The sequence below is a fragment of the Pseudothauera nasutitermitis genome, from assembly GCF_004801295.1.
In the GTDB taxonomy this organism is placed as follows: Bacteria; Pseudomonadota; Gammaproteobacteria; order Burkholderiales; family Rhodocyclaceae; genus Pseudothauera; species Pseudothauera nasutitermitis.
Genome location: NZ_SSOC01000004.1, coordinates 282,915 through 398,257 on the forward strand (window position 1 = coordinate 282,915; position 115,343 = coordinate 398,257).

At 68.0% G+C, this 115,343-nt stretch carries 94 protein-coding genes (1 of these 94 only partly in view); 56 read left to right on the top strand and 38 right to left on the bottom strand.

All coding sequences use genetic code 11. The annotated features are described in order from the left end of the window. Positions 1-99 precede the first annotated feature (99 nt). The 3 genes from E6C76_RS11705 (at position 100) to E6C76_RS11715 (ending at position 4,686) form a co-directional block, all read left to right on the top strand. Positions 100-1,431, top strand: a complete 1,332-nt coding sequence (locus tag E6C76_RS11705) for an ABC transporter substrate-binding protein (protein ID WP_136348426.1) — start codon at positions 100-102, stop codon at positions 1,429-1,431. Then, the gene (locus tag E6C76_RS11710; RefSeq protein WP_136348427.1) at positions 1,428-2,780 is read left to right on the top strand and encodes a di-heme oxidoreductase family protein; all 1,353 of its coding nucleotides are present in this window, start codon (positions 1,428-1,430) and stop codon (positions 2,778-2,780) included. The genes E6C76_RS11705 and E6C76_RS11710 overlap by 4 nt, the downstream gene beginning before the upstream one ends. Before the next feature lie 73 nt (positions 2,781-2,853). Further along, positions 2,854-4,686: a DUF4153 domain-containing protein gene (locus tag E6C76_RS11715; RefSeq protein ID WP_136348428.1), complete on the top strand. Its 1,833-nt coding sequence runs from the start codon at positions 2,854-2,856 to the stop codon at positions 4,684-4,686. 6 nt (positions 4,687-4,692) lie between these two features. On the opposite strand, the gene E6C76_RS11720 is transcribed toward E6C76_RS11715, so the two are convergent. Further along, positions 4,693-6,735 (bottom strand): TonB-dependent receptor plug domain-containing protein, encoded by a 2,043-nt coding sequence (locus E6C76_RS11720; RefSeq protein WP_136348429.1) that lies wholly within the window; start codon positions 6,733-6,735, stop codon positions 4,693-4,695. A 274-nt stretch (positions 6,736-7,009) separates the two neighbouring features. On the opposite strand from E6C76_RS11720, the gene E6C76_RS11725 reads away from it, so the two are divergent. Beyond that, the gene (locus E6C76_RS11725) at positions 7,010-7,651 is read left to right on the top strand and encodes an MBL fold metallo-hydrolase (RefSeq protein WP_136348430.1); all 642 of its coding nucleotides are present in this window, start codon (positions 7,010-7,012) and stop codon (positions 7,649-7,651) included. Further along, the gene (locus E6C76_RS11730) at positions 7,648-8,355 is read left to right on the top strand and encodes a response regulator transcription factor (protein ID WP_136348431.1); all 708 of its coding nucleotides are present in this window, start codon (positions 7,648-7,650) and stop codon (positions 8,353-8,355) included. Before E6C76_RS11725 ends, E6C76_RS11730 begins: the two co-directional genes overlap by 4 nt. 50 nt (positions 8,356-8,405) lie before the next feature. On the opposite strand, the gene mscL is transcribed toward E6C76_RS11730, so the two are convergent. Then, on the bottom strand, positions 8,406-8,831 hold the full coding sequence (gene mscL, locus E6C76_RS11735; RefSeq protein ID WP_136348432.1) for a large conductance mechanosensitive channel protein MscL: 426 nt from the start codon (positions 8,829-8,831) through the stop codon (positions 8,406-8,408). Between the two features lie 201 nt (positions 8,832-9,032). Here mscL and E6C76_RS11740 point away from each other — a divergent pair, with 201 nt between their 5' ends. Genes E6C76_RS11740 through E6C76_RS11750 form a run of 3 tightly spaced genes read left to right on the top strand, consistent with a single transcriptional unit; the run spans position 9,033 to position 14,127 of the window. Continuing rightward, positions 9,033-10,622: a FecR domain-containing protein gene (locus E6C76_RS11740; protein ID WP_136348433.1), complete on the top strand. Its 1,590-nt coding sequence runs from the start codon at positions 9,033-9,035 to the stop codon at positions 10,620-10,622. After that, the gene (locus tag E6C76_RS11745) at positions 10,589-12,898 is read left to right on the top strand and encodes a CHASE2 domain-containing protein (protein ID WP_136348434.1); all 2,310 of its coding nucleotides are present in this window, start codon (positions 10,589-10,591) and stop codon (positions 12,896-12,898) included. The genes E6C76_RS11740 and E6C76_RS11745 overlap by 34 nt, the downstream gene beginning before the upstream one ends. Then, entirely contained in the window at positions 12,895-14,127 is a 1,233-nt protein-coding gene (locus tag E6C76_RS11750; protein ID WP_136348435.1) for an AsmA family protein, read from the top strand. Before E6C76_RS11745 ends, E6C76_RS11750 begins: the two co-directional genes overlap by 4 nt. Positions 14,128-14,142: 15 nt before the next feature. Here the strand turns inward: E6C76_RS11750 and E6C76_RS11755 are convergent, their stop codons facing one another. Then, on the bottom strand, positions 14,143-14,847 hold the full coding sequence (locus E6C76_RS11755) for a fumarylacetoacetate hydrolase family protein (RefSeq protein ID WP_136348436.1): 705 nt from the start codon (positions 14,845-14,847) through the stop codon (positions 14,143-14,145). Between the two features lie 505 nt (positions 14,848-15,352). Here E6C76_RS11755 and hemP point away from each other — a divergent pair. The 7 genes from hemP (at position 15,353) to E6C76_RS11785 (ending at position 18,626) form a co-directional block, all read left to right on the top strand. Further along, positions 15,353-15,559, top strand: coding sequence for a hemin uptake protein HemP (gene hemP / locus E6C76_RS11760; protein WP_230976250.1), 207 nt, complete (start codon positions 15,353-15,355; stop codon positions 15,557-15,559). 59 nt (positions 15,560-15,618) lie between these two features. Next, on the top strand, positions 15,619-15,846 hold the full coding sequence (locus E6C76_RS11765) for a (2Fe-2S)-binding protein (protein ID WP_136348437.1): 228 nt from the start codon (positions 15,619-15,621) through the stop codon (positions 15,844-15,846). Continuing rightward, positions 15,843-16,319: a bacterioferritin gene (gene bfr, locus E6C76_RS11770; protein WP_136348438.1), complete on the top strand. Its 477-nt coding sequence runs from the start codon at positions 15,843-15,845 to the stop codon at positions 16,317-16,319. The genes E6C76_RS11765 and bfr (E6C76_RS11770) overlap by 4 nt, the downstream gene beginning before the upstream one ends. Before the next feature lie 114 nt (positions 16,320-16,433). Further along, a complete protein-coding gene (locus E6C76_RS22070; protein WP_168734326.1) occupies positions 16,434-16,574 on the top strand; it encodes a hypothetical protein in 141 nt (46 codons plus the stop codon). 151 nt (positions 16,575-16,725) lie between these two features. Then, positions 16,726-17,442 (top strand): energy transducer TonB, encoded by a 717-nt coding sequence (locus E6C76_RS11775; RefSeq protein WP_230976251.1) that lies wholly within the window; start codon positions 16,726-16,728, stop codon positions 17,440-17,442. A gap of 3 nt (positions 17,443-17,445) precedes the next feature. Then, positions 17,446-18,210: a MotA/TolQ/ExbB proton channel family protein gene (locus E6C76_RS11780; RefSeq protein ID WP_136348440.1), complete on the top strand. Its 765-nt coding sequence runs from the start codon at positions 17,446-17,448 to the stop codon at positions 18,208-18,210. Beyond that, a complete protein-coding gene (locus tag E6C76_RS11785; protein ID WP_136348441.1) occupies positions 18,210-18,626 on the top strand; it encodes an ExbD/TolR family protein in 417 nt (138 codons plus the stop codon). The genes E6C76_RS11780 and E6C76_RS11785 overlap by 1 nt, the downstream gene beginning before the upstream one ends. 108 nt (positions 18,627-18,734) lie before the next feature. Here E6C76_RS11785 and E6C76_RS11790 read toward each other — a convergent pair whose 3' ends face one another. Beyond that, positions 18,735-19,151, bottom strand: a complete 417-nt coding sequence (locus E6C76_RS11790; protein WP_136348442.1) for a Fur family transcriptional regulator — start codon at positions 19,149-19,151, stop codon at positions 18,735-18,737. A 170-nt stretch (positions 19,152-19,321) separates the two neighbouring features. Further along, positions 19,322-20,326 carry a cytochrome-c peroxidase gene (locus tag E6C76_RS11795; protein WP_136348443.1) on the bottom strand — a complete coding sequence of 335 codons (1,005 nt, stop codon included), beginning with the start codon at positions 20,324-20,326 and terminating at the stop codon, positions 19,322-19,324. Positions 20,327-20,571: 245 nt separating this feature from the next. Between E6C76_RS11795 and E6C76_RS11800 the strand changes: the two genes are divergently transcribed. The 5 genes from E6C76_RS11800 (at position 20,572) to E6C76_RS11820 (ending at position 30,594) form a co-directional block, all read left to right on the top strand. Beyond that, on the top strand, positions 20,572-21,948 hold the full coding sequence (locus tag E6C76_RS11800) for an efflux RND transporter periplasmic adaptor subunit (protein WP_136348444.1): 1,377 nt from the start codon (positions 20,572-20,574) through the stop codon (positions 21,946-21,948). Beyond that, positions 21,948-23,918 (top strand): MacB family efflux pump subunit, encoded by a 1,971-nt coding sequence (locus E6C76_RS11805; RefSeq protein ID WP_136348445.1) that lies wholly within the window; start codon positions 21,948-21,950, stop codon positions 23,916-23,918. The genes E6C76_RS11800 and E6C76_RS11805 overlap by 1 nt, the downstream gene beginning before the upstream one ends. A 47-nt stretch (positions 23,919-23,965) precedes the next feature. Next, the gene (locus tag E6C76_RS11810) at positions 23,966-25,381 is read left to right on the top strand and encodes an efflux transporter outer membrane subunit (protein WP_230976252.1); all 1,416 of its coding nucleotides are present in this window, start codon (positions 23,966-23,968) and stop codon (positions 25,379-25,381) included. 253 nt (positions 25,382-25,634) lie between these two features. Continuing rightward, on the top strand, positions 25,635-28,076 hold the full coding sequence (locus tag E6C76_RS11815; RefSeq protein WP_136348447.1) for a TonB-dependent receptor domain-containing protein: 2,442 nt from the start codon (positions 25,635-25,637) through the stop codon (positions 28,074-28,076). Positions 28,077-28,398: 322 nt separating this feature from the next. Further along, positions 28,399-30,594: a TonB-dependent receptor domain-containing protein gene (locus E6C76_RS11820; protein WP_230976253.1), complete on the top strand. Its 2,196-nt coding sequence runs from the start codon at positions 28,399-28,401 to the stop codon at positions 30,592-30,594. Positions 30,595-30,769: 175 nt separating this feature from the next. On the opposite strand, the gene E6C76_RS11825 is transcribed toward E6C76_RS11820, so the two are convergent. The 8 genes from E6C76_RS11825 to rpsD all read right to left on the bottom strand — a co-directional run bounded on the left by E6C76_RS11825 (position 30,770) and on the right by rpsD (position 37,690). Next, entirely contained in the window at positions 30,770-30,976 is a 207-nt protein-coding gene (locus tag E6C76_RS11825) for a hypothetical protein (RefSeq protein WP_136348449.1), read from the bottom strand. Positions 30,977-31,111: 135 nt separating this feature from the next. Then, positions 31,112-32,245 carry a cytochrome-c peroxidase gene (locus E6C76_RS11830; protein ID WP_136348450.1) on the bottom strand — a complete coding sequence of 378 codons (1,134 nt, stop codon included), beginning with the start codon at positions 32,243-32,245 and terminating at the stop codon, positions 31,112-31,114. Between the two features lie 84 nt (positions 32,246-32,329). Beyond that, positions 32,330-34,243: a TonB-dependent receptor gene (locus E6C76_RS11835; RefSeq protein ID WP_136348451.1), complete on the bottom strand. Its 1,914-nt coding sequence runs from the start codon at positions 34,241-34,243 to the stop codon at positions 32,330-32,332. Further along, positions 34,244-35,146, bottom strand: a complete 903-nt coding sequence (locus tag E6C76_RS11840) for a TonB-dependent receptor (protein ID WP_136348452.1) — start codon at positions 35,144-35,146, stop codon at positions 34,244-34,246. Positions 35,147-35,280: 134 nt separating this feature from the next. Further along, a complete protein-coding gene (locus E6C76_RS11845; RefSeq protein WP_136348453.1) occupies positions 35,281-36,282 on the bottom strand; it encodes a FecR domain-containing protein in 1,002 nt (333 codons plus the stop codon). Then, positions 36,272-36,790 (bottom strand): sigma-70 family RNA polymerase sigma factor, encoded by a 519-nt coding sequence (locus E6C76_RS11850; protein WP_136348454.1) that lies wholly within the window; start codon positions 36,788-36,790, stop codon positions 36,272-36,274. Before E6C76_RS11850 ends, E6C76_RS11845 begins: the two co-directional genes overlap by 11 nt. 4 nt (positions 36,791-36,794) lie before the next feature. Continuing rightward, the gene (locus E6C76_RS11855; protein WP_230976254.1) at positions 36,795-36,986 is read right to left on the bottom strand and encodes a hypothetical protein; all 192 of its coding nucleotides are present in this window, start codon (positions 36,984-36,986) and stop codon (positions 36,795-36,797) included. Between the two features lie 92 nt (positions 36,987-37,078). Beyond that, positions 37,079-37,690: a 30S ribosomal protein S4 gene (gene rpsD, locus E6C76_RS11860; RefSeq protein WP_136348456.1), complete on the bottom strand. Its 612-nt coding sequence runs from the start codon at positions 37,688-37,690 to the stop codon at positions 37,079-37,081. 216 nt (positions 37,691-37,906) lie between these two features. Here rpsD and E6C76_RS11865 point away from each other — a divergent pair, with 216 nt between their 5' ends. The 11 genes from E6C76_RS11865 (at position 37,907) to E6C76_RS11915 (ending at position 49,069) form a co-directional block, all read left to right on the top strand. Continuing rightward, positions 37,907-39,973: a TonB-dependent receptor gene (locus E6C76_RS11865; protein ID WP_136348457.1), complete on the top strand. Its 2,067-nt coding sequence runs from the start codon at positions 37,907-37,909 to the stop codon at positions 39,971-39,973. Between the two features lie 2 nt (positions 39,974-39,975). Then, positions 39,976-40,998, top strand: coding sequence for an ABC transporter substrate-binding protein (locus E6C76_RS11870; RefSeq protein WP_136348458.1), 1,023 nt, complete (start codon positions 39,976-39,978; stop codon positions 40,996-40,998). Next, positions 40,995-41,783, top strand: a complete 789-nt coding sequence (locus E6C76_RS11875; protein WP_136348459.1) for an ABC transporter permease — start codon at positions 40,995-40,997, stop codon at positions 41,781-41,783. The genes E6C76_RS11870 and E6C76_RS11875 overlap by 4 nt, the downstream gene beginning before the upstream one ends. Beyond that, on the top strand, positions 41,780-42,637 hold the full coding sequence (locus tag E6C76_RS11880) for an ABC transporter ATP-binding protein (RefSeq protein WP_136348460.1): 858 nt from the start codon (positions 41,780-41,782) through the stop codon (positions 42,635-42,637). The genes E6C76_RS11875 and E6C76_RS11880 overlap by 4 nt, the downstream gene beginning before the upstream one ends. Beyond that, positions 42,631-43,878, top strand: a complete 1,248-nt coding sequence (locus tag E6C76_RS11885) for an NnrS family protein (protein WP_136348461.1) — start codon at positions 42,631-42,633, stop codon at positions 43,876-43,878. Before E6C76_RS11880 ends, E6C76_RS11885 begins: the two co-directional genes overlap by 7 nt. Before the next feature lie 223 nt (positions 43,879-44,101). Further along, positions 44,102-44,779, top strand: a complete 678-nt coding sequence (locus E6C76_RS11890; RefSeq protein ID WP_331000014.1) for a hypothetical protein — start codon at positions 44,102-44,104, stop codon at positions 44,777-44,779. 262 nt (positions 44,780-45,041) lie between these two features. Further along, a complete protein-coding gene (bfr, locus tag E6C76_RS11895; RefSeq protein WP_136348462.1) occupies positions 45,042-45,512 on the top strand; it encodes a bacterioferritin in 471 nt (156 codons plus the stop codon). Between the two features lie 76 nt (positions 45,513-45,588). After that, positions 45,589-46,089 carry a thiol peroxidase gene (tpx, locus tag E6C76_RS11900; protein WP_136348463.1) on the top strand — a complete coding sequence of 167 codons (501 nt, stop codon included), beginning with the start codon at positions 45,589-45,591 and terminating at the stop codon, positions 46,087-46,089. A gap of 33 nt (positions 46,090-46,122) precedes the next feature. Then, on the top strand, positions 46,123-47,106 hold the full coding sequence (locus E6C76_RS11905; RefSeq protein WP_136348464.1) for a zinc-dependent alcohol dehydrogenase family protein: 984 nt from the start codon (positions 46,123-46,125) through the stop codon (positions 47,104-47,106). 85 nt (positions 47,107-47,191) lie between these two features. Further along, positions 47,192-48,016 carry an AraC family transcriptional regulator gene (locus E6C76_RS11910; RefSeq protein ID WP_136348465.1) on the top strand — a complete coding sequence of 275 codons (825 nt, stop codon included), beginning with the start codon at positions 47,192-47,194 and terminating at the stop codon, positions 48,014-48,016. Between the two features lie 66 nt (positions 48,017-48,082). Further along, complete coding sequence (locus tag E6C76_RS11915; RefSeq protein ID WP_136348466.1) at positions 48,083-49,069, top strand: DMT family transporter; 987 nt, start codon at positions 48,083-48,085, stop codon at positions 49,067-49,069. On the opposite strand, the gene E6C76_RS11920 is transcribed toward E6C76_RS11915, so the two are convergent. Beyond that, positions 49,011-49,913, bottom strand: a complete 903-nt coding sequence (locus E6C76_RS11920) for a LysR family transcriptional regulator (RefSeq protein WP_136348467.1) — start codon at positions 49,911-49,913, stop codon at positions 49,011-49,013. The genes E6C76_RS11915 and E6C76_RS11920 overlap by 59 nt on opposite strands. A gap of 140 nt (positions 49,914-50,053) precedes the next feature. Between E6C76_RS11920 and E6C76_RS11925 the strand changes: the two genes are divergently transcribed. From E6C76_RS11925 to E6C76_RS12000, 16 genes are all read left to right on the top strand, one after another. Beyond that, entirely contained in the window at positions 50,054-51,076 is a 1,023-nt protein-coding gene (locus E6C76_RS11925) for a zinc-binding alcohol dehydrogenase family protein (protein WP_136348468.1), read from the top strand. Between the two features lie 194 nt (positions 51,077-51,270). Then, positions 51,271-53,181 carry a tRNA uridine-5-carboxymethylaminomethyl(34) synthesis enzyme MnmG gene (gene mnmG / locus E6C76_RS11930; protein ID WP_136348469.1) on the top strand — a complete coding sequence of 637 codons (1,911 nt, stop codon included), beginning with the start codon at positions 51,271-51,273 and terminating at the stop codon, positions 53,179-53,181. Beyond that, a complete protein-coding gene (gene rsmG, locus E6C76_RS11935) occupies positions 53,178-53,837 on the top strand; it encodes a 16S rRNA (guanine(527)-N(7))-methyltransferase RsmG (RefSeq protein ID WP_136348470.1) in 660 nt (219 codons plus the stop codon). The genes mnmG and rsmG overlap by 4 nt, the downstream gene beginning before the upstream one ends. Next, on the top strand, positions 53,838-54,608 hold the full coding sequence (locus E6C76_RS11940) for a ParA family protein (RefSeq protein WP_136348471.1): 771 nt from the start codon (positions 53,838-53,840) through the stop codon (positions 54,606-54,608). Between the two features lie 9 nt (positions 54,609-54,617). Beyond that, positions 54,618-54,911, top strand: coding sequence for a nucleotidyltransferase family protein (locus tag E6C76_RS11945; protein ID WP_136348472.1), 294 nt, complete (start codon positions 54,618-54,620; stop codon positions 54,909-54,911). Continuing rightward, positions 54,908-55,273, top strand: a complete 366-nt coding sequence (locus E6C76_RS11950; RefSeq protein ID WP_211090198.1) for a HepT-like ribonuclease domain-containing protein — start codon at positions 54,908-54,910, stop codon at positions 55,271-55,273. Before E6C76_RS11945 ends, E6C76_RS11950 begins: the two co-directional genes overlap by 4 nt. Further along, positions 55,270-56,136, top strand: coding sequence for a ParB/RepB/Spo0J family partition protein (locus E6C76_RS11955; RefSeq protein WP_136348473.1), 867 nt, complete (start codon positions 55,270-55,272; stop codon positions 56,134-56,136). The genes E6C76_RS11950 and E6C76_RS11955 overlap by 4 nt, the downstream gene beginning before the upstream one ends. Before the next feature lie 154 nt (positions 56,137-56,290). After that, positions 56,291-56,632, top strand: a complete 342-nt coding sequence (locus E6C76_RS11960; RefSeq protein ID WP_136348474.1) for an ATP synthase subunit I — start codon at positions 56,291-56,293, stop codon at positions 56,630-56,632. Positions 56,633-56,634: 2 nt separating this feature from the next. Further along, positions 56,635-57,480: a F0F1 ATP synthase subunit A gene (gene atpB, locus E6C76_RS11965; RefSeq protein ID WP_136348475.1), complete on the top strand. Its 846-nt coding sequence runs from the start codon at positions 56,635-56,637 to the stop codon at positions 57,478-57,480. A 65-nt stretch (positions 57,481-57,545) separates the two neighbouring features. Continuing rightward, on the top strand, positions 57,546-57,791 hold the full coding sequence (gene atpE, locus E6C76_RS11970; RefSeq protein ID WP_002925444.1) for a F0F1 ATP synthase subunit C: 246 nt from the start codon (positions 57,546-57,548) through the stop codon (positions 57,789-57,791). Between the two features lie 40 nt (positions 57,792-57,831). Continuing rightward, positions 57,832-58,305: a F0F1 ATP synthase subunit B gene (locus E6C76_RS11975; RefSeq protein WP_136348476.1), complete on the top strand. Its 474-nt coding sequence runs from the start codon at positions 57,832-57,834 to the stop codon at positions 58,303-58,305. 3 nt (positions 58,306-58,308) lie between these two features. Beyond that, positions 58,309-58,845, top strand: a complete 537-nt coding sequence (locus E6C76_RS11980) for a F0F1 ATP synthase subunit delta (RefSeq protein WP_136348477.1) — start codon at positions 58,309-58,311, stop codon at positions 58,843-58,845. A 12-nt stretch (positions 58,846-58,857) separates the two neighbouring features. After that, the gene (gene atpA, locus E6C76_RS11985; RefSeq protein ID WP_136348478.1) at positions 58,858-60,396 is read left to right on the top strand and encodes a F0F1 ATP synthase subunit alpha; all 1,539 of its coding nucleotides are present in this window, start codon (positions 58,858-58,860) and stop codon (positions 60,394-60,396) included. 21 nt (positions 60,397-60,417) lie between these two features. Then, positions 60,418-61,287: a F0F1 ATP synthase subunit gamma gene (gene atpG, locus E6C76_RS11990; RefSeq protein ID WP_136348479.1), complete on the top strand. Its 870-nt coding sequence runs from the start codon at positions 60,418-60,420 to the stop codon at positions 61,285-61,287. 26 nt (positions 61,288-61,313) lie between these two features. After that, a complete protein-coding gene (gene atpD / locus E6C76_RS11995; RefSeq protein ID WP_136348480.1) occupies positions 61,314-62,714 on the top strand; it encodes a F0F1 ATP synthase subunit beta in 1,401 nt (466 codons plus the stop codon). A gap of 54 nt (positions 62,715-62,768) precedes the next feature. After that, entirely contained in the window at positions 62,769-63,194 is a 426-nt protein-coding gene (locus tag E6C76_RS12000; protein ID WP_136348481.1) for a F0F1 ATP synthase subunit epsilon, read from the top strand. Positions 63,195-63,293: 99 nt separating this feature from the next. Here E6C76_RS12000 and E6C76_RS12005 read toward each other — a convergent pair whose 3' ends face one another. From E6C76_RS12005 to E6C76_RS12020, 4 genes are read right to left on the bottom strand one after another with little or no spacing between them, the layout of a single operon-like run. Then, positions 63,294-63,887, bottom strand: a complete 594-nt coding sequence (locus E6C76_RS12005) for a ubiquinone biosynthesis accessory factor UbiJ (protein ID WP_136348482.1) — start codon at positions 63,885-63,887, stop codon at positions 63,294-63,296. A gap of 55 nt (positions 63,888-63,942) precedes the next feature. Continuing rightward, a complete protein-coding gene (locus tag E6C76_RS12010; protein WP_136348483.1) occupies positions 63,943-64,821 on the bottom strand; it encodes a Tim44 domain-containing protein in 879 nt (292 codons plus the stop codon). Between the two features lie 19 nt (positions 64,822-64,840). After that, complete coding sequence (ubiE, locus tag E6C76_RS12015; protein ID WP_136348484.1) at positions 64,841-65,578, bottom strand: bifunctional demethylmenaquinone methyltransferase/2-methoxy-6-polyprenyl-1,4-benzoquinol methylase UbiE; 738 nt, start codon at positions 65,576-65,578, stop codon at positions 64,841-64,843. A 52-nt stretch (positions 65,579-65,630) separates the two neighbouring features. Next, positions 65,631-66,056, bottom strand: a complete 426-nt coding sequence (locus E6C76_RS12020) for a gamma-butyrobetaine hydroxylase-like domain-containing protein (RefSeq protein WP_136348485.1) — start codon at positions 66,054-66,056, stop codon at positions 65,631-65,633. Positions 66,057-66,209: 153 nt separating this feature from the next. Here E6C76_RS12020 and phoB point away from each other — a divergent pair, with 153 nt between their 5' ends. After that, complete coding sequence (phoB, locus tag E6C76_RS12025) at positions 66,210-66,920, top strand: phosphate regulon transcriptional regulator PhoB (protein ID WP_136348486.1); 711 nt, start codon at positions 66,210-66,212, stop codon at positions 66,918-66,920. A 28-nt stretch (positions 66,921-66,948) separates the two neighbouring features. Then, complete coding sequence (phoR, locus tag E6C76_RS12030; protein ID WP_136348487.1) at positions 66,949-68,271, top strand: phosphate regulon sensor histidine kinase PhoR; 1,323 nt, start codon at positions 66,949-66,951, stop codon at positions 68,269-68,271. Between the two features lie 18 nt (positions 68,272-68,289). On the opposite strand, the gene E6C76_RS12035 is transcribed toward phoR, so the two are convergent. The 9 genes from E6C76_RS12035 to E6C76_RS12075 all read right to left on the bottom strand — a co-directional run bounded on the left by E6C76_RS12035 (position 68,290) and on the right by E6C76_RS12075 (position 78,138). Then, the gene (locus E6C76_RS12035) at positions 68,290-69,885 is read right to left on the bottom strand and encodes a hypothetical protein (protein ID WP_136348488.1); all 1,596 of its coding nucleotides are present in this window, start codon (positions 69,883-69,885) and stop codon (positions 68,290-68,292) included. A 25-nt stretch (positions 69,886-69,910) separates the two neighbouring features. Continuing rightward, positions 69,911-70,327 carry an HIT family protein gene (locus E6C76_RS12040; protein WP_136348489.1) on the bottom strand — a complete coding sequence of 139 codons (417 nt, stop codon included), beginning with the start codon at positions 70,325-70,327 and terminating at the stop codon, positions 69,911-69,913. Positions 70,328-70,405: 78 nt separating this feature from the next. After that, positions 70,406-71,218, bottom strand: a complete 813-nt coding sequence (locus E6C76_RS12045) for a class II glutamine amidotransferase (protein WP_136348490.1) — start codon at positions 71,216-71,218, stop codon at positions 70,406-70,408. Between the two features lie 220 nt (positions 71,219-71,438). After that, positions 71,439-73,943: a TonB-dependent siderophore receptor gene (locus tag E6C76_RS12050; protein WP_136348491.1), complete on the bottom strand. Its 2,505-nt coding sequence runs from the start codon at positions 73,941-73,943 to the stop codon at positions 71,439-71,441. Between the two features lie 86 nt (positions 73,944-74,029). Further along, positions 74,030-75,010, bottom strand: a complete 981-nt coding sequence (locus E6C76_RS12055) for a FecR domain-containing protein (protein WP_136348492.1) — start codon at positions 75,008-75,010, stop codon at positions 74,030-74,032. Then, positions 75,007-75,531, bottom strand: a complete 525-nt coding sequence (locus E6C76_RS12060; RefSeq protein WP_136348493.1) for a sigma-70 family RNA polymerase sigma factor — start codon at positions 75,529-75,531, stop codon at positions 75,007-75,009. The genes E6C76_RS12055 and E6C76_RS12060 overlap by 4 nt, the downstream gene beginning before the upstream one ends. Before the next feature lie 216 nt (positions 75,532-75,747). Next, the gene (locus E6C76_RS12065; protein WP_136348494.1) at positions 75,748-76,365 is read right to left on the bottom strand and encodes a class I SAM-dependent methyltransferase; all 618 of its coding nucleotides are present in this window, start codon (positions 76,363-76,365) and stop codon (positions 75,748-75,750) included. A 256-nt stretch (positions 76,366-76,621) separates the two neighbouring features. Then, on the bottom strand, positions 76,622-77,440 hold the full coding sequence (locus E6C76_RS12070; RefSeq protein ID WP_136348495.1) for a dioxygenase family protein: 819 nt from the start codon (positions 77,438-77,440) through the stop codon (positions 76,622-76,624). 65 nt (positions 77,441-77,505) lie between these two features. Then, on the bottom strand, positions 77,506-78,138 hold the full coding sequence (locus E6C76_RS12075; RefSeq protein WP_136348496.1) for an NADPH-dependent F420 reductase: 633 nt from the start codon (positions 78,136-78,138) through the stop codon (positions 77,506-77,508). A 156-nt stretch (positions 78,139-78,294) separates the two neighbouring features. On the opposite strand from E6C76_RS12075, the gene E6C76_RS12080 reads away from it, so the two are divergent. From E6C76_RS12080 to E6C76_RS12095, 4 genes are all read left to right on the top strand, one after another. Continuing rightward, a complete protein-coding gene (locus tag E6C76_RS12080) occupies positions 78,295-79,212 on the top strand; it encodes a LysR family transcriptional regulator (protein WP_136348497.1) in 918 nt (305 codons plus the stop codon). A 283-nt stretch (positions 79,213-79,495) separates the two neighbouring features. Then, a complete protein-coding gene (locus tag E6C76_RS12085) occupies positions 79,496-80,422 on the top strand; it encodes an aldo/keto reductase (protein WP_136348498.1) in 927 nt (308 codons plus the stop codon). After that, positions 80,412-81,713, top strand: a complete 1,302-nt coding sequence (locus tag E6C76_RS12090; RefSeq protein WP_136348499.1) for an NTP/NDP exchange transporter — start codon at positions 80,412-80,414, stop codon at positions 81,711-81,713. The genes E6C76_RS12085 and E6C76_RS12090 overlap by 11 nt, the downstream gene beginning before the upstream one ends. 138 nt (positions 81,714-81,851) lie before the next feature. Beyond that, on the top strand, positions 81,852-83,117 hold the full coding sequence (locus tag E6C76_RS12095) for an MFS transporter (protein ID WP_168734327.1): 1,266 nt from the start codon (positions 81,852-81,854) through the stop codon (positions 83,115-83,117). Between the two features lie 60 nt (positions 83,118-83,177). Here the strand turns inward: E6C76_RS12095 and E6C76_RS12100 are convergent, their stop codons facing one another. From E6C76_RS12100 to E6C76_RS12135, 8 genes are all read right to left on the bottom strand, one after another. Beyond that, positions 83,178-83,846 (bottom strand): 4'-phosphopantetheinyl transferase family protein, encoded by a 669-nt coding sequence (locus E6C76_RS12100; RefSeq protein WP_168734328.1) that lies wholly within the window; start codon positions 83,844-83,846, stop codon positions 83,178-83,180. A 43-nt stretch (positions 83,847-83,889) separates the two neighbouring features. Beyond that, entirely contained in the window at positions 83,890-86,814 is a 2,925-nt protein-coding gene (locus E6C76_RS22625; RefSeq protein WP_211090199.1) for a salicylate synthase, read from the bottom strand. A gap of 11 nt (positions 86,815-86,825) precedes the next feature. Beyond that, positions 86,826-87,611: a thioesterase II family protein gene (locus E6C76_RS12110; RefSeq protein ID WP_136348502.1), complete on the bottom strand. Its 786-nt coding sequence runs from the start codon at positions 87,609-87,611 to the stop codon at positions 86,826-86,828. Next, the gene (locus tag E6C76_RS12115; RefSeq protein WP_211090200.1) at positions 87,604-88,716 is read right to left on the bottom strand and encodes a Gfo/Idh/MocA family oxidoreductase; all 1,113 of its coding nucleotides are present in this window, start codon (positions 88,714-88,716) and stop codon (positions 87,604-87,606) included. The genes E6C76_RS12110 and E6C76_RS12115 overlap by 8 nt, the downstream gene beginning before the upstream one ends. A gap of 29 nt (positions 88,717-88,745) precedes the next feature. Beyond that, a complete protein-coding gene (locus E6C76_RS12120) occupies positions 88,746-98,489 on the bottom strand; it encodes a type I polyketide synthase (protein ID WP_211090201.1) in 9,744 nt (3,247 codons plus the stop codon). After that, on the bottom strand, positions 98,486-104,698 hold the full coding sequence (locus tag E6C76_RS12125) for a non-ribosomal peptide synthetase (RefSeq protein WP_211090202.1): 6,213 nt from the start codon (positions 104,696-104,698) through the stop codon (positions 98,486-98,488). Before E6C76_RS12125 ends, E6C76_RS12120 begins: the two co-directional genes overlap by 4 nt. A gap of 162 nt (positions 104,699-104,860) precedes the next feature. Next, positions 104,861-106,336, bottom strand: coding sequence for a TolC family outer membrane protein (locus E6C76_RS12130; RefSeq protein WP_136348505.1), 1,476 nt, complete (start codon positions 106,334-106,336; stop codon positions 104,861-104,863). Next, positions 106,337-107,680 carry an HlyD family type I secretion periplasmic adaptor subunit gene (locus E6C76_RS12135; RefSeq protein ID WP_136348506.1) on the bottom strand — a complete coding sequence of 448 codons (1,344 nt, stop codon included), beginning with the start codon at positions 107,678-107,680 and terminating at the stop codon, positions 106,337-106,339. 121 nt (positions 107,681-107,801) lie between these two features. On the opposite strand from E6C76_RS12135, the gene E6C76_RS12140 reads away from it, so the two are divergent. Together E6C76_RS12140 and E6C76_RS12145 are read left to right on the top strand one after the other, a co-directional pair. Beyond that, positions 107,802-108,149: a UPF0175 family protein gene (locus E6C76_RS12140; protein WP_136348507.1), complete on the top strand. Its 348-nt coding sequence runs from the start codon at positions 107,802-107,804 to the stop codon at positions 108,147-108,149. Between the two features lie 3 nt (positions 108,150-108,152). Continuing rightward, entirely contained in the window at positions 108,153-108,644 is a 492-nt protein-coding gene (locus E6C76_RS12145; RefSeq protein WP_136348508.1) for a DUF3368 domain-containing protein, read from the top strand. Between the two features lie 23 nt (positions 108,645-108,667). Here the strand turns inward: E6C76_RS12145 and E6C76_RS12150 are convergent, their stop codons facing one another. From E6C76_RS12150 to E6C76_RS12160, 3 genes are all read right to left on the bottom strand, one after another. Then, a complete protein-coding gene (locus tag E6C76_RS12150; protein ID WP_136348509.1) occupies positions 108,668-110,482 on the bottom strand; it encodes a type I secretion system permease/ATPase in 1,815 nt (604 codons plus the stop codon). Positions 110,483-110,736: 254 nt separating this feature from the next. Further along, the gene (locus tag E6C76_RS12155) at positions 110,737-111,576 is read right to left on the bottom strand and encodes a hypothetical protein (protein ID WP_136348510.1); all 840 of its coding nucleotides are present in this window, start codon (positions 111,574-111,576) and stop codon (positions 110,737-110,739) included. 78 nt (positions 111,577-111,654) lie between these two features. Then, positions 111,655-114,465 (bottom strand): TonB-dependent receptor plug domain-containing protein, encoded by a 2,811-nt coding sequence (locus tag E6C76_RS12160; protein ID WP_168734329.1) that lies wholly within the window; start codon positions 114,463-114,465, stop codon positions 111,655-111,657. A 772-nt stretch (positions 114,466-115,237) separates the two neighbouring features. Here E6C76_RS12160 and E6C76_RS12165 point away from each other — a divergent pair. Continuing rightward, positions 115,238-115,343, top strand: partial view of an AbrB/MazE/SpoVT family DNA-binding domain-containing protein gene (locus tag E6C76_RS12165; protein WP_136348512.1) — the beginning only. 113 nt of this gene lie beyond the right edge of the window; 106 of the gene's 219 nt are visible here — the first part of the coding sequence; it begins with the start codon at positions 115,238-115,240; its stop codon lies off the right edge, out of view.

Below are 115,343 nucleotides of genomic sequence, written 5' to 3' on the forward strand. Positions count from 1 at the left end.
GATCGCGGCGCAAGGCGCAGGCCGCCGCCCGGACTGGACGTCCGGGCAAGGGCTGCAACGCCGCGAGGCGATTCGAGGGCAAGCACGGACCGGCGTCCGATGGGTGTCGCGACGCCGGACGTTCTGCCCGGCCGCCGCCGGGTGCTCGCGGCGCTGGGCGGCGGCGCCCTGCTGTGCGGACTGGCGCCGCTGGCGAGGGCGCAGGCCGCGCCTTCCCCGGTGGTGGTGCTGACCAGCTATCCGGAAGAGATGATGAGCCGCTTCGAGGCGGCCTTCGAACGCGCCCATCCGCAGTATCGCCTGCAGTTGCGCTGGCGGCGGCCCAGCGACGCGCTGACTGATCTGCTCAAACCCGGGCAGGACGGCGTCGACGTCTATTGGGCGGCGTCTCCGCGTACCTTCGAACGCCTGAAGGAGACGAAGGCCCTGCAGACCCTCGGCATCGACCTGTCCGGCCTGCCCGCCAAGCTGGGCGGCACGCGCATTTCGGACGTCGACGGGTTGTTCGTGGCCACCGAACTGGCCGGCTATGGCTATGTTTATGCCCCCGCCGAACTGGCGCGCCTGGGGGTGCCGGTGCCGCAGGACTGGCGCGATCTGGCCGATCCCCGGCTGGCCGGGCGCATCGCCCTGCCCGACCCCTCGCGCGTCGGCTTCGCGCCGGTGCTGGTCGATATCGTCCTGCAGGCCTACGGCTGGGAGGCCGGCTGGGCGCTGTGGAGCGAGATCGCCGGGCTGAGCACGCTGATCCGCAGCGGCGGCGGGCGGGTGGCCGAGGAAGTGGGGCCGGGGCGCGCGGCGATCGGCCTGTCCATCGACTTCTTCGTCGCGGCCGCGATCGCCGGTGGCGCGCCGCTGCGTTTCGCCTATCCGCTGCACGGTGGCATCAACCCGGCGCACGTCGCGCTGACCGCCGGCGCGCCGAATCCGGCCGGCGGGCGGGCGTTCGCCGCTTTCCTGCTGTCCGAGGAAGGGCAGCGCCTGCTGGCGGCGGAGGACATCCGCAAGCTCCCCGTGCGCCCGAGCGTGTACGCCACGCTGCCGGCCGGCTACCACGACCCCTTCGCCGCGGCGGCGGCCGGCGGCTATGCCTATGACAATGAAGCCGGGCGCGCGCGCCTGACCCTGGTGGCCACCCTGTTCGCGCAGATGTTCATCCAGGGCGAGCAGGGCCACGAGCGCTACGTGGCGCTGTGGTCGCGCATCCATGCGGCCGAGCGCGCGGGACGCGACCTGCGCCAGATCCGCGCCTTGCTCGGCACCCCGCCGCTGTCCGAGCGCGCAGCGGCGGACCCGGCGCTGCTCGCGCTGTTCCGCGAGCGCTTCGAAGGGGAGAGCGCGGAACTGGAGCGCATCGAGGTGGGCTGGCAGTGGGAAGCGGTGAAAGCCTGGGGCGAGGCCGAACGGCGCCTCGCCGCGCTGGGCGCATGAGGCGTGCCGCATTCCTGGCCGGGGCCGGCCTGTGCCTGCTGCCCTGGCTGGCCTTGCCCGTGGCGGCCGATGAGGCCCATCTGGTCCGGGACGCCAGCCGCGAAGCGTATTCGCTGCCCTTCGCCGGCCTGGGTGAATACGAGCTGGAGCGCTTCCGGCGCGGCCGGGGCCTGTTCCGCCAGGCCTGGGAGGTGGCGCCCGCGCGGGATGAGGATTCCGATGGCCTGGGGCCGCTGTACAACCGCCTGACCTGTGCCGGCTGTCACCCCGGCAACGGGCGCGGGCGGGCGCCGCAGGGGCCGGACGAGCGCATGCAGTCGATGCTGGTGCGCCTGTCGGTGGAGGGGCGCGACCCGCATGGCGGCCCGTTGCCGCATCCGGTCTACGGCGAGCAGTTCAACGAAGAGGCGATTCCCGGCGTGCCCGGCGAAGGGCGCGCGGCGGTCGAATGGACCTACAGCGAAGTGGTGCTTGCCGACGGCGAGCGCGTCGAACTGCGCCGTCCCCGGCTGGTGTTCAAGGAACTCGGCTACGGCCCGCTGGGCCGTTTCATGCACTCCATGCGGGTGGGGCCGCCGGTGTTCGGGCTCGGCCTGCTGGAAGCGGTGCCGCAGGCCACGCTGGAAGCACTGGCCGCCGAGGCCAAGCCGGACGGCGTGCGCGGCCGCGTCAACCGGGTCTGGTCGGTCGAGCGCGGCGAAACCGTGGCGGGGCGTTTCGGCCTCAAGGCCAACGCCCCCGACCTGCGCCAGCAGATCGCCTCGGCGATGCTGGGTGACCTGGGCATCACCACCACGCTGTTTCCGGCGCAGAACTGCACCCCGGCGCAGACCGCCTGCCGCGCGGCGCCCGACGGCGGGCAGCCCGAACTGATGAATGCGCAGCTCGGCGATCTGGAGTTCTACTTCGCCCATCTCGCCGTGCCGGCGCGGCGCGATGCCGATGCGCCGCAGGTACGCCAGGGCGAGGCACTGTTCGGCGCGCTGGGCTGTGCGCTGTGCCACCGCCCGGCACTGACGACCGGGGCGCACGAGCGCTTCCCCCGCCTGTCCAAGCGTCGCATCGAACCCTATACCGACCTGCTGGTGCACGACATGGGCGAGGGGCTGGCCGACGGCCGGCCGGACTACCTGGCCGGCGGGCGCGAATGGCGCACGCCGCCGCTGTGGGGCCTGGGCCTGCTCGAACGGGTCAATGGCCACGGGGAACTGCTGCATGACGGCCGCGCGCGCAATGTGCTGGAAGCCGTCCTGTGGCACGGCGGCGAGGCGCAGGCCGCGCGCGACCGGGTGATCCGTCTGCCGCGCGCCGAGCGCGAGGCCCTGCTGGCCTTCCTGCGTTCGCTGTGAACGCCGGCCGGGTTTGCCCGGTCGTGGCGTTCGATGCGATCATCATCGGTCTTCGCCCTGTAGCGGACCCGCCATGACGATCGCTTCTTCCCCGGCCTCCTTGCCGGATGCCGCCTCCCCGTTGCCGCGCGACGTGCGCGCCTTCATCGTGCTGCTCGCCGTGCTGCAGGGCGGTTTGCTGTATCTCGCCGATACCGGCCTGCGCAACGGCTGGTGGCCGTTCTCCGAATTGGGCGGCAGGGTGTGCTGGTACACCCTGGTGCTCGCCGTGCCGACGCTGATGAGCTTGTCGGTGGCGCGCCTGGGCGACCGCCGTTTCTGGCTGCAGGCGGCCGTGGTGGCGGGGCTTTTCCTGCTGCTCGCGGCCTGGGCGGCGTGGAGCGCCAGCGGCGCGCCCGGCCTGCGCAGCGCGCAAGTGCTTGGCCCCTTCGGCATCACCGTCGGCATCGGCTTGTTCGTCGCCCTGCCCTGGCTGCAGTGCCGGCTGATGCACGGAAGCTGGCGCGCACCTTATGCGGAACTGGTCGAACACGCCTGGCAGAACGCCCTCACGCTGCTGCTCGCGGCGATGTTCACCGGCATCTGCTGGGCGGTGCTGCATCTGTGGGCGGCCCTGTTCGAACTGGTGAATATCGACCTGTTCCGTCGCATCCTGCGCGAGCGGCCGGTCATCTATCTGGCCACCGGCATCATGGTCGGGCTGGGCATCCTGATCGGCCGTACCCAGCATCGTCCGGTGCAGGTGGCCCGGCTCATCCTGTTCGCGGTCTTCAAGGGGCTGCTGCCCCTGCTCGCCTTCATCGCCCTGCTGTTCGTCGCGGTGCTGCCGTTCACCGGGCTGGAGCCGCTGTGGCGCACGCGCTCGGCGGCCAGCATCCTGATCTGCCTGCTCGCCCTGCTGGTGCTGTTCGTCAATGCGGTCTATCAGGATGGCCAAGGCGGGCGGCCCTATCCGCCGCTGCTGCGGCGCCTGGTCGAGGGCGGGCTGCTGGCGCTGCCGGTATTCGCCGTGCTGGCCTTGTATGCGCTGTGGCTGCGCGTGGCGCAGTACGGCTGGACCACGGACCGCTTCTGGGCGGTGCTGATCGCCCTGGTGCTGAGCGGCCATGCCTTCGGCTATGCCTGGGCGGTGCTGCGCGGGCGGAGCGAAGGCTGGCTGGCGCCCGTGGCCGGGGTCAACAAGGCCTTGTCATGGGGGGTGATCGTCCTCGCGGTGCTGGTCAATTCGCCGCTGCTCGATCCGCTGCGCCTGGCCGCTGCCAGCCAGTCCGAACGCCTGCGGGCGGGGACGGCCGAGCAGCAGGAGCGCGACTACCTGCGCGACCTGGAAGTGCTGCGTTTCGACCTCGGCCGGCAGGGCTATCGGGCCGCCGAGGCGCTGCGCGACCAGCCGCCGTTTGCCGGCGATGCCCATCGCCTGGCCGTGCTCGAACGCGTTCTGCAACGCCGGGTGCGCTATGAAGGCGCCCGCTCGGCGGTGGATCTGGCGGACAGCGCGGTGAAGGACGTTGCCGAAGCGCGCGCACTGATCCGCCTTGCCGAGAACGCGGCGCAGGCGGACGAGGCCTGGCTGGAAGCCTTGCTGAATACCGACCACCAGCCCGCTCTCGCTTGTCTGCAGGCCGACAGCCGCTGCGTGCTGCTGACGCCGGATCTCGATGGCGACGGCGATGCCGAGCATCTGCTGTGCGACACCGGCCGCAACCGTGTCGTGCAGTGCAGTCTGTGGGCGCGTGCGGGGGCGGCCTGGCAACTGGCCGGGCGCGCGCAATGGCATGGCGATACGGCGGAAGTGACGGCGGCGCTGGAGGCCGGAAGCCTGGACGTGCAGCGCCGCCGCTGGCCGGATCTCGAAGCGGCCGGCCGGGGCGCGCGGCTGGATGAGCTGCCGCGGCGCCCCCGGTGAACCCCTTCAGAACTGATAGCGCGTGGACAGCAGGAAGGCGCGCCCGGCCTGCGGGTAGCCGATGGCCACCGCGTAGTCCTTGTCGAGCAGGTTGCGCCCGGCCAGCGAGACGTCCCAGTCGTCGCTGAGCCGGTATTCCAGCTTCAGGTTCAGCAAGGTGTAGCGGTCGCTGCGCGCGAAACCGCCGCCCAGCGCGGTGGGCACCGAAGACCAGCGGGCGCTGGCGTACTCCACCGAGGGGATGGCGGTGAAGCGCCCGGTCGGCTTCCACTTGCCGTACAGGAAGGCCTGGTGGCGCGGGGTGGTGGTCAGGCGCAGGGCGCGGTTGTTGGGATCGTGCAGTTCGGCATCGGTATAGGTGTAGTTGCCGCCGAGCTCCAGCGTGTTGCCGACCAGTGCGGTGATGGCCAGTTCGATGCCCTTGAAGGTGGCCTTGCCGACGTTCTGGTTCTGGTTTTCGTTGTTCTCGATGATGCCGTTGCCGTTCAGATCCACCGGAACGGACTGGATCAGATCCTTGACCTTGCTGTGGAACAGCGCGGCGCTGCCGCGCACGCCGGGTGCCAGGCTGTCCTCGATGCCCAGTTCGAGGTTGAGCGCCTCCTCGGGGTCGAGATAGGGATTGGAAGAGGCATTGCCGAAGCGGCTGCTGAAGCGTTCGAACACGGTGGGGAAGCGGGTGCGCTGCGAGGCGGAGAAGTGCGCCTTGCCGCCTTCGCGGTAGCGCCAGATGGCCGCGCCCTGGTAGTTCCAGGCGTCGTTGTTGGCCACGCGGTGCTCGAACAGCGTGTTGTTGGCGAAATCCTCGGCCTTCTTCGTCTTGCGGCGGTCGCGGCTGATGCCGGCCACCAGATCGAAATCCGGCGTCAGCTGCCAGGTGTCTTCCAGCGCCAGGGACCACACGGATTCGATGTTCTCGTGCTTCGGTTCGCTGACCCCGGTGTGCCGGGTGATTTCCCACTCGGTGTGCTGGTCGCGGCGGTAATGCAGCGCGCCCTTCAGGGTGTGACCGTCGAACTGGCGGGTGCCCAGTTCGATGCTGCCGCCGTAGGCCTCGTCGTCGTAGTTGCTGCGGAAGCTCTGGCCGTTGTTCAGGTTGTTGCGCACCAGCGCGTTGTCGAAGGTGTTGTAGTACAGCCGGGTCTTCACATAGCTCTTGCTGCCCAGTTCGGTGTGCGACAGCCAGTACAGGCTGGAGGTGTCCCACATCGGCCATTCCCACCACCAGGAATCCGTGTCGACGGTGGACGCGGACTGGGTTTTCTCGCCGCTCTGCTTGACGAAACTGAGCGAATACTCGTCGGTGGCATTGGGCGTGAAACCGACCTTCAGACTGGTGCGCCAGTCGCGCTTGGCGCTGTTGTCGCGCTTGCCGCCGTCTTCCAGGCTGGTCGGCTTGAAATCGCCGGACAGGCGCCACTGGTCGATGTCGCGCTGCTGGGCGCTGGCCTGCCAGTACCACTGCTCCTGCTTGCCGCCGAGGTTGGCGTAGGCCGTATAGCCGTCGTACTGCCCCTTGCGCCCCAGGTTGGCGGTGGCGCGCACTTCGGCCTCGAAGGGCTTGACCGGCTTGCGCGTCACCAAGTTGATCGCTCCGCCCATGCCGTCCGGCCCGTTGAGCACCGACACATAGCCCTTGGAAACCTGGATTTCCGCCAGATCCGGGGTCAGGAAACGGTCGAAGTCGATGCGGTTGTCGGCGGGCAGGTACAGGCGGATGCCGTCCATCATCAGCGGTACGCGCCAGCCGCTGAAGCCGCGCACGCTGATCTCCGCTTCGTTGCGCCGGCCGCTGCCGGGGGTGGTGATCACCCCGGGCATGATGTCGAGCGCCTCGGTCAGGCCGTCGCGGCTGAAGTCCCACAACTGATCGCGGTCCAGCGTCGCGGCGCCCAGCGGCGTGCCGGTGTCGTGCTGGCCGGTGACGGTGATCTGCCCGAGGGTGAACACCCGGTCGGTGTCGGCGGCGGAAGCGCCCGGTGGCTGGAGTGCGGCACAGAGCGCGATCGCCAGGGTGTGGCGGCGCAAGGGTTTGCGGAAGATTCTCATTGGATTCTCCAGGATTCGTGGGGATGAAACGCCCGGGGGCGATTCCCTGGAGCAATATATATACCAAAGTAAATAATAAAAACATGGGTGCTGTTGCCGTCCGCCGCTGCTGTTCATCCATGTTTGTCCCGTAATTCGGGATTTCTGCATGTTTCGTTATTTACATGAGTGAATAAATTGTGGGAAAAACGACAGGGCGCACGGCCGCTCTTCGGGCGTCGTGGCCGCGGGATGCGCTAAGATGTGCGCCGTCCTTCGTATCGGGCTTGCCGCCATGCTTCATTGCCGCATCATTCCCGTCACCCCCTTCGAACAGAACTGTTCGCTGCTGTGGTGTGACGTCACCGGCCGGGCCGCCGTGGTGGATCCGGGTGGCGATCTGGAGCGCATCCTCGCCGCCGTGGCCGAAGAGAAGGTGACGGTGGAACGCATCCTGCTCACCCACGGGCACATCGACCATGCCGGCGGCGCGGCGGCACTCGCACGGGCATTGTCGGCGCCGGTGGAAGGGCCGCAGGAGGAAGACCGCTTCTGGCTCGAAGGCATCGAACAGCAGGGGATGAGGTTCGGCTTCTCCGGGGCGGAAACGGTCGAGCCGGACCGCTGGCTACGGGATGGCGACAGCGTGCAGGTGGGCGAGGAAACCCTGCGGGTGATCCATGCCCCGGGCCATACGCCGGGCCATGTGGTGTTCTTCCACCCGGCGCTGCGTCTGGCCCTGGTCGGCGACGTGCTGTTCGCGGGCTCCATCGGGCGCACCGATTTCCCGCGTGGCGATTATGCGACGCTCATCGGCTCGATCCGCGACAAACTTTTCCCGCTCGGCGATGATGTCACCTTCGTCCCCGGGCACGGGCCCTGTTCGACCTTCGGCGCTGAGCGCGCCGGCAACCCCTACGTGGGAGGACTGGCATGAGGGTAGCGATTCTGGAAGATGATCCGACCCACCGCGAGACCCTGGCGGGCTGGCTGGGCGAGGCCGGACACGACGTGCATGCGTTCGCCAACGGGCGCGATTTCATCCGCAACGCCGGGCGGGAAAGCTTCGACCTGTACCTGCTCGACTGGTGCCTGCCGGACACCTCCGGCTACGAGGTGCTGCGCTGGGCGCGCGAGGATCGCGGCGACGACGTGCCGGTGATCTTCACCACCGCGCGGGACGCCGAGGAGGATGTGGTGGCGGGCCTGTCGGCGGGCGCCGACGACTACATCATCAAGCCGATGCGCCGCTTCGAGACGCTCACCCGCATCGAGGCGGTGATGCGCCGTGCGCGGCCGGCGGCGGTGGAGACGGTGCTGGACGTGCCACCGTTCCGTTTCGACGTGCGCCACAAGATCGCCACGGTGGATGGCGAAGCGGTCGAACTGACGGAAAAGGAATTCGACCTGGCGCTGTTCCTGTTCCGCAACCTGGGCCGGCTGATCTCGCGCGGACACATGCTGGAAGCAGTGTGGGGGCGCAACCCCAACCTCGCTACGCGTACCGTGGATACGCACGTCAGCCGGGTGCGCACCAAGCTCGGCGTGCGCCCGGAGCGCGGTTTCCGCCTGTCGCCGACCTACAACTACGGCTATCGCCTGGAGCGCCTCGAGGCCGATGCGGAAGAAGCCGCCGGCTGAGCGCCCGATGCAAAGATCGCAGACAGGCTCCGAGTCCGGCGGCGCGGCGTTCAGCCGCGCTTGAGCGCGTCGCGGATTTCGCGCAGCAGCTTGACGTCTTCCGGCTCCGGCGCCGGTTCGGGCGCGGGGGCCGGCGGTTCGGTGCGCTTCAGGCGGTTGATGGCCTTGATGGCCACGAAGATGGCGAAGGCGATGATGACGAAGTCGATGGCCGAGTTGATGAACGCGCCGTACTTCACCAGCGGCGCGCCGGCCTGCTCGGCCTCGGCCAGCGTGGCGTAGGTCTGGTCGCCGAGGTTGATGTAGAAGTGGCGGAAATCCACGCCACCCAGCAGCTTGCCGAGGATGGGCATCATGATGTCCTTCACCAGCGAATCGACGATCTTGCCGAAGGCGCCGCCGATGATCACGCCGACCGCCAGGTCGACGACGCTGCCACGCATGGCGAATTCCTTGAATTCCTTGATGAAACTCATCTGTTGTGCTCCCGCTTGAGGTAGGGCCGAGGGGTGGGGTGTGGCGGCGATCATAACGACTGCGCCACGCAGCGTACAGATGACGGGCGGGCGAAAGACCCGTGGAAACGCCGGATCGCAGGATTTTTTTCACGAATTTGCGGTTCCGGGGTCTTCCGTCTTTACAATCGGACGGTTTATCCACTTTCTGGCGCCTTCCCGATGATGATCACTCGTGTTTCCGCCCCGATCCGCCTGCTGGCCCTGGCCTCCCTGCTGTTTGCCGCGCTGCCGGCGCAAGCCGATCTGGTGCAGTACCGCGTGGTCCAGGGCGATACCCTGATCGGCCTGGGCGAACGCCTGCTGGCGCGCCCCGCCGACTGGCCGGTGCTGCAACGCCTGAATGGCGTCGCCGATCCGTACCGCATTCCGGTCGGCACCCAGCTGCGCATCCCGCGCGAGCTGCTGCGCCCCGAACCGCGCGAACTGCGCGTCGATGCGGTGCATGGGCAGGCCGCGCGCGACGGTGCGGCGCTGGCCGCCGGCGACACGGTGGGCGCCGGTGCGCGGCTCGATACCGGCGGCGACGGGCACGTCTCGCTGCGTCTGCCGGACGGCTCCACGCTGGAACTGCCGGCACGCTCCAGCCTGCAAGTGGAGGCGCTGCACGGCTACCCCGGCTTTGAGGGCGAGGACGTGCATCTGCAGTTGAACGACGGCCGGGTGGAATCCACCACGGTGCCCCGGCGCGGTCCGGCGGCGCGCTACCGTATCGATACGCCCACCGCGGTGATCGGCGTGCGCGGCACCGAATTCCGCGTGGCCACCGAAGCCGCAGCCGGTCGCAGCCGTGCCGAGGTGACGCGCGGCAAGGTGGAGGTCAGCGCGGGCAAGACGCGCCGCGCCCTGGAGGCCGGCTTCGGCCTCGTGGCCGACGGACGTCTCGGCCAGGCGCGCCGCCTGCCCGCCGCGCCCGATCTGGACGGCCTGCCGGCGCGTTTCGAGCAGCCCGCGCTGCGCCTGGCGCCGCCCGCCTTCGACGGCGCGGTGGCGTGGCGCGTGCAGGTGGCCGGCAACGCACAGTTCCGCCCGGTACTGGCGGAGCGCAGTGGCCCGGGCGAACTGCGCATCGACGGCCTGCCGGACGGGCAGTATTACCTGCGTGCGCGGCTGATCGACGAAGCCGGCATCGAAGGCCACGACGCGGTGCGCGGCTTCGAGCTCAAGGCGCGCCCGGAGCCGCCCTTCCCGGCACAGCCGCGCGACGGCGCCAAAGCGCCCGCCGGCACGGTGCAGTTCGCCTGGAGCGGCGCGCCGGAAGCGGCCACCTACCGCTTCGAACTGTTCTCCGTGGAGGGCGGCGGCGAGCCGCTGGAGGAAGCGGTGTCCGGCACGTCGCACGGCAAGGCGCTGGAGCCCGGCGAGTACCGCTGGCGGGTGGCCAGCGTGCGTGCCGACGGCGACCAGGGGCCGTGGTCGGCGCCTTCGAAGGTGCTGGTGCGCGCCCCCGCCGCGGTACCCGAGCCGCCCGAGATCGGTGACGAAGGGCTGACCTTCCGCTGGGCGGGCGAGGCCGGCCAGCGCTTCGACTACGAATTCTCCGCCGACGAGGATTTCTCCACCACGCGCTACGCCGGCCAGGTCGACCAGCCGCAGGTGGATCTGCCCCGTCCGCCGCCGGATACCTACTTCATGCGCGTGCGCGCCATCGAGCCGGACGGCTACGTCGGTGCCTGGTCCGGGGCACAGCGCGTCATCGTGCCGGCGAACATCCCGTGGTGGATACTCCTGTTCCCGCTGCTCGCGCTCTGAGCGACGCGCGCGGATTGTTCGGCGGGCCGCTGGTCGAATGGCTGGCGGTCGTCCTGCTGTGCGGCGGGCTGGCCGCCGGCGCGTCGTGGAACGGCTGGCTGTGGCGCATCGACACCCTGCTCTACGATGCCGCCATGACCACCCAGCGCCTGCCCGCCGATCCGGCGGTGGCGGTGGTGGCGATCGATGACCAGAGCCTGGGCGAGATCGGCCACTGGCCGTGGCCGCGCGCGGTGCATGCGGCGCTGATCGAGCGGCTGACGGCGGCCGGCGCGCGGGTCGTCGCGCTCGACATCCTGTTCGCCGAACCCAGCGAATCGCCGGCGGGCGACGCCGCGCTGGCGAACGCCATGCGCGCGCACGGCCGGGTGGTGCTGCCGGTCACCCAGGGCATGCGCGCGGCGGCCAGCGCCGGGGAGGCCTGGCCACTGCCCCTGTTCGCCAAGGCCGCCGCCGCCATCGGCCACATCCATATCGAACTCGACCCGGACGGGATCGCGCGCAGCGTCTACCTGTGGGAAGGCATGAGGCGTCCCGCCCACCCACAGCTCGCGCTCGCCGCGCTCGGGCTGTTCGAACCGTCCGCCGCCGCACAGTATGCCGTGCCCGCGCAAACCGAGGCCGATGAGGGCTGGCGGCGCGAAGCGTGGTTCCATATCCCGTTCATCGGCCCGCCCGGCAGCTATCCCTACATTTCCTACGTCGATGTGCTGCGCGGGCGCTTCGAGCCGGAAGCGCTGGCCGGCAAGGTGGTGTTCGTCGGCGCCACCGCCGTGGGCATGAGCGACATCGTGCCCACGCCGACCTCCGGGCATGCCCGGCCGATGCCCGGCGTGGAGGTGCATGCCACCCTCTTCGGCGCGCTGCGCGGCGACATGGTAGTGCAGCGCGTGGACCGCGCGCTGGTCGCGCCGCTGGCCGCGCTGACGGTCAGCGTGCTGCTCGTGCTGATGCTGCGCGCCGGCCCGCGCTTCACGATGCTCGCCGGGTTTACCTTCCTGTTCGTGATTCTGCTGGCGAGTTGGTCGCTGCTCACCGTGGAGCAGTGGTGGCTGCCGCCGTCCGGCGCGCTGGCCGGCAGCCTGCTGGCCTATCCGCTGTGGAGCTGGCGGCGCCTGGAGGCCGCGCAGCGCTATCTGGATGCCGAACTGGCCGCGCTGGGCCAGCCGGCCGGCCCGCTCGGCGGGCTGGCGCTGCCCGGGCCCGCCATGGCCGATGCCATCGACCCGTTCCGCGAGCGTATCGAACTGGTGCGCGAGGCGGCGCGGCGTGAACGTGCGTTGCAGCGCTTCACCGCCGACACGCTGGAAGGACTGCCGGTCGGCGCGCTGGTGACCGGGCCGGACGGCCAGATCCGCCTCGCCAACCGCCAGGCGGGCCTGCTGCTGGGCACCGCCGATGCCGAGGCGCAGCGCGCGCTGCTGGCCGCCATGCCGTGGCCGGAAGGCGGCTTCCCGCCCGGTGAGGCCAGCGTGGAGGTCGATCTGCCCGACGGGCACAGCCTGCTGGTCAGCGCCAGTCCGCTCGCCGACGAAGCGGGGCGTCCGCTCGGCGCCGTGTTCGGCCTGGCCGACATCGGCCCGATCCGCGCGGCGCAGCGCAGCCGCGAGGACATGATGTACTTCCTCTCGCACGACCTGCGCTCGCCGCTGTCCGCGCTGCTGACCCTGCTGGCCGAGCCCGCCGGCGGCGCCAAGCGCGAGCAGCGCATGGCGGGGCATGCACGCAAGGCACTGGGCATGGCCGACGATCTGCTCCGCCTGGCGCGCGCCGAGAGCCTGGACCCGGCCGGTTTCGCCGAAGTCCCGCTGGAAATGCTGGTGGTGGATGCGGCCGACGAAGTGTGGGCGAACGCGCGGGCGAGCGGCATCGAATTGCATACCCAGGTCGCCCCGGAAGCCGGCGAGGACGGCGCCTGCGTGCTGGCGGACCGCGAGCTGGTGTTCCGCGCGGTGGTCAACCTGCTCTCCAACGCCATCAAGTATTCGTCGGCCGGCACCGAGATCACCCTGGCGCTGGTGCCGGTGCCTGGCGGGTGGGAGATCGCCGTGAGTGATCAGGGGCGCGGTATCGCGCCGGAAGAGCAGGAGCGCCTGTTCCAGCGCTTCAGCCGGGTTGGTGGCAGCAACGCGCGCGGTGCAGTGGGCGGAATCGGTCTCGGCCTGCTGATGGTGCGTACGGTGGCCGAGCGCCACGGCGGCTCCGTGCGGGTGCATAGCAAGCTGGGCGAAGGCAGCACCTTCACGCTGTTCCTGCCGGAAGAGGCCGGGCGGTGAAACTGCGGCGCCTGGTGTCCGGCGCACTCGTGCTGGCACTGCTGTGCGCACTGCTCGCGGCGCTGGTGCTCGCGCGCGGCGGGGAATGGCTGCGCGCGGCGGCGGAACAGCGCCTGCAGGCCCTCGTGCAGCCGCAGGTGCGCATCGGCGAAGCCGTACGCTGGCAACTGCGCCCGGGGCCGGACGTACGTCTGCGCGCACTGGCCCTGCGGGGGGACGACGGCGAGCCCGTGCTGCGCATCGATGAAATTGCGCTGACCTGGTCCTGGCGCGATGTGCTGGCGGGCCGCCTGGAGGCCGGTACGCTGAGTGTCAGCGGCGTGCGCGTGTCGGTCCAGCGCGATGCGGACGGCCATTGGAACGTGGCCGATTGGGTGCGCGGGACCGGGCCGGCGGAGGGCAGGGCCACATCGTCCATCATGCTGCCCGCGCTGGCCGGGGTGCGCTTCGAGGATGTGCGCATCGACCTGCGCGACGAGTCCGGCGGACTGGAGGGGGCGCTGGTTCTGTCACGCCTGGAGCTGGGCGCCGTACAGGCCGCCGAGCCCCTTGGCCTGTCGGCGGATCTGCAACTGATGTTGAACGCGCCTGCCGAGGTCGGCGTGCAGGGCACGCTGGAAGTGGCCTTGACGCCCGGTCTGCGGGCGCTGGAAGCGCTCGACGCGCGCCTTGAGGCGGAGAGCGGTGCCTGGCGGGCGGCGGGCGCGCATCTGCAGGTGGACCGCATGGAGATCGGCGACGCGGGCGAACTGGCGCTCAGTGGCGGCGAACTGGCGGCGGACATCCATGGCCCGGACGGCATGAATGGCCACGGGCGCCTGAGCGTGGAACGCTTCGGGCAGGATGCCCGCGGCTGGTATGGCGCGGGTTCGCTCGGCCTGGAAACGGAGATGCCGGTGCAGGCGCGCCTGTCGAGCGGATTCACCGTGGGGGCCGAGGAGTCCGGCGGGACGCTGGAAGGCGAACTGATGGGGGCCGGGCTGAACGGCAACTGGCGCCACGCCGCGCTGGAGCAGCCTCCGTCCAGCCTGCTGCTGAGCCTGGAGCATCTCGACCTGGATGCCTTGAGCGCAGCACTGCCCGGCGGCGGCGAAGAGGGTACTGCGCCGGCCTGGCTGGATTGGTCGGCCTGGCCGGTGAATGGCGAACTGCGGGTCGGCACCCTGCGGGCGCAGGGGGCCACGGTGCGAGGTGCGCGCGTGCGCCTGGGCGCGCTGCCGGCGCGTTGAGCCGGTGAGGCGCGTTCAGCGTTCGGTGACGCGCAGCGAAAGCGTGCCCACCCCGTCGATGCGGCCTTCCAGCAGATCGCCGGGAAGCACCGGGCCGACGCCTTCCGGCGTGCCGGTGAAGATCAGATCGCCGGGCATCAGGCGGTAGTAGCGCGAGAAATACGCAATGATTTCCGGAATCGACCAGATCATGTCCGCCAGATCCCCGCATTGGCGGTCCTCGCCATTCACCCGCAGGAGCACCTCGCCGGCGTCCAGCACCTTGCCGGGCGCGGGCACGATGGCGGAGATCGGCGCGGCGTCGTCGAAAGCCTTGGCAATGTCCCACGGGCGGCCCTTCGCCTTGGCTTCGGCCTGCAGGTCGCGCCGGGTCATGTCCAGGCCCACTGCGTAGCCGTAGATGCATGCGGCGGCCTGTTCCACGGACAGATCGGTGCCGCCCGCACCCAGCGCGACCACCAGTTCGAGCTCGTGATGGACTTCCCGGGTGGCCGGCGGATAGGGGAAGCGTCCGGCTTCGTCGCCGCCTACCGGCAGGACCGCGTCGCCCGGTTTGAGGAAGAAGAACGGGGCCTCGCGGGTGGGGTCCGCGCCCATCTCGCGGGCATGGGCGGCGTAGTTGCGCGCCACACAGTAGATGCGGCGGACCGGAAAGAGGCCGCCACCGGCCACCGGAACGGTGGGACGGTCGGATGGATCGATGACGAACTGCTCGGGCATGGCGGCGTGCTCCTGTGGGCTTGGCGACATAAGAGCCTGTCTACGCTCTTTTCATGGGTCCCGCAGCCGCCCAAAGTGTTCCGCTCAAGGCGCGCGGCGCAGCCAATACCGGGTGTCTTGGTAAGGCGCGCAACGCGGAGCGGGGCGCTTTGGGCGGCTGCCCTTCGGGTTTCCCCGCCAGGCAGGCCGCTGCGGCGTTACAAATACTCGCCGGGCCACCAGCCCGACTGCGTTTTGTGCCTTGCATCGACCTGCCTGGCGGGGAAACGGGACCCATGAAAAGAGCGTAGACAGGCTCTCAGGCGCGATTGTCGCATTCCGGCCGTGTTGTTGGGCAGTTGACGGCGCCCGGTGATGTTCTTCCCGGGACGGCGCGTGCGCTGTTCCGTGCATGCGCGGGTTGGCGCCGGATGGGCACGCTTCATGCCTCGCAAACACGGAGAAGTTGACCGCAGATGGGTATAGATGCTTCAATGCGAATCATTCTTGTTATACTTAGCCTTAAATGATGGATTCGCTGCCTCATACCACCCGGACCGATGCAGCAGGCGGCCCGTCCGATGCTTCCGAGCAGATCGAAGAGTCGGGCGTGCCGCGCCCGATCGCGAGCGAGCAACTGCTGCAGGGACGTTCGTGCGTGATGATCCGGCACGGCGACGCGGTCTATGCGCTGCGCGCCACCCGGGCCGGGAAGCTGATCCTGACCAAATAGCCAGAGATCCGGCGCGGCTTGCCGCGCTGGTCGTAGCCACCAGCAGGGACTAGACTGCCATGTACGTCTGCGTGTGCAACGCGGTAACCGAACGCCACATCCACGAAGCGGTGGAGCAGGGGATCAAGCGCATGCGCGACCTCCGCACCCAGCTCGGCGTGGCGGCCGATTGCGGGCGTTGCGCGACCTGCGCGCATTCCTGCCTGAAGTCCGCTCTGGGCTCCCGGGAGGACGGCGCGCCGCAGGCGTTTCCGGCAGCATATTCCCTGGCACTGGAGGCACGATGAAAGGCGACAAGAAAGTCATTCAATATCTCAACAAACAACTCACCATCGAACTGACCGCGATCAACCAGTACTTCCTGCATGCGCGCATGTACAAGAACTGGGGACTGAACCGCCTGGGCAAGCACGAGTACGAGGAATCCATCGAGGAAATGAAGCATGCCGACGCGCTGATCGAGCGCGTGCTGTTCCTCGAAGGGCTCCCCAACCTGCAGAACCTCAACAAGCTGCTGATCGGCGAAACCGTGCCCGAGTGCCTGCGTGGCGACCTGAAACTGGAAACCGACGGACGCGCGCTGCTGGTCGAGGCCATTGCGTACTGTGAGTCCTGTAAGGACTATGTCTCGCGCGAACTGCTCGAAGACATCCTGGAAGACACCGAGGAACACATCGACTATCTGGAAACACAGCTCGACCTGGTCGAGCAGGTCGGTCTGCAGAACTATCTGCAGTCGCAGATGGAGGGCGGTTCCTGAGTTCGATCCGCGGCGGCCGCGCCGCCGCGGTACCGCGTGGCGCCGGTTGCGCCACTTGCCAGCCACGCCCCCGCGCTTCGAGGGCCAGCCAGCACCTGACAGCGTGAGGCGACGATGCATCCGATTCTGCGAGGAATTCCCGCGCGTCTGGCGAATGCGGCCTTTGCCGTGCGGCGGGTCGCGTTCTACCTGGTGGTGGCGGCTTTGTTGATGAACCTGATGATGGGGCCGGTAGTGCCCGATGTGGCGCCCTGAGCGGGGCGCGGATGAACGAGGAACGATGAGCGCAGCGGATTCAGCCCTTCCGGCCGTGCAGGCCTTCGATGTTCCGGCGGCCCCCGCCAAGCCTGCCCCGCGTGCACGGCCTCGTTCCGTCGTCCGCCGCAGGGGTGGTACGCATGCCGCCGTGGCGTATCCGCCGCGCAGCACGCGGGCATTGGCGTTTACGCTGGTCGTGCTTGCCCATGCCTCCGGGCTGTACGCGTTCACCCGGATGGACTGGGAGCCGGCGCTGGTTGCCGGCGCGCCGCTGCAGGTGGCACTGATCACCCCGGAGGCGCCGTCGCCGGTGGTCGAGGCGCCGCCTGCTCCTCCGGAGCCGCTGCCCGTCGAACCTGCGCCGCCTCCGAAACCGGTGCCGCCCAAGCCCAGGCCCAAACCCGAGCCGAAGCCGCGTCCGCCCGAGCCGGTGGTCACGGAATCGCCCACGGCGATTACCGCCGCGGTCGATCCCGAGCCTGCGCCGGCGGAATCGGCGCCTGCTGCGCCGGCCGAATCCATCTCCGCCGCACCCGCGCCGGTGGTGCGCGGCAATCCCGGCCCTGCCGAACCGGTGGTGACCGAGGCGCGCTTCGACGCCGACTACCTGAACAATCCCCCGCCCGTGTATCCGCCGTTGTCGCGCCGCATGCGCGAGGAAGGGCGGGTGATGCTGCGTGTGCATGTGTCGGCCGATGGCTCGCCCACCGCCGTTGAACTCAACACCAGCTCCGGTTCTGGCCGTCTCGACAATGCCGCCCGCGATGCGGTGCAGCGCTGGCGCTTCGCGCCGGCGCGGCGCGGCGATCGCGCGGTGGACGCCTGGGTGCTGGTACCCATCGTATTCAAACTGGAAGGAAGCTGAAACGTGGAAATGCAAGAAGCCTTCGGCCTGGCCCACCTGTGGGCGCAGTCCGATCTGGTGATCCGTCTGGTCGCCTTCGTGCTGGTGGTGATGTCGGTCACCAGTTGGTACCTGATCCTGGTGCGCGTGGTGCGTCAGCTCCAGGCGCGTCGATACGACCACGCCGTGGAGGAATTCTGGGCCGCCTCCGATCTGCAGGAAGGCCTGCTGCGCCTGCGCGAGCGCGCGCCGGATTCGCCCTTCGAGGCGCTCGCCCGCCAGGGTGGGGCGGCGGCCGAGCATGTGCGCCAGCACGCCCATCAGCAGACGCTGGGCGGCAAGCTGGATACCGACGAATTCGTCACCCGTGCGCTGCGCAAGTCCATCGCGCTGTCGACCGCGCGCCTGGAGTCGGGCCTCACCATGCTGGCCTCGATCGGTTCCACCGCGCCCTTCGTCGGCCTGTTCGGCACGGTGTGGGGGATCTACCATGCGCTGGTGAATATCAGCGCGTCCGGCATGGCCACGCTCGACAAGGTGGCCGGTCCGGTGGGCGAGGCGCTGATCATGACGGCCTTCGGCCTGTTCGTAGCGATTCCGGCGGTACTGGCGTACAACGCCATTTCCCGCGCGAACCGTCTGGAACTGTCCGAACTGGACGCCTTCGCCCATGACCTGCACGCCTGGTTCAGCACCGGCTCTCGGCTGGCCGCGCAGCCGGATGGCGCGGGTGCGCGCGAACGCGCCGGCAAGACCGTGGTGCTGCATGCCACCCCGGGAGCCGCGTGATGGCCTTCGGCGGGTTCAACCAGGGCGGCGGGCAGTCGCCGATGAACGAAATCAACATGGTGCCGTTGATCGACGTGATGCTGGTGCTGCTGATCGTCTTCATGATCACCGCGCCGTTGCTGACCCACGGGGTGAAGATCGATCTGCCGTCCGCTTCCAGTGAGCCGAATGTCGAGAAGCCGGAAACCGTGACGCTGGCCATGGACGCGGATGGCCGTCTGTTCTGGAATGATCTGCCGATCGAGGAAAGCGAGCTGGAAAGCCGCCTCGCCCTGGCGGCCACTGCAAAGCCGCAGCCCGAACTGCATCTGCGTGCCGACCGGGAGACGCGCTATCAGCGCATCGCCGAGGTGATGTCCGCCGCGCGCGAGGCCGGCGTGGAAAAGATGGGGTTCATCACCGTTCCGGCACAGTGAGCGGGCTTCCGTACCCGGTGTAGCGGAGTACGGAGCGTACAAGTAAGAACGGCCGCCCGAGGGCGGCCGTTCTGCATGCATGGGTACCGCAATGCGGATGTAGCGCTGTCAGGTCCGTTTGCCGCGTACGCGGATGATGACGTCCACCTCTTCGAGTTCGATGTCAGGCGGCAGTTGCGGCACGCCGATCACCCGCAGCTCGTCGGCGGACACGTCGGTCAACTCGCCTGTATTGACGTCGTACAGGTGATAGTGAGGGTCGGTGTTGGAATCGAACACCACCCGATCGGGATCGACGATCAGTTCTCTGACCAATTTCTTCTCGCGAAACAGCTTGAGCGTGTTGTAGACCGTGGCACGCGAGGTTTCAGGGACCGTTGCACGGACGGCGGAGAGAATCTGATCCGCACTCAGGTGCACCGGCTGCTGCAGCATGACGCGCGCAATCTCGAGGCGCTGAAGGGTGACGGGTATGCCGGCTTCACGCAGCCGTTCTGCCATCGCCCGGGTCGTGAGTCTGTCCATCTCTGTTTGGGTCCGTATTGATCCTGGTCATGTTATCGCCGGATGTCGGGGTTCCGGTCATCTTGCTGGAATCTACGTGATCCTTCCGTGTTCTGTAAATAAATGGTTGAAGCATCACGGCAAAAAGCGCCCCCGCCCAGAGGCGGGGACGCTTGCGTCGAGGTTCCGGATTACTGGAACGGATCCGGACGCGGGGTGGCGTTGCTGGACGGCGGCAGGATCGGCATGGTGATCTGCGGCTGCTCACCGGTCAGCGTCTTCAGGAAGGCGACGATGTTGCCGACTTCTTCTTCGCTGAACTTGCGACCCAGCTGCAGGCGGCCCATGATGTCCACCGCTTGTTCCAGGGTGGCGGCTTCGCCATCGTGGAAGTACGGGTAGGTCATTTCCACGTTACGCAGGGTCGGCACCTTGAAGTTGAAGCGGTCGGCGTCGACACCGGTCACCGCGGCACGGCCTTCGACTGGCGAGGTGCTCTGGTACGGCTCGACCAGGCCCATGCGCTGGAAGGAGGTGCCGCCGGCGGCCGGACCGTTGTGGCAAGCCACGCAGCCGGCGCCCTTGAACAGCTCCCAGCCAGCCAGTTCCTTGGCGTTCAGCGCCTTGTCGTCGCCCTTCAGCCACTTGTCGAAGCGCGAGTTCGGGGTCACCAGGGTTTCCTCGAATTCGGCGATCGCGGCGGTAATCAGGCTGACGTCGATCTTGTCGGTACCGAACACCGCCTTGAACTCATTGACATAGCCCGGGATGGACTGCAGCACTTCTACTGCCAGGGCGTGCGGCATGTTCATCTCGATGTCGGCCTGGATCGGACCGGCGGCCTGCTCCTGCAGGTTGGCGGCGCGGCCGTCCCAGAACTGGGCCAGCGCCAGGCTGGAGTTCAGCACGGTCGGGGCGTTCACCGGACCAGCCTTCCAGCCGTGGCCGATGGAGGTCTTCAGGTTGTCGGTACCGCCGCGCGACAGGTTGTGACAGGTGTTGCACGAGATGATGCCGGACAGCGACAGACGCGGTTCGAACCACAGCTTCTTGCCCAGTTCGACCTTGGCGGGGTTGCTGGTCTTGTAGGGTTCGATCGGCTGGATCGGCTCATCGCGAACCTTGGCCGCCCATGCGGCGGTGCCGGCGGTGGTCAGTGCGAAGGCAACGGCTACTCCCAGAGCCTTGAACTTCATGGTGGTGTACTCCTTACGTAAGAAAAACGGGGCCGTCTAGCATGAGTATTTCTTTTAGACGACGTCTAATCCCGAAACCGGATTAAACCCGCCTCTTTTGGGGTGGACGTTGACGCAGATCATGAAAACCGCCGCTTGGCGGGCCGTTCACGGCGTCTGCCGACCTGCAATACGATACAAACCCGCAAACCGCCCTCCCTTATCCTTCAGCTGCGGTCGGTCCGGCCGCGTGATACGTAGAAGACATGACCTCCATTGCCCCGACCCGGCGTTCTCGCCGTCTCCGCACCCTGCTGGCCGCCGCGCTGCTGATACTCGGCACGGCTGGCGGCTACTTCGCCTGGAAGCACTACAACGGCGTGCCGACGCCAGAAGATCTGTACCAGTTCGCCACCGTGCAGCGCGCCGATATAGAGGACCTGGTGACCGCCACCGGCACCCTGCAGCCGCGCGACTATGTGGATGTCGGCGCCCAGGTTTCCGGGCAGTTGAAGGTTTTCCACGTGGAGGTGGGCAGCGAGGTGAAGGCCGGCGATCTGCTCGCCGAGATCGACGCCACGGTGCTGCAAAGCAAGGTGGACGCCACCCACGCCCAGTTGCGCAATCTGCGCGCGACTCTGGGCGCGCGCGAATCGGATCTGAAGTTGGCTGAAATCCAGCACCGCCGTCAGCAGAACCTGATTGCCGAGAACGCCACCACCGAGGAGGCCGTCCAGCAGGCCCAGGCCGGCCTGCTGTCGGCGCGCGCGCAGATCGAGGCGCTGCGCGCGCAGATCGATCAGACCGAGTCCAACCTGCGCGCGGATGAGGCCAACCTGGACTACGCGCGCATCTACGCGCCGATCGACGGCACCGTGGTGTCGATTTCCGCGCGTCAGGGCCAGACGCTGAACTCCACCCAGCAGGCGCCGACCATCCTGCGCGTGGCCGATCTGAGTTCGATGACCGTGGAAACCCAGGTTTCCGAGGCCGACGTCAGCCGCCTGCGCCAGGGCATGGAGGCCTACTTCACCACCCTGGGCAACCCCGGCCAGCGTTGGACCGGCCAGTTGCGCAAGGTGGAGCCCACGCCCACGGTGACCAACAACGTGGTGCTGTACAACGCGCTGTTCGATGTGCCCAACCCGGACCGCCGGTTGATGACCCAGATGACCGCGCAGGTGTTCTTCGTCGTCGGCCGCGCGGAGAACGCGCTGACCGTGCCGATGGGGGCCTTGTCGAATCTCGGCACGCGCACGCGTCCTCCCGGCATGGGCGCGGAGGGCGGACCGGGGATGCGGCCGGCCGGCGGGGAGCGTCCGGCTGCCGGCGAACGTCCCGCGATGCAGCGTCCGCCCGGTGCGCCGAACGGCGAGGGCGGCATGCGCCGCGCGCGTGCGGCGGAAGGCGAGGATGGCGCGGGCGGACCTCCCGTGGAGCGGGGCCGACGCGCCACGGTGAAGGTGCTGCAGGACGGCGAGGTGGTCGAGCGCGAGGTGCGCGTCGGCGTCACCAGCCGGGTTGCCGCCCAGGTGCTCGACGGCCTGAGCGAAGGCGAGCGTGTGGTTGCCGGCGCGCGCCAGTCCGGTGCGCAGACCGGCGGGCAAGGCCAGCCGCCCGGACCGATGCCCAGGATGCGCTGATGCAACGCGAACCGCAAATCGCCCATCTGCCGGCGGACCGGCGCGGCGAGCCGCTGATCGAACTGTCCGGTGTCACCCGCAGCTTCGGCACGGGCGAACTGGAGGTGCGGGTGCTGCACGGCATCGACCTGCGCATCCATGCCGGCGAATTCGTTGCCATCGTCGGCGCCTCGGGCTCGGGCAAATCGACGCTGATGAACATCCTCGGCTGCCTGGATCGTCCCAGCGGCGGCAGCTACCGTTTCATGGGCCGGGACGTCTCCGCGCTGCAGGCCGACGAGCTGGCCCGCCTGCGGCGAGAGGAGTTCGGCTTCGTATTCCAGAGCTACAACCTGATCGGCAACGCCACCGCGCGGGAAAACGTGGAGGTGCCGGCGGTGTATGCCGGCATGCCGCCGGAAGAGCGCCACGAGCGCGCCGGCCGCCTGCTGACCGATCTGGGGCTGGAGGAACGGCTGGACTATCGCCCCTCGCAACTGTCCGGCGGCCAGCAGCAGCGCGTGTCCATCGCGCGCGCGCTGATGAACGGCGGGCGCATCATCCTCGCCGACGAGCCCACCGGCGCGCTGGACAGCAAGAGCGGCGCCGAGGTCATGCGCCTGCTCGGCGAACTGTCGGCCGCCGGGCACACGATCATCCTGATCACCCACGCGCGCGAAGTCGCCGAGGCCGCCGACCGGGTCATCGAAATCCGCGACGGGCGCATCCTGTCCGACCCCGGGCCGCATCCGTCGACGCAGGCCGAGCCGGATTTTTCCCCGCACGTGGATCGCAGCTCGCCGCTCACCGACCTGTTCGAGGCCACCCGCACCGCGTTGCGCGCGCTGCGCGCCAACGTGTTCCGCACCATCCTCACGCTGCTCGGCATCGTCATCGGCGTGGCCTCGGTGATTGCCATGCTGGCCATCGGCGACGGCGCCAAGCAGTCGGTCATCGACAGCATCAGCGCGATGGGCAGCAACCTGCTCACCATCCGACCCGGCGCGCCCAACATGCGCGGGCGCATCGGCCTGACCACGCTGGTGCCGGAGGACGTCGAGGCCATCCGCGCACTGCCCAACGTATTGGCCTCCGCGCCCGAGCAGAGCGGTTCGGTGACCGTGCGGCGCGCGGACTACGACCACCGCACCGAGGTGATCGGCACCTCGTCCGACTACATCCAGGCGCGTACCTGGCCGGTGGCCTGGGGTGCGTTCTTCTCCGTCGAGGACGAGCAGCGCTACGCGCCGGTGGCGGTGCTGGGGCAGACCGTGGCCAATGCGCTGTTCCCGGACGGGCTCGAACTGGGCAGCTTCGTGCTGCTCAACAACATCCCCTTTCAGGTCGTCGGCCTGATGGCGCCCAAGGGCGCCACGGCGTGGGGGCAGGACCAGGACGACGCCATCTTCGTGCCCTACACCACCGCCAGCCTGCGCCTGACCGGCCAGCGCCACCTGCGCAGCGTCACCGTGGCGGTGACCGATGTGGCGCGGATCGACAGTACCCAGGAGGAGGTCCATGCGCTGCTGCTTTCCCGCCACGGCGTGGAGGATTTCCAGATCCGCAACATGGCGTCGATCATCGACAGCGTGTCGGCCACGCAGAACACCATGACCATCCTGCTCGGCTCGATCGCCGCGATCTCGCTGCTGGTCGGCGGCATCGGCGTGATGAACATCATGCTGGTGTCGGTGACCGAGCGCACCCGCGAGATCGGCATCCGCATGGCCACCGGCGCGCGCATGCGCAACATCCTCCAGCAGTTCCTCGTCGAGGCGCTGGCGGTTTCAGCGCTCGGCGGGCTGATCGGCGTTGCCGTGGGCCTGAGCGTGGCCGCGTTGATCCAGGCGCTCGGCACGCCCATCCAGTATTCCCTCGCTCCGGTGCTGCTGGCCTTCGGCTGCGCCTTCGCCACCGGACTCGTCTTCGGCTATCTGCCCGCGCGCAAGGCTGCCCGGCTCGATCCGGTGGTCGCGCTCGCCTCGGAGTGAAACACCCGATGTCCCCGTTCCCCATCCATCGTTTCCCCATTGCCCGAATGTTGGGTGCCCTGGCCACCGCCGGCCTGCTGGCCGGCTGCGCGCTGCCGCTCAAGCACCCGGGCGCCCAGCTCGACCTGCCCGCCAGCTGGGCGGAGGCCGTGCCGGCCGGCGCTGCGGGGCAGCCCGCCGAACCGGACTGGTGGCGTGCCTTCGCGTCTGCCGAACTGGAAGCGCTGATCGCCACGGCCTTGTCCGGCAGCCCGGACCTGGCCGTGGCCACCGAGCGTGTGCTGCAGGCGGAAATCGCCGTGCGCAGCGCGGGCGCCTCCCTGTTCCCGGCGCTCGACCTCAACGTCACCACCGGGGCGCGCGATACCCGGCAGGACGGCACCACCACGCGTACCGAAAACTCCTCGGCCGCGCTGGCGGTGAGCTACGAAATCGACGTGTGGGGCAGCAACATCGCCAACTGGCAGGGCAACAAGGCCACCCTGGCGGCCACCCGCTTCGACTACGAAGCCACTCGCCTGTCGCTCGCCGCCGGTGTGGCCAATGCCTACTGGCAGGTGCTCGTCCTGCGCGACCGCCTCGCCATCGCCCGGCAGAATCTGGAAATCGCCGAGCGCCTGTTCGCCATCGTCGAGGCCCGCTACCGCCATGGTGCCGCCTCGGCGCTCGACCTCAGCCGCCAGCGCAGCACGGTGCTGTCCGCGCGCGATGCGCTGCTGCCGCTGGAAGTGCAGGAGCGCCAGAGCCTGCGCGCGCTGGCCCTGCTGGTCGGGCGCGTGCCGCAGGGCTTCGACGTGGCCGCGCGGGGGCTGGATGGCCTGGCCGTGCCGGAAATCACCCCCGCACTGCCTGGCGAACTGCTCGTCCGCCGCCCGGATCTGGCCGCCGCTGAAGCCCGCCTGGCCGCCGCCGACGCCAACATCGCGGTGGCGCGCGCGGCGCTGTTTCCACTCAAGCTGTCGATCGGCCTGTCGAGCACGCTGACCAGTGGCGAATTCGCCCTGCTCGGCCTGGGCAGCCCGGCGAATGCGGCCGGCCTCACGGTGTCGTTGATGCAGGCGCTGTTCGACGGCGGCCGCCTGCGCGGCCAGGTGGAAAGCAGCGAATCGCAGCGCCGCGTGCTGGTGGAGAACTGGCGCAAGGCGGTGCTGACCTCGTTGAAGGAGGTCGACGACGCCTTGTCGATTGCCGAGCGCGGCCGCGTGCAGGAGATCACCCAGAGCGAGATCCGCGACGAGACCGCGCGAGCGTTGCGCCTGTCGGAGGTGCGCTACAAGGAAGGCAGCGATGGCCTGAGCACCTTGCTGGACGCGCAGCGCAGCCTGTTCTCCGCGGAGGATCAACTGGTGCAGCAGCGCGCTGTTCGCCTTGGTGCCGCCGTCGATGTGTACAAAGCGTTGGGGGGTGGCTGGAGGGTGGATGAGCCGGCGTACCGCCAGGCAGGGAACGAACCCGCTTCCTGAAGATGTCTTGAGCCTTACCTTCAGGAAGAACGGCCGCGCATTGCGCGGCCGTTTTGTTTTTCCGCTTCAGAGGGGGCCCTCGTGGTTGATGTTGCAAGTTGCTACGAATCGGTAACAAAATCTTGACGGCTGAAAATGAAAACTATTACTATTTAAAAAATTTAGACAGCCAGCCACCGACTCAATCCCGCGGCAACGCGCGTTCGGCAGCCAGCCAACCGTTCGTTGCCTTGCTCGTAAAAGGGGATTGTTGATGGCTTCACGTCGTGGCGCTGAGGCGCCTTCCTTGCGTCCATGTGCGGCAGCTCTGCTGGTCGCGTTTTCCACGGTTGCCCTGGCCCAGGAGTCAGAGCGCCGGCTTGATGATGTGGTGGTCTCCGCCGCGGGTTTCGAGCAAAAGATCACCGATGCTCCTGCCAGTATCTCGGTGGTCACCCAGGAAGAACTCACAAGAAAGCCCTACACGACGCTGATCGATGCCATCCGCGATCTGGAAGGTGTCGACGTGGGGGAAACTTCCGACAAGACCGGTCAGAAGACGATCAGCATGCGGGGCATGGGGTCGGACTACACGCTGATCCTGGTCGACGGCAAGCGCCAGAACAACCACGGCGACATCTATCCGAACAGCTTCGCCGGCAACCAGTTCAACCACATCCCGCCGCTGGATGCCATCGAGCGCATCGAGGTCATCCGCGGCCCGGCGTCCACGCTGTATGGCGCGGATGCGCTGGGCGGCGTGATCAACATCATCACCAAGAAGGACATCACCAAATGGAGCGGCTCGATCACCTATGGCCGCACTTTCCAGTCCAACAGTGATTTTGGTGACGACAAGACGACCGATTTCAGCATTCGCGGGCCGATCCTGCCGGGCAAGCTGGGCATCAGCCTGCGCGGCAGCCGCTATGAGCGCGAGGCGTCCTCGCCCCAGTACGATCCGGCGGTGGCGCCGGATGGCACCACGCACCCCCGCAGCCTGGGCTTCGGGGGCGGCGGCAAGACGGTCGACAATACCAACACGGCGTACGGCGTCAGCCTTTTCTTCACGCCCAACGAGCGTCATCGCATCACCTTCGATTACGACGAATCCAAGCAGAAGTACGATAACGAGCCGATTTATGATCCGGTGACCGGGCGGACCAGCTTCCCACTGGGTACGGTGGACAGCATCAGCACCATTTGGGCGGTGGGCAACTATTGTTCGAACGGGCAGAGTTATTCGGGGAATGCTGCTGCGCAGCAGGCTAGTTGCGTAGGAGCCGGCGGTAGTTGGCTCGAGCGTGCCAACCCCCAGGTCGGCTATCTGGACAAGCAAGAATTCACCCGCATGGCCTGGTCGCTGTCGCACGAGGGCAAGTGGGATTTCGGCACCAGCTTCGTCTCCCTGTCGTACATCGAGACGGACAACAAGGGCCGCACGATGCCCTTCACCGTGGCGGAACGCCAGCAGTTGCTGGCGTTGTGGAATGCGGTGCCGGGCGCCAACGCGAACGCCAAGCTGAACAACATGACGCCGGCCCAGCGTGCCCAGCTTGAAGCCTTCCTGCCGCGTCCGAAGCGTGAACTGCAGAGCAATCAATACACCCTGGACGCCAAGCTGGACATTCCGCTACACAACCTGGCGGGCGACCACCTGCTGGTGGTCGGAGGCCAGGTGATCGACGGCGAACTCAAGGACGGCATTTTCGGCATGGAGTCCGGCTCGCCGGGCAAGGTGCAGGATCACAAGATGTGGTCCCTGTTCGTCGAGGACAACTGGATGCCGAACGATGTGTTCACGCTGACGGCCGGTGTGCGCTACGATGATCACGACGTGTTCGGCGACCACATCTCGCCGCGTCTGTACGGTGTCTATAAGCTCGACCAGCAATGGACCCTGAAGGGTGGGGTATCCACCGGCTACAAGACGCCCAAAACCACGCAGCTGTATGACGGCATCACCGGGTTCGGCGGCCAGGGTGTCTCGCCCATGTTCGGCAACCCCAATCTGAAGCCGGAAACCAGTCGCAACACCGAACTGGCGGTCTACTGGAACCATCCGAACCGGCACAATTTCAATGCCACCGTGTTCCGCAACGACTTCAAGGACAAGATCGCCAACGTGCCGTGCGGCCCCGGCACCTCGATGCCTTGCGCAAGCACCGGAGAATACGCCGATCTCGGCTACAACCCGTCGTCCACCCGCAGCGGCAACATCGACAAGGTGGTCATCCAAGGGGTGGAGCTGGCCGGGCGCTGGCAGATCTCCAATACCTGGGCGCTGCGTGGCAACTACACCTACACGGACAGCGAGCAGAAGAGTGGTGCCAACAAGGGGCAGCCGCTGACCCAAAGCGCCAAGCACATGCTGAATGCCACGCTGGACTGGCAGATTCTGCCCAGCCTGGATGTCTTCCTGACCATGGAGGCGCGTTCCAAGCGTTACCGTGGCCAGATCAACAACAAGGCGGCGTACTACAAGGACTACGAAGTCTTTCACCTCGGGGCGAGCTACCAGGTCAGCAAGAACATCACCATCAACGGGCGTATCAACAACCTGCTGGATGAAGATTTCACCACCTACAAGACCGAGTTCGTCTCTTGCAGCAGTGGCAACTCGTGCGTGAATGGCTGGCAGCCCAGCTACCTCGACGATTACAACAACAAGGACAAGTCGCGGAACTTCTGGATCAGCCTGAACGCGAAGTTCTGACCATCGGCAACTAGGTTGCCGTGCCCATGACGGACCGTGCCGGTTTCCCGGACGGTCCGTTTTCTTTTGTACCAGGGTGGATGAATGGCGAGATGTTGCAGCAATGCAACAAAAGAGATGCAAAATTGACGTATATAAATAGTAACAATTATCATTTGTTGCATAGTTCGCATTACACGTAGCCAGCCACCTCAGCCACGCCCTTGTCCGGATGCCGTGCTCAGGAAGCCAGCCAATCCGTTTGTGCCGTTTTTTCACGATAGGGGTTTGTCTCATGGCTCGAGTTTCTTTCCGTGCGCCCGCACCCGCGCTGCGTCCTTGCATGGCCGCGCTGCTGGTTGCCTTTTCGGCTTCTTCCCTCGCCCAGGAATCTCGCCAACTTGGCGAGGTTGTGGTGTCCGCTTCCGGTTTCGAGCAGGAAATCAGGCAAGCACCGGCGTCGATCTCGGTGATCACTCGAGACGAGCTGCAAACCAAGCAATTCCGCGATCTGGCCGAGGCGCTCCAGGATGTCGAGGGCGTGGATGTGCGCGGTGGCACGGGCAAGACCGGTGGGCTGGACATCAGCATCCGCGGCATGCCCAGTGATTACACGCTGATCCTCATCGACGGCCGCCGTCAGAACGTGGCGGGCAACGTCACCCCCAACGGGTTCAATTCCGCGCTGACCAGCTTCATGCCGCCGTTGTCGGCGATCGAGCGCATCGAGGTCATTCGCGGCCCCATGTCCACCCTGTATGGCTCGGACGCCATGGGCGGTGTGATCAACATCATCACGCGCAAGGTGGCCAAGGAGTGGAACGGTTCGGTGACCCTGGAGGCGGGTATTCCGGAGGATAGCGACTACGGCGATTCGAAGCGGGTCGATCTGTATGTCAATGGTCCGCTGGTCGAGGATCTCGTCGGGCTGGCGGTACGCGGCGGGATTTTCCGCAGGGCGGAATCGGATTGGGTGTTGGCGCCGAATGGCCGTGCGTCCGGGCGCAATCCCGCACCGGCCGAAAGCCGTCAATACAACGTCGGTGCCCGTCTGACGCTGACCCCGAACCGCGCACATGATTTCTGGCTCGACGTCGAGCGCAACCAAACCTGGTACAACAACGACGACTGCCGCCTCGGCAATGTGGATACGAAGGCGGATGGCGCGGGTGGCGGTGCCACGTGCCTTGGCACTCCGGTTCCGACGATCGCCCCGGGCTACAAGGATTACCTGCGCTTCAACCGCGACCAGATCGCCCTGGGGCATACCAGCCGCCTGTCGTTCGGCATGCTGGAGTCCAGTCTGACCCATTCCACCACCGAGACTGTCGGCCGCACGATTCCCGGCAACCCCATTGGCAGCACTTACACAGTGGATGGCAAGACTTTCACCGTCGGTGACGACCGCGAACTGGAAACCACCAACATCGTGCTGGACAGCAAGCTCGTGGCGCCGATTGGCGAATCCCACGTGGCAACGGTGGGCGGGCAGTACTGGAATGCGGAGCTGGTCGATGGCCTGTTGCCCAAGAAGCACGACCAGACCATGTGGTCGCTGTTCGCCGAGGATGAATGGAGCTTCACCGACAGCCTGACGGCAACCTTCGGGGCGCGCTATGACCACCATGACGCTTTCGGCGGCGAGGTCAGCCCGCGCGCCTATCTGGTGTGGAACGCCACCGAGCGTTGGACCGTCAAGGGCGGCGTCAGCAAGGGTTTCAAGGCGCCGAGACTGGATCAACTCATCGATGGAATCAACGGCGTGGGTAGCCAGGGGGCGAGCATCGGCATCGGCAACCCCGACCTGAAACCGGAAACCAGTACGAGTACCGAACTCGGGGTTCGGTACGACAGTCAGGGCGGCCTGACCGCCTCGGCCACCGCCTTCCACAACAAGATCAAGGATAAGATCAGCAATAGTGGTGGGGACTGCGCCACAGACCCGATTCCGGGGTGCAGCTACATTCCGGCCGCCCAGACCAGCAAGACCTATTCGGTCAACATCGACGAAGCCAAGACCTGGGGGCTGGAACTGACTACCCGCATCCCGCTGGCGGCGCGCTGGGCCTTGAACCTGAACTACACCTGGACCGACAGCGAAATCATCGAAAACGGGCGTAAGAACGGCAAGCTCGGCGATACCGCGAAGCACGTCGCCAACGCCCAACTGCGCTGGGATGCGACGGACAAGCTCAGCCTGTGGCTGCGTGGCGAGTATCGTGGCAAGGCCCGCCGCTTCGATGGTGATCCGAAGTCGCTCGCGGCGAACAACAACACCCGGCTCGAATACGAGGCGCTGGGTGACCTGAAGGCCTATTCGCTATTCCACCTTGGCGGTGCCTACCGGGTTTCGAAGGATGTGACGATCAACGCCAACATCTTCAACCTGCTCGACAAGGATTTCCGCAAGTTCAAGCAATGGACCAACAATGCTGGCGCCCAAGTGTGGGGCAGCGAGTACTTCAAGTCCACGCAATCCACCAAGGGTACGACGCCTGCCGGACGTACCTTCTGGATCTCCGCCAATATCGGGTTCTAACCGTAGCTCGACGGAAGTCCCGGCCCGCAGGCCGGGGCGGTCCCGAATCATGAACGGGCCGTACCGGATCGCCGGTACGGCCCGTTTGTCTTGCTGCCGGTCTTCCTGGTGCTTCGTCACTCTGCGCCCCGCTGTTACCTGCAAGCGGACGACGGGGCGTGGAGCGGTGCCGGCTTCAGCGCGGCCGCGCGGTATCCAGCAGTTCTTCCAGCGCACATCGCGAGGCATTGATCGCAGGGTCCGCACTGTAGCGCTCCAGGTGATCGATGGCCAGGCGGGCCTGGCGCTCCGCGCGCGGGCAGCCGGATTCGGTGAAGTGGTGCAGGTGCTGCACGGCGCTATTGACCAGAACGAGCACGGTACGGGCATCGGCGGTATGCATCGGGAATCTCCCTGACTATTTATTGAATGATAGTCGTTCTCAAATATTCCGCAAGCGTTTTTCGCAACTGCCGGCTTCAACGGGCGACATTCCGCCGGCAGGCTGAAGGTGCCTGGGCACGTGTCGCTCGAGTGTTTACAGCGTGCGCAGAAAGGCTTCCAGCGCGTCGAGCTCGGCCGGGGTCAGGTGCAGCGTGCCGAGCAGTTCCGAGGTGACCGGGAACAGCGGGTCGTGTGCCTGTGCTTCCGTCACCGGGCCCGGCCTCGGCATGCCGGCGTTGTACATGTTGAGTATCCCGCGCAGGCTGGGGAAGCGTCCGTTGTGCATCCACGGTCCGGTCTGGCCGACCTGGCGCAGCGTGGGGGTGCGGAAGCGCCCGACGTCGGCGGGGTCGCCGGTGACCTCGTAGCGTCCCAGGTCTTCGTACTCGCGGCCGTACCAGGTGAGTCCGAGGTTGTGGAAACGGTTGTCGCTGAGCAGCGCGCCGTCGTGGCAGCTCATGCAGCGTGCCTTGGTGCGGAACAGGTGCAGGCCGACGAGTTCGTGCGCGGCGAGCGCATCGCGTTCACCGGCGAGAAAGCGGTCGAAGCGCGTGGCGGGGGGAAGCAGGGTGCGCTGGTAGGCGGCCAGCGCGGCGGCGATGCGTGCCAAAGAGACCGCCCCGGAGTTGCCTGCGCGCGCTTCGCCGGCGAATGCGCGGGCGAAGGCCGCCGAGTAGTCGTCCAGACCGGCGAGCTTGGCGGGCAGTTCATCCAGCGGCATGGCCATCTCGTCCGGATGGGCGATCGGGCCGGCGGCCTGCTCTTCGAGACTGGCCGCACGGCCGTCCCAGAACAGGGTGCTGGCGTGGCCGGCGCCCAGCACGGTGGGGGCGTTGCGTTTGCCCTTGCGGCCCTCGTGCCCGGGGGACTGCGCCTGGGAATCGGCGAAGCCATGTTCGGGACGATGGCAGCTGGCACAGGAAATCTGGTCGGAGCGCGACAGGCGGGGGTCGAAGAACAGCCGTTTACCGAGTCGCGCGCGCGGTTCGTCGCCCGCGTCTGCCGCCAGGCTGTCGATGGGGGCCATTTCCTTCCAGTCCGTACGCTCGTCGATGCCGTGGGGGCGGGGCCAGGTGCCGATGTCGCCCGCGTACAGGGCGCGTAGACAGGCGGCCTCCCAGCCGCCCTCCGGCGTGCTGCAGGAAGGGGCGGAGGCCGCGGCGGGGCCGGCGGCGATCGACAGCGCGCACGGTACGGCGACGGCTGTCAGCAGGCGTCGGAAAAGCATGGGGCGGCGAAGCCGATGGACTTGGCGCGGCATGGGGAATCCCGAAGAAAGGCGGCCCCGCGCTGGGCGCACGGGGCCGGCGGTTCAGAAGCGGTAACCGAGTTCGACCCAGAACTGGCGGCCTTTTTCGTATTCCAGTTCGTTGCCGCTGTTCTCGATCTCGTTTTTGCGGTTCAGCACGTTCTCGACGTTCAGGTTGATGAAAGCCTCCTGTCCGGCGGTGACCGGAATCCGCCAGTTCAGGTTCACGTCCCAGGTGATCGCGGTGCCGAACTTGCGCTTGCTCCAGACGCGCGCAGTGGTGTTGTCGTAGGGCACCGAGACGCCGGTGTCGATCATCTTTTCGAAACCGTCGCGCACGCGGAAGAAGTTGCCGACGGTGAGTCGCGCGGCCGGAATTTCAGTGGTCAGCAGCAGGCGCGCGGACCACGGCCGGTTGTAGTTCTGCGCGGGACGGGCGCCCCAGGCCATGGGCTTGCCGTCGTAGATGATGACGCGGTCCAGCCCGCCGGTGAGCTCGCTCAGCGTGTCGGAGTAATCGGCATGCGAGGTGGTCAGATCGGTGTGATCGATACCCAGCATCAGCTTGGTGGCGGTGCCGCCCAGGCGGATCGGCCGGTCGCTTTCCACGCTCAGCGCCCAGGTCTTGGCCTTGGAAGCGCCGGTGTTGTCCCAGTAGTAATTGGCCGCCGAGCGCAGGTGCAGGACCATCTCGTCGCGGCTCTCGCGGTGCACGCGCTTCAGGCTCCAGGTGTGCCCCAGCCAGCGCTGGCTGATGGCGATGACCTTTTCGTCGTCGTAGGGCACCTTCATGTCGCCGAGCTTGTACCAGGTCCAGTTGGTGGCCATGGTGGGGGATGCCCAGTCGTTGAGAAGGCCGCCGGTGAGCGTGCGCGTCTGTGATGTGCTTTGCAGCGCGAGGCGCTTGGCCTGCGCGCGATACACCATGAAATTGCGACTGTAGTAGCGGTTGGCGCCGATTTCGACCTGGGTGCCGTGGTCGCCGAAGACATCCCAGAAGGCCGCCGCGCGCGGCGCCAGCGTGGCCTTGGGGGCGAGATCGTCCTTGTCGTAGCGCGCGCCCAGTCGCAGGCGCACGTTGCCCAGGCGCATTTCGTCCTGCAGGAAAAGCGCCCGGCTGGTGTTCTCCACGTCGAACTTGCCGGCGAAATAGATCAACCGCGATGCCAGGTACTGTCCGGCGAAGGTGGTGGTGTTCCACGGCCTGGAGAGCGAGCAGGTTTCGGTATCCACGCCACCGCCGACCATGTTGCAGGTGTTGGTGTTCACGGAGGCCGTGTACTGCGTGTAGGTGGTCTTGCGGTGGTAGGTCTGTTCCTGCCGGCTCAGCTCGAAACCGGCCTGGAAGCGGTGCTCCACGCCGAGCAGGCGTATCGGTTCCCAGTCCGCCTTGGCCTGCCAGCTGAGGGAGTCCTGCGTCTGGTCGATGTCGCCCCAGCCGCCCTCGTAGCTCATGTAGCCGGTGGCACCGGTGCCGGTCTGTACGCCCCAGTTCTTTTCGGGGGAATAGCGCCAGGCCTTCCAGGTGGTGGAATCCGCCGAGCGCGAACTCTCCACGCGGCTCCAGCCTACCCGATGGCTCAGCACGGCATGGTCGCCCAGGGGGTGGCTCAGTCCCAGGTTGAGGCCGTAGCCGCCACTGTTCAGTTCGAAGTCCGAGTTCTTCGCATCCGCGATGAAGTACTTGCCCTGGCCGGGGGCGTAGAGCAATGAAAGATCACCCGCGATGCCGCCGCCAGGTGTCCAGAAGCCGCGCACGAAGAAGTTGTCGATTTCCCGGCGCTGGGTCTTGCTGTTGCCGTCCGCCGTGCTGACCCGGCCGCCGGAGTAGCCGCGCAGCGGAATCTCGGAGGTCTTGCGCACGAAGCTGCCGATCAGGCCGAGGTTTTCACTGGGCTTGCCTTCCAGGGCGAGGCGGTAAGTCCATTTTTCGAATTCCGGTTGCTGGTTGACCGTGGCGGAATCCGGATACTCCACTTATTGCCTGGGGGTGAGGTGCTGCTTGGTCCATGCCGAGCGGGAGCGCTCCACCGATACCTGACCGCCGAAGGTGCGGGTGGGGGCGCAGGTATCGGCGGCGATCACCCCGCCGGAGAAGCGCCCGAATTCCGCCGGCACGTTGCTGTCGCGCACCGTGATGTTGCACAGCAGGCTGGTGTCGATGGCGAAGCCCTGGCTGGCGGAAGGCGGGGAGGTGTTGTTGTTGGTGCCCGAAGTGCCGTCGCTGGCGCGGTTGGCCGGGTTGATGTCGTTGTTGAACGACATGCCGTCCATCAGGTACAGGTTGTTGTAGTACTTGGAGCCGTGGATGCTGACGTCGGCCGGGGCGATTTCCCCTTGCCGGCCGCCGTGCAGCTGATTGTTGTCGAACTGGACGTTGGGCAGCACGCGCAGCACGCTGGTGATGTCGCCGTTGCCGCGGCCGAGCGCATCGAGGGTGTCGCGGCCGATGACGTGTACGCCTTGCGAGTCATGCGGGGCACTGACCAGCACTTCGCTCAGCGTCTGCGGCGCCTGATGCGGCGCAGGGCGCAGGACCCAGGTGCCGTTGGCGTCGCGAATGGCCTCGAGGCCGCTGCGTTCCAGCAGCAGCGCGAACCCGCGTGCAACATCGTGCCGGCCGCGCAGCCCGGGGGTCCGCAGGCCGTCGAGCATGGTCCCATCCGCCGACAGAGGCACGCCGGCCTCGGCGGCGAAGCGGGTCAGCGCGGAGGACAGCGGCCCTGCGGGGATTGCGTAGTCGCGCTCGGAGGCCGGAATCTGCTGCGCGTGGGCGGCGTTGCTGGAAGCCGCGCAGAGGGCGGCCAGCGGCAGGGCGGCGAGCGCGGCGGCCAGTGCGCGTGGCGCTACCCCGGAGGTGGAACGAAGCGGTCGGATCATGGTGATGAACGTTGTTGTAAGTGTGAAAGAAGGTGTTCATCACGCATGCCGGATGGCGTGCGAAAAAGGGAACCGCTGCGGTGCAGTTCCCGCAGCCGGCACTGGTGGAATGGCCAGGGATGTTCGAGGAGGGGTTAGCGGAGCTCGATGCGCCAGCGGCCGTTTTCGGCCTGGCGCACACGTACCGGCAGGGTCCGCTGGATGGCGGCCAGCGCGCGGGTGAAATCGCGCGCCGGATCGTGCATCGGATACACGCCCACCAGGCGCAGCGCGCCGGCTTCCGGCGCGACTTCGACCTTCAGCGGCACGTAACCCCCCAGTTCGGCGACGAAATCGTCCAGGCGGCGGTCGTCGGCGACCAGCAGGCCGCGCGTCCAGCTTTCGCGCGCGGGCTGGGCCGCTGTGAAGGGAGCCTGGGTGTGTTCCGAGAAGCGGGTCTGGCTGCCAGCCTGCAGCACGCTGGCCGGCAGGCCGTGCGGAGCGACCTCGACCGCACCCTCGAACACGCTTACCTGGCTGTGCGCACCGTCCAGGCGTACGGCGAAACGGGTGCCCAGGGCAGTGAGGCGGCCGTGCGGGGTATCCACCACCAGTGGGCGGGAGGGCTGCCGGGTATCCGGGACGCTGTCCACCAGCAGTTCGCCGGCGTGCAGCGCGATGCGGCGAAGTTGCGCGCCGTACTCGATGTCGGCTGCGCTGGCGGTGTTCAGCCACAGCAGGCCGCCGTCGGCCAGGGTGACCTGGCGTACCTCGCCGATGGCCGTGCGTTCGTCGGCACGCCAGGCGGCCAGACGCGTCAGCCATTCGCGCGGGGTCAGCATGGCCGGCCCCAGCCAGCCGGCCAGCACGGTCAGCCCGCCGGCGGCGAGCAGCTTCAGCGCGTGGCGGCGGGTGTTGGCATGGCGTACGCCGAGCGCGCCGCGCGCGGCGGCGGGCGGGGTCTGCTCGCCGAGGCCGGCCAAGGAGCGGGTGACGGCTTCCACGCGTGCCCAGGCGCTGCGGTGTTCGGCGCTGGCGTCCAGCCAGGCCTGCCAGCGCCGGCGCTCGGGTTCGCCGGCGCCGCGATCGCCGAGCACGGCAAACCATTCCGCTGCCTGGCGCAGGGCGTCCAGGCTGGGCGCGTGTTCAGGCGGCATGCAGGCCGTCGCCGTCGAGGGCCAGCATGCAGGCGAGCATGGCTTGCGCCATGTACTTCTTGATCATGCGCTCGGAAACGCCCAGGCGCTCGCCGATCTCACGGTAGCCCAGGCCGTCGAGCTGCGAAAGCAGGAAGGCTTCGCGCACCTTGGGGCGCAGGCCGTCGAGCATGGCATCGATGCGCAGCAGGGCCTCGATCACCAGCACGCGGGTTTCCGGGGAGGGCGCCAGCGCTTCGGGCAACTGGGCGACGGCCTGCAGCCAGGCCTGTTCGATGTCGCGCCGGCGCCAGTGATCGACCACCAGCCCACGGGCGATGGTGGTCAGGTAGGCGCGCGGCTCGGCCAGCTGTTCGACCTGGCGGCGGTTGCCGAGCAGGCGTACGAAGGTGTCGTGTGCGAGGTCGGCGGCGTTGTGCGGGCAGCCCAGGCGCGCACGCAGCCAGCCGAGCAGCCAGCCATGGTGCTGGCGGTACAGATCGGCCAGCGTGCCGGCGCGCGCGTCCATGGGGCTAGCTGGGCAGTGCGCCCGTGGGCAGCAGGGCCTCGTCGGTCAGCGCGCCGTAGGCGCACCATTCGCCGATCAGCTGGTCGGCGGTTTCGCGCACGCAGGCAGGCTGGCGGGGATCTTCGCACAGCAGGCGCAGATGATCGACCACCGCGTCGGCCACCGCCGCGCTGCGGCTCGCCGGAAAGCGCGACATCAGGTGGAGCACCGCGGAGAGGGCCAGTTCGGGCCGCTCCGCGTAGTGAGGGCCGTCGTCCGCCCGTGCATTCCTTCCGGCGAGCGCGCCCATTACAGCCGCACCGCGTAGTACTCGACCACGTGCTGGACCTCGATCGGGAAGGGGACTTCCGTGGCATCGGGCACGCGGGTCACGGTGGCGCTCACCGCCTGCTGGTCGAAGCTGAGCCATTCCGGGCGGGTCAGCGCGGGTTCGGCCAGGCATTCGACGGTGGACGGGATGCGCCGGCCCTTGTCGGTGAGGGTGATGGTGTCGCCCGGCTTGATGCGGATCGACGGGATGTTCACCGAACGGCCGTTGAGCAGCACGTGGCGGTGATTCACCAGTTGGCGCGCGGCCACGGCGGTGGGTGCGAAGCCGGCGCGGAAGACGAAGTTGTCCAGGCGGCGCTCCAGCAGTTCGAGCAGCTTGTCGCCGGTGGGCGCCTTGGAGCCCTTGGCTTCACGGAACAGGCGCTGGATCTGGCGCTCGGAGAGGCCGTAGTTCATGCGCAGCTTCTGCTTTTCCATCAGGCGCAGGCCGTAGTCGGACTTGCGCTTCTGCTTCATGCCGTGCTGGCCGGGCGGGTAGTTGCGCTCCCCGGGCGATTTGCGCGACAACCCGGGCAGCTCGGTGCCGAGCGCGCGCAGGACTTTCAGACGGGGGCCGGTATAGCGGGACAAAGGGGACTCCTGATTCTGACGATAATGAGAACGCATCTCATTTTATGCATGTTCTTTCCGGCGTCAAGTCCCATGTGTTTTCAAGGCTTGCGGATGCCCGGAACGAATTGATGGGAATCAAGTGAAAATGGTTCGCATTCCCGCACGATCCGCCTCATTTTCGAACCCGGCCAGCCAGCACATGCCAGCCAGCCCAACCGTCTCCCGGAGAATGAGATGAAAGTGCGTCCCCTTGCCCTGGCCTGCGCGATGCTGGCCGCTCCGCCCGTACTGGCCGATGCCGTGCTGGGCGAACTCAGCGTGACCGCCAAAGGCTACGCGGCCGATGAACTGGAAACCCCGGCCGCCACCGTGTCGCTGACGCGCGACGAACTGCTGCGCCGTGGCGCCAACAACGTCGGCGAGGCCCTGCGCGGCGAACCCGGCCTGGCGGTCTCAGGCGACAGCGCCCAGGGCCAGAACCCGGTGATCCGCGGTCTGAAGAAGGAAAGCGTGGTGCTGCTGGTGGATGGCATCCGCTTCAACTCCGCGCAACCGGCCGGCGCCATCGCCTCCTTCATGAGCCTGCCGCTGGCCGAGCGCGTGGAAGTGGTGAAGGGCCCGGCCTCGGTGCTGTACGGCAGCGGGGCGCTGGGCGGGGCGATCAACGTGCGTCTGCCGCAGGCGCGCTTCGAATCCGGCATCGGGCTGGATACCGCGCTGTCCTGGGACAGCGCCAGCCGGGGCGTGCGCGCCACCGGGGTGATGAACGTGGCCAACGACGACCACGCGCTGATGCTGGGCGCCTCGCTGGCGCGCATCGGCGATTACAAGGCGCCGGGCGGGCGGGTGGACGATACCGGCTACGATTCCGACAGCTTCATCGGCCAGTACCGCTTCCGCATCGATTCGGCCAACGAGTTGCGCGTTTCGCTGCAGCAGCACACCGATGAGGACGTGTGGTATCCGGGTTCCACCAAGCCGCACCAGAACCCGCAGATTTCCCGCGCCACCGTGTATTCGCCCAAGCAGGAGCGCACGCTGGTGGAAGCCGGATACCGCCACAAGGGCAGCGGCGAGGCGCCGGTGAATGTGGATGTGCGGGTGTACCGCCAGGAGATGGAACGGCAGATCTTCTCGCGCGCCTACAACGCGGCCGGCGTGGATATCGGCGACATCGCGCAGACCCGCGTGGCGTTCACCACCGATGGCATCGACGCGCGCGCCGACTGGCTGGCCCATCCGCAGCACCTGCTGTCCTTCGGCGCCAACGCCTGGCGCATGGAAGCCTCGCCCGCCCGGCTGATGCGCACCGCACCGCCCAACCCGGCCGCACCCTATGCGCGCAACGACCCGTTCCGCGACGGCCGCATCGAAGCGCTCGGCTTCTACCTGCAGGACGACATGCGCTTCGGCGCGCTCAACGTGGTCGCTGGCCTGCGCCACGACCGCGTGGAAGGCACCGCCGACGCCGTGGGCAACCCGCCGGTGACCACCGGCCTGTCGCGCACCGACCGCATGTGGTCCGGCTCGCTGGCGGCGATCTACGAGGTGGCGCCGCTGCTGCGCCCCTACGTCAATCTCTCGCGCGGCGTGCGCGCCGGCGAGATGCGCGAGCGTTTCGAAGCCTCGCCGCGCGGCGACGGCTACTTCTACGTCGGCAACCCGCAGATCAAGCCGGAAACCGCCACGCAGATCGAACTCGGCCTGAAGGGCGCGGACAGTCGCTTCGAATACAGCCTGGCGGCCTACCGCACGCGCATCGACGATTACATCACCGGCCTGGACATCTCCGGCACGTCCGCGGCGATCGCGGCTTGCGGCGCGGCCAACGCGGCGGCGTGCAAGCGCACCATCAACCTCGGCCGGGCCACCCTGAAGGGCTTCGAAGCCCAGGGCCGCTGGCAGTTCGTCGAAGGCCACTGGGCCAGCGCCGGGCTGTCCATCGTGCGCGGCACCAACGAGGATCTCGACGAGCCGCTGTTCCAGATGCCCGCCGACGAACTGCGCCTGGGCTGGGAGGGCCGCGTGGCGCCGGAATGGACGCTGGATACCACGCTGCGCCTGGTGCGCGAGCAGAACCGCGTGGCCACCGTGTTCGCGCGCGGCAGCGAGGACAAGACCCCGGGCTTCGCTACCGCCGATCTGGGCGCCACCTGGAAGCGCGGCGGGCACAGCGTGCGCGTGGCGGTGAAGAATCTGGCCGACAAGGCCTATCATGAGCACCTGACCGAAGGCGTCTCGGGGCAGGAAATCGAGGCCCCCGGCCGCAGCCTGTTCGTTTCCTACAACGGGAAGTTCTGAGCATGAAACCCCGCCTGTCCGCCTTGCGCACCGTTCTGCCGGCCTTGTTCGCGCTGTGCACCGCCCTGGCGGGCGGGCCGGCGCAGGCGGAGGGCGGCAAGCTGCCCCGCCTGGTGCTCGCCGGCCCGGCGGCGGCGGTGTCCTTCCCGCTGGTGCGCATGGCGGACAGCGGCGCGCTGGCCGATCTCGCCGAGCAGGTCGATTTCGTCCTCTGGCGCGACCCCGACCAGTTGCGCGTGATGGCGCTGGAGGGGCGTACCGACGTGCTCGCCATGCCCACCAACGTGGCCGCCAACCTGTACAACCGGGGCGCCAAGCTGCGGCTGGCCAACGTGTCCACCTGGGGCATCCTGTGGCTGGTGTCGCGCTCTGCGCAGATCAACACCCTGGCCGACCTGAAGGGCGAGGAGATCGCCATGCCCTTCCGCGCCGACATGCCGGACATCGTGTTCGGCACGGTGGCCGAGCGCCAGGGCCTCGACCCGCGCAAGGACTTCCGCCTGCGCTACGTCGCCACGCCGATGGACGCCATGCAACTGCTCATCGCCCGCCGCGTGGATCACGCCCTGCTGGCCGAGCCGGCGGTGTCGATGGCGCTGCGCAAGACCAAGTCCTTCCCGATCGGCCTGATCGCCCCGGCGCTGCACCGCGCGCTCGACCTGCAGGCCGAATGGGGGCGCGTGCTGAACCGCAGCCCGCGCATGCCGCAGGCCGGCATCGCGGTGATGGGCGCGCGCGCCGACGATGCGGCCTTCGTCGAACGCATCCAGAACGCCTACGCCGAGGCCCTGCGCTTCTGCCAGGACGAGCGCGAAGCCTGCGCGCGCGCAGTGGCCGCGCGCATCGAGCTGCTCAGCGCCGAGGCGGTGGCCGACGCGCTGGCGGTCAGCCCGCTCGAAGCGGTGCCTGCCTCGCAGGCGCGCGCCGAGCTGGAGTTCTTCTACGGCGTGCTGGCCGAGCGCAATCCGGCGCTGATCGGCGGCCGCCTGCCCGATGACGGTTTCTACGCCCCAGGAGTTCGATGAACGCAGCGGTGCGCTGGCTGGCCGGCCTGCCGGCCTATCTGTGGAGCGGCTGGGGGGCGGTGGCCTCGCTGCTGCTCTGTCTGGCCTTGTGGGAGTGGTTGGCCGGTTTCTACGGCGAGCTGATCCTGCCCGACCCGCGCGCCGCCTTGTCCACGCTGGCCGGCCTGCTCGCCGGAGGCGGGGCGTGGAGCGAACTGGGCATCACTGCGCGCCGCGCGCTGGCCGGCTTCGTCCTCGCGCTCGCCGCCGGCAGCGCGCTGGGCTTGGCCGCCGGGCTGTCGATGACCGCCGCGATGATGTCCCGCCCGGTGGTCACCGTGCTCATCGGCACGCCGCCCATCGCCTGGCTGGTGCTGGCCCTGCTGTGGTTCGGCGCGGGCGACGGCACGCCGGTGTTCACCGTGTTCGTCGCCGCCTTTCCGGTGATCTTCGTCGGCGCCATGCAGGGCGCGCGCACGGTGGACGGCCAGCTTGCCGAACTGGCCGCCGCCTATCGCCTGCCGGCGCGCATGCGGCTCACCGACGTGTATCTGCCGCACGTGCTGTCCTACCTGTTCCCGGCGTGGATCACCGCATTGGGGATTTCCTGGAAGGTGGTGGTGATGGCCGAACTGCTGGCCACTAGCGACGGCGTGGGCGCGGCGCTGGCGGTGACGCGTTCGCACCTCGACACCGCCGCCACGCTAGCCTGGATTCTCGCCGTGGTGGGCACGCTGCTGGCGGTCGAATACCTGCTGCTCGAACCGCTCAAGCGCGCGGTGGAACGCTGGCGGAGCACGACATGAACACCGTCCCGGCTCCCCGCAGGCTGCTCGCACGTGGTGTCGGCCATGCCTATGCGCTGCGCACCGTGCTGGAAGGCATCGATTTCGAATTGCCGGCCGGGCGGGTGATGGCGCTGGTCGGCCCCTCGGGCTGTGGCAAGACCACCTTGTTGCATCTGGTCGCCGGCCTGCTGGCGGTGCGCGAGGGGCGCATCGAATCGAATTTCTCCACGCCGGCCAGCGTGTTCCAGCAGCCGCGCCTGCTGCCCTGGAAGAACGCGCTGGACAACATCGCCCTGGGCCTCAAGGCGGCGGGCGTGGCGCGCGCCGAGCGCGAGGCGCGCGCCGCGGAACTGGGCGTGCGTGTGGGGCTTGCGGCGGACGATCTGCAGAAATTTCCCCACCAGCTTTCCGGCGGCATGCAGAGCCGCGTGGCGCTGGCCCGCGCGCTGGTGCTGGGGCCCGACCTGCTGCTGCTCGACGAGCCGTTCTCCGCACTCGACGTCGGCCTCAAGGCCGAACTCTACGCACTGCTCGCCGAACACCTCGCCGGGCGCGAGATGGCGGTGCTGATGATCACCCACGACTTGATGGAGGCGGTGCGCCTGTCCGACGACATCCTGGTCATGGCCGCCTCGCCCGGCCGCGTGGTGGCGCGCTTCGCCCTCGACCGCCCGGCCGCGCGGCGCGACGACGATTTCGTCTACCGCCGTACCGCCGAACTGCTGCGCGACGCCACCGTGCGCGAGAGCTTCGGCCTGCCGCCGCAGGTATGCGCGCAGACGCCGGAAGACGCGGCGTGCGAAACCGCCCTGCAGGCCGTGCACACGGTCCGACCGGGGGCCGCGCCGGCTCGCGGAGGGCTGCGATGCTGAGCGCGGCGCGCTGGCGGGTCGGGCTGGAAGCGCTGCTGCTGTGCGGCTTCCGCCCCTTCTTTCTGGTGGCCGCCGCCTGGGGCGCGCTGGCACTGGCCGTGTGGCTGGCGGCCCTGTCCGGCGCGCCGCTGCTGTCCTGGGTGCCCGGCGGCCTGTTGCTGTGGCATGCGCACGAGATGGTGCTGGGCTTCGGCGTGGCCGCGCTGCTGGGTTTCCTGCTCACCGCCGTGCCGGAATTCACCGGCAGCGCGGCGGTGCCGCGCGGATGGACTGCGGCCCTGAGTGCGCTGTGGCTCGTCGCGCGCATCGGCGGCCTGTTCGGCGGCGCGCCGGGCGCCTGGCTGGTGGCGCTGGCGGAAACGACTCTGCTGGCCGGTGCGCTGGCGGTGGCCGCGCCGCGTTTGTGGGGGGATCCGGAGCGCCGCCACCTGGCCTTCCTGTGGGGATTGGCGGCGCTGCTGGGCTGTGTGCTCGGCTATCACGCCGCCGTGCTCGGCGGCGGCGCGCCGCTGCCCTGGCTGTATGCCGCGGTGGGCGTGCTGATGGCGCTGATCGTGGTGGCGCTGTCGCGCATTTCGATGCGCGTGGTCAATGCCGCGCTGGAGGAGCGCGGCGACGGCGCGCAGGAATACCTGGCACGCCCGCCCCGGCGCAATCTGGCGATCTTCTGCATCGCCCTGCACACGGCCGTCGAACTGGCCGGCGCCACGCTGGGTGCGCCGGCCGCGCCGGTGGCTGGCTGGATCGCCCTGGCCGCCGCCGCCGCGCTGTTCAATCTGGGCAATGACTGGCACCTCGGCCGCGTGCTGTTCGCGCGCTGGGTGCTGCCGCTGTATCTGGTGTACGTGCTGATGGCGCTGGGCTATCTGCTGCTTGGCGCCGCCAGCCTGGGCTTCGCGCTGCCGCTCTCGGCCGGCCGGCATGTGCTGATGGTGGGCGGCATGGGGCTGTCGATCTACGTGGTGCTGAACATCGCCGGGCGCATCCATGCCGGCGTGCAGCCGGAGAGCGGCCCCTGGGTGCCGTGGGCGGTGGCCCTGCTGGTGACGGCCACCGTGCTGCGCGCCGCCGCCGGTTTTGCGCCGGGCTGGGCGCCGGTATTGTGGGTGGCTTCCGGTGGGCTGTGGATCGGCGTGTTCACCGTGCATTTCGCGCGCGCCTGGCCGCTGCTCTCGCGTCCGCGCGCGGACGGGCAGAGCGGCTGCGCCGGGGTGGCCGAGGACGCGCCGGCAGCGCGCTGAGCCGCCGGGCGGGCGTTCTTTCCTGCGTGCGCCCGCACTCCGTAATGGAGCCGGATGGGCGGGTTGCAACGGCGCCACAAAAACTTGATGCGGTGTGAGAATTCGCTAGAAAACAAGACTGAATCTCATTAAGATTCACCCAGACCAAATTACCATGTCTGCGGCATGGATTCTTCGAGACTGGTGCTTGGCCGCCTGATGAACGAAACCGTTGAGAGGAATCATGATGCGTACCGTAGGCAAATCTCTGGCGCTGCTGTCCGTGGTGCTGTCCCTGTCGGCCCATGCCGAGCGCCCGATGAACGTGGATGACGCCGGCACCCTGGAAAAGGGCGGCGCCAAGCTGGAATTCGGCTGGTCCAAGGACGACAAGGCGAAGGGCCTGGAGGCCGCCGCCGGCTTCGGGCCGATCGACAACGTGGAGGTCGAACTGGGGCTGGCGCGCACGCGCGATTCCTCGGTGTCGCCGTCCGAAACCACCCACGGCCATGGGCTGGCGATCAAGTGGGTGCCGCTGCAGTCGGAGACCGGTCTGTCCGCCGGTCTCAAGTACGAATACGGCCGCGATCGCCTGGATGGCGTATCTACCCGCGTGCACGGCTTGACCGGCCTGCTCACCTGGGCCTTCGACGGCGGCCAGCTGGTGCATGTGAACCTGGGCCGCGAAATCGCCCATGAGCGCGGCGACAGCGAGGGCGCCAACACTTGGGGTGTGGGCCTCGATCTGCCGCTCACCGAACAGTTCCACTTCATCGTCGAGACTTTCGGCGTGGAGCATGACGGCCCGGATCGCGCCGTCGGCCTGCGCTACGAGATTCTCGATGGCCTGAAGGTTTCCGGCGCGGTCGGCCGTGGCAACGGCCGCAACTTCGCCAACGCGGGTATCGCCTGGGAGTTCTGAGGCAAGCCCGTTACAGGCGCGGCCCGGCGGCCGCGCCTTCTGACTTCCGGTGCGCCGCACTGCATCTTCCGCATGCCCTCGCGGTGCTCGCCGATGGCACGCTGGCGGTATCGATGCAGCACGAGGCACCCTCCCGGTGGCCTTCGACAACCACGCGCGGCCGGCCTGCAAGCAGCGTCGGGCATGACCGGTACGGGGTGCGCGGCGCCATGCGCCGGTCTATCATGTTGATCATCCCCCTGGCCGTCCGTGGAGCCCCCCAATGAAAGGCAGCAAGAAAATCATCGCCACCCTCAATGCCCTGCTCGCCGACGAACTCGCCGCGCGCGACCAGTACTTCATCCATTCGCGCATGCTCTCCGAATGGGGCCTGGTGCGCGCCGCCGAGCGCATCGCGCACGAGATGGAGGACGAGACCCAGCACGCCAGCGAACTGATCCGCCGCATCCTGTTCCTCGAAGGCCTGCCGGCGATGACGCCGTCCAAGCTGACCATCGGCGCCGATCTGCCGGACATCTTCGCCAAGGACCTGGCCGTCGAATACACCGTGGTGAAGAACCTGCGCGCGGCCATCGCGCTCTGTGAGACCGAACAGGATTACGTGACCCGCGAAATCCTGGAAAAGATGCTCGACGACACCGAGGAAGACCACGCCCACTGGCTGGAACAGCAGTTGGGCCTGATCAAGCTGGTCGGCCTGCAGAACTACCTGCAGACGCAGATGACCAGTTGAGCCCCGCGCCGCGCCGGTTTTCCGCCGGCGCGGCGCACGCAACCCCCAACGAGAGAAGCACGAGGAGACCATAAGAATGAGTACCGTGACCCTGGGCGGCAGCCCGATCGAAGTGGCCGGCGATTTTCCGGCCAAGGGCGCGCAGGCGCCCGCCCTGCAGCTGACCGCCGCCGATCTGGCCGACGTCGGCCTGGACGCCTGGCCCGGCAAGCGCAAGGTGCTGAACATCGTGCCCAGTCTGGACACCCCCGTCTGCGCCACCTCCACGCGCAGGTTCAACACCGAGGCGTCCGGACTCGCGGACACCGTGGTGCTGGTCGTCTCCGGCGACCTGCCGTTCGCCGCCAAGCGCTTCTGCGAAACCGAAGGGCTGGCCAACGTGCACACCCTGTCCACCTTCCGCCATCCCGAATTCGCTCCCGCCTGGGGCGTGGCCGTCGCCACCGGCCCGCTCGCCGGGCTGACTGCGCGCGCGGTGGTGGTGCTCGATGCCGCCAACCGGGTGATCCACGCCGAACTGGTGCCGGAGATCAAGCAGGAACCCGACTACGCCGCCGCGCTCGCCGCGCTCGGCTGAGTCCGCATCAGCCGGGGAAGGGGAGCGCCGCCCATGCGCGCGATGCTCTTCGAGGCGCCCGGCGCACCCCTGCGCCTGGCCGAACGGCCGGTGCCGCAGCCGGCGGCCGGGCAGGTGCTGCTCAAGGTGGAAGCCTGCGGCGTGTGCCGCACCGACCTGCACCTGGTGGATGGCGAACTGCCCGACCCTCTGCTGCCGGTGGTGCCCGGCCACGAGATCGTCGGCCGCGTTGCGGCGCTCGGCCCCGGCGTCAGCGCTTTCTGTGGCGGCCAGCGTGTCGGCGTGCCCTGGCTGGGGTGGACCTGCGGCGAGTGCGGCTACTGCCGCGCCGGGCAGGAAAACCTGTGCGACGCCGCGCGCTTCACCGGCTACACGCTGGACGGCGGCTACGCCGAATACACCGTGGCCGACCAGCGCTACTGCTTCGCCCTGCCGGACGCGCCGTCCGCCGTCGAGCTCGCCCCGCTGCTATGCGCCGGCCTGATCGGCCACCGGGCGCTCGCCATGGCCGGCGACGCGCGCCGGATCGGCCTCTATGGCTTCGGCGCTGCGGCCCATATCGTCGCCCAGGTGCTGCGCCACCAGGGTCGTCCCTTCTACGCCTTCACTCGCGCCGGCGACACGGAAAGCCAGCGCTTCGCCCGCGAACTGGGCGCGGCCTGGGCCGGCAGCGGTGCGGAAAACCCGCCCGAGCCACTGGACGCCGCGCTGATCTTCGCCCCGGCCGGCGAACTGGTGCCCGCCGCGCTGCGCCGCGTGCGCAAGGGCGGCACCGTGGTGTGCGCCGGCATCCACATGAGCGACATCCCCGCCTTCCCCTACGACATCCTGTGGGGCGAGCGCGTGCTGCGCTCGGTGGCCAACCTCACCCGTGCCGACGGCGCCCGCTTCTTCGAGCTGGCCGCCGCCACGCCCATCGCCACCCACGTGCAGCCCTGGCCCCTGGAGGCCGCCCAAGAGGCCCTGGACAGCCTGCGCCGTGGCGCCATCCAGGGCGCGGCGGTGCTGGTGCCGTGAGGGGGCGCCGGCTGCGCTGTTGGCGGACGCCGATCTCTGATTTCCGCTGGGGCAACAGCGGGATCGGGCATGCTATGGTGTGCCCATGGAAGGCGTGCCCCAGCTCTTCGACGACCCGCGCGATGCTGCGCGCTTCTGCCGCCCGGCCCATCGGCCGGGGGTGGAGTGCTATCGCGCGCACATCGTGCGCCATGCTTTCGAGCCCCACAGCCACGACGCCTTCGGCCTGGGGGCGATCGAGAGCGGCGCGGAGCGTTTCCGCTACCGGGGCGCCGAGCATCTGGCGGCGTCCGGCTCGCTGGTGCTGATGAATCCCGACGAACTGCACACCGGGCGCGCGGCCGGTGACGGCGGCTGGCGCTACCGCATGCTGTACGTCGAACCCGACGTGATCGAGCACATCACCGGCGAACGCGGCTGGTGGTTCCATGACGCGGTGCGCGAGGACGAGGCCGCCGCGCGACGCGCCACCGCGCTGCTCGACGCGCTGTGGGCGGCGCGCGAGCCGCTGGCCTTCGACAGCGCGCTGGCCGAACTGCTCGCGCTGTTCCGTCCGCACGCCGGGGCGCCGCGCGCCGCGCCCGCAGCCGGGGCGCCGCGTTTCGGCATCGTGCTCGATTACCTGCACGCCCACCTGGATCAGCGCCATACGCTGGACGGCTTGGCGGCGGTGGCCGGGCTGAGCCCCTGGCATTTCCTGCGCAGTTTCCGCGCGCAGTACCACGTCAGCCCGCAGCAGATGCTGATGGTGCTGCGCCTGGCCGAAGCCAAGCGCCTGCTCGCCGCCGGCACGCCCGCCGCGCAGGTTGCGGCGGCCGTCGGGCTGACCGACCAGGCGCACCTCACGCGCGCCTTCGCCAGCCGCTACGGCACCACGCCGGGCCGCTACCAGCGCCAGGTACGCGGCTGAGCGCTCCGCGCGCACCGCAATCCGGTACAAGACGCGCGCACGGCGCGCCGCCACACTGGCGCCATCATGTGGATCGGAACGCTCTACGCGCTGGCGGCCGGGCTGATGTGGGGCCTGGTGTTCGTCGGCCCATTGCTGCTGCCGGAATATCCGGCGGCCCTGCACACCGTCGGGCGCTACCTGGCCTTCGGGCTGATCGCCCTGCCGCTGGCCTGGGCGGACCGCCGCGCGCTCGCGCAGCTCTCCCGCGCAGACTGGATCGAGGCGCTCAAGCTCGCGGCCATCGGCAACCTGCTGTACTACCTGTTCCTCTCCAGCGCCATCCAGCGCGCCGGCGGGCCGTTGCCGACGATGCTGATCGGCACGCTGCCGGTGGTCATCGCAGTGTGCGCCAACCTGCGCGACAACGGACGCGACGGCCGCCTGCCATGGCCGCGGCTGGTGCCGCCGCTGCTGGTCATCGCCGCCGGCATCGCCTGCGTGAATCAGGCGGAATTCGCCGTGCTGCGCGCGCAGGCCGATGCCGACGTGGGGCGCTACGCGCTCGGCGCGCTGCTGGCGGTGGGCGCGGTGGTGTGCTGGACCTGGTACCCGCTGCGCAACGCCGACTGGCTGCGCGCCCACCCGGATCGCAGCCCGCGCGCCTGGGCCACGGCGCAGGGCGTGGCCACGCTGCCGCTGGCGCTGGCCGGCTATGCGCTGCTGTGGGGCGGCATGGCCGTGGGCGGGGCGGAGTTCGACATGCCCCTGGGCCCGCGTCCGCTGGCCTTCATCGGCCTGATGCTGGCCATCGGCCTGTTCGCCTCCTGGCTGGGCACGCTGTGCTGGAACCAGGCCAGCCAGCGCCTGCCCACCGCGCTGGTCGGCCAGTTGATCGTCTTCGAGACGCTCGCCGCGCTGTCCTATGCCTTCATGCTGCGCGGCGAATGGCCGGCACCGCTGGTGCTGGCCGGCATCGCGCTGCTGGTGGCGGGGGTGATCGCCGCGCTGCGCGTCAGGCCGGAGCGCGTTCCGGCCCCAGTGTCCGCTCCAGATCGTCCACCAGCGCCTTGACGCGCGCGGGCTGGTGGCGCCGGCTGGGGTAGACGGCGTACAGCGGTGCCGGCTCGCAGGCGGCCCGCGGGAACAGATCGACCAGGCGGCCGGCGGCCAGATCGGCGCGAATGTCCAGGCGCGACTTGTAGGCGATGCCGTGGCCGTCCAGCGCCCATTGGTGTACCAGCGCGCCGTCGGCGGCGGCGCGGTCGCCGCGCACGTCGATCTCGTACTGCCGGCCGTCCAGGGTGAGCCGCCAGCGGTCGTAGAGCCCGTTGCTCAGGTAGAAGCACAGGCAGTTGTGCGCCGCCAGCTCGGCCGGCGTGGCCGGCCGCCCGGCGCGCGCCAGATAGGCGGGGGCGGCGCACACCACCCGGTGGTTGTCGCACAGCTTGCGCGCCACCAGGCTGGAGTCGCGCAGTCCGCCGTAGCGCAGCACCAGGTCCAGCGGATTGCGGTACAGGTCGTGCATGCCGTCGGCCAGGTGCAGGATCAGGCGGATCTGCGGATGGCGGCGGCGGAAGTCTTCCAGCACCGCGTCCAGCGTGCCCCGGCCGAGGTCGGAGGGCGCGCCCAGGTGGATGTCGCCGGAGAGTTCCTCGCGCCCGTGGCGCAGCGTGGCCAGCCCGCCATCCAGCACTTCCAGCGCCTGCGCGCAATGGCCGAGGAACGCCTCGCCAGCCGGGGTGAGGCGCAGCGAGCGTGTGGAGCGTTCGAACAGGCGGGCGTCGAGCCGGCGCTCCAGGCGTTTCAGCGCGGCGCTGGCCGCCGCCGGGCTGAGCCCGAGGGTGCGCGCGGCCGTGCTGATTGCGCCGGCTTCGGCCACGCGGACGAACAGGCGGAGATCGTCGAGTTGCGACATGGGATTTACTTTCAAAAATCTTTTGAAAGTAAATCAAGATCGAAGCGGATTATCAATCTGTGCGCCGGGCCGTACAGTGGGTCCAATTCCGCCCCGTGCCACGGCGGCGCGGCGGAACCACCCCATCAGGAGCATCCAGCATGAAAGCAATCGGCTATTTCCAATCCGGCGGCATCGACCGCCCCGACAGTCTGGTGGAACTCGAACTGCCGCGCCCGGTGGCGCGCGGGCGCGACCTGCTGGTCGAGGTGCAGGCGGTTTCGGTGAATCCGGTCGATACCAAAGTGCGGCGCGGCGCCCAGCCGCCCGCCGGCGAGGCGCGCGTGCTCGGCTTCGACGCGGTCGGCGTGGTGCGCGAGGTGGGGGAGGCGGCCGGTCTGTTCAAGCCGGGCGACGCGGTGTGGTACGCCGGCGCCATCGACCGGCCGGGCAGCAACGCGCAATTCCAGCTGGTGGACGAACGCATCGTCGGCCACGCGCCGCGCAGCCTGCCGGCGGCCGATGCCGCTGCGCTGCCGCTCACCGGCATCACCGCCTGGGAGCTGTTGTTCGATCGCCTGCAAGTGCCGCGCAAGGGGCCGGGCGCCGGGGCCGGGCCGGCCACGCTGGTGGTGGTGGGCGCGGCGGGCGGCGTGGGCTCGGTGCTGGTGCAACTGGCCCGCCAACTCACCGATCTGGTGGTGGTCGGCACCGCCTCGCGGCCGGAAACCGTCGCCTGGGCGACCGGACTGGGCGCGCACCACACCATCGATCACCGCCAGCCCTTGCAGGCGCAGCTCGAAGCCCTCGGCGTGCCGCCGGTGCGCTACGTCGCCAGCCTCACCCAGACCGACCGCCATTTCGTCCAGATCGCCGAACTGATGGCGCCGCAGGGCCGCTTCGCGCTGATCGACGACCCGGAGCCGATCGACGTGCGCCTGCTCAAGCGCAAGAGCATCAGCCTGCACTGGGAACTGATGTTCACCCGCTCGCTGTTCCACACCGCCGACCTGGCCGCGCAGCACGCGCTGCTGGAAGAACTGGCGCAACTGGTCGACGCCGGGGTGATCCGCAGCACCGCGCGCGAGCACTACGGCCGCATCAGCGCCGGGAACCTGCGCCGCGCGCATGCGCACCAGGAGAGCGGCACGGCGATCGGCAAGACGGTGCTGGAAGGGTTCTGAACCGTCCGCCACGCAGCCCGGAGCGAAGCCGGGCGCGTGGCCGGCCTGAGCATGGGCATGGGCTGGAGTCGTCGCAGTAAACCCATGTTTGACAATGACTATTCCGTGAAACAGCGCTTGGCGACGCTGGGCTTTTACGCTGCGACGGCGTAGAATCGCCCGCCTTTCCCTGTCAGGAAGCGCGGAGCGCGCTCATGCTTTATCCCACCCGTTTCGACGTCATCGTGGTCGGTGGCGGCCATGCCGGCACCGAGGCCGCCCTCGCCGCTGCGCGCATGGGCTGCCGCACACTGCTGCTCACGCATAACATCGAGACGCTCGGGCAGATGAGCTGCAACCCGTCCATCGGCGGCATCGGCAAGGGCCATCTGGTCAAGGAAGTCGATGCCCTGGGTGGCGCGATGGCCGCGGCCACCGACGAGGGCGGCATCCAGTTCCGCATTCTCAACGCTTCCAAGGGCCCGGCGGTGCGCGCCACGCGCGCGCAGGCCGACCGGGTGCTGTACAAGGCGGCGATCCGCCGCAGGCTGGAGAACCAGCCCAATCTGTGGCTGTTCCAGCAGGCGGTGGACGACCTGACCGTGGTCGGCGACCGGGTCACCGGCGTGGTCACCCAGATCGGCCTGCGCTTCGAGGCGCCGGCCGTGGTGCTGACCGCTGGCACCTTCCTCAACGGGCTGATCCACGTCGGCCTGGAGCACTATTCCGCCGGCCGCGCCGGCGATCCGCCGGCGATCTCGCTGGGCCAGCGCCTGAAAGAGCTGAAGCTGCCCCAGGGCCGCCTGAAGACTGGTACGCCGCCGCGACTGGACGCGCGCAGCATCGATTTCTCGGTGATGAGCGTGCAGCCGGGCGACGATCCGGTGCCGGTGTTCAGCTTCCTCGGCTCGGCCGACCAGCATCCGGCGCAACTGCCGTGCTGGATGACGCAGACCAACACCCGCACGCATGAGGTGATCCGCGCCAACCTCGACCGCTCGCCGATGTATTCCGGCGTGATCGAGGGCGTGGGGCCGCGCTACTGCCCGTCCATCGAGGACAAGATCCACCGCTTCGCGGACAAGGACAGCCACAACATCTTCCTCGAACCGGAAGGGCTGACCACCCACGAGATCTACCCCAACGGGATTTCCACCTCGCTGCCCTTCGACGTGCAGCTGGAGATCGTGCATTCCATCCGCGGGCTGGAGAACGCCCACATCCTGCGCCCCGGCTACGCCATCGAGTACGACTACTTCGATCCGCGCAATCTGAAGTCCTCGCTGGAGACCAAGTCGATTTCCGGCCTGTTCTTCGCCGGCCAGATCAACGGCACCACCGGCTACGAGGAGGCCGCCGCGCAAGGGTTGCTGGCCGGCGCCAACGCCGCGTTGCAGGCGCAGGGCCGCGAGCCGTGGTGCCCGCGCCGCGACGAGGCCTACCTGGGCGTGCTGGTGGACGACCTGATTACCCGCGGCGTGTCCGAGCCCTACCGCATGTTCACCTCGCGTGCCGAATACCGCCTGCAACTGCGCGAGGACAATGCCGACCTGCGCCTTACCGAAAAGGGCCGCGAACTCGGTCTGGTGGATGACGCACGCTGGGCGGCGTTCTGCGCCAAGCGCGAGGCCATCGAACGCGGCAGCGCGCAGTTGAAGGCGGCCTGGGCGCGCCCCGAGCAGATTCCCGTGGAGGATCAGGTGCGCGTGCTGGGCAAGGCGCTGGAGCGCGAGCAGCGCTACTTCGAACTGCTGCGCCGCCCGGAAACCACCTACGCCACGCTGATGAGCTTGCCGGGTGCGCCGGAGCAGGGCGAGCGCGATGCACGCGTGATCGAACAGATCGAGATCGCCGCCAAGTACCAGGGCTACATCGACCGCCAGCAGGACGAGGTGGAGCGCCAGGCGCGCGCCGAGGCCACCCGCCTGCCGACCGATCTGGATTACGCCGAGGTGCGCGGCCTGTCCAAGGAAGTACAGCAGAAGCTCGCCGCCCATAAGCCGGAAACCATCGGCCAGGCCAGCCGCATCCAGGGTGTGACGCCGGCGGCCATCTCGCTGCTGCTGGTGTGGCTGAAGCGCCGCGAACTGGCCGGGCGTGCCGATGACGGGCGTCGTTCCGCATGAGTGCCTTGGCGGCTTTCGACGGCCTGCTGGCCGAGGGGCTGGATGCGCTCGGCCTGGACATTCCGGCCGGCACGCGCGCCCGTCTGCTGGCCTTCGGTGAACTGCTGCTGAAGTGGAACCGGGTCTACAACCTCACCGCGATCCGCGCGCCGCAGGAAGTCGTCACCCACCATCTGCTCGATTCGCTCGCCGTGCTGCCGTATCTGGCCGGCGTGCGGCGTCTGGCCGACATCGGTTCCGGCGGCGGGCTGCCGGGCGTCGCGCTGGCCATCGCCCGGCCGGATCTGCAGGTGGTCTCGGTGGAGACGGTGAACAAGAAGGCTGTGTTCCAGCAGCAGGCGCGCATCGAATTCGGGCTGGACAACTTCCGCGCGGTGAACGCGCGGGTGGAAACGCTCACCGATGAGGCGCCGTTCGACGGCGTCGTCTCGCGCGCTTTCGCGGAACTCGCCACCTTCGTGGCGCTGGCCGGGCATCTGGCCGGGCCGGGCGGACGCCTGTTCGCCATGAAGGGCGTGTATCCTGACGAGGAAATCGCCCGCCTGCCAGCCGGCTGGCATGTCGCCGCCGGCCATCGGCTGGCGGTGCCGGGGCTGGACGCCGAGCGTCATCTGATCATCCTGGAACGGGATGCCACGGAGCACGAAGAGGACTGAATGGCTCGCATCTTCTGTGTCGCCAACCAGAAAGGCGGGGTGGGCAAGACCACCACCTGCGTGAATCTCGCCGCCGCGCTGCAGCAGGCCGGCCAGCGCACCCTGCTGGTGGACCTGGACCCGCAGGGCAACGCCACGATGGGCAGCGGCGTGGACAAGCGCGATCTGGTGAAATCGGTGTATCACCTGCTGGTCGGCCTGGCCACGCTGGACGAGGTGCGCACCACCTCGTCCGCCGGCGGCTACGATATCCTGCCGGCCAACCGCGATCTGGCCGGCGCCGAGGTCGAACTGGTCAATCTGGAGCGCCGCGAGAGCCGTCTGCGCGAGGCGCTGAAGCCTTTCGGCGCCGATTACGATTTCATCCTCATCGACTGCCCGCCCTCGCTGTCCATGCTCACCCTCAACGGCCTGTGCGCCGCGCATGGGGTGATCATTCCGATGCAGTGCGAGTACTACGCGCTGGAAGGCTTGTCCGACCTGGTCAACAGCATCAAGAAGGTGCACGCCAACCTCAACCGTGACCTGAAGATCATCGGCCTGCTGCGCGTCATGTTCGATCCGCGCGTGACCCTGCAGCAGCAGGTCTCCGCCCAGCTGGAAGGGCACTTCGGCGACAAGGTGTTCCGCGCCATCGTGCCGCGCAACGTGCGCCTGGCGGAAGCGCCCAGCCACGGCATTCCGGGCGTGGTGTTCGACAAGTCCGCCAAGGGCGCGCAGGCCTATCTGGCCTTCGCCGAAGAAATGATCGAGCGCGTGAAGACGCTGTAGGATCGTCCCATGGGAACGCTGCTCGACGAACTCACCGCCCGCCGCGCCGAACTGCTCGCCTGCCTGGCCCGCCACCGCGCGGCCAATCCGCGCGTGTTCGGTTCGGTGGCGCGCGGCGAAGACGGGCCGGACAGCGACATCGATCTGCTGGTGGAATTCGACCCCGAGGCCGGTCTGTTCGACGCCATTGCGCTGCAAGAAGAACTGCAGGCCTTGTTTGTGCGGCCGGTCGAGGTGACTTCCGAACGCGGATTGCATCCGCTGATCCGTGAACGGGTGATCATGGAGGCACGTCCGCTGTGACCGGCAAGGAGATGCGCGCGCTTCCCCTGTTGCTTGCGGACATCCTCACCGCTGCGCGCGATATCGCCGACTATGCCCGCGTCGGACGCGAGGCTTTCATCGCCGACCGCATGCGCTTGCGCGCCACCATTCAGTGCTTCGAGGTGGTCGGCGAGGCCACCAAGAAGCTGCCGGACGAGTATCGGGCGGCCCACCCGGAAGTGCCGTGGCGCCTGATGGCGGCTTTCCGCGACAAACTGATTCACGATTACTTCGAAGTCGATCCGGCACTGGTCTGGACGACTGCAAGCCGAGACATTCCTGCCCTGTTGCCCCGCCTGGAAGTGCTTGGCGGGAATATGAATCCGAAGACCGACCCATGACTCCTCCCAAACTCAAAGGCCTGGGCCGCGGCCTCGACGCGCTGCTGGCCGCCAACCGCGACGACGAAGCCGAGCAGGGCGAACTGCAGACCCTGCGCGCCGAACTGTTGCAACCCGGCAAATACCAGCCGCGTACCCGCATGGATCCGGGTTCGCTGGAAGAGCTGGCCGCCTCGATCAAGGCGCAGGGCATCATGCAGCCCATCCTGGTGCGCCCGCTGGCGCCGGTCGACGGCGCGCCGCGCTACGAGATCATCGCCGGCGAACGGCGCTGGCGCGCCTCGCGCATCGCCGGGCTGGACGAAGTGCCCTGCCTGGTGCGCGAGATTCCCGACGAGGCCGCGCTGGCCATGTCGCTGATCGAGAACATCCAGCGCGAGGATCTCAACCCGCTCGAAGAGGCCGGCGGCATCCAGCGCCTGATCGACGAATTCGGCATGACCCACCAGCAGGCCGCCGACGCGGTGGGGCGTTCGCGTCCGGCGGCGTCCAATCTGCTGCGCCTGCTCAACCTGGTCACGCCGGTGCAGGAATTGCTGATGGCCGGCGACATCGACATGGGCCACGCGCGCGCGCTGCTGCCGCTCGATGGCGCCAGCCAGATCCAGCTCGCCAACCAGGTGGCCGCGCGCGGCCTGTCGGTGCGCGAGACCGAGCGCCTGGTGCAGCACACCGTCAACCCGCGCCAGCAGAAGGCCGTACCGCCGCCCGATCGGGATCTGCTGCGCCTGGAGGAAGAGCTTTCCGACGCCATCGGCGCCACGGTGAAGATCAAGGCCAATCGCAAGGGCGCCGGCGAGGTGGCGATCCGTTTTGCCGACCTCGATCAGCTCGATGGCCTGCTCGCCAGGCTGCGCGCCTGACGGCAAGAAAACATCTCATATATAAGATGCATGAAAGTAGCGAAATGCGTATGCTGCACCGCACCGATGGTTTGACTTTGTTACGGTTAACCCCTAGGATTGCCGGGATTTTCGAAGCGGTGGCGCGGCTGGGCGGCGCAGCGGCGCGGATCACATGCTGAAGGCGGTTTTACTGCAGCTTGGCGCAACATTCCTGGCAACGGCCATCGCGGCCGTTTTTTTCGGGCTGCGCGGGGCGGTTTCGGCGATGATCGGCGGTCTGTCCGTGGTGATTCCAAGCTGGCTGTTCGCTCTGCGCCTCGCGGCTCTGGCCCGGCGCGGCGGAGCGACGCACGTGGCCTCCTTCGTGGTCGGCGAACTCGTCAAGGTTGCGTCGATCGTGGGATTGTTGGTGCTGGGTCTGGCGCTGTATCCGGACGCCCATTGGGGGGCGCTGTTGATCGCGCTGATTCTGGCTCTGAAAGCGAATTTATTTGCATTTTTGGTAAAGACCTGACCATGGCTGGAAACGCGCCCACCGCATCCGAATACGTCATTCACCACCTCGGACACCTCAACAACAGCGGCCACCCCCAATCGCAGATCGTCGATTGGAGCATCATCAACCTCGATTCGATGTTCTGGTCGCTGGCCCTCGGTCTGCTGACCATCTTCATTCTGTGGCGGGCTGCGCGCAAGGCCACTTCCGGCGTACCGGGGCGCTTCCAGGGTTTCGTCGAGCTGCTCGTGGAAATGGTCGCCGACCAGGCCAAGGGCATCGTGCATAGCGCCGAGTCGCGCAGGTTCGTCGCCCCGCTGGCGCTCACCGTGTTCGTGTGGATCTTCCTGATGAACGCGATGGACTTGATTCCGGTCGATCTGATCCCGATGCTGTGGACCGGTATCTACTCCGCCGCCGGCGGCGATCCCGCCCACGCCTACATGCGCGTCGTGGCCACCGCCGACCTGTCCGCCGCGCTTGGCATGTCCTGCGGTGTGCTGCTGCTGTGCCTCTGGTACAACGTCAAGATCAAGGGCGTGTCCGGCTGGGTGCATGAATTGTTCACCGCTCCGTTCGGCGCCCATCCGCTGCTGTGGCCGATCAACTTCGCCATGCAGATCATCGAGTTCCTCGCCAAGACCGTCTCCCACGGCATGCGGTTGTTCGGCAACATGTACGCTGGCGAACTCGTCTTCATCCTGATTGCCCTGCTCGGCGGTACCGCCACCGTGTTCGGCTTCGTCGGCCACATCTTCGCCGGCACCATCTGGGCGATCTTCCACATCCTGATCATCACCCTGCAGGCCTTCATCTTCATGATGCTGACCCTGGTGTACATCGGTCAGGCCCACGAAGGCCACTAAGATTTAGGTTTCTCTTTCGCTGTACCTGGTTTTTTAAACTCACTCACTCTAAACAAGGAGTCGTCATGGAAAACGTTCTGGGTTTTGTCGCGCTGGCCGCCGGTCTGATCATCGGTCTGGGTGCCATCGGTGCTTGTATCGGTATCGGCATCATGGGTTCCAAGTACCTCGAAGCCTCCGCCCGCCAGCCCGAGCTGATGAACGCGCTGCAAACCAAGATGTTCCTGCTGGCCGGTCTGATCGACGCCGCGTTCCTGATCGGTGTCGGTATCGCCATGATGTTCGCCTTCGCCAACCCGTTCCAGCTCTGATCGGTTCGGTTCCTCTTAATCTGATCGAGGGAACAGAACAGTGAATCTGAACGCAACCCTGATCGCTCAGCTCGTTGTGTTCTTCATTCTCGGTTGGTTCACGATGAAATTCGTGTGGCCGCCGATCGTGAAGGCGCTCGATGAGCGCGCGAAGAAGATCGCGGACGGGCTCGCGGCTGCCGACAAGGCCAAGGCCGACCTCGCGCTGGCCGAGAAGAAGGTCGTCGAGGAACTGCGCAAGGCCCGTGAGTCCGCTGGTGACACGCGCGCCGTGGCCGAACGCCAGGCCGCCTCGCTGGTCGAGGAAGCCCGCACGGAAGCCGCACGCATCGTCGCCAAGGCCCGCGAGGACGCCGAGGCCGAAGCCGGTGTGGCCGCCCAGCGCGCCAAGGAAGCGCTGCGCGAACAGGTCGCCCAGCTCGCCGTGGCCGGTGCCGAGCGTATCCTGCGCAAGGAAATCAACGCCCAGGCCCACGCCGACCTGCTCGCCAACCTGAAACAGGAACTGCAATAAGTCATGGCCGAGAACGTCACCATCGCGCGCCCCTATGCGGATGCCGCCTTCGAGCTGGCCCGCGGGGCAGGTGCGCTGGGGCCTTGGTCGGAAGCGCTGGATCGGCTGGCAGCCATCGCCGCCGATCCGCAGATGCGGGCCTGCATCGCCGATCCCAAACTGACCGATGACCAGCTGATCCAGCTGGTGCTCGATCTGGGCGGGAGCGGACTGTCCGCCGAACTGCAGAATTTCGTCCGTGTCCTCGTGGCCAACGAACGCCTGCAGCTGCTTCCGGAGATCCGTGACCTGTTCGTTCAGTTGAAGAACGAACACGAAGGTGTCCAGGAGGCCCTCATCGCCTCCGCTTTCCCGCTCGACGATGCCACCCTGTCCTCGCTGAAGAGTGATCTTGAAGCCCGCTTCAAGTCCAAGCTCGACATCCAGGTCAGTGTCGACCCCGAACTCATCGGTGGGGTCCGCATCGCGGTCGGCGACGAAGTCATCGACGCCTCGGTACGCGGCAAGCTCGCGAACATGGCCGCTGCGCTAAAGAACTAGGAGCATACATCCATGCAACTCAACCCCTCTGAAATCAGTGATCTGATTAAGAGCCGGATTCAGAACCTGCAGCTCGCCGCCACGTCGCGCAACGAGGGTACGGTGGTGTCCGTCACCGACGGCATCACCCGCATCCACGGCCTCACCGACGTCATGCAGGGCGAAATGCTGGAATTCCCCGGCAATACCTTCGGCATGGCGCTGAACCTGGAGCGCGACTCCGTGGGCGCCGTGGTGCTCGGCGAATACGAGCACATCACCGAAGGCGACACCGTCAAGGCCACCGGCCGCATCCTGGAAGTGCCGGTCGGTCCGGAACTGGTCGGCCGCGTGGTCAACGCGCTCGGTCAGCCGATCGACGGCAAGGGTCCGATCAACGCCAAGCTCACCGACAAGATCGAGAAGGTCGCGCCGGGCGTGATCGCCCGCCAGTCCGTCTCCCAGCCGGTGCAGACCGGCCTGAAGTCGGTGGACTCCATGGTGCCGATCGGCCGCGGCCAGCGCGAGCTGATCATCGGCGACCGCCAGACCGGCAAGACCGCCGTGGCCGTCGATGCGATCATCAACCAGAAAGGCCAGGACATGTTCTGCGTCTACGTGGCGATCGGTCAGAAGGCTTCGACCGTTGCCAACGTGGTGCGCAAGCTGGAAGAGAACGGCGCGCTGGAATACACCATCGTGGTCGCCGCCACCGCTTCCGAGTCCGCCGCCATGCAGTACCTGGCCGCCTACGCCGGCTGCACCATGGGCGAGTACTTCCGCGACCGTGGTCAGGACGCGCTGATCGTCTACGACGATCTGACCAAGCAGGCCTGGGCCTACCGTCAGGTCTCCCTGCTGCTGCGCCGCCCGCCGGGCCGCGAAGCCTATCCGGGCGACGTGTTCTATCTGCACTCCCGTCTGCTCGAGCGCGCCGCGCGCGTGAATGAAGAGTACGTCGAGAAGTTCACCAACGGCGAAGTCAAGGGCAAGACCGGTTCGCTGACCGCCCTGCCGGTCATCGAAACCCAGGCCGGCGACGTGTCCGCGTTCGTGCCGACCAACGTGATCTCGATCACCGACGGGCAGATCTTCCTCGAGACCGACCTGTTCAACGCCGGTATCCGCCCCGCGATCAACGCTGGTATCTCGGTGTCCCGCGTCGGTGGCGCCGCGCAGACCAAGGTCATCAAGAAGCTCTCCGGCGGTATCCGTACCGACTTGGCGCAGTACCGCGAACTCGCGGCCTTTGCCCAGTTCGCCTCCGATCTGGACGACGCCACCCGCAAGCAGCTGGAACGCGGCCGCCGCGTCACCGAACTGATGAAGCAGGCCCAGTACTCGCCGATGTCGATCGCCGAAATGGCCATCGTGCTGTATGCGGTGAACAACGGCCACTTCGACGACGTCGAGGTGAACCGCGTGCTGGCCTTCGAAGCGGCCCTGCTGGCGCACGTCAAGTCGAAGAACGCCGACCTGGTTTCCGCCATCCTCAGCAAGAAGGAACTCGACGCCGACGGCGAGAAGGCCCTGGCCGCCGCCATTGCCGAGTTCAAGAAGAGCTGGGCCTGAGGCCGCGGACGGAGACGGAATATGGCTAGCGGTAAGGAAATCCGTACCAAGATCAAGAGCGTGCAGAACACGCGCAAGATCACCAAGGCCATGGAAATGGTGGCCGCGTCCAAAATGCGCAAGGCGCAGGACCGGATGCGTGCCGCCCGTCCCTATGCCGAGAAGGTTCTCCAGCTGGCCGCTCACCTGTCCCAGGCCAACGTGACCGACTACAAGCACCCATTCCTGACCCAGGCGGGGCAGGTGAAGCGGTTGGGGCTGATTCTGGTCACCACCGACAAGGGCTTGTGTGGCGGTCTGAACACCAACATCCAGCGCGTGGCGATCAACGCCATGAAGGACTGGGAGGCCAAGGGCGTTACCGAAATCCGTGCCTGCTGCATCGGCAACAAGGGGCTCGGATTCATGCAGCGCATCGGTGCCAAGGTTTCGTCGCATATGGTGCAGCTGGGCGATACGCCCCATCTGGAAAAGCTCATCGGGCCTGTCAAGGTCATGCTTGACGATTACCAGAACGGCGAACTCGACGCGGTGTATATCGCCTTCACCCGTTTCATCAACACGATGAAGCAGGAGCCGATGCTGGAGCAACTGCTGCCGCTGTCCGGCGACAAGCTCGGTACGCCGGAGGGTTCGTGGGACTACCTGTACGAGCCGGATCCGCAGGTGGTCATCGACGAGTTGCTGGTGCGCTACGTCGAGGCGCTGATCTACCAGGCGGTGGCCGAGAACATGGCTTCGGAACAAAGTGCGCGCATGGTGGCGATGAAAGCCGCGTCCGACAACGCGAAGAACGTCATTGGTGAGCTGCAGCTGGTCTACAACAAGACCCGCCAGGCGGCGATCACCAAGGAGCTGTCGGAAATCGTGGGCGGCGCCGCCGCGGTGTAACGGATTATTGATTTAAGGAAACAACGATGAGTCAAGGAACGATCGTTCAGTGCATCGGCGCCGTGGTGGATATCCAGTTCCCCCGCGAAGCCATGCCCAAGGTGTATGACGCCCTGAAGCTCGAGGACGCTGCCGACTCCTTCGCCGAAGCCGGGCTGACCTTCGAGGTCCAGCAGCAGCTTGGCGACGGCGTGGTGCGTACCATCGCGCTGGGTTCTTCCGACGGCCTGCGCCGCGGCATGAAGGTGTCCGGTACCGGCGCGCCGATCTCGGTGCCGGTGGGCCCCGCCACGCTGGGCCGCATCATGGACGTGCTGGGTCGCCCGATCGACGAGGCCGGCGACATCGGCACCGACGAGCGCCGCTCGATCCACCAGAAGGCGCCGAAGTTCGACGAGCTGTCCCCGTCCGTGGAACTGCTCGAAACCGGCATCAAGGTGATCGATCTGATCTGCCCGTTCGCCAAGGGCGGCAAGGTCGGCCTGTTCGGCGGCGCCGGCGTGGGCAAGACCGTGAACATGATGGAGTTGATCAACAACATCGCCAAGCAGCACTCTGGCCTGTCGGTGTTCGCCGGCGTGGGTGAGCGGACCCGTGAAGGGAACGACTTCTACCACGAGATGAAGGACTCCAACGTTCTCGACAAGGTCGCGATGGTGTTCGGTCAGATGAACGAACCCCCGGGCAACCGTCTGCGCGTGGCGCTGACCGGTCTGACCATGGCCGAGCGCTTCCGCGACGAAGGCCGCGACATCCTGTTCTTCGTGGACAACATCTACCGCTACACCCTGGCCGGTACCGAAGTGTCCGCACTGCTGGGCCGCATGCCGTCCGCGGTGGGCTACCAGCCGACGCTGGCCGAGGAAATGGGCCGCTTGCAGGAGCGCATCACCTCCACCAAGGTGGGCTCGATCACCTCCATCCAGGCCGTGTATGTGCCCGCGGATGACTTGACCGACCCGTCCCCGGCGACCACCTTCCTCCACCTGGACTCCACCGTCGTGCTGTCCCGCGACATCGCCGCCCTGGGTATCTACCCGGCGGTCGACCCGCTCGACTCCACCAGCCGCCAGCTCGATCCGCTGGTGGTCGGCGAAGAGCACTACAACGTGGCGCGCCAGGTGCAGCAGACCCTGCAGAAGTACAAGGAACTGCGCGACATCATCGCGATTCTGGGCATGGACGAACTGTCGCCGGACGACAAGCTGGCCGTGGCCCGCGCGCGCAAGATCCAGCGCTTCCTGTCGCAGCCCTTCCACGTCGCGGAAGTGTTCACCGGTTCCCCGGGCAAGTACGTTTCGCTGAAGGACACCATCGCCGGCTTCAAGGCGATCGTCAGCGGCGAATACGACCACCTGCCGGAGCAGGCCTTCTACATGGTCGGCAACATCGACGAGGCCATCGAAAAGGCCAAGAAGCTCCAGTAATCCGCCCGCCCGCGCGGTGCCTCGTGCGCCGCGCGGTACTGAAAAGGAAACACTATGGCTATGACGGTACATGTCGACATCGTCAGCGCGGAAGAGCAGATCTTCTCCGGGCTGGCCGAGTTCGTCGCACTGCCGGGTGAAGCGGGTGAACTGGGCATCCTGCCCGGCCACATGCCGCTGATGACCCGGATCAAGCCGGGTGCGGTGCGGGTGAAGGTGCCGAACCAGGCCGAGGACGAACTGGTGTTCGTCGCCGGGGGCATCCTCGAGATTCAGCCCGGACTGGTGACGGTGCTTGCCGACACCGCGATCCGCGGCCGCGATCTGGACGAAGCCAAGGCGCTGGAAGCCAAGAAGCTGGCCGAGGAAGCCCTGGCCAGCCAGGCTTCGCAACTGGACTACGCGAAGGCCCAGGCCGAACTGGCCGAAGCCGTCGCCCAGCTGGCGGCGATCCAGAAGCTGCGCAAGCGCGGCCACTGATCGTCCGTGCGGGGTTCCTTCCGGAATCCCGCGTCCGGCAAAGAAAAAGGCAGCCCAGGCTGCCTTTTTTGTCGTCCGTGCCCGGAAACCTGCCTGCGTTCAGCGTGCCGGGCGGGGTTGGGCGCGCTCGATGCGCTCGATGCGCTTTTCCAGGCGTGCCAGCGCATCACGCAGGGCACGCGCGTCTTCCGCGAACGTGCGTCCGGCGGAAGCGCTGACCAGCAGTGCGCGTTCCTCGGTGAGGTATTCGGCCAGATTGCCGCTGGCGCTTTCCACCAGCCGGCGCTGCGCCACGCCCGCCGCGCGCACCGTCTCGCCGAGGCGGTGCGCGGCCACGTCGCCGAACACCCGGGCCAGATCCTCCTCCGCATCCCAGCGCAGATTGCGGAACACGAAGCCCAGCGCGTCGGCGAATTCCGCGTTGCCTTCCAGATGCACGCGCCGCATGGCGTCCTCGAAACGGCCGAGGGCGAAGTTGGGCAGTTCGCCCAGCGGCACGCCGAGCACCACGTCGGCGGGGGCGTCCGCGGCGGCGGGGGTCGCCAGCCCGTCCGTGCCCACGCCGAAACGCAGTTCGAAGGCTTCCAGCCGCAGTCTGGCGGTCAGTCCGGCGTGCGGCGCCAGGCGTTCGCGCGCCCAGGGCGCCGCAGCAAGCAGATGGTTGAGGACGGCGATGAAGGCTTGATCGAGCATGGCAATGAAAAAGGGCGGCCGGGCCGCCCTTTGCGCTGTGAGCGATGGCGGGAGTTTAGCCCACCTGCTGGATGCCGGCGATGACCCAGCCGGCGTTGCCGTCCTTGGCCTTGGTCAGATGCCAGATTTCGTCGAACGGCGCGGGCGCGGCACCGGCTTCCTCGCGCAGCAGGCCGTTGAAGCGCACGCTGACGATCCAGCGTTTGTCCTCTTCGGCCACCTCGACCACTTCGGCATTGAGTTCGACCACATCGGTGCGCTGCTCCGCCGCGCCGCGTTCGGCCAGTTGCAGGCGGATTTCGCCAAACACTTCCGGCGTGGTGAACTCGCGGATGTCGTCGAGATTGGCGGAATCATAGGCGGCCTGCAGGCGGATGAACTGCACCTTGGCCTGGCGGGCGAAGCCCTCGGCGTCGAAATCGGCCGGCAACGCGGCACCAGCCGGAGCGGCTTCCTGGGTGCCGAACGCAGCGCTGGCGCCACCGCTCACCGGGCGTCCGGCATCGAACGCGGCGGGTTGGGCACGCTGGGCGTCAGCGCCGCCGGCGTATTGCAGTCGGCCGTCCTGCGCGGCGGGGCGGCGGAAGAACATGCGGAACAGGAAGAACGCAGCACCGGCCATCAGCAGCATCAGCACCAGCGAGCCGAATTCCTCGCCCAGGCCCAGGTGGGAGAACAGTGCGGCCAGGCCGAGACCGGCGGCCAGACCGGCGATCGGCCCCATCCAGGACGAACGCGGCTGCGCGCCCTGAGCGGCGGCCGGCTGGGTCTGGCGCTGCGGTGTGGCGGCCTGGCGCGGCGCTTGTGCGGGCGGCGTGGCCTGGCGCTGCATGCCGAAACTGCTGCCCCCGCCGAAGCGTCTGGCTTCGGCTTCAGGCACGGCCAGGCCGAACGTGAGAACGGTAACGAACAGGGTGAGCAGCAGTTGCTTCATCGGGTGGAGTCTCCTTGGTTCAAAGTTTGTAGCCCCGGTGCAGGGCGACGACGCCCGCGGTGAGGTTGAAGTAATCGACACGCCCCAGGCCCGCTTGTTCCATCATGCCCTTCAGTTCTTCCTGGCCGGGGTGCATGCGGATCGATTCCGCCAGGTAGCGGTAGCTTTCGGCGTCGTTGGCCACGCGCTGGCCAAGCCAGGGCAGCAGCTTGAAGGAATACAGGTCGTAGGCCGCTTCCAGCGGCTTCCACACGCGCGAGAATTCCAGCACCAGCAGGCGGCCGCCGGGCTTGAGCACGCGGCGCATCTCGGCGATAGCGACGTCCTTGTGGGTCATGTTGCGCAGCCCGAAGGCCACCGTGACGCAGTCGAAGTGGTCGTCCGGGAAGGGCAGTTTCTCGGCATCGCACTGCGCCACCGGCAGGGGGAAGCCGTTGTCCAGCACGCGGTCGCGGCCGCGCGAGAGCATGGCGTGGTTGATGTCGGTGAGCCAGACTTGGCCCTGGCGGCCGACGCGCTTGGCGAAGGCCAGCGAGAGATCGGCGGTGCCGCCGGCCACGTCGAGCACGCGGTCGCCCGCGCGCACGCCGGAAATCTGGATGGCGAATACCTTCCACAGGCGGTGCAGGCCGAGGGACATCAGGTCGTTCATGATGTCGTAGTTGCCGGCCACCGAGGAAAACACCTCGGCCACCTTCTTGCGTTTGTCGTTCTCGGCTACCGTCTGGAAGCCAAAGTGCGTGGTCTTGTCGTTCATGATCCGGGTCGGGCGGAAAGGTCGCGGGGCGCGGTGCGTGCCGGGGGAAAACTCAGTGGTGGTGGCCGCAGCCGCCGCCGCGCGGCGCGGGCGGGGGAAGCTGGGCGGGATCGCGGGTGCCGCCTTCGCGTTCGAGGCGGGCCAGATACTCCTGCCACAGCGCATCCTGGCGGCGGCCGAGATCGTACAGGTAGTCCCAGGAATACAGGCCGCTGTCGTGGCCGTCGGAGAAGCTCGGCTTCAGGGCGTAGTTGCCCACCGGTTCGAGACCGAGCACTTCCACGTCGCGCTTGCCCTGCTGCAGCACTTCCTGACCGGGGCCGTGGCCGCGTACCTCGGCGGAAGGCGAATAGACGCGCAGGAATTCGAACGGCAGACGGAAGGTGCTGCCGTCCGCGAAGGCGATTTCCAGCACGCGGCTGCCGCGGTGCAGCGTGATCGCGGTGGGCAGCGGGGTGTTCGAGTCGAGTCCTGCCATGTCGGGGGGCCTTGCCGGGGAGGGCTCCATCATACCCGAATCGGCCGGCCCCATTCCGGTGCGTCCGGGCAGGTTGCGGAGGGATGACGTGTCATCAAAAGTTCAAATAGCTGCAATACACTGCTTCGCATCGAATGGAGCATAGGTCCAAGCATGCCAGCCAATATCCTGCTCGTGGAAGATGAACCGGCGATTCAGGAACTGATCGCCGCCAACCTCGCCCGTGCCGGCCACCACGTGGTGCGCGCGGCCGATGCGGAAACCGCGCAGCGCATCGTGCGCGACGCGCTGCCCGATCTGGTGCTGCTCGACTGGATGCTGCCGGGCATGTCGGGCATCGAGTTCGCCCGCCGCCTGCGCGCCGAGGAGCGTACCCGCGGCATCCCGATCATCATGCTCACCGCGCGCGGCGAGGAACAGGACAAGGTGTTCGGCCTGGAGATCGGCGCCGACGACTACATCACCAAGCCGTTCAGCCCGCGTGAGCTGGTCGCGCGCATCAAGGCCGTGCTGCGCCGCCGCGCGCCGCAGGCCACCGAGGATGCGGTGGAGCTGGGCGGCCTGCGCCTGGATCCGGCCACCCACCGGGTGAGCGCCGGCGATGAAGGCCTGTCGCTGGGGCCGACGGAATTCCGTCTGCTGCACTTCCTGATGACGCACCCGGAGCGCGTGCACTCGCGCGCGCAACTGCTCGATCAGGTGTGGGGCGACCACGTGTTCGTCGAGGAGCGCACGGTGGACGTGCATATCCGCCGCCTGCGCTGCGCGCTGGAGCCGACCGGACACGACAGCCTGATCCAGACCGTGCGCGGCAGCGGCTACCGCTTCTCGGTGCAGCCGGAGCAATCCGGCCCCGTGCGATAATTTCCCGCTGTTCGGATCGCGGGGGAGCATGACCATCGGATCGACGCGCTATATCTGGGTCGAGGCCGGCACGGTCCTCGGGCTGCTCGCCGCCGCCGCCGCGCTGGCCGGGATATTCGGCGGGCGTTGGGCGGCGCTGGTGATCGTGCTGGGCGGTGTGCTGCCGTTCTGCGCCTACCATCTGCGCAACGTGGAAAAGCTGGTGCGCTGGACGCGCGCGCCGATCGGCACGCCGGTGCCGCGCGCGAGCGGCGCCTGGGACCGCGTGTTCGCCGAACTGGAACGCCGCGCGCGCGTCGCCCACGGCATGCGCGAGACACTTTCGGCCGCGCTGGCGCGTTTCCGCGAGGCCAGCCAGGCGATGCCGGACGGCGTGCTCTACCTGTCCGAACAGGACGCCATCGAATGGGCCAACCAGAAGGCCGAGCGCCATTTCGGCCTGGATTCGTCCTCCGACCTCGGCGTGCCGGTGACCAACCTGGTGCGTCAGCCCGAGTTCTGCAACTACCTGCAGGCCGGGCAGTACGCCGAGCCGCTGGTGATGGAATCCGCGCGCCGGCGCGGGCTGATCCTGCTGGTGCAGATCATTCCCTTCGGCGACGGACAGAAGATGGTGGTTTCGCGCGACGTCACCCAGCTGGAAAAGCTGGAAACCATGCGGCGCGATTTCGTTGCCAACGTCTCGCACGAACTGCGCACCCCGCTGACCGTGGTCAGCGGCTTCCTGGAAACCCTGCTGGACGGCTGGGACGATTTCTCCCGCGAGGATGTCGCGCGTTTCCTGCAGCTCGCGCACGACCAGTCCTCGCGCATGCAGCGCCTGATCGAGGATCTGCTCACCCTGTCGGCGCTGGAAACCGGCGCCCCGGCACCGGTCGAGGAGCGCGTGGACGTGGTCGGCCTGCTGCGCGAAGTGCACCAGCAGACCGACCTGCTGTCGGCCGGGCGCCACGAGGTCAGTCTGGACATCCAGGGTGGCGGCGTGATCCTGGGCAGCCAGAAGGAACTGCACAGCGCCTTCGCCAACCTGGCGAGCAACGCCGTGCGCTACACCCCGCCGGGGGGCAAGGTGCGCCTGATCTGGCGCGGTGACATCCACGGCGGCGAGTTCACCGTGGAAGACACCGGCATCGGCATCGAACCCCACCACCTGCCGCGCCTCACCGAGCGCTTCTACCGTGTGGATCTGGGGCGTTCGCGAGAAACCGGCGGCACCGGGCTGGGGCTGGCCATCGTCAAGCACATCCTCACCCGTCATCAGGCCGAACTGAAGGTGGACAGCACACTCGGCCAGGGCAGCCGTTTCAGCGTGCGCTTCCCGGCTGCGCGCCTTGCCCCGGCGCGTGCCTGAGCGCGCAGACTGGCCTTATCAAGGCGCCCGCACCGGCTCGAAGGTGGCCTGAACGAAGTTCGGGCCGTCTTCCTGGCGGCGCAGCAGGCGCACCTGCAAGGGCTGGCCGGCGCGCACCAGTTCCAGCACGCGGCTGGCCTGGAACCAGTCGTCCGGCAGGACCAGCGTGTCGCCGGTCTTCAGCGCCGGATTGCCGGGCAGCAGGAAGGCCTGGCTGTACGGCCCGCGATTGCCCGCGCGCAGCGTGGCAATGCGCGCGGCCACCACTTCCGGCAGACCGGGCAGGATGCGCACGCCAGCTTCCATCACCCCGTCCTCGCGGTACATCAGCCAACTGATGCGGGCGAGCAGATAGTGCTCGCCGTCCGGCGGCAGCAGGCTGATCAACTGGCGGTGTTCGAGGCGTTCGTGCTCCTCCGACTGGGTCAGGCGGAAGCCGCCCACCGACTGGTCGGCGATCCGCCAGCGCACACAGGCGAAACCAAGCCGCTCGGCCTCGTGTGCGCGCTCGGCGGCCGTATGCGGGTACTCGACCTCGGGCGCGCGTTCGCCGAAGGTCATCAGGCCGATGTCGCTGCGCAGGCTCTTCACCTCATCGCGCGGGCGCGGTTGTTCGAAGATGCGGCCGCCCACGTGATAGCCGATGGCCAGCCAGTCGCCGCACAGCGCCGCCTGGCCGTGCGCGCCGCGGCGCGGGAAACGCCGTCCGGCGGAGGCCAGGCCCCAGGGGCGGTACAGCGAAACCAGCAGGCGTCCGGCGGCCACGGGGGGACAGTCTCCCAGACCCAGCGAGGCCGGTGTGCCGCCCTGCTTGAGCCGGGCATGTGCGGCCTGGATCTGCCCGGCCAGCCGGCTGCCGTCGAAGATGCGCAACCCCGGCGCGGGCCTGAGTTGGCCGAGCGGGCGGAGGGCCTGGTCGAGGGCCAGATCGAGCGCGTAGCCGGATTGCCGCGCGGGGTCGGCCGTGGTGTCCAGCTCGCAGTACGGCGCGAAGCGCCGCGCCCAGGCGCATACCCAGGCGAATTCGCGTTCATCGCGTCCGAAGGGGTTGGCCAGTTCGACCAGCAGCACGGCCGCGTAGGATTCCAGCGCGCTCTGCGCGCCCCAGGGTTCATTGAGCGGATCGGGCACGCGCGCCCGTGTGCTGCCGGCGCGTTCGGCGAGCACGTAGCATTCGTGCAGATCGGCCCAGAAGCCGGCCGGCACGGTGCGGTGCGCGCGCAGATATTCGAGCAGGGCTTGGCCGGTGTAGTGCAGGCGGCGTTGCAGCAGCAGCGGGTGCTGCTCGGCCAGGGTGCCGTGCGGCGCGTCCTGCTGCGCGATGCGCGCGTAGGAGCGCGCCAGGATGCGCCACAGCGAGACCACCTTCAGCAACGTGGCGTTTTCCGCACTGTCGGGCGGCAGCGGGCGCGAGGCGTAGCGCAGCGCCTGTTCGGCCTGCACGCGCGCGACCTGGGCGCGGGCGGCCTCCAGCACCTCCAGGTGCTGGTTGATCGGCGGCATGCCGTGCAGCAGGCCGTCCAGCATCCGGACCAGGGTGGCGTGCAGCTCGTCGGCCTCCAGCACGTCGAGCTTGGGCAGCAGGGCGAGGCAGGCGGCGGGATGCAGGTCCATGGCGTGCGGCCTCGCGCTCGGGGCTTTATGTGCGCGTGGCGCGCAGGGCGTCGCGCAGGGCGGCGGAAAGGGCCTCGTCGCCGGGCGCCGCCAGCGGAATGCCGTCGCGGCGCGGCGCGGCCCACACCGGATCGGGGAAGTGGCGGTCGCCGGCGTGGCGGGGAATCACGTGCCAGTGCAGGTGCGGCACCATGTTGCCCAGGCTGGCGAGGTTGATCTTGTCCGGGTGCAGCGTGGCGCGCAGGGCCTGTTCGGTGGCGACCACCACGTCGAGCAGGTGCTGGCGCTGCACGGAGGGCAGATCGCTCATCTCGGCCACGTGGGTGTTCCAGATCACCCGGCAGAAGCCCGGATAGTGCTCGTCCTCGACACGGATGACGCGGCAGTGCGCGTCTTCCCAGAGCAGCAGTTCGTCGGTGCGCCGGCACAGCGGGCAGGACATGGCGGTTTCCTTCGGGTGAGGCCGGGGGTGGCTGGACACGCTCAATGTACCCCCGATGAGTATGCGGTGGTACGGGATTCAGGCCCCGTTCGTGACGTTTTCAGCGCTGGCCGCGCCGGTCTGCGCATGGGCTTCCGGCATGCCGAGATGGAAGGCGAGCAGGGTGCCGGGGGGGATGCGCTCCCACTGTTCATTGTCGGTCAGCGGGGTGGTGGCGATCACCGCCACGCGGTCGTCGGGCGTGGTCAGGTCGTTGAAGTCCACGGTGACGTCCTGGTCGGCCAGGTGGGCGTGGGCGAATGGCGCGGCGCGCACGATGTAGGACAGCAGGCTGGCGCAGTGGGCGAACAGGCGCTCGCCGTTGGACAGCAGGAAGTTGAAGGTGCCATGCGCGCCGATCTCCGCCGCCAGCTCGCGCAGCGCCTCGAACAGTTCGGCGGGCGCGGGCGGCTCGGGAAAGCGTTGCGCCAGGGTGTCGAGCACGTGGCAGAAGGCCAGTTCGGAGTCGGTGTCGCCCACCGGCAGGAAGCGCCCGGAGAGCCTGGGGGCATAATCGCGCAGATGGCCGTTGTGCGCGAAGATCCAGTAGCGCCCCCACAGTTCGCGCTGGAACGGGTGGGTGTTCTCCAGGCGCACCTCGCCCAGCGTAGCCTTGCGGATGTGGGCGATGACGTTGAGCGAGCGGATCGGGTAGTGGCGCACCAGTTCGGCCACCGGCGATTCCACACTGGGCATGGGGTCGAGAAAGACCCGCGCGCCGCGCCCTTCGAAGAAGGCGATGCCCCAGCCGTCGCGGTGGTGGTCGGTGAGCCCGCCACGGGCCTGGAAGCCGGTGAAGGAAAAACAGATGTCGGTCGGCACGTTGCAGTTCATGCCGAGAAGCTGGCACATGGCGAATCTCGTCGGGCGGTGGCGGGTGGAAGCGGGCCGGCAGGCGGCACCGGAAGAAACGGAACATCGTGCCATTCGCCGCGCAGGTGGCCGGAACAGGGGCTAACCTGCTGATTGGCGAAGATTTATTCCGTTTCGTGCGGGATTCTGGACCGCATCGCCCGGCCCGTCAATGCGCGAGCCCGGCGCATGCCGGGCATCGCGTGCCTGGGCGGGCCGATCAGAAGTTGTAGCGCAGGTTCAGCGCTACGCTGCGCGGAGTTCCGTACATGCCGGAATACCACCAGTCGGATACCGAGGCGATGTACTTCTTGTCGAACAGGTTGTTGACGTTCAGCGTGGCCGACAGTTTGTCGTCGAAGTCGTAGCGCGCCATCAGATTGGCCACCGCATACGCTTTCTGCTCCCAATGCAGGTCGCGGCCGATCTGCCATGCGCTGACGGTGGAGTAGGTCTTGCTCTGCCAGTTGGCGCCGCCGCCGATGGTCAGGCGGTTCCACTCCCCGGGCAGGCGGTAGGTGGTCCACAGCTTGACCATGTGGCGCGGGAAGGTGGTATTGATACGGTCGCCATCGGCATTCTTGGTCTGGCCGTACGTCCATGAAGCGGAGACGTTCCAACCCCGGCTGAGCGCACCGTAAACCTCCACGTCCACGCCAGTGGTCTTGGCCCCCTTGACGGCACGGTAGGCTGCCGTGTTCGTGGTGCCGGGCACGGTATAACCAGGATCAGACTCGGCCAGGTTGTCCTGGCGGATCTGGTAGAGCGCCACAGCGGTATTCAACCTGCCATCCAGCCAGTCGCTCTTGAGGCCGATTTCATAGTTCGCGCCCTCGCGTGGGTCGAGTACGGCGCCATTGCGATCGCGAACTGTTTGAGCTTTATAGATCGTGGAGTAGCTCGCGTAGGCGCTGTGGACTTTGTCGATGTCGTAAACGAAACCGCCGTAAGGCGTGAAGACGCTGTCTTCCGAACTGGTCGTGCCATAGTGGCCCCCAGCCCAGTCTTCGGCGAAATCGTAGTCCTGCCAGAAAACACGGGTGCCTGCGATCAGTTTCAGCCTGTCGCTTACCTGGAAACGTGCGGCCCCATACAGACTCGTCTGTTCCATCGTATAGCCTGAAATGACTGCGGCGGCCGAACCGTAAACGCCAGCCCCCGTCCGATCCCACGAGAACAGATTGAAGGCGGTGCCGTGCAGGCCGCTGGTGTCGTCATACCGGTTGATGGGTTGTTCGTAGTCTTCATAAGTCGCACCCAACACCAGTTCATGCTGACGGCTAAACAGTGTGAAAGGGCCGCGCAGGTTGAGGTCTACGGTGCTCTGTTCGATGTGGCCGATGCGCTGCGTAGCGTTGAGTCTGAGCCCATCGCCCGCGAGATCGGCGAAGCCGTTGTTGGATGCCAGATAGACACGCCCATCTCGATGCGACAAACGCCCATGGTTGGCGGACAGCTTCAGCGTCCAGTCATTGGCCAGTTGCTGGTCCAGCGTTGCGAATACCTTGGTGGATTCCAGATTCAGCCAGTTATTCCGGCTTGAGGCGGTGAAGGAGCGCGGCAGGTCGGTGCGCGTGCCGTCGCTGAACCAAAGTGGAAAGCCTACGAAAGAGCCCTGGCCCTTGACCTTGGTGCGTTCATGCTCAAGGCCGGCGGTCAGGCGGGTGGTGCTGGTCAGATCGGCTTCGACCACGCCGTAGACCAGCCCCTTCTTCCTGCCGTAGTGGTCGATGTAGCTGCCGGCACCCTGGGCCACCGCGATCAGCCGGCCGCGCAGGCTGCGGGCCTCGTTGAGCGGGCCGGAAAGGTCCAGCACCACGCGCTTGTCGTCCCATGAGCCGATGCCCGCCTCGACCGCTCCCTGGAACTCGGCGGTCGGCTTCTTGCGCACCATGTTGATGGTGCCGGAAGGATCGCCCGCCCCGGTGACCAGCCCGGAAGCGCCGCGCAGCACCTCGACGCGGTCGTAGATCGCCATGTCCGCCGTGGTGGCCGACGGCACGGCTCCGCCGCCGAGCACTTCGACGAAGGTGTTCACGCCGTCGTACTGATAGTTGGCGATTGCGTAGCCGCGTGCGCTGGCATTGCCCAGCTCAGTGCCCAGCGAGCCGGTCTTGATGCCCGGCACCTGCTCCAGCGTCTGCTGGATGGTGGTCAGCCCCTGATCCTCCATGCGCTGCCTGGTGATGACGCTGACCGACTGCGGCGTTTCCTTCACCGTCAGCCCCAGCGGCGTGGCCGTCGTCAGCGGCGCGGGCGAGGTGTAGCGGCCGGTGCCTTCCGTCGCCCCGCCGCGGCTGCCTTGCGCGGTGACGGTCACCGGCGCCAGCCGCACCTCGCCGCCGGGGCGGGCGACGACCACGTAGGTCCGGCCGCTGCCGCTGGCTTCGAGGCCGGAGCCGGCGAGAATGCGGGCGAGGCCGTCCTCGATGGCGTAGCGGCCTTGCAGGCCGTTGCTGGCCTTGCCGGCGACGAGCGCGGGCGGGATGGTGAGGCTGATGCCGGCGCGCGCGGCGAATTCGGTGAGCACCTGTTCCAGCGGTCCGGCGGCGAGGTCGTAGGCGATGCGGCCCTGGTCGGCCGTCGATTGGGTGTCGGCGGTGGCCGGGGCACTGAAGACGGTGCCGCCGGCGGTGAGCAGCGTCAGGGCCAGCAGGGCGTGGCGGACGGCGTGTGCGGGGCGGGTGAGCCGGGTGGGGCAGGCGGGCCCGTGTGGTTGGCGCATTGCGGTGTTTCCTGTGTGTGGATGAAGGGGTTTCCGTTCATTCACACGCGAGCACCGCGAAAAGGGACAGCGCGCAGAAAATTTTTTCAGTGCCCGGTGCCGGCCGGGGCCAGTGTGACCCAGTAGCGGCTGCGGGAATGCACCTGCACCGGGATGGCGCGGGGCAGGCTGGCCAGGATGGCGTCCGTGTCGTCCAGCTGGAAGACGCCGGAGATGCGCTGGTCGGCCACCGCCGGATCGCAGCGCAGCAGGCCGGGGCGGTGGCGCGCCAGTTCGGCGGCAAAGTCGTCCAGCCGCATGTTGCGGGCGATCAGCAGGCCGCGCGTCCACTCCGTGCCCTGCGGGTCGGCGTCCTGCGGGGTGCCGGGGGTGGTTTGGGTGAAGCGGGCCTGCTGGCCGGGTTGCAGGACGATGTGTGCCGGGCTGCCGGCGGGCTGGATGCGCACCGTGCCGGCCAGGACGCTCACCCGGGTGTGGTCGGCTTCCTGGCGGACCGTGAAGCGGGTGCCCAGCGCGTGCGCGGCGCCGTGGCGGGTTTCCACGCGCAGCGGGCGGGGCGGGGAGTGGGGGTCCGGGGCGGTGTCGACCAGGATTTCGCCGGCGTGCAGTTGCAGTACGCGGGCGTGCGCGTCGTAGCGCACGTCCACCGCCGAGGCGGTGTTGAGGTGCACCCGGGTGCCGTCGGCCAGGGTGATCTCGCGCCGCTGGCCGGTGGCGCTGCGGTGTTCAGCGAGCCGTTCGCGGGCCGGTTGGCTGTTCCACGCCAACCAGCCGGCCGGCGCGGCGCACAGGAGCAGCGCCAGGGCCTTGGTGGCGTTGCGGCGGCCGTTGGCGCGCTTGCGGTTGAGGATGGGCAGGGCGAGTTGCGGCGGCAGGCCGGCCAGGGTCTTGCCCAGCTGTTCGGCGCGCTGCCAGGCCAGTTCGTGGCGCGGGTCAGCCGCGCGCCAGGCGGCGCAGGCGGTCTGCTCGTCCGGTGAGGCGCCTTCCTGGAGGCGGAAATACCACTCCGCCGCGGCGAGGGCGGTGCTTTCGTCGAATGGCGGCGCGGCGCGTGCGGAGGAACTCATGGCGCGAGCAGGATGCAGCGCGCCATGGCCTGCACGAGGTAGCGCTTCACCGAGCGTTCCGAGATGTTCAGGCGCGCGGCGATGTCGGCCTGGCGCAGGCCTTCGATCTGCGCCAGCAGGAAGGCGGCGCGTGCGTTGGGCGGCAGGCCGTCGAGCAGCGCGTCGAGTTCGTTGAGGGTTTCGAGGATCAGCAGGCGCTCTTCCGGAGACGGCGCCAGTGCGGGCGGTTGTTGCGCCAGCGCTTCCAGCCAGGCGGCTTCGAGGCTGCGGCGCCGGTACAGATTGACCACCAGCCGGCCGGCGACCACCGAGAGATAGGCGCGTGGTTCGCGCAGTTGCCAGTTGGCCCGGCGTTCGGGGGTGTCCTCGCGCGAGCACATCAGGCGCATGAAGGTGTCCTGCGCCAGATCGGCCGCATCGCCGTGGTTGCCCAGCTTGCGCTTGAGCCAGCCCAGCAGCCAGCCGTGGTGTTCGGCGTAGAGCTCGGCGATGCCGTGGTCGGGTCGGGCGGCGGCGCTCATGCCTGCTCTCCGTAAGGGCACTGGCCGGGCCGCACTGAGGGATGGCCGGGCTGGCGGTTTAATCGGTAATCGTTCTCATTTTCCTTGTGGCGGGCGCGGGGGTCAATGCATGGGCCCGCTGCGTGAATATGCCGGGAGGCGCTCCATGGGCCGCATTTCCCTTCCCGCGAATGGAGAGGGAACGCGGTTTCGGAGCCTGCGCGGGGGGCGGTTTCGTCATACGGCCTTGCGCAGCAGGAGCCGGACCACTTCCGCTTCGCCCTGGTGGCCGGGGCCTTCGTCGAGGTGCACCCGGCCTTCCCAGGCGACGTGCTGCTCCGCCTGTGCGCCGCCCACCGGGGTCAGGTCTTCGTGCAGCTGCGCGAGGGAATACAGCATCGCCAGATCCGGCGGGCCGCCGCTGGGCCGGCCGAGCTGGGCGGGGGAGAAGGCTTCCAGCAGGAACCAGCCGCCGGGTCTGAGGCCTTGCCAGAGGCGTTGGTGGGCGGTGGCACGCAGCACGGGCGGCAGGTGGACGTAGGTGAGCACCACCGCGTCCCATTCACCGGCTTCCGGTGCCCAGAGGGCCAGATCCGCCTGCCGGGTGCGCAGGGCCACGCCGCGCTGGGCGGCCAGGGCCTCGGCCTTGTCCAGGCCGACCCGCGACTGGTCGATGGCGGTGACCCGATGGCCTTGTCCGGCGAGCCAGACGCTGTTGCGTCCCTCGCCGTCGCCGGGTACCAGCACGCGGCTGCCGGCGGGCAGGCGATGGGCCTGCTCGGCAAGGAAGGCGTTGGGCTGCTGGCCGTAGCGGTATCCGGGCTGGCTGAACTGGTGATCCCAGAAGTCGTTCATCGGCGGTGCTCGCGCATGAGGTGGGCGGTGGTGGAAGTGTAGGGTCTGTTGACATTCGTTTCATGGGTCGCGTTGTGTCCAAACGCTGTCGCTACAAGGCGCGCGCCGCTGCCAAGGGTGGTTCCCTTGGCAAGGTGCGCAACGCCGTAGCGGGGGCGTTTGGACACAACCCGAAGGGCTCGGCCGAGCGCGACCCATGAAACGAATGTCAACAGACCTTGGTACGCCGGAACCTGCCGAAGCCCATGCGCCGGGTTCAATCCGCCGCCGCGCCGGCCACCGTGTCCGGCAGATCGCCGAACACATAGCCTTCCATCGACAGCACGGCGTAGGTCACGCCGCCGTCGATGACTTCCACCGGCTCGCCGGCCGCGCTGGCGCCCAGGGCTACCAGCAGCGGCAGGTAGTGCTCGTCGGTGGGATGCGCGCGGCGGCTGTGCGGGGCGTGGCGGAAATCGACCAGCGCCGCTTCGTCGTGCGCAAGGGCCGCGCGCCGCGCCCATTGCACGAATTCCAGCACGTAGTCTTCCGGCGTTTCGCTTTCCGACTGGCGGAATTCGTACAGGTTGTGGGTGAGCCCGCCCGAGGCGACGATCAGGATGCCGCGCTCGCGCAGCGGCGCCAGCGCCCGGCCCAGGGCCAGCGCGTCGGCGGCGCTCAGTTCGATGGGCAGCGACATCGGCACTACCGGCAGCGGCGCCGAGGGCAGCAGGTGCATCAGCGGCACCCAGGCGCCGTGATCCAGCCCCTGGTCGCTGATCGGCGTTGCGTCCAGACCGACCCGCGCCAGTTGTCCGGCCACTTCCCGGGCGATCTCCGGGGCGCCGGCCGCCGGATATTGCAGTCGATACAGCGACGCGGGGAAGCCGCCGAAGTCGTGGATGGTCGCCGGCCGGGCGCTGGCGCCGATGCGCAGGCCGCGCGTGCGCCAGTGCGGAGACACCGCCAGGATTGCGCGGATGCCGGGCAGGGCCTGCAGGCGTGCGCCGATGCCGCGCAGCAGCGGGCCGGCCTGGCCAGGCTGCAGCGCGAAGGTAGGGGCGCCGTGTGAAACGAAGAGGCTGGGCAGTCGCATGGTGTGTTCTCCTTGGCCGGCCGCGAACGCGCCGTGTTCCATCGGGCGGAGCGGGCGGGGGTGGGTCAGTTGCGGTGAATCCAGGTGGGGGCGATCTGCGTGCCGTGGCCGGCGCCGTAGGCGAAGTAGATGTTCAGCCCGGCCACCGGTTCCAGATAGCGCGCGTTCTTCAGCGGGCCGGCATCCACCGGTTTGAAGCCGATGCTGTCGATCAGCACGCGTGCGGTCTGTTTGGCGCGTTCGTCGTCGCCGGCATAGAACACCGGCACGGTCTGCCCGGCGGCGAACGCGGGGCCTTCGGCGAGTACCTGGGCGAGCACGGTGTTGAACGCCTTCACTACCTGGGCGCCGGGCAGGGCCTTGGCGATTTCCTCGGCGGCGGAGGTCTCGAAGCCCAGCGTCAGGTCCATGTAGTCGGCGGTCAGCGGGTTGGTGATGTCCACCACGATGCGGCCGTCAAGCGAGCCGAGCGCGCGCAGCGCCGGCACGGCATCGGCGTAGCCGGTGGCCACGATGACCACCTGCGAGTCGCCGAGCGCCTCGGCGGCCGGCAGGGCCTGCACGCCGGGGTGGGCGGCGGCCAGGGCCTGGGCCTTGGACAGGTCGCGCGCGGTGACGCGCAGCTTGTGGCCCGCCTTGGCGAGTTGCCGGACGAAGCCCGAGCCCATGTTGCCGGCGCCGACGATGGTGATGTCCATGATGAAGATCCTTTGCAATGTGTCGATTGGAGAGCGGGGCCGGCATGTCCGGCGGTCCGCTGTCAGCCACGGTGCTGGCCTGTCCGCAACTTTATTGATGTTGAAGATCAAGATAAATGCGGATAATTTGCACATGTTGTTTTGGAATTCGAGACTATGGATTTGCTGCAAGCCATGAAGACCTTCGTGGCCGTGGTCGACGCGGGCAGCTTCGTCGGCGCCATGGACGCGGTGGCGCTGTCCAAGCCCGCCGTCTCGCGCCACGTCGCCGAGCTGGAGGCGCATCTGGGCGCCCGCCTGCTCCAGCGCACCACGCGTCGGCTGTCGCTCACCGACGAAGGGCAGATCTACTACCAGCGCTGCAAGGAAGTGCTGCAGGCCGTGCTGGAAGCCGAGGCCGAGGTGGGCGCCGCCACCGGGCGCGTCCAGGGCCGTCTGCGCATCGGCGCGCCGCAGACCTTCGGCGCCCTGCACCTGGCGCCGCTGTGGGGGCGCTTCGCCGCCGAGAATCCGCAGGTGACGCTGGACATCGTGCTGTCGGACCGCGTCGTCGACCTGGTCGAGGAAGGCTACGACCTGGTCGTGCGCATCGCCCGGCTGGCCGACTCCAACCTGGTCAGCCGCATGCTGGCGCGGACGCGCATCGTGCCGTGCGCCTCGCCGGAGTATCTGGCCGCGCGCGGCACCCCGGCCCATCCGCGGGATCTCGCCCGGCACGACCTGATTTCGTACAGCTACTGGGCCGCCGGCGACGTATGGAGCTTCACCGGCCCCGAGGGCGAGGTGGCGGTGCGCACGCGCTCGCGCATCCACGCCAACAACGGCGATACCTGCCGGGCGGCCGCGCTGGCCCATCAGGGCATCATCCTGCAGCCGGACTTCCTGGTGTACGAAGACCTGCGCAGCGGGCGCCTGGTGGAACTGATGCCGGAATTCCAGGCGGCCACGCTGGGCATCTACGCGATCTACCCGACGCGCAAGCAACTGCCCCTGAAGGTGCGGCGGCTGGTGGATTTCCTGGTGGATGCGCTGCGCCGGCCGGCCTGGGCGGCGGATTCGTCGCCTGGAGCCTAGGGCGTGTTCCCGGTATCTGTGCGGCGGTCGCGCCGCCGCCCAATCGGGTGCAGATCGAGGCACGGCGACGTGGCAACGCCGGGTCCCTGCAAGGAGGCGCAACGCCGGGATGTGCAGATGCCGGGAACACGCCCGGGCGCCGAGGCTCCTAGAGATTGCTGGGCAGTGCCGGCAACCTGGTCCAATATGAAAATACCGCGCCCGCTGCTGTCCGCTCCGCCGGCCGAATGTCGTTCCCGGCGTGGCACGCTTGATCATCCCTGTGATCCGCAAGGAGAAACGCATGCATCGTCGAACCCTGCTCGGCGCCGGTGGCGCCCTGGCCGTGACCCTGGCTGCCGGCCTCCCGCTTCCCCTGTGGGCCCGTGAACGCGGCGCTTCCACACTCGTCACGGCCCGGATTCCCGGCGCCGACCAGGATGTGCCGGTGATCGGCATCGGTACCGCGCGGCGTTATGCCGATCCGCAGAGCGCGGCGGATTTCGATGCGTTGCGTGCGACCATCGCCCGCTTCGTCGAACTGGGCGGGCAGGTGATCGACACCGCGCCGTCCTACGGCCGGGCGGAGGCGGTGGTCGGGCAGCTGGTGGAAGAGCTGGGCGTGCGCGACCGCCTGTTCCTGGCCACCAAGGTGGGCGTCAGTTCGCGCGCAGAGGGGCTGGCGGAGATCGAGCGCAGCTTCGCCAACCTGCGTACGCAGCGCATCGACCTGATCGCCGTGCACAACCTGCGCGACGTGGACAACCAGCTCGACATCCTGCGCGATCTGAAGGCCGCCGGGCGCATCCGCGCGCTGGGCGCGACCACCTCCTTCGAACGCCAGCACGCCGATTTCGAAGCCATGATGCGCCGCCAGAAGCTGGACGTGATCCAGATCGACTACGCGCTGGACAACCGCAAGGCCGCCGAACGCATCCTGCCGCTGGCCCGGGAGCAGGGGCTGGCGGTGATGATCAATCTGCCCTTCGGCCGGGGCCGGCTGTTCGAAGCCACCAAGGGCAGGCCGCTGCCGGACTGGGCGGCGGAATTCGGCGCCGCCACCTGGGCGCAGTTCTTCCTCAAGTACATCGTCTCCCACCCGGCCGGGCCGATCGCCATTCCCGGCACCGCGCAGGTGCGCTACGCGGAGGACAACCTGGGCGCGGCGCGCCCCCCCCTGCCGGACGAAGCCCTGCGGCGGCGCATGGAAGCCCTGGTCGATGCGCTCTGATCCCGCCGCGCCAGGCGGGGCCGGCCTGAAAGCGCGCTTCAAGCTGCTGGCGGTGCGCCCGCAGGAGCGCGCCGCGCTGGTGTTCGGCTTTCTGCTGCTGTTCCTGCTGTTCACCAGCTACTTCATGCTGCGCCCGGTGCGCGAGACCTTCGGCATCGCCGGCGGGGTGCGCAACCTGCAATGGCTGTTCACCGCCACCTTCGTCGCCACCCTGGTGGTGGTGCCGGTCTACGGCTGGGTGGCCGCGCGCCTGCCGCGCCGCCGCCTGCTGCCGGTCAGCTACACGTTCTCGGCGGTGGTCATGGCGGGCTTCGCCGTGTCGCTGTGGCTGGACCCCGGCAGCGTATGGGTGGGGCGCGCCTTCTACGTCTGGGTGTCGGTGTTCAACCTGTTCGTCATCTCGATCGCCTGGAGCCTGCTGTCCGACCTGCTGGACAAGGACCAGAGCCAGCGCATGTACGGCCAGATCGCCGCCGGCGCCAGCCTGGGCGGGCTCACCGGGCCGCTGCTGAGCGGCCTGCTGGTGGCGCCGCTGGGCGAAGCGGGGCTGCTGTTCCTGTCGACCGCGCTGCTGCTGAGCACGCTGGCGTGCGTGGCCGCGCTGCTGCGCTGGCGCGACCGCCTGGGCCCGCGCACCGATGTGGTCACGCCGGAGCGCATCGGCGGCTCGATCTGGGGCGGGCTGAAGCGCATCCTGGCCTCGCCCTATCTGCTGTCCATCGCCGTGTTCGTGCTGCTGCTGACCTCGGTGAGCACCTTCCTGTACTTCGAGCAGGCGCGCATCGTCGCGGAGACCTTTCCGGACCGCACGCGGCAGACCCAGGTGTTCAGCGCCATCGACGCGGTGGTGCAGGCTTCCACCATCTTCATCCAGCTCTTCCTCACCGGCCTGCTCGCCCGCCGCCTGGGCGTGGTGGTGCTGCTCACCGCGGTGCCGGTGACCATGGTGCTGGGCTTTGGCCTGCTGGCCTTCGTCGCCACCTTTCCGGCGCTGGTGTTCGTCATGGTGGTGCGCCGGGTGGGCGAGTACGCGCTGGTGCGGCCGGGGCGGGAAATGCTGTTCGCGCCGCTCGACGCCGAGACCAAGTACAAGGCCAAGAACGCCATCGACACCTTCGTGTACCGCGGCGGGGACGCACTGTCGGCGTGGCTGAACACGGCGGTGTCGGCCATCGGCGTCGCCGGCGCGGCGGCGGTGATGGGCGCGCTGATCGCGGGGTGCTGGGCGATGCTCGGCGCGCGGATCGGCAGGCTTCACGACCGGGGGCGCGGGGAGGAAGGGCGGAGATAGGCGGAAAGAGGCGGTTCGGGCGGCTTACGGGTGAAATGATAATGATTCCGTATTAGAATCCGAACCCAGCCGGGCAAGCCATTCGTCCGGATGCAAGTGCCATCCCGCCCGGAATCCTTTGCCCGCCTTCCGCACCCCATGAACGCCACGACCACCACTTCGACCGCCGCCCCCGTTTTCGCCGATGCCACGCGCAGCCAATGGGCGGTCGTCGCGGCCTGCACTTTGATCATGCTGGCCGAAGGCTTCGACCTGCTGATCTACAGCAACGCGATTCCATCCCTGCTGATGGACGTGTCCATGGACATCGACAAGGCCGGCGCGGGAATGATCGGCAGCATGGCCTTCGCCGGCATGCTGCTGGGCGGGCTGGCGGCCGGCAAGGCAGTGGCTGCGCTGGGGCTGGCGCGGGTGGCGTTGACCGGCTTCGTCGCCTTCTCCGCCGCCACCGCCGCGATCGCGCTGGTGAACGACGGCTGGCAGCTGGGCGCGCTGCGCTTCGTCGCCGGCCTGGGCCTCGGCGTGGTATTGCCGGCCGCGCTGTCGCTGGCGCGCGCCCACGTGCAGCCGCGCCACGGTGCGCTGGCGATCAGCATCGTCATGTCCGGCATGCCGCTGGGCGGCATGCTGGCCGCGGTGGTGTCGCGCTACATCATCCCGGCCAGCGGCTGGCGGCCATTGTTCCTGGCCGGCGGCCTGCTCGGGCTGGTGCTGATCGTGGTCGTCGCCCCGGCCGTGGTGCGCGCCGGCCGCGCCGTGATGGCGGAGCCGGCGAAGGGCGACTGGCGCGCGGTGTTCAAGCGCTCCAGCCGGCCGGTGCTGCTGATCGGCGTGCTGGCGACGCTGGCCGATCTGCTCACCTGGTACGGCATCAGCACCTGGCTGACCCAGTTGATGCGCGAATTCGACATCTCCTTCTATGGCGCCATGCAGCTGATGTTCACCCTGAACACCGGCGCCATCGCCGGCTCCCTGCTGACCGCCAGCCTGGCGATCCGCCTGGGTACGCGGCCGGTGGCCATCGTTGCGGGGCTGGTCGCCGCGTTCTGCCTGTTGGCCATCGCGTCGCGCACGCTGCCGGGCTGGGGGCTGTTCGCTGCCATCGCGTTGCTGGGGATGAGCGCGATCAGCGCGCAGAACCTGGTCAATGCGCTGGTCGCCGATGCCTTCCCGGCGTGCCATCGCGCAGCGGCCATCGGCGTCACGCTGGGCATCGGCCGCCTCGGCGCGGTGATCGCCCCGGCGCTCGGCGGGCAGATCCTGGCCGCCGGGCATGGGCCGTCCTGGGTGCTGGTGGCGTTCGCCATTTCGGCGCTGCTCGGGGCGTTGCTGCTGCTGGCGTTCAATCGCACGCGGGTGCGCAACTGCCTGGATGGTTTGTCTGCCAACCAGTCCGGCGCCTGAGCAGGCGCCGCCGCTCCTTTCGATCACGGGCCAAAGCGCAAGCTGAGTGCCAGCCTCCCGTCAAGGTTTGCCGGGGATGAATGCAGCGGAAACGACCATCCGGTCCAGCCAGGCATAACGGACCCTTATTCTCGTGCCGGCGCGCCAGCAGGAAGTCCAGTCGTGGGTCAGCCGCAGCACCAACGCCCCGGCTTCGCAGCCGCAGAATTCGGCAGCGTGGAAATCCTCGAACCTGCCTGTCAGTGGGTACAGCGCCTTGTACAGCGCCTCCTTCGCTGAAAAGAGCAGCGTCACCGACCGTGCCCGGCATGGCACGTGGTTTTCCAGGCCAATCCACTCGCCATCGCGACAAACGCTCGGTTGGATCTCCAGCGCAACGCCGGGGTCGATCAATGATTCCACGTCCACCCCGAGCGCACAGTATCTGGATTTCATGGCCGTCATTGCCACCGCCATCGTGGCGCAATGGCTGATGCTGCCCAACACGCCGGATGGCCATACCGGCAGCCGGTCTCGCACGGGCAACGGGAATTCCGCGATCACCCCCAGCTTCCGCAAAGAGCGGGCGGCGCAGATTCGGCCTGCCGCGAACTCGGTTCGACGCTTGGCGCTCATGTCTTCGAGCGCGAACCGCAGGGCTGGACCGGGAGGCAACGGTTCTTCCATCGCCTCCCGCACTGCTGGAATCGAAATCCCCGACAGCGTTACATCCTGCGGCAAGCCCAGCATTTTCGAGATGTCCGGAGACCACGCCTCCATAAATGAACACGCCCTAGTCCGCCACCGCATGCAGATAGGGGCCCACGGAGGTCAGTTTTTCGCAGGTTTCCTCCCATTCGCGTTCCGGCGTCGAATGCGGCACCAGACCGGCTCCGGCCTGCAGCCAATAGCGCTCCCCGTCGCGGTAGGCGGAACGCAGCACCAGGGCCGCATCCAGCGCACCGTCACTGTCGGCGATCAGCACGCATCCGCTGTAGAGCCCGCGCTTGCGGCCCTCGTGTCTGACGATGCTTTCCAGCGCCTCCTTCTTCGGTATGCCGGAGGCCGTCACGGCGGGGAACAGCTTCTCGAAAGCCGTCCACGCACTGGCGCCCGCCGCCAGCACGCCTTTCACGTGCGAGGCCAGGTGCTGGACGCTGCCGCGTTCCAGCACGGTCATGAACTCATCCACGGTGACGGATTCCACCCGGCAGGCCGCCGACATTTCCTGGACCGCCAGTTTCACCGAGACCGCATGCTCGGCAATCTCCTTGACGTCGGACTCCAGCTCGCGCCTGAGCCGCTGGTCCGTCTCCCGGCTCCCCGTCAAGGCGCGCGTGCCGGCCAGCGGCTGGGTCGTCACGTTGCCATCGGCATCGACCGCGACGACGATTTCCGGGCTGAAGCCATACGCCTGGAATTCGCCGTCCTTCAGCAGGAAGGAACGCGCCGGCGTATTGGACCGCCGCCCCGCGTAGTAGCTGGCCACCATGTCCATGGCGACGGGAACATCCACCGCGCGCGAAAGGATGACCTTCTGGTAAAGGCGGGCCTGCATTTCCGCCACCGCCGAGGCAACCAGCCGCTGATACTGCCCGCAGCCGCTCGAACGCACGTCCATCCCGGTCGGCGTGCCGCACCGGGGCGGCGCCTCCCCGTCCGCCGCGTGGATCGCCTCCGTCAGCCGGGCCATGTCCTCGACATCCAATGCGCGCAACTGCGCCGCGCCCTGTCGGATACGGATTTCACTGCGCGGAATCGCGATCTTCAGCAAGGGGCCGGGATGGACCGTGTTTTCGATGCCGTAGGTCAGGTAGGCGAATTCAAAGTCGGCCCTGCCGTAGGCACGCCAATCCTCGAACGGCAGATCCGCCAGCGCCTGCTCGATGCCCGCGCCGGGTGAAGCGGCCCGCCAGGATTTCCCGTCGCTGCGCCGAACGGTGCCGTCCGCATCGACGGCGATCTCCATCGCGCAATCCACGCCCAGCGCCCATTCGCCATGCCGCTCATAGAGCACGTAGCGGTCCGCTTCGAGATGGCGGGCCAGCTTCACCGCCATCTCGAAGGGTTCGCTCTGGATGGGCACCGATTCCCGCCGGTAACGCAAGGGCGTGGACGCCGGCTCTCCCGAGGCGCGTTGCGTTGCGATGGTGACCAGGCGGCGCTTGTCGATTTTCCGGGCTGCGGTCAGCGGCCACTCCGCGATGGTCTCGATCTGATCCGGCACCTTGTAGCCACTCAGGCCACGCTCGCGCAGCGCTGCCTTGATGGCGACCGGATCGATCTCCTGGCCCTCCGGCTTGATGAAAGCGCAAATCCTCTCGCCCAGCAGGGCGTCCGGGACGCCGACCGCAACGGCGGCATGTACGCCGTGCAGTGCGCTCAACGCTTCTTCCACTTCGGCCGCGGAGATTTTCTCGCCGCAGCGGTTGATCTGTTCCTTGATGCGGCCCTCCACGACCAGGTTGCCGTTTCCATCGCGGCGCACCAGGTCTCCGGAACGGTAGAAACCATCCTCGGTGAAGCTCGATGTGTTCTGTACCGGCGCACGGAAATAGCCCCGGATCGTGTACGGCCCGCGGGTCAGGAGTTGTCCGGTCTGCCCCTCGGGCACTTCCCTGTCCTCCTCATCGACGAGCCGGATTTCATCCTCCGGCGACAACGGCCGGCCCTGCGTATGGATGATGGTTTCCAGCGGATCGTCGAGGCGCGTGTAGCACAGCAGCCCCTCGGCCATGCCGAACACCTGCTGCAACGGGCAGCCCAGGGTGTCGAGCAACTGCCTTGCCAATCCCGCTTCCAGGCGGGCGCCGCCAACCTGCACCAGCTTGAGGCTCGAAAGGTCGCTGTCCTCCCATTCGCGGCCCTCCACCCACAGCTTCGCCAGCGGCGGAACCAGGGCCACATGCGTCACGCGTTCTCTCTCGATGAGCGGCATGGCCTCGTCGCAGCTGGCGGACGTCGTCGTCACCACCGTTCCCCCGCACTGGAAGGTCCCCAGCACGCCGGGGGACGCCAGCGTGAAGTTGTGGGCCGCCGGCAGCACGGCCAGAAAGACCATGTCGGCACTGAATCCGCACAGTTCGGCGGAAGCGCTGAAGTTGTAGAAGTAATCCCCATGCGTGCGGGGGATCAGCTTGGGGGTGCCCGTCGTGCCGCCGGAAAGCAGCAGCAGCGCCGTATCCCGCGCGCCGTGCCCGGGCCAGGGGCATGCCGGCCCTTGCAGGTTGCCCAGTATCAGCGCGTCCCTCCGGTCTTCGGGGGCCCCGTCCACGACGACGAGCCGCAGGCCCTCGTGCCTGCCCCGCATCCTTTCCGCCAGCGCCAGGTAATCGTGGTTCCCGGCATCGTCCGGAATGAAGTACGCCGCGGGACGGGCCAGCGCCATCAAGGCATCGACGTCCTGCTCCCGCTGGTTGGGCATCGCCATCACGGGGATGGCGCCCAGCCGGAGCAGTGCGAAAAACGCGACGAAGAAGCCGAAGGTGTTGGGCATCTGCATCATCGCGTACTCGCCGGAGCGCAAGCCGGCCGCGTACAGGCCGCCGGCAAGGCGTTCGGCGCGCTCCTGCAGTGCCGAATAGGACAGACGTTCGCCGGACTCGTCGACCAGGGCGACGCGCGCGCCGTGGTCACGCGCCCATTGGGTCAGGCAGTGCCCCAGGGGGAGTGATGCGCTGCGATTCTGTACGTGCGGAAAAGACATGTCGGATGCCATGGGAACCTCTCTTACCTGAAAGCGCTCGCCTGAATAGGCGCGAGACTCGATTCGAAACAGCGCCCGACGTGCTCCAGAAAGGCCCTGGGGCGTCGGGTGACGTAGAAATGGTCGCCGGCGATGGAAACCGGCCCCTGCGCATGGCACAGCCAGGCTTTCCAGGCATCGACCTCCGCCCGCCAGGCCTCCTCGTCGGCGCTGCCGTAAACCAGCAGGGCCGGCGTCTGCAGCCGTCTGGCGGGCACCGGTGCCTGCGCCTGCCAATAGCTTTCCGTCGCCTGGAAATCCGCGCGCAACATGGGCATGAACACGGGCCACAACGTCGGGTCGCCCAGCAGTTCCGGCGCGCAGCCGCCGATGGCGGCCAGTTGCTCCAGGAACGCGTGATCCTCGAGGTGGCTGAGGGGACGGCGCCCGCGCAGGTGCGGGGCGTGGCAAGCGGACAGGACCAGGCCGCGCGGTGGCAGGTTTTTCCGTTCGAGGCGGGCGCAGACTTCATAGGCCACCTGGGCGCCCATGCTGTGGCCCGCCACGACGAGGCGATGGGGATCGATGCCCTCGGCCTCGATCCCCTCCAGCACCCGGCTGGCGAGATCGCCGATGTTCGCCACGCAGGCCTCGTTCATCCGATGGTCCCGCCCCGGATAGACCGCCAGCGACACCTGCATGCCGACCGGCCGCAGCGTCCGCCAGCTGCGGAACGCGCCCGCGCTCCCGCCGGCGAAGGGGCACAGCACGAGGTGCAGGGCATCGGCCGCCCGCCCGGGGGCGCCGCACAAAGGCAGGAAGCTATCCATGCGTTCCCCCGGCGGCCTCCCGGCATGGTTCGGCGCCGCCCCCCAGGTCATCCCGGGTGATCCGCCTGGGCGGTGCAAGGCGGCGCTCCACGACGGGCGGGGCGGCATGCAGCACGGCAAGCCACAGACGGGCCAGCGCCAACTGGTGCGCCGGGCCGAACCCCGCGGGTACGCCTGCGCCATCCAATACCCGGCACAAGGCGCGCAAGACATGGGCGACACCGGCGGCGCCGTCGATTTCAAAGGCATCCCGCCAGGTTCCGGGCGCACCGTGCAGCACCATCGAAGCCGGTTGCCCGTAGCAACCGTCCGCATCGGCATGGCGGTACATCGTGCGCTCCGGGCTGCCATGCTGCGGGTCATGGAACACCCCGGTCCACAGCACCGGCCCGTAGCTGGCTTCCAGCGTCAGGTAGCCGGCAGGCCAGGCCAGGCTGGCCTGGTGCATCACCAGGCTGAACATGTCGGGGTCGGCAGGGTCCAGGTATGCCTGCAAACGCAGCGTTGCCTGGCATCCGCCGGGCAGCGCGAGCCGTAGCGGGACGAAGCAATCATCCCCGCCGTCCAGCGCCTCCACGCGGACCGCGTTCCCATCCGTCAGCCCGCAGGCCTGCAGCAGCAGATCCAGCGTCGAATACAGCAACTGGCGGCTGGTGGTCAGGTGCGCGGAACACGGCATCCGGCCGTCCAGCAGGCCGCGGATGCGGGCCGCCCGCTCCATCCAGCAGCGTCCCGCCGGAACATGGGGGTAGAAGCTGTTGATCCAATAGACCAGGCCGCGCTCCCGGGCGAGCGCCTGCAGTCTGGCCACGTCGTCCGGATGCAGGGGATGCTCCTGCAGCACATGGACGCCCCGCCGCAGCAAATCGGCCGCAAGCTGGCTGCCTTCGCCCTGCGCCACGGTCGAGCGCACCACCACGCAGGCGACGTCGATGTCGTCGGGCACCTGCGCCAGGCTCGTGTACAGGGGGATGCCGAAGTCGTGCGCCAGTTGCTGCGCGCGCCGGCTGCCGCGCGCCAGCAGGCCGGCCAGTTCAAGGCCCGCCTGGGGCTGCAGAAAGGCGTTGAGGTACACCTCGCCGAACTTCGCCCCGGCGATCAGCACGCGCCGGTTCCTCTTTCCGGGTGCCGGAATCATTGGACGTGCTCCCGGCAGGGGTTCCGCGACAGCCATTGCCGGACCAGGGCGGCGACTTTCGCCGCGGTCGCGGCGTCTTCCATGAGCTGCCAGTGGTCGGCCGCGACGACGTGGATCTGCGCCTGGGCCTTCCAGGCCACCCATTCGCGCACCGCCGGCGTCCAATGCCCGGGATGGCGATCCGCCTCCAGCCACAGGCGGGGAACCGGCACGCAGTCCCCCACGCGGTGCTTCGCCAGCAGGTCCAGCAGCCGATGGATGCGCGTCAGCCATGGACGGGCAAGCGCCGTGGGCAACGGCTGGGGGAGCACGCCGGCTTCCACCGCGCGGTGCACGAAAGCTTCGATGCGCGCGGTTTCGTCCAGATCCTCCCAGTCGTCCGGCAGCACGATCCGGCGGTGTTCCCTGGCCAGCAGGCGCATCAGGGCCGACAGATCCGCCACCGCGAAATCGGCGCCGCATACCGGATCGATCAGCACCAGGCGCACCGTCTTCCCGCGGCCGTGCAGCAGGCGCGCGATCTCGGCCGCGACGGTGGCCCCGTAGGACCAGCCGATCAGCGTGAGCGGCTCCGCTCCGAACTGCGGCTCCATCGCTCGCAGATAGCCCGCGGCAAGCTCCCGCAGGCTGTCCGCCTCGATCCGCTCGGGGGCCTGCAATCCCCACACCCGGCAGTCCAGCGCCTGCGCGAATGTCAGGTATGACGCCACACCGCCGTCCGAAGCGTGGAACACGAACAGGCGTTCGCTCGACGCTCCCTGGGTCAATGGCACGAGTACGTTTTCCATTTTCCTGCTCCCGGTTCCCTCGAGGGTTGCGCAGAAACCCGCCAGCGTCGGATGGGCGAACAGCGCCTGCAAACCGGCCCCGGCGATGCCGATGCGATGGAGTTGCGCGATGACGCGCGTGGCGATCAGGCTGTCGCCGCCGATCTGGAAAAAGTCGCTTCCCGGCTGTACCGGCTTGCCGAGAAAGGACTGCCACACCTGGGCGACGCGGTTCCGCAGCTCACCGGCTTGCAGTTCGCCGGCGTCGGCCTGCGTCCCGGCCGCGGCAGCTGCCTCCGGCGTTTTCGCGCTTGCCGCGACCGGCGCCGCCGGCACCTCGTCCGGGCAAGGCGCAGCGTCCACGAACATGCCCAGCGGCTCGCTCTGCCGTACGTGTACAGTCGGGAAGGCATCGCCCCACTGCCGGGCCAGCGCCTGCTCCAGGCTCCGGCAATCGACCCGCGCCGCCCGGACCACCCGCGCCAGAATCACGTGCTGGTGGATGGGCGACTCCTCGTGTTCCGGCCACGCCAGTTCGAGCGCGAACCCGGCCTCCCGCAGCGCATCGCGCCACTGGGCGAGGTCCAGCATGGCGCGGTCGTCGAGGACGCGGTGATCCTGGTAGTTGCCCAGGCCTTCGATGAATCCCACGCTGGCCATCTGCAGGACGCTGTCGCGGTGTGTGGCCTCGATCAGCAGCAGCCGCGCGCCGGGCTTCATCAGGCTGCCGATGCGGCGCAGCGAGCGCACGACGTGGCCGGCGTCGTGCATCACCTGGGCGGCCACCACGAGGTCATAGCCCTGGTCCGGATGCGCGGCGTGATCGACCGGCTGGTTGATGTCGAACAGCCCGTATTCCATGCCGTCGCGCCCGGCGAAGCGCTTGCGCGCCTCGTCCAGGAAGAAGGTCGACACGTCGGTGAAGTGGTAGGCCAGCAACTGCCCTTCGAGCGCGCCCAGCACGGCCCCCGTGGTGGCGCCGGTTCCCGCGCCGACCTCCAGGACGCGCAGGCCGCCGTCCGCCCGCTGCGCCAGCGCCTGGACGACGTTCCCCACATTGCGGGCCACGCACTGCGCCGCCGGATTCTCCGCATACAAGGCGCGGGTGATCGCGTAGTCGTCCACGAAGAACAGTTCCAGGGCCGAGCACGTGCCCTGCAGCAATTCCGCATGCCGTTCCATGCTGCGCTCGAGATAGGCGGCGAGCACGTCACCCCACGGGCTGGACGGCATGGCCGGGGCCGCCGGCATGTGGACCAGCGGACGCAGGCAGGCAAAGACCGGACCGTCCTGGACCAGCCATCCCGCGCCCGACAGAACGCGCAGCCACTGGCGCACGATGCGCTCGAAGCGCGGCAGCACCTTCAGGTGCCGATAGATTTCGTCCAGCCCCGCGGTCTGGTTCTCCTGGACGAACAGGCCGTGGCGCGTCAGGGTCGCGGCGATGCCCCGCAGCGCCCTGGCCTCGAGCGCATGCCATACCGCATCGAAGCGGGCCTGCCCGGCCGCATCCAGCCCCGCCAGGCCGTCCAGGCCATCCAGGGACAGGGCGGCGGCCAGACCGGCGGGTTCATCAGCGTGCTCCGCCGCCACCACCTTCACCCGCAGGCATCCGTCGGCATCGACGCGCGCATCGGCCTGCCGCACGCCCTCCTGCCGGCGAACGGCGTCTTCGACCCCACGCAGATCGACCGTGGTGCCGGCGACGGCAGCGGGCCATCCGCGGCGCTCGAAGCGCTGCGGCGCGGTCTCGCCCTCGGGCAGCTTCCACAATCCGTCCTGCCCCATCAGGTCCGGCTGCGCCGCCACGGCCTGCAGGACCGCGCGGTAATCCTCGAACATGGCCCGTGCCGCGCCGTCGGCCAGCACTTCGTCCATGCAGTACCAACTGAACACCAGTTCGCCGTCGATTTCCATGACCTGATGGTCCAGCCAGACCTGCGGCGTCTGCGTGAACACATGCACCGGGTCGCCCAGCAGGCTGGTCATCGCCTGATCGATCGCCAGGCCGTCCAGGGTCATGCCCAGCATGCTGGTGAACACCACCGGCATCAGCGGCTGGCGGTGCTGGCCGCGAATCCGGCCGATCTCGCGCAGCAGTTCCACCCCGTTCACCTGGCTGTTCGCCAGGTGCTGGCGCAGGCGCTGCTGCGTCTGCTCGATGGACTGGCGCAAGGTGCACGACGGGTCGCCCAGGTCGAAGTCGACCAGCAGCACCGAAGTGAAGTCGCCGATCAACTGGCGCATCTGCGGATGCACCGGACGCCGGTCGAAGAAGGTCAGATTCAGCGTGAAGGTCGGCCAGCGCGCCCAGCGCTCCAGCGTCCAGGCGAACAGCGTCATCAGCGCCGCCGAAGGGGTCACGCCCCAGGACTGCCACGCCCGCTTGAGGGCTTCCCAGCGCTGGCGCTCCAGCACCGCCTGGAAGGTGGTGAAATGCGGTTGCGCGGCCGCCGGCCGGCGTTCGGACAGCGGCAGCCGGGGCGCGGGCGGCAAGTCCGTCAGGCGTTCCTGCCAATAGCACCAGGCTTTCAGCCAGGCCGGCTCGCGGCGGCGGGCCTGCTCGTCGAGCACGTAGTCGCGGAAGGTGATCTGCAGCGGCTCCAGATGCTCGCCCCGGTAGAAAGCGGCGAGATCGTCCATCATCACCTTGAAGCTCTGCACGTCGAACAGCAGCAGGTCCAGGTTCATGTGCAGCCGGTAGCGGCCGCCATCCAGTTCGCTGGCGATCAGCTCGAACAACGGCCAGCGGTCCGCGGGCAGGACGCGGTAGGACAACGCCCGCCGGAGTTCCTCCAGCCGCTGTTCGCGCTCGGCGGGCGGCAGGCGCGACAGGTCGCGGCGCTCGATCCGGTAATCCTCCACCTCGGCCAGAATGCGCTGCTGCCCGTCCTCGCCGATGACCATGCGCAGCATGTCGTGCCGTCGCACCAGGGCGTTCCACGCCTGCCCGAAGCGCTCCAGGTCGAACTGCCCGTGGCGCAGGTCCCACTCGAACAGCACGTGGCAGGCCACGCCGCCGTAGTCGATCAGGCCCGTCCTGCCCATCCAGTAGGCATGCTGGATCGGCGTCAGCGGGAAGGGCTGGTAGCGCCCCTGCGCATCGTGCTGTAGCGCGTGGATCTGCCGCGCCTCGCCCGGAGCCTGTGCCGCCTGTTCGGCGATGAGGCGGCTCAGCCCGTCGATGCTCAGGTCGCGATAGGCTTTCTCCGCGTCGATGCGTACGCCGAGGCGGCGCTGGATGGTGCTGCTCAGTTCCAGGAACAGCAGCGAATCCAGGCCCAGCTGCACCAGGTCGCGCCTTGGCGACAAACGGGCCGGATCATCCACTCGCAGTTGCGCGGCAATCTGTGCCGCCAGCCATTGCGCCACGGCGCCGGCATCGCCCAGCCTGGCGGGCGGCAAATCCATCGCCACCGGGTGCTGCGGCATGGCGGCCGGCGTTGCCGCAGTGGCCGAAGGCGGCATGGCGGCCGTCTGGCGGGGTGATGGCTGCGTCAGGCCCAGCAAGCGGCTGCGCGCCTCGTCCAGGCGTTCGGGCAGCACCCGCATCGCCAGGCGGTACGGCGCCGCGCGCGAAACCGCCTGTTCCAGATGCCACAGCCCTTCCGCGTCGCTCAGCACGCCCATGCCATCGTCGGCGAGGCGCTCCTGCAGGCCGGCATCCGCCGCCCGGCCGGTTTCGCCCCAGGCCCCCCAGCCGATGGCAACCACCGTCACCGCCTTGCGGCCACCGTCCGAGGTCGCGGCCTCATGCGCCAGACCGTCCAGATAGGCGCTCGCCAGCGCATGGGCCGCCTGGCCCGCGCTGCCCAGCGCCGCGGCCGCCGAGGAATAGAGCAGCAGGTAGGGGCGGCCGCCGGCTTCGCGCAGCCGCTCGTGAATCTGCCGGGCCGCATGGGCCTTGACGGCGAGCACCGGCGCAAGCCGGGTTCCGTCCAGCTCCGTGATCGGGCCGTCGTCCAGCACCCCCGCAGCGTGGATCACGCCGGCGATGCCGGAATCGGCCTGCAGCAACTTGCCAAGCACCGCATCGAGTGCCGCGGGATCGGCCACATCGCAGACGATGGAAACCACCGTGCAGGCATGGCGCCGTTGCAGGTCGGCCGCGAACCCGGCGGCATCTTCGTGTTTGCGGCGTGCCAGCAGCGCGATCCGGTGCGCGCCGCGGCTGGCCAGCCATCTCGCGCTCAGGCGGCCGAGTCCGCCCAGGCCGCCGGTCACGACATGCCAGCCATCGCCGGGCAGGCCCTGCGCAGGCAAGGCCGGGGCCGCGTATTGCTGCGGCACCAGGCAAGGCACCCAGGCCTGCCCGTGGCGAACCGCGATCCACTGCGCCCCTTCGGCCAGTGCCTGCAGACCCGTGGCCAGGTCCTGCCAGTCCGAACCGGCGCCGAGATCCACCGCGGCCACCGTGCGCCCCGCGTTCCGTGCCGCGAACTCGACCGCGGCGGTGCGCGCCAGCCCCCAGGCGGCATGGTGCGCGGCATTGACGACGTCCCCGGCTGCCACGGCCCAGGCCGAGCGTGTGACGAGCACGATGTCGCAGCCGTCGGCATCGGCGATCGCGCCGAGCAATGGTGCGGCCACGGCCTCCAATGCCACGGCCTCCGGCGACAGAACGACCAGCACCTTCCCCGCATCCACGTCCAGGACGACACCCGCCGCCGACAGTGCCGTTTCAAGCGCCGGATCGTCAGGATCGCTCAAGCGGAACCAGCCGCTGACCGTCCTGCCCGGCGTTGCGACAGCTCCGATGCGTTCCCAGGACCAGTCGTAGTGCGTTTCGGGAGCCGCCGCAAGCACGGGCAGAGCGTCGTCATCGGCCGCCGCCACGGCGCCGAGGCCGCGCCATGCCCCGTCCGGGGCGCAGGCGCTCAACTCGATCCATGCCGGCTCCAGCGGTCTGGCGTGCCATTGCAGCCGTACCAGGTTCAGCCAGTCCGGCGCGCGGGCGGGGATGTCCGGCAGCGGCACCGCGCGGCTGTCGCCGTGGCGGCACGCCATTTCCGCGCAGGCCTCGGCAACGCGGGCCTGCCATGCGGCCTCGTCCCCCGCGCAGTCCGACCAGTCCGCGAGATAGCTGCCGTCGTTGGCCAGCGCCTGCCCCAGCACGCCGACACCCACACGCACGGCTCCGGAAGGCATCCCCGTTTCCGCCGCATCGGCGCCCGGCGCCGTGGCCAGCACGATGTGCTCGCTCATGTCCGAAGTGGCCGTGCCGTCTTCCGGCAGCCATTCGATCCGCGCGAACCCGGCCGCCAGGCACTGCTGGCGCCAGCGCGCCGTCGTCAGGAACAGTTCGCCGCCGCGCGCCTCCTCGTCGTGCAAGGGCAGCACCAGCGGGCCGAACACGAAATCGAACAGGCGCATCGGCCGGGTGATCTCGCGCATTAGCAGCTTGCCGCCCGGCTTGAGCAAGGGCTGCAGGTTGGCCAGCACGTGGCCGACGTGCTGCGTGGCGTGGATGACGTTGGCCGCCACGATCAGGTCGTAGTCGCCCGCCTCGAAGCCCTGGGACTCGGCGCTTTTCTGCAGATCGAACTCGCGGTATTCGATGAAGCCGTAGCCGGCGAACTTCTGCTCGGCCCGCCGCGTGAAGATCGGGGAAATGTCGGTGAACACGTAGTGCACGCCCGGCTGGCCGGACAAGGCCGGCAACACCCAGGCCGTCGTTCCGCCGGTGCCGCCGCCCACCTCCAGCACGCGGAAGGGCGAACCCTTGGCGCCCCGGGCCAGATCGGCGACCACCCCCGCGGCGATCTGGTTGAAATAACGCCCGAAGCTGAAGTCCTGATACAGCACCTCCACGCCGCTGGACGCGCCTTCCGGGAAGATCACGGCAACCGGCTCGACCTCGCCGCTCATCATCGCGTACAGGCTGGCGCCCGCGCGCTGCACCGTCTGCGCGATCACGTCCAGGCCTTCGCAGTACCCGCGCAATTCGCCGAGCAGGGCGTCATGCGTATCGTGGGGCGCGGGGTTGCGGGTCGCATAGCGCCCGTCCCGCACCTGCAGGTAGCCATCCTCGGCGCAGGCGTTGAGCAGGCGCGCCAGCAACTGCCGGTGGCGCGGCAGCAGACGGCCGCCGCGCAGGATCTCCTGCGCCGTCACGCCGTGGTCGATGCGATCCCCCACGCAACGCCGTACCAGCCGGTCCACGTAGATGGCATGCAGCCGGGTGACGCAGGCGTAGAGGGCATGCAGGCGGGGCAGGTCCAGGTCGCGCGCCTGCCGGGCCGCCACAGCGCGCGCCGTCGGCAGGCTCGTTGCCATCACGGGCCGGTCCGCGGCGGCGGGCGCCTCGCGCCAGTAGCGATGCAACTCGAAGGGATACAACGGGGCATGGCAGCGGCGGCCCGGAGCGGACAACAGGGAAAGCCACGGCAGATCGGCGCCCGCGGCATAAAGCTGCATCAGCGCCTGCCGGAGTTGGCGGCCGGCGGGCTGGTTGCGCCTGGCGCAGCCGATCCAGCGCGCGGCGCCCGCCAGCTCCCGCTGCCCGATGCCGGTCAACGGTGCATCCGGCCCCATCTCCAGGAACAGGCCCGCGCCGTCGGCCACGGCCCGGTGCAGGCACTGGATGAAACGCACCGGGCTGCGCATGTGGCGCCGCCAGAAATCCGGGGCATTCAGCTGCCCGGCATCCACGGCCTCGCCGGTCAGCCCGGAAATGAACGGCAGCGTGCCTTCCTGCGCGCGCAAGGCGGCCGTCGCCTGCTGGAATTCGTCGAGGATGGGGTCGAGCATCCGCGAATGCGCGGCCCCCGCCACGGCCAGCAGATTGCTGCGCAGGCCCATGGCTTCCAGTTCGGCCGCCATCCGCTCGACGCCGCCGCGCTCGCCGGAAAAGACCAGATGCCGGTCGCCGTTGTGCGCCGCCAGGTCCAGCCCCAGCCGCGAGGCAAGCGGCGAGGCCTCGGCCTCGCCGGCAAACACCGACAGCATGGCGCCGCCGCGGCAACGGTCCATCAGCGCGCCGCGCAGCCGCACCAGCGGCATGACCTGTTCGGGCGTGTAATGTCCGGCGACCACGGCCGCCGCGAACTCGCCCACCGAATGGCCCAGCACCATGTCCGGCGCCAGGCCCAGCGCCTGCCAGTGCGCCGCCATCGCCAGCTCGAAGGCGACGATGGCGGGCTGTGCATATTCCATGCGCTGGAACAGCACATGCTCCGCATCCATCAGCGCCTTGCGCAGCCCCTCGGCAAATGCCCGCTCCTGCGCCGTGTCGAACACCGCCAGACAGCGTTCCAGGCAATCCGCGAAGGCCGGGGAAGCGGCATGCCACGCCCGGCCCATGCCCGGCCATTGCGCGCCCTGGCCGGTGAACAGCCAGACCCGCTTGCCCGGGGCGTCCTGCCCCGAATGGACCAGAACGTCGTCCTCGCCCTCGGCAAAAGCGGCCAGGGCATCCGCCGTCTCGTCGCACACCGGTACGGCCAGGCGCCACGGCAAGTCGAGCTGGCGGCCGTGCAGCGCGGTGTGGGCCACGTCGGCGGCGGGCTGTTGCCGCAGCGCCTGTGCATGGGCGCCGGCTAGGCGCCGCAATGCGCCCTCGCTGTTGGCGCTGAGCAGCAGCGCGGGTTCGTCGTCCGCTTCCGCCGCGCTTTCGCCCCCGCTGCCGGAACGCTCCAGCGCCTGCCGCATCGCCTGCGGCAGCGAAGCCACCACCATGTGGCAATTGGTGCCGCCGATGCCGAAGGAAGACACGCCCGCCATGCGCACCGGCGCATCCCACGGCTGCGCGCCGGCAGGCACATGAAACGGCCCGTCTTCCAGCCGCAATGCCGGGTTGGCCTGGCTGAAATGCACGCAGGGCGGAATCGTCCCGCGCTCCACCGCCAGCACCGCCTTGAGGAAGCTGGCAATGCCCGCGGCGGTATCCAGGTGCCCCAGGTTGCTCTTGACCGATCCCAGCGCGCAGGCCGGCCCCTGCCCGGGCGCGTGAAAGACCGAATGCAGCGCCTGCAGCTCGATCGAATCGCCCAGCGGCGTGGCCGTGCCGTGCGCCTCGACCATGCCGATCTGCTGGCTATGCACCCCGGCCAGAGACCAGGCCTCGGCAATCACCTCGCGCTGGCCGGCCACCGATGGCGCGGTGTAGCCCACCTTCCGGCTGCCGTCGTTGTTGATCGCGCTGCCCAGCACCACCGCCACCACCGGATCGCCATCGCGCAAGGCATCCGACAGGCGCCGCAGCACCACCGCCGCCACCCCGTTGCCGGCATAGGTGCCCTGCGCCTGGGCGTCGAACGGGCGGCAATGGCCGTCCGGCGAGAAAATCATGCCCGGCTGGTACAGATACCCGCTCACCTGCGGGAAGGACACCGCCACCCCGCCGGCAATCGCCATGCCGCACTCGCCGGCGCGCAGGCTCTCGCAGGCCATGTGGGTGGCCACCAGCGAACTCGAACACGCGGTCTGCACCGTGACGGCCGGGCCGCGCAGACCCAGCTTGTAGGCCACCCGCGTCGCCACGTAGTCCTTGTCGTTGCCCATCAGCGACTGCAGGCTGCGCACGTGCGCCACCTCGGCGAGGTTGATCGCCTCCCGGCCCGGATAGGTGCTGATCCGGCAGGCGCCGAACACGCCGGTCTTGTGCGGCACCGCCCTGGGCGCGTAGCCGGCGTGCTCCAGCGCATGCCAGGCGATCTGCAGAAACAGGCGCTGCTGCGGATCGATCAGTTCGGCTTCCTGGCGCGAATAACCGAACAGTTCGGCATCGAAGGCATCGGCGTCGGCCACCACCGTGCCCCGGGGCACATAGGCCGGATCGTCGATGGTGGCCGCCGGGATGCCGGCATCGAGCAGTTCCTGGCGGGAAAACCGCCGGTTGCACTCGCGTCCGGCCACCAGGTTGGCCCAGTAGGCCTCGCTGTCCGCGGCCTCTGGAAAGCGGCAGGCATGGCCGATCACGGCGATCGGCTCGCCTTCCGGGTAATGGCGGTTCAACAGTTCTTCGATGTTCACAGCGTGCTCCCGAGCCGGCGCTGCGCGCGTGCCCTGCGTTGCGCCAGCCGTTCGCGGCGCCCGTCATCGATGCCGGCGATGTCGTCGGCCCTGGCCGACGTGCCGTGCAGGTGCGCCGCCAGGGCCAGTGGCGTGGCCTGGGCGAACAGATCGGTCACCTGCAGGCCGCCATGGCCGGCCTGCTTCAAATGCACGTGCAACTGGACCAGCTTCAGGGACGTGGCGCCGGCATCGAAGAAGGACTGGCGCGGCTGGATCGGCAAGCCGACCACCCGCTCGAAATGCCCGCACAGCCCCTGCACCAGCGCATCGTCGGCCCGCAGCGCGGCCGGCGCCGGGGCGGCCTCCGGCAGCGAAGCCGCGGTCGAGGCGGGCGGCAGCCGATGCACGCCTTCCAGGCGCGGCACCAGCGCATCCAGCGGCAGCCCCCATGCCGCGCCGTCTTCCGCCAGCCGCCGCAGCAGGGCCACGTAGCGCTCGAACATGGCCCGTACCTGCGCCGGTTCGAACAGTTCCTGCACGTAGTCCCAGTTGAAGCGCAGTTCGCCCTCCGACTCGTACACCTGGTGGTCGAGCCAGACCTGCGGCGTCTGCGACAGCCCCCAGCGCGGCTTCATCCATGAGGCGTGCGCCAGGAAGCGCCCCTGCTCGAACCCCAGCGCGCTGGTGAACACTACCGGCATGGCCGCCGAAGCCTGGCCGGCGCGCCGGGCAAGCTGGCGCATCACCTGGATCGCCGACACGTCGCGGTGCAGCAGATCCTGCCGCAGGCGCTGCTGAAGCTGGCGGGCGCTGGCGCGCCAGTCGCCGGCCGGCTGCCAGGCCAGCAGCAGCAGGGTGGTGAAGTCGCCCAGCACCTGCTCGATCTGCGGGTGCAGGGGCTGGCGGTCGAACAGCGTCAGGTTCACGCACAGCTCGTCGCGCGCCGCCCAGGCCGACAGCGTCGCCGCATAGGCGGCCAGCAACAGGGCCGAAGGCGTCAGCCCCTCGTCGCGTGCCCGCGTCTTGAGCGCGTCCCACTGCGCGGCGGAAAGATGGGCCGAGAGCCGCGCGAAATGCGGCACCCCGACCTCGGCCGGGTCGCGGCGCAAGGGCAGGGCCGGCGCCGGCGGCAGGCTGTCCAGGCGGCGCGCCCAGTAGGCCAGCGACACCGCGTTGGCCTCGCCCCGGCGCACCTGTTCCAGATAATCCCGGAAGCCGATTTCCAGTTCGGGCAGTTCCAGATCCGGGTTGGTGTAGCACTGCTCCAGTTCCGCCAGCAGAATCTGCATGCTGAGCCCGTCGAGCATCAGGTTGTCCAGGCACACGAACAGCCGCGCCCGTGCGCCGCCGGCCGCCTGCGCCGCCTGGATGTCGAACACCGGCCAGCGGCCAGGGTCCAGCACCTGCCTGGCCAGGCGCTCGCGCAAGGCCACGCTTTCCGCGCCGTCCAGGTCGTCCACCCGATGACAGCGCAGCGTGAAGCGCGGCACTTCCGCCAGCACCTGCTGCATGCCGTCCCGCACCACCGCCCGCAGGGTGTCGTGGCGCTCGATCAACCGGTTCATCGCCTGCTCGAAACGCGCCGCGTCCAGGCCGGCGACCTCGAACTCGACGAAGAAATGCGAACCGACCCCGCCCAGCGCAAACCCCGGCTGGCGGCCGACCAGATAGGCCTGCTGCACGTCGGTCAGCGCAAACGGCGCATGGCGGGCGGCCGGGTCGTGGCGCAGGCCGCTCCCGCCGCTCCCGCCGCTGCTGCGCACGGTCGCGGCGAAAGCCGCCAGCGTCGGAAAATCGAACAGATCGCCCAGCCCGGCCGCATGGCCGCGCCGGCTCAGCTCGCCGATCAGGCGCGTCGCCAGCAGGCTGTCGCCGCCCAGCTGGAAGAAATGGCTGTCCCGATGGATTTCGGGCACCTTCAGCAGGTCGCGCCACAAGGCCGCCACGGCCTGTTCCGTGTCGCCCTGCGGTAGCTCGCGCGCCGGCCCGGCCTGCTGCCGGCCGCCGCAGCGCTGCGCCAGGGCGCGCTGGTCCACCTTGCCGTTGGCGGTCAACGGCAAGGCATCCAGGAAAAACAGCCGCTGCGGCACCATGTAGCCCGGCAGCAGCCCGCGCAAGGCGGCGGCCAGCTTGCCGGCGTCGGGCCGGCGCACCTCGTCCGGCGCGCGCAGGGCCAGCCATTGCACCTCGCCCGCCAGGCCGGCGGCTTCGCTGCGCAGGCCGTGCGAAGCCAGCAGCGACTGCCACCAGGGTGTCTCGTGCAGCCGCGCCGCCATGCCGCCGTTGTCGTCCCCGGCCAGCAGTTCGGCGGAAACCAGCGCCAGGCTGGACACCCGGCGCAGTTCATGGACGCAGACCAGCGCCGCAGGGGCGGCCAGCGCCAGCACCGCCCGCACCCCGGCATCGCCCAGCCGGTGCAGGGCATTGTTGGCCCACACCACGTCGGCCCGGTGCAAATCCTCGTGCGGCACCTCGGCATGCCAGCGCCGTGCCTCGGCCTGGGCGAAGCGCTGCAGGTTCGCCGAGGCGCGCAGCACCATCTCCGGCGATTCGTCCCAGGCGGTGTACTCCGCCTCCACACCATCCAGGTGCTGCAAGAGCTGCACCGCGGCCAGGCCGCTGCGCGTACCCACCTCATGCAGGCGCACCGGGCGTCCCAGCACCCCGGCCAGCGCCCGCACCATGCCGGCCAGCGCCTCGATGGCCGCCGCCGTGCCCGGCGTGCGCAGCAGCAACTGCTCCGGCGCCCAGAACGGATGATCCAGCAGGGTCTGCGCCGGCCGTTCGCCGCGCAGGATCTGCGCGAGCGGCTCGTGGTGCGTCAGTAGCGCGTTGGCGGTCTCGAACAGCGGATGCCCGCCGGGCGGCTGCCAGGACGGCGGCGCATCGGCCGCCGGTCCATAGCGACCATCTGCCAAGCGCTGCAACAACCCCGAAGCGGTCAGATGCTCCAGCCAGCGGCCTGCCAAGTCCGCCCAGCGAGGCTGGGCGCCATACCGGCGCAGCGCCTCGTCCGCCGTGACCGCCGTGGAAAAATCCACCCCGTGCCGGCCCAGGTGATCGAACAGGTATCCGGCCACCAGCCGCGCCATGTCGGCTTCGTGGTCCGGCACGGTCTGCCCGGCCTGATGCGGCACCAGCGCCGCATAGCCGGCGGGCAGCGCCGGGTCGGCGGGCAGGGCGGCGTACAGCACCGTTCCCTGCGGCACCACGAAGGCGGCCAGCGACTTCTCCCGCTCGCCCACCGCCAGCGCCACCGCGCTCTTGACGCCCTCCACCCGCAGCAGCGCCGCCTCGATCTCGCCCAGCTCGATGCGATAGCCGCCGATCTTGACCTGCTTGTCGCGCCGCCCGAGGAATTCCAGCCGGCCGTCCGGCCAGTAGCAGCCCATGTCCCCGGTGCGATACCAGCGTTCGCCGTCCACCGTCACGAACTGCTGCGCCGTGCGTTCCGGGTCGTTGAAATAGCCCAGCGCCACGCCTTCGCCGCCAATCCACAGCTCCCCCGGCACCCAGTCCGGGCAGTCGCGGCCCCGGGCATCGGCCACCCGGTACTTCTGCCGCGCCAGCGGATAACCGTAGGGGATCGAGCGCCACGCCGGCGGCACCTCCTCCACGTCATAGACGTTGGACCAGATGGAAGCCTCGGTCGCGCCGCCCATCGCCACGAATTTCCCGTCCGGCCGGAAGGCGCGGTAGCGCGCCGGCAGGTCCAGGCCGATCCAGTCGCCCGACAGCATCGCCACGCGCAGCGCGGCCGGCGCCCGCAGCTCGAACCCCTCGCTGTAGGTCAGCAGCATGTCGAGCAGCGCCGGCACCGTGTTCCACAGCGTCACGCCATGCCGTTCGACGGCCCCGCACCAGGCGGCCGGATCGCGCCGCTGGGCCTCGTCGACCAGCACCAGCGCGCCGCCCGCCGACAGCAGGCCGAAGATGTCGTACACCGACAGATCGAAATGCAGCGCCGACAGCGCCAGCACCCGGTCGTCCGCCGTCACCGCGTAGCGGCGGTTCAGCTCGGCGCAGGTGTTCAGCGCGCCCCGATGGGAAATGATCACGCCCTTCGGCATGCCGGTGGAGCCGGAGGTGTAGATGATGTACGCCGGCTCCCCGGCATCGACCACGCGCGGGGCGGGCAGCGCCGCATGCCCGATCGCCTCCCGCCAGTCGAGGAAGGTCACACCATCCACCGCGCCGTCCGTGGCGCCGTCGGCATCGCCGCGGCACACCAGTACCAACGCCGTGCCCGCGCCCTGGTAGATCGTCCGCCGGCGTTCCGGCGGCTGATCCGGCGAAACCGGCACATACACCGCGCCAGCGTACAGAATCCCCAGCACCGCGACGATCTGCCCGATGCCCTTGGACATGGTGATCGCCACCCGATCCCCCGGCCGTACGCCCCGCGCGACCAGCGCTCCGGCGCAGCGCCGGGCCTGCTCCGCCAGTTCGCCATAGCTCAGGCGGCGCTCGCCGTGAATCAGCGCCACCGCGTCCGGGCACGCCCGCGCCTGCAGCCAGAACTCCTCGTGCAGCAGGCCCTCGGGCGTCGGCGCGTCGCCACGGGCATTGATCCGCGCCCGCACGGCCTGCTGCTCCTGCGGCATCAGGTCCGGCACGTCTTGGTGCCAGGCCCGCGGCGCATCCAGCAGCTGCCGCACCAGCCGCACGTAGGCCTGGAACATGGCATCGAGCAGCCCGGGCGGGAACAGCGCCTCGTTGCAATCCCACTGCAGGAACACTGAGCTGCCGTGCTCGTAGGCCAGATGGTCGATCCAGACCTGCGGCGTCTGCGAAATCCCCCAGCCCGGCGCGCCCAGCGTGCGCGCCACGTCCCGGCCGAACAGCGGGCGGCCCAGGTTGCTAGTGAACACCACCGGCGCGCCATGCGGATAGGCCCCCGGCGTCCTGCGCAGCTCGCGCAGCAGTTCCACGCCCGACCAGTGGCGGTGCTCGTAGGCTTCCGTGAAGGTTTGCTGGTTGGTCTGCGCCAGCGCATCGAAGCGCGCGCCTTCGCCCGCGATGTCCAGCAGCAGGATGTTGGTGAAATCCGCGATCATTCCGTCGACCGCCGGATGCAGTGGCAGCCGGTCGAACAGCGTCAGGTTCAGCAACAGCCGGGGCTGGCCGCACCAGCGCGCCAGCACCGCGCCAAAGCAGGTGGCCAGCGCCATCGTGGGCGTCACGCCATGTTCGCCGGCGGCGGCCTTGAAGCGCGCCCAGTCCCCGGCCTCGATTTCCACGCGCCGGCGCGAGATGCGCACCTGCCCGATCTGCTCCGGCTCGCAGGCCAGCGGCAGATGCGGCGCATCGGGCAGGCCGTCCAGACGCTCCATCCAGAACCGCTGCGCCTGCTGCCGGGCCGCCGCGTTCTCCTGCGCCGCCTGGGCCAGGTAGCTGCGGAAATCATAGTCCGCGCGCACCGGCGGCAGGTTTTCGCCGCGCACCAGCGCCGCCAGTTCGTCGAACACCAGGCTGAAGCTCGCGGCATCCAGCACCAGCAGGTCGATGTCCGCATGCAGCCGGTGGCGGTCATCGGGTAGCAGCGACAACTGGAAATCGAAATTCTCGCCCTGTTCCACAGCCAGCACCCGGTGGCCGTGCCGCTCGCGCATCGCCAGCAGGTGGGCCTCGCACTCGGCCGGCGAGGCCGTGCGCAGATCGTGCAGGGTCAGCCCGCGCCAGCGGGTGCCGGGCCGGTGCTGCTGGCGGCCGTCGTCGAGGAAGGTCACGGTCAGCATCGGATGGCGTTCGATCAAGGCGCCGACGGCCTGCTCCAGGGTGTCGGCATCCAGCCCCGCGCCGTCGAACTCCTGGTATAGGTGGCAGCCCACGCCACCCAGCGTCTGGTGCGGCGCGCGGCCCACCAGGTAGGCATGCTGCACGGGCGTCAGCGCGAACGGCTCGCCGTTGGCCATGGTCGGCCAGGCAGGGGAAGGGGCCTGCGCCGTGGCCAGGTCCGGTGCGCCCGCCTGTCCGCCCTGTGCAACGGCCGGACTCTCGCGCAGCAGGCGGCTCCAGCCCTCCAGAGTCGGCTGCTGGTACAGATCCCGTAGCTTCACCTTGTGGCCGCGCTTGCGCAGCCGGTGCAGCCACGCCATCAAGCGCATGGAATCCAGCCCCAGTTTCAGGAAGCTGGCATCGGCCTCCAACTGCGCGGCGGGCATGCCCAGGTCCGCGGCCATCTCCGCCCGCAAGTCCTCATCCACTGGAATGATTCCGTCATCCATGATCCGAACGGTTTCCATCATCGACTTGGTCCTCTCTCCATCGCACCGCGGCCATTGCGTTTCGCCAAACCCATTCGCCGCCAAGTTATTGATAATCATTCCTATGTTTCTGTATTCCATCCGGGCAAATGCCGGCCCGTGTCTCCTGCCGCGGGCGCTTGCCTAGCGGGCTTCCGCCACCAGCTGCCGGTTCAGCAGCAGCACGTCTTCCTCGGAAAACCGCCCCGCGTAGAACTGCAGCTTGGCCCAGGCCTGGAACCACTCCACGTAGGTGCGCAGCAGTGCCTGCCGCGCCTGGTAGGCCTGGCGCTCGGCCTGCAGCGCGTCGGTGTTGGTGCGTTCGCCGCCGGCCACGCTCTGGTGCATCGCGTCGACCAGCCCGGTGCTGTCGGCCACGTTCTGGCGCAGCAGGCGCGCGCGGTCCGCGCTGGTGGCGCACACGCGGTAGTACTGTTCCAGCGTGGTGATCGTGCTGTTGGTGGCGCGGTCCAGCTCGTGGCGTGCCTGCTCCAGCCGCTTGCCGGCCTGGCGCGTGGCGTAGTAGCTGGAGCCGCCGCTGAACAGCGGAATCGACACCTGCAGGCCGATGGTGTTGCTCTTGTAGTCGCGGCCCTTGTTGTTGATGGTGTCCGACTCGATCCGCTCGTGCGCGGCATAGACCGAGACCCTGGGCATGAACTGCCCCTTCTCGCGCTCGATCGTCAGGTCGTTGTAGCGCACCGCCAGGCGTGCCGCCTGCACCTCCGGGTTCTGCTGCCGGGCATCGCCCAGCAGCGTGGCCAGGTCGCCGTCCTGCAAGGGCGGCAGCATTGCCTCCAGGTCGATGGCCAGCAGTTGCCGCGCCTGCACCGGCCCGCCCAGCAGCGCCGACAGCTCGCGCAGCCGGTCGCCCAGGGCATTCTCGTAGGTCACCAGTTCGGCCTGGGTGGCGCCCACCTGCGTGCGGGTTTCCAGGATGTCGATGCGGGTGCCTTCGCCCTGCGCCAGCATCCGCTCGTTGCCGCGCAGCATGTCCTCATAGACGCGCAGCTGGTGGCGGGCCAGATCCAGCGAATCGCGCGCCAGCAGCGCGTTCAGGTAGGCGTCGATCAGGGCCACCGCCTCCTGCTGGAACTGCAGCCGGTACTGCACTTCGGCGTATTCCGCCTGGGTCTTGCCCAGGCGGTAGGTGCTGATGGCCGAATAGTCGAACAGCGTCTGCTCGACGGTCAGGCCGGCGCGGCGCCCGTAGAAGCGGTCCTCGACGGTCTGTCTGCCGGATGCCGTGGTGTCGTAGTACTCCCTCTGCCTGGTGCGGTTGCGCAGGTAGTTGATCGACGCCTGCGGCAGCAGCGCGGCGCGGGCAAGGTTTTGGGCGTCCAGGCCGGCGTCGCGGCCCGCGCGCGCCGCCTGCACCTGCGGGTCGTTGAGCAGCATGCGTTCGTAGGCCTGCACCAGATCGAGCGCCTGCACCTCGCCCGCTGGCGGTGCCGGCAATGCGGACTGCGCCTGCGCCGGCGGCATGCCCTCCAGCGACAGCAGCACCGCCACCACGGCAATCGACACCGGGTGCGGCATCCGGCAAACCTTGCGCAGGGCCGCCCGCATGCATCCGCCGGCCGGCGCCAGCCATTCCGCTGTTTTGCTGCGCCTGGCCATTCACTCCTCCGTCAATGCCAGGCGGGCGCGGTCGCGCAGCGGCTTGAGCAGGTAGCTCATCAGCGTGCGCTCGCCGGTCTTGACGAAAGCCGTCACCGGCATGCCCGGCTGCAGCAGCAGCCCCGGCAGCACCTCGCGCCCCTGCAGCTGGTCGACGCTGATTTCCACGTGGTAATAGGGCGTGCCCTGCGGGTCTTCCAGCCGGTCGGCCGAAACGGTCCTCAGCGTGCCCGGCAGCTTGGGCGTGGAAGCGCGGTTGAAGGCGGCGAACTCCAGCTCCACCGGCTGGCCGGCATGCACCTTGTCCACCGACTGCACCGGCAGCCGGCCTTCCACCATCAGCGGCTGGTCCAGCGGCACGATGTCCATCAGCTTGTCGCCGGTGCTGACCACACCGCCCTGGGTGAACACCGCCAGCCCGGCCACGATGCCCGCCGCCGGCGCCACGATCTGCGTGTTCGCCACCTCGTACTGCGCGCTGTCCAGGCGCGACTGCAGGTCCGCCGTGCGCGTGCGCGTCTCGGCCAGCGCCGTGCGCAGTTCCTTCTGGTAATCCTCGCGCTGCTGGATCAGGCGCAGCTGGTATTCCTGCACCTGGTTTTGCAGCAGGCCCAGCCGGCCCTCGTCGTCGGCCACCGAGCCGGCCAGTTGCAGGTACTGGCGCTCGGCTTCCAGCAGCCGGTTGCGCGCCAGCAGCCCGTCGTCGGCCAGCGTTCGCTGGCCGGCAAGCTGCTGCTCGAAGGCCGTGCGCTGATCGCGCCGCGATTGCAGGATGCGCCGCAGGCTGTCGCGCTGCTCGCGGGCGCCGCGCAAGCTGGCCTCCAAGCCGCCCAGGGTGGCCTGCTGGGCGCTGCGCCGGCTGTCGAACAACTGCCGCTGCGCCTGGAGGATCTCCGCCGCCTGCAGGCTGCCCTCGCGCTCGGCCTGCAGCAGCCGCGCGTCGAAAGCGATCTGCGCCAGCCCGTCGCGCTCGGCCACCAGGCGGTTCTCCGTCGCCAGGCTGCTCAGGAACTGGAAGCGCAGCGAGTCGAGCTGGTTGGCCGGCACCGTGGGCACCAGTTCCACCAGCACCTGGCCTTCCCGCACCGCATCGCCCTCGGCCACCAGGATGCGCTGCACCTTGCCGCCCGCGATCGGCTGCACCGCCTTGCGGTTGCCGCTCACCACCACCTTGGCCTCCACCGGCACGCCCGCATCCAGCGGCGCCAGCAGCGCCCAGGCCAGAAAGCCGGCCACCCCCACCAGCACGATCAGCCAGCCCAGGCGCACGTAGTGGCGCTCGTCGACTGACAACAGATCATCGTCTGCGGCAATTGCCGCGCCCATGCCCAGTTCAGCGCTCATGCCTGTCCCTTTGATCCGTTTCTTCCGACGCAAGAGGAAAAAGAAACTTCCGTCCCACCCGAAGCACGGGCAGATTGCCAATTTGTCCTACAATGTGTGTACACAAATGGAGGTCTGTGTCATGCAAACATTCAGCATCCGCGAACTGCGCGAACGCTCCGGCGACCTCAGCCGTGCGGCCGAGCAGGGCCAGCTCTCGCTCGTCACCCGGCATGGCCAGCCGCTGTTCGTCAGCGTTCCCTTTACCGAGGAATTGCTGCGCGTGGGCGTACACGTCGCGTTGGCTGCGCAACTCTTTCAGAACGGCGACCTGCCGCCCGGCCGCGCTGCCAGACTCGCTGGCATGAAACTGGCCGACTTTCTCGCCTACGTCAGTGCCCAGGGCATTGCCGTCGTCGATTACGATCCCGCCGAACTGAGCGAAGAACTCGCCGGATTCGACGCTGTGGCCCAGCCGCCACGAGACTGATCCATGCGTCCCGTCGTCGTCGCCGACTCCGGCCCGCTGATTGCACTGGCCGGTTGCAGCCATCTGATGCTGCTCACGGAGATATTCGGCGCCGTCCACCTGCCGCAGACCGTGCTGATGGAAACCACGGCCGACCTCGGTCGCCCCGGTGCCCGCGACATCGCCCGCTTTGTTCAAAAGCATGTGCGCGTGCATCCCGACCGTAACGACACCATCTACACGCAGGCCGCGGCCGCCCTTGACGAAGGCGAAGCCCAGGCCATCAGCCTTGCCCGCGCACTGCAATGTGGCGTGCTGATGGACGAACGTTGTGGCCGCGCTGCCGCCCGCCGCCTCGGCCTGCCGATTTTTGGCGTACTTGGCGTGCTGGTGCAGGCACGCCGCCAAGGGCGAATCGAAGCACTGGCCCCACTGTTGCAGCAATTGCAGACCAACGGCTACCGCATCGCCCCGGCACTGATCACCGCCGCCCTGGAAGCCGTGGGCGAAGCATGATGCCGACACACCCGGTTCCATGTTCATGCTCCCTCCCTGCGCTGCGCAAAGTTCATCGTCCCGAAGGTGGTCACGGGGATCACCCGGTTCGTCGGCTGGGGCTGACGCGGGGGCTGCGGCCGGGGCGGGGCCGCGCGCTGCATGCGCTGCATCACCTCGGCCAGCGGGCCGAAATCGGCCTGCGCGCCGGCGTGCAGCACCAGCAGCTTGTCGGCTTGCTGCAGGATGTTGGACTTGTGGGTGATCAGCACCAGCGTGATGCCCGCCGCCTTGATGCGGCCGATGGCCTGCGCCAGCATCGCGTCGCCGGCTTCGTCCAGGTTGGCGTTGGGCTCGTCCAGCACCACCAGGCACGGCTCGCCGAACAGCGCGCGGGCCAGCCCCACGCGCTGGCGCTGCCCGCCGGAAAGGCCCAGGCCGTTCTCGCCCAGGCGGGTCTGGTAGCCCTCGGGCAGTTGCAGGATCAGTTCATGCACCCCGGCCATCTGCGCCGCGGCAATCACCTTCTGCTCGTCCCCCTCGCCAAAACTCTCGCCGAAGCGGGCGATGTTCTCGGCCACCGTGCCGGCGAACAGCTGCACCTCCTGCGGCAGGTAGCCGATCAGCACGCCCAGCGCCTCGGGCCGCCACTGGTCCAGCGGCGCACTATCGAGCCGCACCTTGCCGCGCAGCGGCGGCCAGGCATTGACCAGGCAGCGCGCCAGCGTGGTCTTGCCCGCGCCGGAAGGGCCGATCACCCCCAGCGTCTCGCCCGGCTCCAGCTTGAAGTGGATGCCGTGCAGCACCGGCTGCGTCTGGCTGGGCGGCGCGGCCAGCAACTGCTCCACCGCCACCGCCCCCTCGGGCCGGGGGAAATCCATGCCCCTGGCCAGCGGTGGAAAATCCGCCAGCAACTGGCTCAGCCGGCGCTCCGCCTCCTTCACCCCGGTCCACTGGCGCGAGGCGCCGATGATCTGGTCGATGGGCGCCAGCGCCCGGCCGAGCAGGATGGAGCCGGCGATCATCATCCCCGGCGTCATCTCGTGCGCCAGCACCAGCCAGGCGCCCAGGCCCAGGGCCAGCGACTGCACCGCCATGCGCAGCGCCTTGCTCCAGCCCTGTATCTTCGCCATGCGGGCGCTCGCCAGGTTCTGCTCGCGCACATAGCCCAGGTGCTGCCCGGCCCAGCGCCGGCGCAGGTTGGCCAGCATGCCCATGCCCGCGATCGCCTCGGCGTTGCGCAGGTTGGCGGCGGCATCGCGGCGCGATGAAATGGCCAGCTCCCCGGCCCGCTTCAGGTGCGGCCGGCTCACCCGCTCGTTGAGCCAGCCCACCGCCATCAGCAGCAGCGTGCCGGCCAGCGCGAACCAGCCGAGCAGGGGGTGGAACCAGAACATCACCAGCAGATACACCGGGAACCACGGCGCATCGAACAGCGCGAACAGCGACTGTCCGGTGGCGAACTGGCGCAGCTGCTGCAAATCTTCCAGCGGCTGCGCGGCATTGAGCCTGCCGGTGCGCAGGTTGGCGCTGAAGGCGGCATCGAACACGCGTGGCGCCAGCTTGCGGTCGAAGCCCGTGCCCAGGCGCAGCACCACCAGGCTGCGCACCCACTCCAGCCCGCCCATGAAGGCATACATCGCCAGCAGGATCAGCGTGAGCATCAGCAACGTCATCTCATTGCCGGAGGCCAGCACGCGGTCGTACACCTGCAGCATGTAAAGGGCCGGCGCCAGCATCAGGATGTTGATGACGCCCGAGAACACGCCGATATGCACGAAACTGCGCTTGAAAGCCAGCAGGGCGCCGGCCAGTTCGCCGCGCGCATCGTCTGCCTGCCCGGATTTGTCCGCTGTCATCGCATCTCCAGCCCTTTGCGGAAAAAACATCCCCTTCCCCGTAAAATGCGGGGAAAGCCAAAACCTGCCCGCAATTTGTTTTTGCGAGCCATTCCGCAAACCGCTAGAATCGGCGGCGTCCGGAAAGCGGGGACCTGCCTGAACCAGGTCAGGCCCCCGGTAAAACCCCGGTCGAAGCGGTGACTCCTTCCGTCAAAAAAGCGCCACCGCCCCGCCCGGTTGCCTCAAGCCTCTTGCCTTTCTGGAATGGCTGCTTACGCGGCCAGCAGGAGGTCGCTTTCCACTGCGGCTGCCGAAGCCAGTGCTTCCGTAATCACGCCGCCAGGCGCATAAGTGCCTGCCTGAGCGTAGTACTCGAACGAAAGGCTGCTGCCATTGCTGCTCAGGTAGTTGTTGATGACGCTGATGTCGCTGTTGATGGTGATGGCGTTGTTCGAGAAGTCGCTGAGGTACGTGGCCAGCACATACTCGAAGGTCGAGGTCGAAGCGGCCGCTTCATCGAACGTCAGGTCGTAGATGATGGCGGAGTTCAGCGTGACCTTGGCATAGTAGCCTGGGTAGGTGAACAGATTCTGGTTGCCAGCATTCACCGTGATCTGCCCGTTACCGTCTGCGACGCCGAAGGTGTTGAACGCCACGTAATCCACCGCCACGTCGAAGTTGTTGATCACCAGCAGGGATTCGTTGGTGTCGAACGCGGTCAGTGTGGCCTGCGCCGGGGAATAACCCGTGTCAGCGTTGTAGCCCAGGTACAGTGTGTCGATGCTGCCAGTGGTTTCGAACTCGAACTTGCCCGGCGTGGTGAGCGAATACTTCGTATCCCACGAAATCCCGCCCTCGGAATACACCAGGAACTTGGAGCCGAAGCCGGAGGAATCCAGTCCTTGTCCTGCGTACCACTTGAAATCGTAGATTTCATACGGGAGGCTGCTGCCAGGATCGTAGATGCTGTTGGACTCGCCAGCACCGCCAGTGTGATAGGCGCCACCCACCGTCAGAATGGAACCAATGCTTTTCGTTGCAGTGATAGGATCCGTCACGTTGGTGTTGGTGTAGTCGCCCAACCAGTCGTTGATGTTACTTTGCAGAGACATGATGTCTACTCCGTAGTTACAAGCCGGTCGCAACCCCGGCAATATCGCTTCAGCCACATGGCTGAAGCTGCGAAATCGTCAGAAGCGGTATTCCATATTGGCCGTCAAGGTACGACCAGGATAGAAGTTGTAGCCCCAGGTGGTGGGCGTGGCTTCCATTTTGTTGGTGACGTTGGCCAAGTAAATCCCGGCCTTCAACTGGTCGCTAAATTGGTAATTCACAAAAAGGTCAAACTTCACTACCTTGGGCCAGAGATAGGCATCGACAAACTGGCTCTTATCTGGTATCGGCTGGGTTTGTCCCGCTTGCTGACCAAGGTGATAATCGTTCTGAACATCCCTGTCATACCAGTAGGCAGAACGCTGCTTACCTCGGAAATGGACCGTGCCGCCCATTTCCAACCGGCCTTGGTAAGGCGTCAATGCCGCAGTCAGGCTGCCACGAATCGGCTCGACGATACCGGTCTCCATCCAGTTCCAGCTTGAATAGCAAAGGCGCTCGCCTTTGCCTATATCGGTGTAGGAAATTCCACCATCAGCCGTGGTTCCTGTGAGGTAGGCCCGACCGCTAGGCACCTGCCAAGAGCAAGTTTTGTTGTTGTGTCGAATGGGTAGGGTCAGGTTGCTTCGTACATAGAACAGGGGTTGCTTGTACGCCAGATTCAGTTCGATCCCTTGACGAATAAAATCGTTGAGATTGTTGACGCTACCACTGCCGTTGCCAACTCCACTCCATGGCTCTCCCTCTACCAAGAAGGGGCCCCAGATAATTTGGTTGTAAATACGATTGCGGTAAAGGTTTATACCTACGGCAAGGCGATCATTATCAGCCAGCCAGTTTCCATTCTGGTAATTCATTCCTAGCTGAAAGGACAGATTTTCCTCGGGCCTCAGATGGGGATTGGCATAAAAAGTTGCCCGATAAATCTGCCCGTGCATGTACATTTCATTGCTGGTTGGGGCGCGTTCGCTGTAACCAACTTGGCCATAGAAAGTCAATCCCGTGCCGCGAGGCGTGTATGAAAGCCCCAGGCTGGCAGATTTCAGATCAAATTTGTGATCCTGTTGCTCTCTGACAGTCCGCGTGCCGCCATAGCTTGGATCAGTACGCAATCTGGCCTGGCTTTCAGCGGTTGCTGCGGCAGCAAGTTCCCGCAGTTCTGCACCTGAATATCCAAGGTTGCGATAATGGTTTCGCCAATACGAAGTGCCATACTCTACGCCAGCCTGGCTGATGTTCCCCACCCCATAAACCGGATTCAAGACATCCAACCATACCCGCTGAAAACCAACGCTGGCATTCGCCTGCCAGGGGCCATCGCCTGCCGTGCTCAAGGCAAGCGACAATCCGGCTGTTTTGGTGCGCGAATCCGGGTCGAAGCGCATCACGTCAATATCACGCCCCGTTGACTGCAACCATTTTTCGTAATATTCGCTCTCGGTAAGGCTATCCACCCGCTTTCTGGCGTGCCGATACTCCGCACCGATGTCCAGGCGCAAGGGGCCAAGCAGCCCCGCATCGAAATGGCTGTCGTTGCTGAGCTTTATCCCGGTCGAGCTTATATCGGTAAAGTAGTGCATGGGCTGGTGAGCACCATACCCATCGCTGGCTCCGGTCCAGTTCTGTTTTCGATCCTGTTTTTCATGGTAAATCTGAACCCGCGGGTTGATCAGCTCTGAAAAGTTTCCTTTCCACTTCAAGGCTGCAACCTGGCTTTTCAATTGCGCACGAACAGACCAAGGCTGATCGAACCAGGAGGCATCGCCATCCGCCCAGTAATCGTCCGGCGTGGAGTTTTCATCCAGTGGCACATAAATGGCAGGTTGCTGATCTGTCTGGTACTTGGCCTTGCTGGAAGAAACGAACAACTCCAGGCTCTGGTTGTAGGGATCTTGCAAATAATGCCGCAGTCGCAGCATCTGGGATTCATTTTCTCTCTGAGTACCTTTCAGTGGTTCTTTAGCGGCTTGCTTGAGCCACTTTGCCTGTTGTGCGGTGAGGCCGCAGTTGGCTAGCCCGATATATCCATTGGCAAGATAGCGGCAAGGGCCGTGCTCATTGACATTGATTCTGTTATCAAACGACTGGCGGAAATCCATGTTTCGACCATGCATGCTGTGCATCAAATCGTCATTGCTGATGTTGTCGCCAATCCTGTAAGGATCATTTTTACTGCGTGAAGCTCCGACCATCGCATCCCAGCGTTCGTTGCGCCCACCCAAGAAAAATGATCCCGACGGTTTTTGGCCATTTCCGTATTTGCTGAATCCTGTAGAGCCGCGCACCATGCCGCCAAAGCTCTTGCCGGGAAGCAAAATATCGTCCACATCGAGATACTCGAAGTTGACCGAGGCACCCAAACTACCCAAGGCTCCCGTGCCCGTACTGCCAGTACGGGTAACGTCAATGCTTCTCAGAAACTGCGGATCAATAAAGATGGAGCCTGTCTGACCAATATCGCGGGTAAAAGCATGGAAGTTCTGATTGATGCCTTCAAGTGACTGAGCCACGCGCCCGTGCCCGGCGATGCCCTGCACACCGACGGACACTTCCGGGCGGCTGTAGAGGCTGTTCACCGAAGTACCCGAAACCTGATCGATCAGGTCGCTCATGTGGCTGGCGTTGCGCCGCTCGATGTCTTCCTTGCTGGCGCCGCTGGTGTTGCCGATGGCCTTCTTCTTTTCTTCGTCGGCGGTGCCGGTCACTACCACCGCATCGAGGACCGCCGCCGCACCGCCGGCCGGTTGTTCTTTTTGCACTTCCTGTTCAGGAGAGGACGACTGGGTTTCCTGCGCCAGCACAGGCTGCGCCAGCGCCAGCGCCAGGCATACCGACCGGGCCCGCATGCGCAGCCTTCCCGGCCGGGTTCTGCGGCCGGAACGGGACACTCCTTCGTCCGTCCCAACCTCGTCTTTCCTGAACACCATTTGAATCTCACCTTTAAGTACAAACGCAAATGAAAATGAGAGGAATTTACAACTTCGAGCAGGACTCGCCTCTCGCCTGACTGTGCAAGGCCCTGGCTGTAAGCCCCCCACCCGCCGGGCCGTAGCCGCGAAGGCCGCCCCATGGCAGGTGGCGTGTGCGATTGGTGAAGGTGCGCTTGCAGACGGCTGTCCTATGCCAGCCCAGACCAATCATCACGAAAAGCCGTCAAGCCCGCTAACGGTTTACGGGAAAAATTTGCCTATTCGAGGATTTTTTGTTTCGCTGCAGCAATGCGGCGTGGATAGGCGCTTGGCACGGCCGTACCAGGCCGGCGCGGGCCCAGGGCAATCGCGCCTTCATGTCATGACTCCGGGCAATTCAGCGCGGAACTCGTCTATGGTGGCGGCCAGCATCCGCTTCGATTGGATGCTCGCCTTTTGGCCTTTTCGGGCAGGGCCTTTCCCCTTGTGCCCCATTCCCTTGCCCCTTCACCAGCCCTTTGGCCTTTGTGGAAGCCTTTGGGTATAGGGGCAGCGCGCTTCGAGCGCCGCAATCAATGCGGGACTCGACCCATCCAGGATGGGCCGTGGCAGGTGGCGCATTTCACCGGATCAGGCTGTTTCAGCATGTGCTGAAAGCGCCGAGGGCCGTGAAACCTGGAGCATCCGGGTTGATTTGCGAAGCAGAAAGTAAGGAAGTAAGATCTCCTTGTGAAACTTCCAGGAGGCTGCCATGCTCGCCAAGCTCACGTCAAAGAATCAGATCACCTTGCCCAAGGCGGCCGTGTCCGGTGTGGACGCTGCGGAGTATTTCGACGTGACCGTCGAGAGCGGCCGGA

What these genes read in the sequence shown, in the direction of transcription:
- E6C76_RS11705 (WP_136348426.1), top strand. Translation starts at nt 100, where the DNA reads ATGGGTGTCGCGACGCCGGACGTTCTGCCCGGCCGCCGCCGGGTGCTC.
- E6C76_RS11710 (WP_136348427.1), top strand. Translation starts at nt 1,428, where the DNA reads ATGAGGCGTGCCGCATTCCTGGCCGGGGCCGGCCTGTGCCTGCTGCCC.
- E6C76_RS11715 (WP_136348428.1), top strand. Translation starts at nt 2,854, where the DNA reads ATGACGATCGCTTCTTCCCCGGCCTCCTTGCCGGATGCCGCCTCCCCG.
- E6C76_RS11720 (WP_136348429.1), bottom strand. Translation starts at nt 6,735, where the DNA reads ATGAGAATCTTCCGCAAACCCTTGCGCCGCCACACCCTGGCGATCGCG.
- E6C76_RS11725 (WP_136348430.1), top strand. Translation starts at nt 7,010, where the DNA reads ATGCTTCATTGCCGCATCATTCCCGTCACCCCCTTCGAACAGAACTGT.
- E6C76_RS11730 (WP_136348431.1), top strand. Translation starts at nt 7,648, where the DNA reads ATGAGGGTAGCGATTCTGGAAGATGATCCGACCCACCGCGAGACCCTG.
- mscL (WP_136348432.1), bottom strand. Translation starts at nt 8,831, where the DNA reads ATGAGTTTCATCAAGGAATTCAAGGAATTCGCCATGCGTGGCAGCGTC.
- E6C76_RS11740 (WP_136348433.1), top strand. Translation starts at nt 9,033, where the DNA reads ATGATGATCACTCGTGTTTCCGCCCCGATCCGCCTGCTGGCCCTGGCC.
- E6C76_RS11755 (WP_136348436.1), bottom strand. Translation starts at nt 14,847, where the DNA reads ATGCCCGAGCAGTTCGTCATCGATCCATCCGACCGTCCCACCGTTCCG.
- hemP (WP_230976250.1), top strand. Translation starts at nt 15,353, where the DNA reads ATGATGGATTCGCTGCCTCATACCACCCGGACCGATGCAGCAGGCGGC.
- E6C76_RS11765 (WP_136348437.1), top strand. Translation starts at nt 15,619, where the DNA reads ATGTACGTCTGCGTGTGCAACGCGGTAACCGAACGCCACATCCACGAA.
- bfr (WP_136348438.1), top strand. Translation starts at nt 15,843, where the DNA reads ATGAAAGGCGACAAGAAAGTCATTCAATATCTCAACAAACAACTCACC.
- E6C76_RS22070 (WP_168734326.1), top strand. Translation starts at nt 16,434, where the DNA reads ATGCATCCGATTCTGCGAGGAATTCCCGCGCGTCTGGCGAATGCGGCC.
- E6C76_RS11785 (WP_136348441.1), top strand. Translation starts at nt 18,210, where the DNA reads ATGGCCTTCGGCGGGTTCAACCAGGGCGGCGGGCAGTCGCCGATGAAC.
- E6C76_RS11790 (WP_136348442.1), bottom strand. Translation starts at nt 19,151, where the DNA reads ATGGACAGACTCACGACCCGGGCGATGGCAGAACGGCTGCGTGAAGCC.
- E6C76_RS11795 (WP_136348443.1), bottom strand. Translation starts at nt 20,326, where the DNA reads ATGAAGTTCAAGGCTCTGGGAGTAGCCGTTGCCTTCGCACTGACCACC.
- E6C76_RS11800 (WP_136348444.1), top strand. Translation starts at nt 20,572, where the DNA reads ATGACCTCCATTGCCCCGACCCGGCGTTCTCGCCGTCTCCGCACCCTG.
- E6C76_RS11805 (WP_136348445.1), top strand. Translation starts at nt 21,948, where the DNA reads ATGCAACGCGAACCGCAAATCGCCCATCTGCCGGCGGACCGGCGCGGC.
- E6C76_RS11810 (WP_230976252.1), top strand. Translation starts at nt 23,966, where the DNA reads ATGTTGGGTGCCCTGGCCACCGCCGGCCTGCTGGCCGGCTGCGCGCTG.
- E6C76_RS11815 (WP_136348447.1), top strand. Translation starts at nt 25,635, where the DNA reads ATGGCTTCACGTCGTGGCGCTGAGGCGCCTTCCTTGCGTCCATGTGCG.
- E6C76_RS11820 (WP_230976253.1), top strand. Translation starts at nt 28,399, where the DNA reads ATGGCCGCGCTGCTGGTTGCCTTTTCGGCTTCTTCCCTCGCCCAGGAA.
- E6C76_RS11825 (WP_136348449.1), bottom strand. Translation starts at nt 30,976, where the DNA reads ATGCATACCGCCGATGCCCGTACCGTGCTCGTTCTGGTCAATAGCGCC.
- E6C76_RS11830 (WP_136348450.1), bottom strand. Translation starts at nt 32,245, where the DNA reads ATGCTTTTCCGACGCCTGCTGACAGCCGTCGCCGTACCGTGCGCGCTG.
- E6C76_RS11840 (WP_136348452.1), bottom strand. Translation starts at nt 35,146, where the DNA reads ATGATCCGACCGCTTCGTTCCACCTCCGGGGTAGCGCCACGCGCACTG.
- E6C76_RS11845 (WP_136348453.1), bottom strand. Translation starts at nt 36,282, where the DNA reads ATGCCGCCTGAACACGCGCCCAGCCTGGACGCCCTGCGCCAGGCAGCG.
- E6C76_RS11850 (WP_136348454.1), bottom strand. Translation starts at nt 36,790, where the DNA reads ATGGACGCGCGCGCCGGCACGCTGGCCGATCTGTACCGCCAGCACCAT.
- E6C76_RS11855 (WP_230976254.1), bottom strand. Translation starts at nt 36,986, where the DNA reads ATGTCGCGCTTTCCGGCGAGCCGCAGCGCGGCGGTGGCCGACGCGGTG.
- E6C76_RS11865 (WP_136348457.1), top strand. Translation starts at nt 37,907, where the DNA reads ATGAAAGTGCGTCCCCTTGCCCTGGCCTGCGCGATGCTGGCCGCTCCG.
- E6C76_RS11870 (WP_136348458.1), top strand. Translation starts at nt 39,976, where the DNA reads ATGAAACCCCGCCTGTCCGCCTTGCGCACCGTTCTGCCGGCCTTGTTC.
- E6C76_RS11875 (WP_136348459.1), top strand. Translation starts at nt 40,995, where the DNA reads ATGAACGCAGCGGTGCGCTGGCTGGCCGGCCTGCCGGCCTATCTGTGG.
- E6C76_RS11880 (WP_136348460.1), top strand. Translation starts at nt 41,780, where the DNA reads ATGAACACCGTCCCGGCTCCCCGCAGGCTGCTCGCACGTGGTGTCGGC.
- E6C76_RS11885 (WP_136348461.1), top strand. Translation starts at nt 42,631, where the DNA reads ATGCTGAGCGCGGCGCGCTGGCGGGTCGGGCTGGAAGCGCTGCTGCTG.
- E6C76_RS11890 (WP_331000014.1), top strand. Translation starts at nt 44,102, where the DNA reads ATGATGCGTACCGTAGGCAAATCTCTGGCGCTGCTGTCCGTGGTGCTG.
- bfr (WP_136348462.1), top strand. Translation starts at nt 45,042, where the DNA reads ATGAAAGGCAGCAAGAAAATCATCGCCACCCTCAATGCCCTGCTCGCC.
- tpx (WP_136348463.1), top strand. Translation starts at nt 45,589, where the DNA reads ATGAGTACCGTGACCCTGGGCGGCAGCCCGATCGAAGTGGCCGGCGAT.
- E6C76_RS11905 (WP_136348464.1), top strand. Translation starts at nt 46,123, where the DNA reads ATGCGCGCGATGCTCTTCGAGGCGCCCGGCGCACCCCTGCGCCTGGCC.
- E6C76_RS11910 (WP_136348465.1), top strand. Translation starts at nt 47,192, where the DNA reads ATGGAAGGCGTGCCCCAGCTCTTCGACGACCCGCGCGATGCTGCGCGC.
- E6C76_RS11915 (WP_136348466.1), top strand. Translation starts at nt 48,083, where the DNA reads ATGTGGATCGGAACGCTCTACGCGCTGGCGGCCGGGCTGATGTGGGGC.
- E6C76_RS11920 (WP_136348467.1), bottom strand. Translation starts at nt 49,913, where the DNA reads ATGTCGCAACTCGACGATCTCCGCCTGTTCGTCCGCGTGGCCGAAGCC.
- E6C76_RS11925 (WP_136348468.1), top strand. Translation starts at nt 50,054, where the DNA reads ATGAAAGCAATCGGCTATTTCCAATCCGGCGGCATCGACCGCCCCGAC.
- mnmG (WP_136348469.1), top strand. Translation starts at nt 51,271, where the DNA reads ATGCTTTATCCCACCCGTTTCGACGTCATCGTGGTCGGTGGCGGCCAT.
- rsmG (WP_136348470.1), top strand. Translation starts at nt 53,178, where the DNA reads ATGAGTGCCTTGGCGGCTTTCGACGGCCTGCTGGCCGAGGGGCTGGAT.
- E6C76_RS11940 (WP_136348471.1), top strand. Translation starts at nt 53,838, where the DNA reads ATGGCTCGCATCTTCTGTGTCGCCAACCAGAAAGGCGGGGTGGGCAAG.
- E6C76_RS11945 (WP_136348472.1), top strand. Translation starts at nt 54,618, where the DNA reads ATGGGAACGCTGCTCGACGAACTCACCGCCCGCCGCGCCGAACTGCTC.
- E6C76_RS11955 (WP_136348473.1), top strand. Translation starts at nt 55,270, where the DNA reads ATGACTCCTCCCAAACTCAAAGGCCTGGGCCGCGGCCTCGACGCGCTG.
- E6C76_RS11960 (WP_136348474.1), top strand. Translation starts at nt 56,291, where the DNA reads ATGCTGAAGGCGGTTTTACTGCAGCTTGGCGCAACATTCCTGGCAACG.
- atpB (WP_136348475.1), top strand. Translation starts at nt 56,635, where the DNA reads ATGGCTGGAAACGCGCCCACCGCATCCGAATACGTCATTCACCACCTC.
- atpE (WP_002925444.1), top strand. Translation starts at nt 57,546, where the DNA reads ATGGAAAACGTTCTGGGTTTTGTCGCGCTGGCCGCCGGTCTGATCATC.
- E6C76_RS11980 (WP_136348477.1), top strand. Translation starts at nt 58,309, where the DNA reads ATGGCCGAGAACGTCACCATCGCGCGCCCCTATGCGGATGCCGCCTTC.
- atpA (WP_136348478.1), top strand. Translation starts at nt 58,858, where the DNA reads ATGCAACTCAACCCCTCTGAAATCAGTGATCTGATTAAGAGCCGGATT.
- atpG (WP_136348479.1), top strand. Translation starts at nt 60,418, where the DNA reads ATGGCTAGCGGTAAGGAAATCCGTACCAAGATCAAGAGCGTGCAGAAC.
- atpD (WP_136348480.1), top strand. Translation starts at nt 61,314, where the DNA reads ATGAGTCAAGGAACGATCGTTCAGTGCATCGGCGCCGTGGTGGATATC.
- E6C76_RS12000 (WP_136348481.1), top strand. Translation starts at nt 62,769, where the DNA reads ATGGCTATGACGGTACATGTCGACATCGTCAGCGCGGAAGAGCAGATC.
- E6C76_RS12005 (WP_136348482.1), bottom strand. Translation starts at nt 63,887, where the DNA reads ATGCTCGATCAAGCCTTCATCGCCGTCCTCAACCATCTGCTTGCTGCG.
- E6C76_RS12010 (WP_136348483.1), bottom strand. Translation starts at nt 64,821, where the DNA reads ATGAAGCAACTGCTGCTCACCCTGTTCGTTACCGTTCTCACGTTCGGC.
- ubiE (WP_136348484.1), bottom strand. Translation starts at nt 65,578, where the DNA reads ATGAACGACAAGACCACGCACTTTGGCTTCCAGACGGTAGCCGAGAAC.
- E6C76_RS12020 (WP_136348485.1), bottom strand. Translation starts at nt 66,056, where the DNA reads ATGGCAGGACTCGACTCGAACACCCCGCTGCCCACCGCGATCACGCTG.
- phoB (WP_136348486.1), top strand. Translation starts at nt 66,210, where the DNA reads ATGCCAGCCAATATCCTGCTCGTGGAAGATGAACCGGCGATTCAGGAA.
- phoR (WP_136348487.1), top strand. Translation starts at nt 66,949, where the DNA reads ATGACCATCGGATCGACGCGCTATATCTGGGTCGAGGCCGGCACGGTC.
- E6C76_RS12035 (WP_136348488.1), bottom strand. Translation starts at nt 69,885, where the DNA reads ATGGACCTGCATCCCGCCGCCTGCCTCGCCCTGCTGCCCAAGCTCGAC.
- E6C76_RS12040 (WP_136348489.1), bottom strand. Translation starts at nt 70,327, where the DNA reads ATGTCCTGCCCGCTGTGCCGGCGCACCGACGAACTGCTGCTCTGGGAA.
- E6C76_RS12045 (WP_136348490.1), bottom strand. Translation starts at nt 71,218, where the DNA reads ATGTGCCAGCTTCTCGGCATGAACTGCAACGTGCCGACCGACATCTGT.
- E6C76_RS12050 (WP_136348491.1), bottom strand. Translation starts at nt 73,943, where the DNA reads ATGCGCCAACCACACGGGCCCGCCTGCCCCACCCGGCTCACCCGCCCC.
- E6C76_RS12055 (WP_136348492.1), bottom strand. Translation starts at nt 75,010, where the DNA reads ATGAGTTCCTCCGCACGCGCCGCGCCGCCATTCGACGAAAGCACCGCC.
- E6C76_RS12060 (WP_136348493.1), bottom strand. Translation starts at nt 75,531, where the DNA reads ATGAGCGCCGCCGCCCGACCCGACCACGGCATCGCCGAGCTCTACGCC.
- E6C76_RS12065 (WP_136348494.1), bottom strand. Translation starts at nt 76,365, where the DNA reads ATGAACGACTTCTGGGATCACCAGTTCAGCCAGCCCGGATACCGCTAC.
- E6C76_RS12070 (WP_136348495.1), bottom strand. Translation starts at nt 77,440, where the DNA reads ATGCGACTGCCCAGCCTCTTCGTTTCACACGGCGCCCCTACCTTCGCG.
- E6C76_RS12075 (WP_136348496.1), bottom strand. Translation starts at nt 78,138, where the DNA reads ATGGACATCACCATCGTCGGCGCCGGCAACATGGGCTCGGGCTTCGTC.
- E6C76_RS12080 (WP_136348497.1), top strand. Translation starts at nt 78,295, where the DNA reads ATGGATTTGCTGCAAGCCATGAAGACCTTCGTGGCCGTGGTCGACGCG.
- E6C76_RS12085 (WP_136348498.1), top strand. Translation starts at nt 79,496, where the DNA reads ATGCATCGTCGAACCCTGCTCGGCGCCGGTGGCGCCCTGGCCGTGACC.
- E6C76_RS12090 (WP_136348499.1), top strand. Translation starts at nt 80,412, where the DNA reads ATGCGCTCTGATCCCGCCGCGCCAGGCGGGGCCGGCCTGAAAGCGCGC.
- E6C76_RS12095 (WP_168734327.1), top strand. Translation starts at nt 81,852, where the DNA reads ATGAACGCCACGACCACCACTTCGACCGCCGCCCCCGTTTTCGCCGAT.
- E6C76_RS12100 (WP_168734328.1), bottom strand. Translation starts at nt 83,846, where the DNA reads ATGCTGGGCTTGCCGCAGGATGTAACGCTGTCGGGGATTTCGATTCCA.
- E6C76_RS22625 (WP_211090199.1), bottom strand. Translation starts at nt 86,814, where the DNA reads ATGGCATCCGACATGTCTTTTCCGCACGTACAGAATCGCAGCGCATCA.
- E6C76_RS12110 (WP_136348502.1), bottom strand. Translation starts at nt 87,611, where the DNA reads ATGGATAGCTTCCTGCCTTTGTGCGGCGCCCCCGGGCGGGCGGCCGAT.
- E6C76_RS12125 (WP_211090202.1), bottom strand. Translation starts at nt 104,698, where the DNA reads ATGGATGACGGAATCATTCCAGTGGATGAGGACTTGCGGGCGGAGATG.
- E6C76_RS12130 (WP_136348505.1), bottom strand. Translation starts at nt 106,336, where the DNA reads ATGGCCAGGCGCAGCAAAACAGCGGAATGGCTGGCGCCGGCCGGCGGA.
- E6C76_RS12135 (WP_136348506.1), bottom strand. Translation starts at nt 107,680, where the DNA reads ATGAGCGCTGAACTGGGCATGGGCGCGGCAATTGCCGCAGACGATGAT.
- E6C76_RS12140 (WP_136348507.1), top strand. Translation starts at nt 107,802, where the DNA reads ATGCAAACATTCAGCATCCGCGAACTGCGCGAACGCTCCGGCGACCTC.
- E6C76_RS12145 (WP_136348508.1), top strand. Translation starts at nt 108,153, where the DNA reads ATGCGTCCCGTCGTCGTCGCCGACTCCGGCCCGCTGATTGCACTGGCC.
- E6C76_RS12150 (WP_136348509.1), bottom strand. Translation starts at nt 110,482, where the DNA reads ATGACAGCGGACAAATCCGGGCAGGCAGACGATGCGCGCGGCGAACTG.
- E6C76_RS12155 (WP_136348510.1), bottom strand. Translation starts at nt 111,576, where the DNA reads ATGTCTCTGCAAAGTAACATCAACGACTGGTTGGGCGACTACACCAAC.